At 65.0% G+C, this 115343-nt stretch carries 97 protein-coding genes and 1 riboswitch (2 of these 98 cut by a window edge); of the genes, 46 read left to right on the top strand and 51 right to left on the bottom strand.

Annotated elements, in window-relative coordinates:
* The 3 genes from MOE34_RS15430 to MOE34_RS15420 form a co-directional block, all read right to left on the bottom strand.
* Positions 1 to 695, bottom strand: partial view of a carbohydrate ABC transporter permease gene (locus tag MOE34_RS15430; protein ID WP_242218241.1) — the 5' portion only. Its footprint begins 187 nt before the window's first position; the window shows 695 of its 882 coding nt (coding positions 1-695); its start codon is at positions 693 to 695; its stop codon lies beyond the left edge, outside the window.
* Positions 692 to 1573, bottom strand: a complete 882-nt coding sequence (locus MOE34_RS15425; protein WP_119256563.1) for a carbohydrate ABC transporter permease — start codon at positions 1571 to 1573, stop codon at positions 692 to 694. Before MOE34_RS15425 ends, MOE34_RS15430 begins: the two co-directional genes overlap by 4 nt.
* A 159-nt stretch (positions 1574 to 1732) precedes the next feature.
* Positions 1733 to 2983 carry an ABC transporter substrate-binding protein gene (locus MOE34_RS15420; RefSeq protein WP_242218239.1) on the bottom strand — a complete coding sequence of 417 codons (1251 nt, stop codon included), beginning with the start codon at positions 2981 to 2983 and terminating at the stop codon, positions 1733 to 1735.
* Positions 2984 to 3360: 377 nt separating this feature from the next.
* On the opposite strand from MOE34_RS15420, the gene MOE34_RS15415 reads away from it, so the two are divergent.
* Positions 3361 to 4368, top strand: a complete 1008-nt coding sequence (locus MOE34_RS15415) for a LacI family transcriptional regulator (protein WP_242224087.1) — start codon at positions 3361 to 3363, stop codon at positions 4366 to 4368.
* A 221-nt stretch (positions 4369 to 4589) separates the two neighbouring features.
* Here the strand turns inward: MOE34_RS15415 and MOE34_RS15410 are convergent, their stop codons facing one another.
* The 5 genes from MOE34_RS15410 to MOE34_RS15390 are packed head-to-tail and all read right to left on the bottom strand — an operon-like array spanning position 4590 to position 10525.
* Positions 4590 to 6095, bottom strand: coding sequence for an aldehyde dehydrogenase family protein (locus tag MOE34_RS15410; RefSeq protein WP_242218237.1), 1506 nt, complete (start codon positions 6093 to 6095; stop codon positions 4590 to 4592).
* Positions 6095 to 6874, bottom strand: coding sequence for an enoyl-CoA hydratase/isomerase family protein (locus tag MOE34_RS15405; RefSeq protein ID WP_242218235.1), 780 nt, complete (start codon positions 6872 to 6874; stop codon positions 6095 to 6097). Before MOE34_RS15405 ends, MOE34_RS15410 begins: the two co-directional genes overlap by 1 nt.
* Positions 6867 to 8480 carry an acyl CoA:acetate/3-ketoacid CoA transferase gene (locus tag MOE34_RS15400; RefSeq protein ID WP_242218234.1) on the bottom strand — a complete coding sequence of 538 codons (1614 nt, stop codon included), beginning with the start codon at positions 8478 to 8480 and terminating at the stop codon, positions 6867 to 6869. Before MOE34_RS15400 ends, MOE34_RS15405 begins: the two co-directional genes overlap by 8 nt.
* Before the next feature lie 6 nt (positions 8481 to 8486).
* Entirely contained in the window at positions 8487 to 9488 is a 1002-nt protein-coding gene (locus tag MOE34_RS15395; RefSeq protein WP_242218232.1) for a Gfo/Idh/MocA family protein, read from the bottom strand.
* The gene (locus MOE34_RS15390; protein ID WP_242218231.1) at positions 9485 to 10525 is read right to left on the bottom strand and encodes a LacI family DNA-binding transcriptional regulator; all 1041 of its coding nucleotides are present in this window, start codon (positions 10523 to 10525) and stop codon (positions 9485 to 9487) included. Before MOE34_RS15390 ends, MOE34_RS15395 begins: the two co-directional genes overlap by 4 nt.
* A gap of 266 nt (positions 10526 to 10791) precedes the next feature.
* Between MOE34_RS15390 and MOE34_RS15385 the strand changes: the two genes are divergently transcribed.
* Both MOE34_RS15385 and ung read left to right on the top strand, forming a co-directional pair.
* The gene (locus tag MOE34_RS15385; RefSeq protein ID WP_242218229.1) at positions 10792 to 11958 is read left to right on the top strand and encodes a dihydrodipicolinate synthase family protein; all 1167 of its coding nucleotides are present in this window, start codon (positions 10792 to 10794) and stop codon (positions 11956 to 11958) included.
* Positions 11959 to 12048: 90 nt separating this feature from the next.
* The gene (gene ung, locus MOE34_RS15380) at positions 12049 to 12744 is read left to right on the top strand and encodes a uracil-DNA glycosylase (RefSeq protein ID WP_242218227.1); all 696 of its coding nucleotides are present in this window, start codon (positions 12049 to 12051) and stop codon (positions 12742 to 12744) included.
* Positions 12745 to 12859: 115 nt separating this feature from the next.
* On the opposite strand, the gene MOE34_RS15375 is transcribed toward ung, so the two are convergent.
* The 6 genes from MOE34_RS15375 to MOE34_RS15350 form a co-directional block, all read right to left on the bottom strand.
* Positions 12860 to 13810, bottom strand: a complete 951-nt coding sequence (locus MOE34_RS15375) for a nucleoside hydrolase (RefSeq protein WP_242218225.1) — start codon at positions 13808 to 13810, stop codon at positions 12860 to 12862.
* A 31-nt stretch (positions 13811 to 13841) separates the two neighbouring features.
* Positions 13842 to 15077 (bottom strand): NAD(P)/FAD-dependent oxidoreductase, encoded by a 1236-nt coding sequence (locus MOE34_RS15370; protein ID WP_242218223.1) that lies wholly within the window; start codon positions 15075 to 15077, stop codon positions 13842 to 13844.
* 103 nt (positions 15078 to 15180) lie between these two features.
* Positions 15181 to 16023 (bottom strand): metal ABC transporter permease, encoded by an 843-nt coding sequence (locus MOE34_RS15365; RefSeq protein ID WP_242218222.1) that lies wholly within the window; start codon positions 16021 to 16023, stop codon positions 15181 to 15183.
* Positions 16020 to 16892, bottom strand: a complete 873-nt coding sequence (locus MOE34_RS15360; RefSeq protein ID WP_277955653.1) for a metal ABC transporter permease — start codon at positions 16890 to 16892, stop codon at positions 16020 to 16022. Before MOE34_RS15360 ends, MOE34_RS15365 begins: the two co-directional genes overlap by 4 nt.
* Entirely contained in the window at positions 16889 to 17749 is an 861-nt protein-coding gene (locus MOE34_RS15355; protein WP_431522390.1) for a manganese/iron ABC transporter ATP-binding protein, read from the bottom strand. The genes MOE34_RS15360 and MOE34_RS15355 overlap by 4 nt, the downstream gene beginning before the upstream one ends.
* The gene (locus MOE34_RS15350; protein WP_242218221.1) at positions 17746 to 18636 is read right to left on the bottom strand and encodes a metal ABC transporter substrate-binding protein; all 891 of its coding nucleotides are present in this window, start codon (positions 18634 to 18636) and stop codon (positions 17746 to 17748) included. The genes MOE34_RS15355 and MOE34_RS15350 overlap by 4 nt, the downstream gene beginning before the upstream one ends.
* 211 nt (positions 18637 to 18847) lie before the next feature.
* On the opposite strand from MOE34_RS15350, the gene MOE34_RS15345 reads away from it, so the two are divergent.
* The 3 genes from MOE34_RS15345 to MOE34_RS15335 all read left to right on the top strand — a co-directional run bounded on the left by MOE34_RS15345 (position 18848) and on the right by MOE34_RS15335 (position 22314).
* Positions 18848 to 19552 carry a hypothetical protein gene (locus MOE34_RS15345; protein WP_242218219.1) on the top strand — a complete coding sequence of 235 codons (705 nt, stop codon included), beginning with the start codon at positions 18848 to 18850 and terminating at the stop codon, positions 19550 to 19552.
* 139 nt (positions 19553 to 19691) lie between these two features.
* The gene (gene glyS / locus MOE34_RS15340) at positions 19692 to 21806 is read left to right on the top strand and encodes a glycine--tRNA ligase subunit beta (RefSeq protein ID WP_242218217.1); all 2115 of its coding nucleotides are present in this window, start codon (positions 19692 to 19694) and stop codon (positions 21804 to 21806) included.
* 13 nt (positions 21807 to 21819) lie between these two features.
* A complete protein-coding gene (locus tag MOE34_RS15335; protein WP_242218216.1) occupies positions 21820 to 22314 on the top strand; it encodes a DUF523 domain-containing protein in 495 nt (164 codons plus the stop codon).
* Between the two features lie 100 nt (positions 22315 to 22414).
* Here the strand turns inward: MOE34_RS15335 and MOE34_RS15330 are convergent, their stop codons facing one another.
* The 3 genes from MOE34_RS15330 to MOE34_RS15320 form a co-directional block, all read right to left on the bottom strand.
* Positions 22415 to 22873 (bottom strand): plant virulence effector HPE1-like domain-containing protein, encoded by a 459-nt coding sequence (locus MOE34_RS15330; RefSeq protein WP_242218214.1) that lies wholly within the window; start codon positions 22871 to 22873, stop codon positions 22415 to 22417.
* Between the two features lie 92 nt (positions 22874 to 22965).
* Positions 22966 to 24237: a phosphoribosylamine--glycine ligase gene (gene purD, locus MOE34_RS15325; RefSeq protein ID WP_242218212.1), complete on the bottom strand. Its 1272-nt coding sequence runs from the start codon at positions 24235 to 24237 to the stop codon at positions 22966 to 22968.
* Between the two features lie 87 nt (positions 24238 to 24324).
* Positions 24325 to 24564, bottom strand: a complete 240-nt coding sequence (locus tag MOE34_RS15320; protein WP_242218210.1) for a hypothetical protein — start codon at positions 24562 to 24564, stop codon at positions 24325 to 24327.
* Between the two features lie 209 nt (positions 24565 to 24773).
* Here MOE34_RS15320 and MOE34_RS15315 point away from each other — a divergent pair, with 209 nt between their 5' ends.
* Together MOE34_RS15315 and ubiA are read left to right on the top strand one after the other, a co-directional pair.
* Complete coding sequence (locus MOE34_RS15315; protein WP_242224082.1) at positions 24774 to 25559, top strand: MipA/OmpV family protein; 786 nt, start codon at positions 24774 to 24776, stop codon at positions 25557 to 25559.
* 58 nt (positions 25560 to 25617) lie between these two features.
* On the top strand, positions 25618 to 26571 hold the full coding sequence (ubiA, locus tag MOE34_RS15310) for a 4-hydroxybenzoate octaprenyltransferase (RefSeq protein WP_242218208.1): 954 nt from the start codon (positions 25618 to 25620) through the stop codon (positions 26569 to 26571).
* A gap of 63 nt (positions 26572 to 26634) precedes the next feature.
* Here ubiA and MOE34_RS15305 read toward each other — a convergent pair whose 3' ends face one another.
* Positions 26635 to 27198, bottom strand: a complete 564-nt coding sequence (locus MOE34_RS15305; protein ID WP_242218206.1) for a DUF6101 family protein — start codon at positions 27196 to 27198, stop codon at positions 26635 to 26637.
* A 273-nt stretch (positions 27199 to 27471) separates the two neighbouring features.
* Between MOE34_RS15305 and MOE34_RS15300 the strand changes: the two genes are divergently transcribed.
* Entirely contained in the window at positions 27472 to 29796 is a 2325-nt protein-coding gene (locus tag MOE34_RS15300; protein ID WP_242224080.1) for a DUF1217 domain-containing protein, read from the top strand.
* Here the strand turns inward: MOE34_RS15300 and MOE34_RS15295 are convergent, their stop codons facing one another.
* Positions 29797 to 31227: an FAD-binding oxidoreductase gene (locus MOE34_RS15295; protein ID WP_242218204.1), complete on the bottom strand. Its 1431-nt coding sequence runs from the start codon at positions 31225 to 31227 to the stop codon at positions 29797 to 29799.
* An 8-nt stretch (positions 31228 to 31235) separates the two neighbouring features.
* The gene (locus tag MOE34_RS15290) at positions 31236 to 32210 is read right to left on the bottom strand and encodes an L-threonylcarbamoyladenylate synthase (protein ID WP_242218202.1); all 975 of its coding nucleotides are present in this window, start codon (positions 32208 to 32210) and stop codon (positions 31236 to 31238) included.
* Positions 32211 to 32361: 151 nt separating this feature from the next.
* Between MOE34_RS15290 and MOE34_RS15285 the strand changes: the two genes are divergently transcribed.
* The gene (locus MOE34_RS15285) at positions 32362 to 33411 is read left to right on the top strand and encodes a diguanylate cyclase domain-containing protein (RefSeq protein WP_242218200.1); all 1050 of its coding nucleotides are present in this window, start codon (positions 32362 to 32364) and stop codon (positions 33409 to 33411) included.
* A gap of 15 nt (positions 33412 to 33426) precedes the next feature.
* Here the strand turns inward: MOE34_RS15285 and MOE34_RS15280 are convergent, their stop codons facing one another.
* Positions 33427 to 34035 carry a DUF6656 family protein gene (locus tag MOE34_RS15280; RefSeq protein WP_242218198.1) on the bottom strand — a complete coding sequence of 203 codons (609 nt, stop codon included), beginning with the start codon at positions 34033 to 34035 and terminating at the stop codon, positions 33427 to 33429.
* 296 nt (positions 34036 to 34331) lie between these two features.
* Positions 34332 to 34526: riboswitch (cobalamin riboswitch) on the top strand.
* A gap of 99 nt (positions 34527 to 34625) precedes the next feature.
* Here MOE34_RS15280 and MOE34_RS15275 point away from each other — a divergent pair.
* Both MOE34_RS15275 and MOE34_RS15270 read left to right on the top strand, forming a co-directional pair.
* Complete coding sequence (locus tag MOE34_RS15275; protein ID WP_242218196.1) at positions 34626 to 35870, top strand: aromatic ring-hydroxylating oxygenase subunit alpha; 1245 nt, start codon at positions 34626 to 34628, stop codon at positions 35868 to 35870.
* A gap of 1 nt (position 35871) precedes the next feature.
* Entirely contained in the window at positions 35872 to 36969 is a 1098-nt protein-coding gene (locus tag MOE34_RS15270) for a hybrid-cluster NAD(P)-dependent oxidoreductase (RefSeq protein ID WP_242218195.1), read from the top strand.
* A gap of 65 nt (positions 36970 to 37034) precedes the next feature.
* Here MOE34_RS15270 and lysS read toward each other — a convergent pair whose 3' ends face one another.
* From lysS to MOE34_RS15245, 5 genes are all read right to left on the bottom strand, one after another.
* Positions 37035 to 38528, bottom strand: a complete 1494-nt coding sequence (lysS, locus tag MOE34_RS15265; RefSeq protein ID WP_242218193.1) for a lysine--tRNA ligase — start codon at positions 38526 to 38528, stop codon at positions 37035 to 37037.
* Between the two features lie 13 nt (positions 38529 to 38541).
* Complete coding sequence (gltX, locus tag MOE34_RS15260; RefSeq protein WP_242218191.1) at positions 38542 to 39999, bottom strand: glutamate--tRNA ligase; 1458 nt, start codon at positions 39997 to 39999, stop codon at positions 38542 to 38544.
* A 134-nt stretch (positions 40000 to 40133) separates the two neighbouring features.
* Complete coding sequence (locus MOE34_RS15255; protein ID WP_242218189.1) at positions 40134 to 41906, bottom strand: SLC13 family permease; 1773 nt, start codon at positions 41904 to 41906, stop codon at positions 40134 to 40136.
* A gap of 293 nt (positions 41907 to 42199) precedes the next feature.
* Positions 42200 to 42949, bottom strand: a complete 750-nt coding sequence (locus MOE34_RS15250) for a TerC family protein (protein ID WP_242218187.1) — start codon at positions 42947 to 42949, stop codon at positions 42200 to 42202.
* Between the two features lie 127 nt (positions 42950 to 43076).
* On the bottom strand, positions 43077 to 43736 hold the full coding sequence (locus MOE34_RS15245) for a TetR/AcrR family transcriptional regulator (protein WP_242218185.1): 660 nt from the start codon (positions 43734 to 43736) through the stop codon (positions 43077 to 43079).
* Between the two features lie 146 nt (positions 43737 to 43882).
* Between MOE34_RS15245 and MOE34_RS15240 the strand changes: the two genes are divergently transcribed.
* From MOE34_RS15240 to MOE34_RS15210, 7 genes are all read left to right on the top strand, one after another.
* Positions 43883 to 45052 (top strand): HlyD family secretion protein, encoded by a 1170-nt coding sequence (locus MOE34_RS15240; protein WP_242218183.1) that lies wholly within the window; start codon positions 43883 to 43885, stop codon positions 45050 to 45052.
* Between the two features lie 27 nt (positions 45053 to 45079).
* A complete protein-coding gene (locus tag MOE34_RS15235; protein ID WP_242218180.1) occupies positions 45080 to 46669 on the top strand; it encodes a DHA2 family efflux MFS transporter permease subunit in 1590 nt (529 codons plus the stop codon).
* Positions 46670 to 46744: 75 nt separating this feature from the next.
* A complete protein-coding gene (locus MOE34_RS15230; protein ID WP_242218178.1) occupies positions 46745 to 47857 on the top strand; it encodes a metallophosphoesterase in 1113 nt (370 codons plus the stop codon).
* 83 nt (positions 47858 to 47940) lie between these two features.
* Positions 47941 to 48984: a LacI family DNA-binding transcriptional regulator gene (locus MOE34_RS15225; RefSeq protein WP_242218176.1), complete on the top strand. Its 1044-nt coding sequence runs from the start codon at positions 47941 to 47943 to the stop codon at positions 48982 to 48984.
* Positions 48985 to 48993: 9 nt separating this feature from the next.
* Positions 48994 to 50448: a xylulokinase gene (gene xylB / locus MOE34_RS15220; RefSeq protein ID WP_242218174.1), complete on the top strand. Its 1455-nt coding sequence runs from the start codon at positions 48994 to 48996 to the stop codon at positions 50446 to 50448.
* Between the two features lie 25 nt (positions 50449 to 50473).
* Positions 50474 to 51784 carry a xylose isomerase gene (gene xylA / locus MOE34_RS15215; protein WP_242218172.1) on the top strand — a complete coding sequence of 437 codons (1311 nt, stop codon included), beginning with the start codon at positions 50474 to 50476 and terminating at the stop codon, positions 51782 to 51784.
* A 336-nt stretch (positions 51785 to 52120) separates the two neighbouring features.
* Positions 52121 to 53629: a methyl-accepting chemotaxis protein gene (locus tag MOE34_RS15210; protein WP_242218171.1), complete on the top strand. Its 1509-nt coding sequence runs from the start codon at positions 52121 to 52123 to the stop codon at positions 53627 to 53629.
* Between the two features lie 182 nt (positions 53630 to 53811).
* Here the strand turns inward: MOE34_RS15210 and MOE34_RS15205 are convergent, their stop codons facing one another.
* Positions 53812 to 54843 carry a LacI family DNA-binding transcriptional regulator gene (locus MOE34_RS15205; RefSeq protein ID WP_242218169.1) on the bottom strand — a complete coding sequence of 344 codons (1032 nt, stop codon included), beginning with the start codon at positions 54841 to 54843 and terminating at the stop codon, positions 53812 to 53814.
* Between the two features lie 207 nt (positions 54844 to 55050).
* Between MOE34_RS15205 and MOE34_RS15200 the strand changes: the two genes are divergently transcribed.
* From MOE34_RS15200 to MOE34_RS15175, 6 genes are all read left to right on the top strand, one after another.
* Positions 55051 to 56577, top strand: a complete 1527-nt coding sequence (locus MOE34_RS15200) for a sugar ABC transporter ATP-binding protein (protein WP_242218168.1) — start codon at positions 55051 to 55053, stop codon at positions 56575 to 56577.
* A gap of 36 nt (positions 56578 to 56613) precedes the next feature.
* The gene (locus MOE34_RS15195; protein ID WP_242218167.1) at positions 56614 to 57618 is read left to right on the top strand and encodes an ABC transporter permease; all 1005 of its coding nucleotides are present in this window, start codon (positions 56614 to 56616) and stop codon (positions 57616 to 57618) included.
* Between the two features lie 61 nt (positions 57619 to 57679).
* Positions 57680 to 58630 (top strand): substrate-binding domain-containing protein, encoded by a 951-nt coding sequence (locus tag MOE34_RS15190; protein ID WP_242218165.1) that lies wholly within the window; start codon positions 57680 to 57682, stop codon positions 58628 to 58630.
* Positions 58631 to 58803: 173 nt separating this feature from the next.
* Positions 58804 to 59856, top strand: a complete 1053-nt coding sequence (locus MOE34_RS15185) for a sugar phosphate isomerase/epimerase family protein (protein WP_242218164.1) — start codon at positions 58804 to 58806, stop codon at positions 59854 to 59856.
* A 37-nt stretch (positions 59857 to 59893) separates the two neighbouring features.
* Complete coding sequence (locus MOE34_RS15180) at positions 59894 to 61078, top strand: Gfo/Idh/MocA family protein (protein WP_242218162.1); 1185 nt, start codon at positions 59894 to 59896, stop codon at positions 61076 to 61078.
* Positions 61079 to 61256: 178 nt separating this feature from the next.
* Positions 61257 to 62630, top strand: a complete 1374-nt coding sequence (locus tag MOE34_RS15175; protein ID WP_242218160.1) for a GH1 family beta-glucosidase — start codon at positions 61257 to 61259, stop codon at positions 62628 to 62630.
* A gap of 42 nt (positions 62631 to 62672) precedes the next feature.
* On the opposite strand, the gene MOE34_RS15170 is transcribed toward MOE34_RS15175, so the two are convergent.
* Together MOE34_RS15170 and MOE34_RS15165 are read right to left on the bottom strand one after the other, a co-directional pair.
* Positions 62673 to 63611: a rhodanese-related sulfurtransferase gene (locus MOE34_RS15170; RefSeq protein WP_242218158.1), complete on the bottom strand. Its 939-nt coding sequence runs from the start codon at positions 63609 to 63611 to the stop codon at positions 62673 to 62675.
* 49 nt (positions 63612 to 63660) lie between these two features.
* Positions 63661 to 64146: a CYTH domain-containing protein gene (locus MOE34_RS15165; RefSeq protein ID WP_242218157.1), complete on the bottom strand. Its 486-nt coding sequence runs from the start codon at positions 64144 to 64146 to the stop codon at positions 63661 to 63663.
* Positions 64147 to 64299: 153 nt separating this feature from the next.
* Between MOE34_RS15165 and MOE34_RS15160 the strand changes: the two genes are divergently transcribed.
* From MOE34_RS15160 to MOE34_RS15145, 4 genes are all read left to right on the top strand, one after another.
* Positions 64300 to 64938 (top strand): 2-dehydro-3-deoxy-phosphogluconate aldolase, encoded by a 639-nt coding sequence (locus MOE34_RS15160; protein ID WP_242218155.1) that lies wholly within the window; start codon positions 64300 to 64302, stop codon positions 64936 to 64938.
* Positions 64939 to 65063: 125 nt separating this feature from the next.
* The gene (locus MOE34_RS15155; protein WP_242218153.1) at positions 65064 to 65756 is read left to right on the top strand and encodes a tellurite resistance TerB family protein; all 693 of its coding nucleotides are present in this window, start codon (positions 65064 to 65066) and stop codon (positions 65754 to 65756) included.
* A 98-nt stretch (positions 65757 to 65854) separates the two neighbouring features.
* Entirely contained in the window at positions 65855 to 66541 is a 687-nt protein-coding gene (locus tag MOE34_RS15150) for a GNAT family N-acetyltransferase (RefSeq protein WP_242218151.1), read from the top strand.
* Complete coding sequence (locus MOE34_RS15145) at positions 66538 to 66750, top strand: hypothetical protein (protein ID WP_242218147.1); 213 nt, start codon at positions 66538 to 66540, stop codon at positions 66748 to 66750. The genes MOE34_RS15150 and MOE34_RS15145 overlap by 4 nt, the downstream gene beginning before the upstream one ends.
* A 44-nt stretch (positions 66751 to 66794) precedes the next feature.
* Here the strand turns inward: MOE34_RS15145 and MOE34_RS15140 are convergent, their stop codons facing one another.
* The 3 genes from MOE34_RS15140 to MOE34_RS15130 form a co-directional block, all read right to left on the bottom strand.
* Positions 66795 to 67781: a nickel/cobalt transporter gene (locus MOE34_RS15140; protein ID WP_242218145.1), complete on the bottom strand. Its 987-nt coding sequence runs from the start codon at positions 67779 to 67781 to the stop codon at positions 66795 to 66797.
* Entirely contained in the window at positions 67775 to 68416 is a 642-nt protein-coding gene (locus tag MOE34_RS15135; protein ID WP_242218144.1) for a DUF1007 family protein, read from the bottom strand. The genes MOE34_RS15140 and MOE34_RS15135 overlap by 7 nt, the downstream gene beginning before the upstream one ends.
* Positions 68417 to 68490: 74 nt before the next feature.
* The gene (locus MOE34_RS15130) at positions 68491 to 69396 is read right to left on the bottom strand and encodes a LysR family transcriptional regulator (RefSeq protein ID WP_242218143.1); all 906 of its coding nucleotides are present in this window, start codon (positions 69394 to 69396) and stop codon (positions 68491 to 68493) included.
* 583 nt (positions 69397 to 69979) lie between these two features.
* Here MOE34_RS15130 and odc2 point away from each other — a divergent pair.
* From odc2 to MOE34_RS15115, 3 genes are all read left to right on the top strand, one after another.
* Positions 69980 to 71113: an ornithine/lysine decarboxylase gene (gene odc2, locus MOE34_RS15125; RefSeq protein ID WP_242218142.1), complete on the top strand. Its 1134-nt coding sequence runs from the start codon at positions 69980 to 69982 to the stop codon at positions 71111 to 71113.
* An 89-nt stretch (positions 71114 to 71202) separates the two neighbouring features.
* Complete coding sequence (locus tag MOE34_RS15120) at positions 71203 to 71790, top strand: GNAT family N-acetyltransferase (protein ID WP_242218141.1); 588 nt, start codon at positions 71203 to 71205, stop codon at positions 71788 to 71790.
* 228 nt (positions 71791 to 72018) lie between these two features.
* Positions 72019 to 72465, top strand: a complete 447-nt coding sequence (locus MOE34_RS15115; RefSeq protein WP_242218139.1) for a glyoxalase superfamily protein — start codon at positions 72019 to 72021, stop codon at positions 72463 to 72465.
* A 37-nt stretch (positions 72466 to 72502) separates the two neighbouring features.
* Here the strand turns inward: MOE34_RS15115 and MOE34_RS15110 are convergent, their stop codons facing one another.
* The 3 genes from MOE34_RS15110 to MOE34_RS15100 form a co-directional block, all read right to left on the bottom strand.
* Positions 72503 to 73492: a WD40 repeat domain-containing protein gene (locus MOE34_RS15110; RefSeq protein WP_242218137.1), complete on the bottom strand. Its 990-nt coding sequence runs from the start codon at positions 73490 to 73492 to the stop codon at positions 72503 to 72505.
* A 58-nt stretch (positions 73493 to 73550) separates the two neighbouring features.
* Positions 73551 to 74660 carry a CobW family GTP-binding protein gene (locus MOE34_RS15105; protein ID WP_242218135.1) on the bottom strand — a complete coding sequence of 370 codons (1110 nt, stop codon included), beginning with the start codon at positions 74658 to 74660 and terminating at the stop codon, positions 73551 to 73553.
* An 80-nt stretch (positions 74661 to 74740) separates the two neighbouring features.
* Entirely contained in the window at positions 74741 to 75532 is a 792-nt protein-coding gene (locus MOE34_RS15100) for a creatininase family protein (protein WP_242218134.1), read from the bottom strand.
* A gap of 94 nt (positions 75533 to 75626) precedes the next feature.
* Between MOE34_RS15100 and MOE34_RS15095 the strand changes: the two genes are divergently transcribed.
* The 4 genes from MOE34_RS15095 (at position 75627) to MOE34_RS15080 (ending at position 78720) form a co-directional block, all read left to right on the top strand.
* Positions 75627 to 76163, top strand: coding sequence for a MarR family winged helix-turn-helix transcriptional regulator (locus MOE34_RS15095; protein WP_242218132.1), 537 nt, complete (start codon positions 75627 to 75629; stop codon positions 76161 to 76163).
* Positions 76164 to 76220: 57 nt separating this feature from the next.
* Positions 76221 to 77249, top strand: coding sequence for a LacI family DNA-binding transcriptional regulator (locus MOE34_RS15090; protein WP_242218130.1), 1029 nt, complete (start codon positions 76221 to 76223; stop codon positions 77247 to 77249).
* A gap of 13 nt (positions 77250 to 77262) precedes the next feature.
* Positions 77263 to 78231, top strand: coding sequence for a 2-hydroxyacid dehydrogenase (locus MOE34_RS15085; RefSeq protein WP_242218128.1), 969 nt, complete (start codon positions 77263 to 77265; stop codon positions 78229 to 78231).
* 81 nt (positions 78232 to 78312) lie between these two features.
* On the top strand, positions 78313 to 78720 hold the full coding sequence (locus tag MOE34_RS15080; protein WP_242218125.1) for a hypothetical protein: 408 nt from the start codon (positions 78313 to 78315) through the stop codon (positions 78718 to 78720).
* A 4-nt stretch (positions 78721 to 78724) separates the two neighbouring features.
* Here MOE34_RS15080 and MOE34_RS15075 read toward each other — a convergent pair whose 3' ends face one another.
* Entirely contained in the window at positions 78725 to 79504 is a 780-nt protein-coding gene (locus MOE34_RS15075) for a gamma-glutamyl-gamma-aminobutyrate hydrolase family protein (RefSeq protein ID WP_242218123.1), read from the bottom strand.
* Positions 79505 to 79960: 456 nt separating this feature from the next.
* On the opposite strand from MOE34_RS15075, the gene MOE34_RS15070 reads away from it, so the two are divergent.
* The 3 genes from MOE34_RS15070 (at position 79961) to MOE34_RS15060 (ending at position 83691) form a co-directional block, all read left to right on the top strand.
* Positions 79961 to 82270, top strand: a complete 2310-nt coding sequence (locus MOE34_RS15070) for a putative bifunctional diguanylate cyclase/phosphodiesterase (protein ID WP_242218121.1) — start codon at positions 79961 to 79963, stop codon at positions 82268 to 82270.
* Positions 82271 to 82453: 183 nt separating this feature from the next.
* A complete protein-coding gene (locus MOE34_RS15065; RefSeq protein WP_431522389.1) occupies positions 82454 to 83218 on the top strand; it encodes an N-acyl amino acid synthase FeeM domain-containing protein in 765 nt (254 codons plus the stop codon).
* 248 nt (positions 83219 to 83466) lie between these two features.
* Positions 83467 to 83691 carry an aa3-type cytochrome c oxidase subunit IV gene (locus MOE34_RS15060; RefSeq protein WP_242218119.1) on the top strand — a complete coding sequence of 75 codons (225 nt, stop codon included), beginning with the start codon at positions 83467 to 83469 and terminating at the stop codon, positions 83689 to 83691.
* Positions 83692 to 83805: 114 nt separating this feature from the next.
* On the opposite strand, the gene MOE34_RS15055 is transcribed toward MOE34_RS15060, so the two are convergent.
* Positions 83806 to 84699: a tetratricopeptide repeat protein gene (locus MOE34_RS15055; protein ID WP_431522388.1), complete on the bottom strand. Its 894-nt coding sequence runs from the start codon at positions 84697 to 84699 to the stop codon at positions 83806 to 83808.
* Positions 84700 to 84923: 224 nt separating this feature from the next.
* A complete protein-coding gene (rpsU, locus tag MOE34_RS15050; RefSeq protein ID WP_119256642.1) occupies positions 84924 to 85151 on the bottom strand; it encodes a 30S ribosomal protein S21 in 228 nt (75 codons plus the stop codon).
* 328 nt (positions 85152 to 85479) lie between these two features.
* Between rpsU and MOE34_RS15045 the strand changes: the two genes are divergently transcribed.
* From MOE34_RS15045 to MOE34_RS15025, 5 genes are read left to right on the top strand one after another with little or no spacing between them, the layout of a single operon-like run.
* Positions 85480 to 86733: a sarcosine oxidase subunit beta family protein gene (locus MOE34_RS15045; protein WP_242218117.1), complete on the top strand. Its 1254-nt coding sequence runs from the start codon at positions 85480 to 85482 to the stop codon at positions 86731 to 86733.
* Positions 86733 to 87131, top strand: coding sequence for a hypothetical protein (locus MOE34_RS15040; protein ID WP_242218115.1), 399 nt, complete (start codon positions 86733 to 86735; stop codon positions 87129 to 87131). Before MOE34_RS15045 ends, MOE34_RS15040 begins: the two co-directional genes overlap by 1 nt.
* A 14-nt stretch (positions 87132 to 87145) precedes the next feature.
* Positions 87146 to 87478 (top strand): sarcosine oxidase subunit delta, encoded by a 333-nt coding sequence (locus tag MOE34_RS15035; RefSeq protein ID WP_242218113.1) that lies wholly within the window; start codon positions 87146 to 87148, stop codon positions 87476 to 87478.
* Complete coding sequence (locus MOE34_RS15030) at positions 87475 to 90468, top strand: sarcosine oxidase subunit alpha (protein WP_242218111.1); 2994 nt, start codon at positions 87475 to 87477, stop codon at positions 90466 to 90468. Before MOE34_RS15035 ends, MOE34_RS15030 begins: the two co-directional genes overlap by 4 nt.
* Positions 90461 to 91009 carry a sarcosine oxidase subunit gamma gene (locus MOE34_RS15025; RefSeq protein WP_160785213.1) on the top strand — a complete coding sequence of 183 codons (549 nt, stop codon included), beginning with the start codon at positions 90461 to 90463 and terminating at the stop codon, positions 91007 to 91009. The genes MOE34_RS15030 and MOE34_RS15025 overlap by 8 nt, the downstream gene beginning before the upstream one ends.
* 92 nt (positions 91010 to 91101) lie before the next feature.
* Here the strand turns inward: MOE34_RS15025 and MOE34_RS15020 are convergent, their stop codons facing one another.
* From MOE34_RS15020 to ilvD, 13 genes are all read right to left on the bottom strand, one after another.
* Positions 91102 to 91590: a MaoC family dehydratase gene (locus tag MOE34_RS15020; RefSeq protein ID WP_242218109.1), complete on the bottom strand. Its 489-nt coding sequence runs from the start codon at positions 91588 to 91590 to the stop codon at positions 91102 to 91104.
* Between the two features lie 62 nt (positions 91591 to 91652).
* Entirely contained in the window at positions 91653 to 93626 is a 1974-nt protein-coding gene (gene glgX / locus MOE34_RS15015; protein ID WP_242218107.1) for a glycogen debranching protein GlgX, read from the bottom strand.
* Position 93627: 1 nt separating this feature from the next.
* Positions 93628 to 95259: an alpha-D-glucose phosphate-specific phosphoglucomutase gene (locus tag MOE34_RS15010; protein WP_242218105.1), complete on the bottom strand. Its 1632-nt coding sequence runs from the start codon at positions 95257 to 95259 to the stop codon at positions 93628 to 93630.
* Between the two features lie 3 nt (positions 95260 to 95262).
* Positions 95263 to 96702 carry a glycogen synthase GlgA gene (gene glgA, locus MOE34_RS15005; protein ID WP_242218104.1) on the bottom strand — a complete coding sequence of 480 codons (1440 nt, stop codon included), beginning with the start codon at positions 96700 to 96702 and terminating at the stop codon, positions 95263 to 95265.
* A 7-nt stretch (positions 96703 to 96709) separates the two neighbouring features.
* Positions 96710 to 97972 carry a glucose-1-phosphate adenylyltransferase gene (gene glgC, locus MOE34_RS15000; protein WP_242218103.1) on the bottom strand — a complete coding sequence of 421 codons (1263 nt, stop codon included), beginning with the start codon at positions 97970 to 97972 and terminating at the stop codon, positions 96710 to 96712.
* A 64-nt stretch (positions 97973 to 98036) separates the two neighbouring features.
* Positions 98037 to 100277 (bottom strand): 1,4-alpha-glucan branching protein GlgB, encoded by a 2241-nt coding sequence (gene glgB / locus MOE34_RS14995; RefSeq protein ID WP_242218101.1) that lies wholly within the window; start codon positions 100275 to 100277, stop codon positions 98037 to 98039.
* Positions 100277 to 102736, bottom strand: a complete 2460-nt coding sequence (locus MOE34_RS14990; protein WP_242218100.1) for a glycogen/starch/alpha-glucan phosphorylase — start codon at positions 102734 to 102736, stop codon at positions 100277 to 100279. Before MOE34_RS14990 ends, glgB begins: the two co-directional genes overlap by 1 nt.
* A 201-nt stretch (positions 102737 to 102937) precedes the next feature.
* A complete protein-coding gene (locus MOE34_RS14985; RefSeq protein ID WP_242218097.1) occupies positions 102938 to 104116 on the bottom strand; it encodes a vWA domain-containing protein in 1179 nt (392 codons plus the stop codon).
* A 141-nt stretch (positions 104117 to 104257) separates the two neighbouring features.
* Positions 104258 to 105145 (bottom strand): transglutaminase family protein, encoded by an 888-nt coding sequence (locus MOE34_RS14980; protein ID WP_242218095.1) that lies wholly within the window; start codon positions 105143 to 105145, stop codon positions 104258 to 104260.
* A gap of 21 nt (positions 105146 to 105166) precedes the next feature.
* Positions 105167 to 107575 (bottom strand): circularly permuted type 2 ATP-grasp protein, encoded by a 2409-nt coding sequence (locus MOE34_RS14975; protein ID WP_242218093.1) that lies wholly within the window; start codon positions 107573 to 107575, stop codon positions 105167 to 105169.
* 119 nt (positions 107576 to 107694) lie between these two features.
* Positions 107695 to 111015 carry a DUF2126 domain-containing protein gene (locus MOE34_RS14970; RefSeq protein WP_242218092.1) on the bottom strand — a complete coding sequence of 1107 codons (3321 nt, stop codon included), beginning with the start codon at positions 111013 to 111015 and terminating at the stop codon, positions 107695 to 107697.
* 116 nt (positions 111016 to 111131) lie between these two features.
* The gene (locus MOE34_RS14965) at positions 111132 to 111908 is read right to left on the bottom strand and encodes a VOC family protein (RefSeq protein WP_242218089.1); all 777 of its coding nucleotides are present in this window, start codon (positions 111906 to 111908) and stop codon (positions 111132 to 111134) included.
* A gap of 286 nt (positions 111909 to 112194) precedes the next feature.
* Complete coding sequence (gene ilvD, locus MOE34_RS14960) at positions 112195 to 114030, bottom strand: dihydroxy-acid dehydratase (RefSeq protein WP_242218088.1); 1836 nt, start codon at positions 114028 to 114030, stop codon at positions 112195 to 112197.
* A gap of 204 nt (positions 114031 to 114234) precedes the next feature.
* Between ilvD and MOE34_RS14955 the strand changes: the two genes are divergently transcribed.
* Together MOE34_RS14955 and MOE34_RS14950 are read left to right on the top strand one after the other, a co-directional pair.
* Entirely contained in the window at positions 114235 to 115275 is a 1041-nt protein-coding gene (locus MOE34_RS14955; protein ID WP_242218087.1) for a GntR family transcriptional regulator, read from the top strand.
* Positions 115272 to 115343, top strand: partial view of a VOC family protein gene (locus MOE34_RS14950; RefSeq protein ID WP_242218085.1) — the beginning only. It continues 282 nt past the right edge of the window; 72 of the gene's 354 nt are visible here — the first part of the coding sequence; it begins with the start codon at positions 115272 to 115274; the stop codon falls past the right edge of the window. The genes MOE34_RS14955 and MOE34_RS14950 overlap by 4 nt, the downstream gene beginning before the upstream one ends.

Below are 115343 nucleotides of genomic sequence, written 5' to 3'. Positions count from 1 at the left end.
AAGGAGGCGCCGAACAGGAAGTCGTTCCAGATATTGGTGAACTGCCAGATGACCGAGACGACGATGATCGGACCGGAGGAGGGCAGCAGGATGCGGTAGAAGATCTGGAAGAAGCTCGCTCCGTCGATCTGCGCCGCGCGCACCAGCTCGGTCGGGAAGTTCTCATAGTAGTTGCGGAAATAGAGCGTCGTGAAGCCGAGGCCGTAGATGATGTGCACGAAGGTGAGGCCCCAGATCGAGCCGGCCAGACCGACCATGCCGAGAATGCGCGCCATCGGAATGAGCACGATCTGGAACGGGATGAAGCAGGAGAGCAGCAAGAGGCCGAAGAAGACGTTCGAGCCCCTGAACTGCCACTTGGTCAGCACGTAGCCGTTCAGCGCGCCGATGATCGTGGAGATCGCAACGGCCGGCACGACCATCAGGATCGAGTTGATGAAGAAGGGGCGAAGGCCCGTCGGCTGCACGCCGATCTGCGCCGTCGACCAGGCGGAGATCCAGGGTTCGATCGTCCATTGCTGCGGCAGATTCAGCATGCCGCCCTGGCGGATTTCCTCCAGCGGCTTCAGCGAATTCACCAGCATCACATAGAGCGGCAGCAGGTAGTAGAACGCGAAGAGGATGAGGGCGGTGTAGATGAGGGCGCGCGTCAACTTGCCGTGGGTGATGATGTTGTCGGGGCTGGGAGCGCTCATCGGCCTTTGCCTCCGCGGATTTCGGAATAGAGATAGGGGATGATGATCGAGAAGATCATGACCAGCATGATGATCGCCGAGGAGGCGCCGATGCCCATCTGGTTGCGGGTGAAGGTGTAGGAATACATGAAGGTCGCCGGCAGTTCGGTCGCCTGTCCCGGCCCGCCGCCGGTCAGCGCCACGACGAGGTCGTAGGCCTTGATGGCGAGGTGGGCGAGCACGACGAAGGCGGAGAGGAAGACGGGGCGCATCAATGGAATGATGATGCGGCGGTAGATGGTGCCCGTCGTCGCGCCGTCGATCTGCGCGGCCTTGATGATCTCGTTGTCGACGCCGCGAAGGCCGGCGAGGAACATCGCCATGACGAAGCCGGAGGATTGCCAGACGGCGGCGATCACCACGCAGTAGATGGCGTAGTTGCGGTCCTTGATCCAGTTGAAGGCGAAGCTCTCCCAGCCCCACAGATGCATGGTGTTTTCAAGGCCGATGCCGGGGTCGAGGAACCATTTCCAGGCGGTGCCCGTCACGATGAAGGAGAGCGCCATCGGATAGAGGTAGATCGGCCTGAGGATGCCTTCCGCCCGGATCTTCTGGTCGAGCAGGATGGCGAGCGCCAGGCCCAGCACCGAGCAGATGACGATATAGAGCGAGGCGAAGATCGCAAGGTTGGAGATCGCCCGCCACCAGTGCGGCAGCGCCCAGAGCTTGGAATAGTTGCTCAGCCCCACGAAATTGTAGGAGGGCAGCATCTTGCTGTCCGTCAGCGACAGGAAGCCCGTATAGGCGATGAAGCCGTAGACGAAGACGAGCACGATGAGGAAACTGGGTGCCAGCACGAGCTTCGGCAGAAGCTCCTGCAGCCGGCTTCGGCTATCCATGGTCGATACCACCGTTTGTGTGTGTTTGCGGCGGCGGGGCCGCGCCCCTTATCCGCCTGCCGGCACCTTCTCCCCGCAGGCGGGGAGAAGGATGTTGCCGTGGCCTCTCCGTTTGCCTCTCCCCGTGAACGGGGAGAGGGTCGGGTGAGGGGCAGTTGCTTACTTTGCAGCCTCGACGGCGGCCTTCAGTTCCGTCACGGCTTCCTCGGAAGAAAGCTCGCCGTTGAACTGGCGGGTCACGACGTCGTAGATCGCGTTCTTGACGGAGGCCGGGTTTGCGTGGCCGTGGGCCATGGAGCCGAACAGCGTGCCGTTGGTGTTGGCTTCGGCAAGGTCCTTGATGGCCTTCTTGCCGCAATCATCGAAGGCCTCGTCCGAGACGTCCGTGCGGGCCGGGGCCGAACCCTTAACCACGTTGAAGGCCGACTGGAAGGCCGGGCTCTCGATGGCGGAAGCCATGGTGAGTTGGGCCGGAACCTTTTCGGCGGCAACCTTGAACATCGCGAACTGGTCGGAGTTGAAGGTCACGGAGCCCTGCGTGCCCGGGAAGCGCATGCAGACGAAGTCGCCGCCCGGCTTCTTGCCGGCCTTGATGAATTCGCCCTTTGCCCAGTCACCCATGAACTGCAGGCCGGCCTTGCCTTCGATGACCATGGCGGAAGCAAGGTTCCAGTCACGGCCCGAGAAGTTGTCGTCCACGTAGGAGCGCAGCTTCGTCATGCGGTCGAAGGCTTCCTTCATCTGGGCGCTGCCCAGCGTTTCCGGATCGAGGTCGATGAAGGCCTTCTTGTAGAAGTCGTTGCCGAAGGAGAGCACGACCGCGTCGAAGATCGTCGCGTCCTGCCACGGCTGGCCGCCATGGGCGACCGGCGTGATGCCCTGTTCCTTGAACTTGTCGAGAAGGGCGACGAGTTCATCCCAGTTCTGCGGCTCCTTGCCGCCCGCCTTGTCGAGCGCGGCCTTGTTGATCCACATCCAGTTGGTGGAGTGAACGTTGACCGGGGCGGCGATCCAGTGGCCGTCATACTTGGAGAACTGCTGCAGGGCGGTCGGGATTACCTTGTCCCAGCCTTCCTTGGCGGCGACTTCATCGAGATTGCCGAGTGCGCCTTCCTTGGCCCAGTCGAGAATGTCGAAGCCGAGCATCTGCACCGCGGTCGGCGCGTTGCCGGCCGTGACGCGGGCGCGTAGGACGGTCATCGCTTCCGTGCCGCCGCCGCCGGCAACCGGCATGTCGGTCCAGGTGATGCCCTTGGATTCGAGGTCCTTCTTGAGAACGTCGAGCGCGGCGGCTTCACCGCCCGAAGTCCACCAGTGGAGGACTTCCACATTTTCGGCTGCGCGGGCGGCGGTGCCACCCATGCCCATCAGCACTGCAATGGCTGCAGTGGTCGTCAGAAACTTGCGCATCGTATTCCTCCCGTTTGCAAGTTCATGGGCGAGAGCCTCCTCCCGCCGATTTCCCCGAGGCCCGAAGGCACGTCGGAATTTGGTCCATGGCTCAAAGCGCCGCGCCAATTTAAAACGTTGTAAATTTGCGGAGTCAAGCCGGGATGGAGTGCGGTGAAGGCTCTCTTGATAAATGCGGTAAATTCCGGAAGTGCAGGCATGTAAGCCATTCCGAACGGCTTTGTGCGGCGCACTGAAATCGTTTTAAATTCTGTGCGGCGCAAGATTGCCGAATGCCGGATGCGTCGATATGGTGCCGCCCATTGACTGACGCCATCCGAAGAAGCGTATCCGTGTCCCGCATCGACAAGCCCGCCGACAACGATCCCGCCCGCAGCATGCTTCGAGCCGGCAAGCCGACGCTGAAGACGATTGCGGAAATGACGGGACTTGCCATCACCACGGTTTCCCGTGCGCTCGGCAATGCGCCACAGATTTCCGAGGCGACGCGCCGCCGGGTCCATGAGGTTGCCGCCGAAATCGGCTACCTGCCGGACCGCGCGGCCCAGCGCCTCAAGACCGGCCGTACCAATGTCATTTCCGTGCTTCTCGACCCGCACGAGGAAATCCTCGGCTTCGGCACGTCCATCATGCATGGCCTGGCGCGCGCGCTGCAGGCGACGCCCTACCACCTCATCGTCACGCCGAATTTCCTCGACGGCAGCAATGTCGATGCGGTCAACTACATCATCCGCAACGGCATGGCCGACGGCCTGATCTTCTCGCGCACCGAGCCGTTCGACCCGCGCGTGCGGCTGCTTCTGGAAAACGGCTTTCCCTTCGTCACCCACGGTCGCACGGAATTCTCCACCCCGCATGCCTTCGTCGACTACGACAATTTCGCCTTCGCCTACGAGGCGACGAAGCGCCTCATCGCCAAGGGTCGGCGCAAGGTGACGATCATCCTGCCGCCGAAGCGGTTGACCTTCCATCAGCATATGCTGCACGGCTTCATGACCGCCGTGCGCGAGGCCGGCGTCGCCTATGAGATTCCCGATACGCTCGACCTCGACAGCCCCGCCGATACGATCCGCGACACCATGCGCCGCCGTAGCGGCGAACCCGATCCTCCTGACGGCATCACCTGTCCCGGCGAAGTCTCCGCGCTCGCCACCATCACCGGCATGAGCGACAACGGGCTTTCGCTCGGCGTGGAATATGACATCGTCGGCAAGCAGACCTCGCGCCTGCTTAGCCAGATCCAGCCGAAGGTCGAGACCATCCACGAGGACCTGCCGGCGGCAGGCGAGGCCATGGGCCGGCTGCTGCTGCGGCGCATCGCCGGCGAGCCGGTGGAGGATCTCACCCTGCTGCAAAGCCCGCAATTCAGCTTCCCGACGCCGTGAGGCACAGCGGTTGCCGCCTGCCGATCTTCCCCCTTGTGGGGGAGATGCCCGGCAGGGCAGAGGGGGGTGGAGCTTACCGCCTTCTGAAACGGTTCGGTTTGCCGCGCCGCCGCTACCCCCCTCTGTCGCCTTCGGCGACATCTCCCCCACAAGGGGGGAGATCGAGCGGCGCTTCCGGCGCTGCTCAATGTCCTCGCCTTCAATGGAGAAGATGTTTTGGTTCATCGCGGCATCCACCAGCCGGTGCGCGCGCCCATATGCATGTTGAGCGTCTTGGTTTCCGTATAGTCCTCCACCGCATGGCGGCCGAGTTCGCGGCCGAGGCCGGATTGGCGGTAGCCGCCGAAGGGCAGTTCCGACGCGCCGTCCATGAAGGTGTTCATCCAGATCGTGCCGGCGCGCACCTTGCGGCCGATGGTCAGGCACGTATCGAAATCGCGGCTCCAGACGCCGGCCGAAAGGCCGTAGTCGATGGCGTTGGCGATGCGGATCGCCTCGTCCGTGGTCTCGAAGGTCAGCACGGAGAGGACCGGGCCGAACACTTCTTCACGGGCAACCGCCATGTCCGGCTTCACGCCCGACAGGATCGTTGGCGCCATGAACTGGCCGAGGCCGAGATCGAGTGCAGTCCCGCCGAGCGCGACGGATGCCCCGGCCTTCGCCGCGCCATCGACATAGGTGCCGATCTTTTCGAGATGCTGCGGCGTGATGATCGCGCCGACCTGCGTCGTCGGGTCGAGCGGATCGCCGACCTTCACCTTCTTCGCCAGTTCCGCCACGCGCGCGGTCACGTCCGCTGCAATGGACTTGTGCAGGATCAGCCGCGAGCCGGCATTGCAGCATTCGCCGGCATTGAAATAGGCGCCGAAGACGGCGGCGTCGATGAATTCGTCGAGATTGGCGTCGGGGAAGACGATCTGCGGGTTCTTGCCGCCGAGTTCCAGCGACACCTTCTTCAGGGTCTGGGCGGCGTTCGCCATGGTCAGGCGGCCGACACCGGTGGAGCCGGTGAAGGAGACCATGTCGACATCGGGATGCGTCGTCATCGGCGCGCCGACTTCCGGGCCGGTGCCGGTGACGATGTTGACGACGCCGGCCGGCACACCGGCCTCGATGAGGATTTCACCGAGAAGAAGCGTCGAGCCTGACGTCAGCTCGGAAGGCTTGACGACCGTCGTGCAGCCGGCGGCGAGCGCGAATGGTAATTTCTGGCTTACGATCAGGAAGGGGAAGTTCCAGGGCGTGATGATCGAGACGACGCCGATCGCCTCGCGCAGCACGACGCCGAGCGTGCCTTCGCCCAGCGTGTTGTAGCTCTCGCCGTGGAGATCGCGCGCCAGTGCCGCGGCATAGCGCCAGATATCGGCCGCGCCGCCAAGCTCGCCCTTGGCCTGGCTGATCGGCTTGCCGCTTTCGATGCAGTCGAGGAAGGCAAGTTCGTCGGCCTTCGCTGCGATGAGATCGGCGGCTCTCAGCAGGATGTTGGAGCGCTCCGCACCTGTCATGCGTGGCCACGGACCGTCATCGAAGGCCTTGCGGGCGGCGGCGATGGCGCGCTCGGCATCGGCCTTCGTGCCGGCCGGATAGCGGCTGACGACGACGCCATGACCCGGCGCGACGCGTTCGAGCGCGCTGCCGGCGCCTTCCGTCCATACGCCGTCGATCAGCATGCGGAAATCGCGCGCCTTGAAATCGTCGAGCGCCTTGGGTTTCACATGCGCGGTCATTACCATTCTCCCTTGAAGTCTGCGGGGCGTTTTCCCGTGAAGGCGGCGACGCCTTCCTTGAGGTCCCCGGTCTTAGCGACGAGGATGGAGCCGAGGGCTTCCACCGCCGCGCCGTTGTCCTCGCCATTCGCCACCGAAATCATCAGCTTGGAAATCTCCGTCGCCGCCGGCCCGCGCGCGGCGATGCGCGCCGCGTAGGCCCGGGCGGCTTCGACGGCCGTTCCGGTCTCAACGACCTGATCGACGATGCCGAGCGTTGCCGCTTCCTCCGCCGTCAGCACCTCGCCGCCCAGCAGCATGCGCCGCACCGCCTGCGCGCCGAAACGCTTCACCAGCCGCTGCGTGCCGGACCAGCCGGGCACCATGCCAAGGCCGGCTTCCGGCAGGCCGATCTTCACCTGCGTCTCGGCAATGCGGATATCGGCGGCAGCAGCCAGTTCCAGTCCGCCACCCAGCGCATGGCCGTTGACGGCGGCGACCAGCGGCATGCGCAACGTCGCCAGCCGCTCGAAGACGCGGTGGCCGAAGCGCACCCAGGCGTGGCCGAATTCGTTGGCTTCCATGCCCGCCCAGGCGCGGATGTCGCCGCCGGCGGAAAAGGCCTTGCCCTCGCCGGTGAGAATGGCGACGCGCACGGCCGCATTGGCTTCCACCGTATCGCAGGCGGCGGAAAGCTCCTTCAGCATGTCGATATCGAAGGCGTTCAGCTTTTCCGGCCGCGCGACCGATATCGTCGCGACGGGGCCGTCAATAGCGATGCGGATGCGCGGCTCAGCCATGGTTCGCCCCCGCAAGCCGGCGCGGCGCCTTGTTGGGCAATGTCAGGCCGATCGGCGCATCGGTGAATAGGCGTGCATCCATCACCTTGAGGCCCGGCGAGACGATCAGCGGGAATTCCGACTGGTCGAGGATATGCGTCTTGAGGTCGACGCCCGGCGCGATCTCGGTGAGCACGATGCCCTCGGGCGTCAGCTTCATCACGCAGCGCTCGGTGACATAGGTGATGTTCTGTCCCTGCGCCACGCCGCGCGGGCCGGAGAACGTGACGTGCTCGACCGCGTTGACCAGCTTCTTGAGCTTGCCTTCCTTTTCGATGACGAGCTTGCCGTCCGCTATAGTGAGCTTCGCGCCGGCATTGAACATGCCCGAGAAGACGACCTTCTTCGCCCGCGCCGTGATGTCGACGAAGCCGCCGCAGCCGGCCGTCACATGCGGGCGGAAGGAGAGCTTGGAAACGTTGACCGATCCGTCCCTGCCGATCTCCAGGAAGGAGAGCAGCGAGGCGTCGAAGCCTGCGCCCTGGAAATAGGTGAACTGGTAGGGCGAGGGCATGAAGGCATCGGCATTGGAGGCGCAGCCGAAGGCGAAGTCGAGCAGCGGCACGCCGCCGACGGCACCCTGTTCGATCACCCAGGTGACGGCCCCGTGCAGGCCCTCCTCCATGAGGATGCGCGGCACATTGGCGGAAATGCCGAAGCCGAGATTGACGGCGCTGCCGGCCTCGAGCTCCTCGGCCACCCGGCGGGCGATGACCTTCTGGATGTTGAATTCCGGAACACGGAAACTGTCGAGCGGCCGGAAGATCTCGCCCGAAATGGCGGGATCGTAGAGCGTCTGCGTCGTCTGCTTCTGCTCGGGATCGACCACGATGTAATCGACCAGAACGCCCGGCACGCGCACGTCATGCGGCTTCAGCGAGCCTTCCTTGGCGAGGCGCTTGACCTGCGCAATGACGATGCCGCCATTGTTGCGGGCGGCGAGCGCCTGGTCGAGGCCACCGAGATAGGCCCCTTCATGCTCGTAGGTGAGGTTGCCGCGCTCGTCCGCGGTGGTGGCGCGGATGATGGCGACCTGTGGCGCGATGGCCTTGAAGTACAGCCACTCCTCGCCGCCGAAGGTGATCTTCTCGACGACAGCTTCGGCCGCCGCCTTGTCGTTCATCGCGCAGCCCTCGCGGCTCGGATCGACGAAGGTATCGAGCCCGACCTTGGTGATGACGCCGGGGCGCTTTGCGGCGGCTTCGCGATGCATGTCGAAGAGGATGCCGGAGGGGACGTTGTAGGCGGGGATCTCGTTGCCGGTAATCATCTGCCAGATCAGCGGCGGCTCGGAGGAGGACGGGCCGGACGGATAGGAACCGGCCAGCACCTTGGCGAGCAGGCCCTGCCTGGCGATGTAGTCGATGCCCTTGATGCCGCTCATGTCGCCGGCCGCGATGGGGTGCAGCGTCGTGATGTTCCGCGGGTGGCCGGTCTCATCGAAACGCTCGCCGATGGCCTTCAGCGTCAGGTCCGGGCAGCCGAGGCCGGAGGAGGAGGAGACCGAGACGACGGCCCCGTCGGGAATGAGGTCTGCGGCCTGGCGCGGGGTGATATGCTTGCTCATGATGCTTCAGAATCCGGTTTCGATGCGGACGGCCTTGCCCGTGCGGGCCGCCTCGACGACGGCAAGGCCGGTCGCCAGCGACCAGACGCCGTCCTCGCCCGTGGCGGAGGGCTGCCCCTTGCCGGCGACGGCGGCGTGGAAGGCGGAAAGGGCGGTTTCGTAGAGATTTTTATGGTCGAGCGGCAGGTCGTGTTCGCCTTCCGCATCGCGGAGCGTCACCGTGCCCACGGCGCGCTGCGTCATCACGTTGCGGCCGATCAGCGAGCCGTCCGTGCCGTGCACCTCGAGGCCCGTTTCGGCGAATTTCGTGGTGAAACCGTCGTGGAACTGGGCGATGACGCCGTTCTCGAAACGCAGCACGCCCATGGCGGCATCCTCCAGCCCGGCCTGGCCCATGCCGCCGGCCTGCGAGAAGGCAATGGCCTCCACAGGGTCGCTATCCAGCACGAAGCGCAGCGTATCGGCATCGTGCACGGTGATGTCGAGGATCACGCCGCCGCCGGCTTCCGGCTTGTCGAGCCGCCAGCCCTGCAGGTGCGGCGGCAGGTAGACGGCGTGGAAGACGCGGGCGGCAAGCGGCGTGCCGATACGGCCGGCCTTGATCGCCTCGCGCATCGCCCGGTGCGTGGCGGCGTTGCGCAGGTGATGGTTGGTCGCCATGACGACGCCGGCATCCTTCGCGGCCTTCACCATGGCCCGGGCATCCTCCAGAGCCATGGCGAGCGGCTTTTCGCAGAGGATATGCTTGCCGGCCTTCGCGGCGGCCAGCGCCTGATCGCGGTGCAGCTCGTTGGTGGTGGAGATGTAGACGGCGTCGATCTCGGGATCGTTCACCAGCGCATCGAGTGTCGCCACAGACTTCGCGATGCCCTGTTCGGCCGCATAGGCCTTGCCGCGTTCCGCGCTGGTGCTCATGACGGAGACGACTTCGCCGCCCGTCGCGCGGATCGCACCGATCACCCATTCCTTCGCGATCGTGCTCGCCCCGATCAATCCCCAGCGCGTCATGCCGACATCCTCTTCGTCTTGCGGCCGGCGCCGCAGCTTTCGCGCACGACGAGGCGCACGGAGCTGACGATGGCTTCGGGTTCCGCCCGGCCGGCATTGATCTGTTTCAGGAGAAGCTGCGCCGCCCGCCGGCCCATGCCCTGCGGATCGACGGAGACGGTCGTCAGCGCCGGTACGGCGGTCTCGGCCTCGATTACGTCGTCGAAGCCGACCACGCCGAAATCACGGCCGGGTTCCTTGCCGCCGGCGCGCAGCCCGTCGCAGACGCCGAAGGCGGCCGCGTCGTTGAAGCAGAGGGCGGCCGTCGGCTGGTCGGGCAAGAGCAGCGCGCGCTCGATGGCCGCGACGCCCCCGGCGCGCGAGGCCGTCGTGCCGATGACCAGCGCATCCGGTGCCTCGAGGCCGGCTTCGGCCAGCGCGTCGCGCCAGCCCTCGACGCGCTCGGTGAAGACCGTCGTATTGGCGATGCCGCCGAGGAAAGCGATGCGGCGGTGGCCGAGCGAGATAAGGTGCCGCACGGCATCCTTCGCGCCGGCATAATTATCGGAAAAGAGCGAGGAGACCTTCGCACCCACCACATTGCGCACCACGGCGACGACGGGAATGCCGCTAGCGGTGAGCTGCTTGAGGTCCGCCGCTTCCGTGCCGCGGGCGGGCGAGAGGATGAGGCCGGCGATGCCGTGCTCGCGCATGGAGGCGATGACCTCGCGCTGGCGATCGACGCTTTCGGCGGAGTTCGACAGGAACTGCACATAGCCGGCCGACTGCATGACCATGTCCATGCCGACGGCAAGCTCCGCGAAGAAGGAGTTGGTGAGGTCGTTGACGATGATGCCGATGATCCGTGAGGCGGCGGCCTGGCGCAGGTTCGCCGCGCCGCGATTGTAGACATAGCCGAGCTCGCGGATGACCGCGTTCACCCTGGCGCGCGTCGCCTCGTTGACGAGGGGGCTCGCCTGCAGGACGAGCGACACGGTCGATTTCGACACGCCGGCGGCGCGCGCAATATCGACAACGGTCACCCGGCTCTTGTTCACGATAATCCTCCCTGCGCGGGTGTAATGGCCCGCTTGTTGTTGGGTAATTAATTGGATCGTTCCAAATTTGTCAAGCGTGAATTCGGGCGATGGCGTGCCGGCTTCGACTGCTTTCTATCTTCACCTCCCGCTCATGCAAACCCACTGGTCTCGGCGGCGTCCGTAGCGTATTGATCTTCTCCGTGCGCCGAGCGCTGCCCTCAAAATCACCCTTGAAATTTGGAACGATCTAAATTATTGCCCTTCTAAACTCTCGGGAGGACGCCATGCCGATCAGCCTTTCCCTGCCGCGCGCCGATGGTGGCGTCGAAGCCTATACGCTTGTGGGCGCGCCGACGGAGCGCCCCGCCGCTGTCCCGCGTTTCAACCGCATCGCCTATGCCGCCGCCCATGTGGTTTCCGATCCGCGCCGCGACACGCGGCCTTGGGAGGCGCCGGCGGTGGACTGGGAGCGCACGATGGCCTTCCGGCATCATCTCTGGTCGCTCGGCTTCCGCATTGCCGAGGCGATGGATACGGCCCAGCGCGGCATGGGCCTCGACTGGGCCGGCGCGCAGGAGTTGATCCGCCGGTCGCTTGCCGAGGCGAAGACGGTGCCGGGCGCCGACCTTGCCTGCGGTGCGGGCACGGACCACCTCAACCCTATCGACGCCCGTTCGCTGGACGATGTTGTGAGGGCCTACGAGGAGCAGGTCGGTTTCGTGGAAAAGCACGGCGGCCGGGCGATCATGATGGCGAGCCGCGCGCTGGCCCGCATCGCGCAATCGCCCGACGATTACCGCAAGGTCTACGGCCGCATTCTCGGCCAGGCGAAAGACAAGGTCGTGCTGCACTGGCTCGGCGACATGTTCGATCCGCAGCTCAAGGGCTATTGGGGGTCGGAGGCCTTCGAGCCGGCGCTCGATGCGGTGCTGTCGATCATCGCGGAGAACCGCGACAAGGTGGAAGGCATCAAGATCTCGCTGCTCGACAACGCTTATGAGGTGGCGCTGCGCAACCGCCTGCCGGAGGGCGTACTCTGCTTCACCGGTGACGATTTCAACTATGCCGAATTGATCGAGGGTGACGGGCGCAGGTACAGCCACGCGCTGCTCGGCATCTTCGATGCGGTCGCGCCTCAGGCCTCGAAGGCGCTGGCGTCTCTGGCGGCTGGCGATGTCGCCACCTTCCGCGCCGTCATCGAGCCGACCGTGCCGCTCTCACGCAAGATTTTCGAGGCGCCGACGCAATATTACAAGGCGGGCGTCGTCTTCCTGGCTTGGCTGAACGGCCATCAGGATCATTTCACAATGCCGGCCGGCATGCAGTCGGCGCGCGGTGTCACGCACTATGCCGATGTCTTCCGCCTTGCCGACCGGGCGAATGTGCTCGACAGGCCAGATCTTGCAGCCGCGCGTATGAAAAGCCTCATGACGGTGCTCGGCGTCGCCTGAGATTAGCTGTGGATGACCGGCCGCGCGGCCGGTCCTTGCCGTCATCCGGCGCTAGACTGCGGCTTTCGACATTGAGGACGGGAGCGGACGATGGCGGCGAGCGACGTAAAGATCGGCGAGAGCTGGAAGGCTCCGCTGGCGGCGGAATTCTCCAGCCCCTACATGGCCGAGTTGAAGGCTTTCCTGATGGAGCAGAGGCAGGAGGGACGGCGCATCTTCCCGAAGGGCGCGGAATATTTCCGCGCGCTCGACCTGACGCCGCTCGACGAGGTGCGCGTCGTCATCCTCGGGCAGGATCCCTATCATGGCGAGGGGCAGGCGCATGGACTGTGCTTTTCCGTGCAGCCGGGCGTGCGCACCCCGCCCTCGCTCGTCAACATCTACAAGGAAATGCAGTCGGACCTCGGCATTGCACCGGCTCGTCATGGCTTTCTCGAACATTGGGCGAAACAGGGCGTGCTGCTGCTCAACAGCGTGCTGACGGTGGAGATGGGCCGCGCGGCCTCCCATCAGGGCCGAGGCTGGGAGCGCTTCACGGATGCCGTCATCCGCGCCGTCAACGAGCAGGAAAAGCCCGTCGTCTTCATCCTCTGGGGTTCCTACGCGCAGAAGAAGGCGGCCTTCGTCGACAAGAGCCGTCATCTCGTGCTGCGTTCGCCGCATCCCTCGCCGCTCTCGGCGCATAACGGCTTCTTCGGCACGCGGCCGTTCTCCAAGGCGAACGAATTCCTCGAAAAGCATGGCCGCACGCCGATCGACTGGCAATTGCCGGCGACAGGGGGCTGACGCGGAGGAACGGCCCCTCATCCCCCTGCCGGGGCCTTCTCCCCGCAAACGGGGAGAAGGGATGTTGCACCGGTGTCATAAAGGCAGGTGAGGGTGAGGGGCGGTTACGCCCGCTTCAGCGCACCAGCGTCTCGTCCAGCAGCGCCATCACCTTTGCCGCATCGATGCCGATGCAGGCGTGCTGGCTCGGCAGGCCGTCCCAGTTGCCGGGCGGGAAGCTGCGGGCGTCGGGTTTCTGGATGGTCTGGCCGTCGGCGATGCCGCCGGCGACGACGCGGATCGCGCCGGGGCGCGTTTCGAAGAGTTCCGGCGCGACGAGGTAGATGCAGGCGCAGCTGTCGTGCACCACCATGCCCTCGTCCTTAACGTGCTGGCCGTAGAAATCGATATAGAACTGCGAAATGTCGGAGAGTAGCTTGAGGTGCTTGCCGTTCTTCGCGGTCAGTTCCGCAAGGCGCTTGCGTGTCATCACGGTCTTCATCGTCACGTCGAGGCCGACGACGATCACCTTCCAGGCCGCGCCCATCACCACGTCGGCGGCTTCCGGATCGCCGTGGATATTGGCTTCGGCGGCGGGCGTGATGTTGCCCGGCACGTCGAAGGCGCCGCCCATGATGATGACCTCTCTGACGAGGCCGGCGATCTCCGGGTCTTCCTTCAGCGCATAGGCAAGGTTCGACATGCGCCCGACGGCGATCAGCGTCACCTCGCCGGGATTGGCCCTGACGGTCTCGATGATGAAGCGGTGCGCCGGGCGCGGATCGACGGGCAGGTCGATCGTTTCCGGCACATCGATATTGCCGAGGCCGTCATGGCCGTGGATCATCACCGGCCAGTCGACGGGGTTGCGCATCGGATTGTAGGTCTTGCCCTCGCCGCGGGCGACCGGCGCGCCGATGCCCCATTCGCGCTTGAGGAACAGCGCGTTGCGCGTCGTGGTCTCGATGGCGGCATTGCCGAAGACGGTGGTGATGCCGATGAGGTCGATTTCGGGATGATTGTGCAGGAAGAGAAGCGCCATGGCGTCGTCGACGCCGGGATCCGTATCGAAAATGACCTTGTGCACGGTGGGATTCTTTCTGTGTCGTTTGGGGCGTTTACTGGAAGCGGGCGATGGAGAAGGGAGCGAGCGCGGCGTCGCTCTCGCCGGAAATGAGACGCGCGACATGGCGGCCGGTCGTCGCTGAGAGCGTCAGGCCGACATGGCCGTGGCCGAAGGCAAAGGCGACGCGCGGGTCGCGGGGATGCAGGCTGATGACGGGAAGCGAATCCGGCGTCGAGGGACGCCGTCCCATCCATTCCGTGCCACCTTCTTCCTGGAGATCGGGCACGTAGCGACGCATCTTCTTTCGCATGGCGGCGGCGCGTTTGTAGTTGGCGGGCGCGTCCGGCGAGGCAAGCTCCACCGCGCCGCCGATGCGCAGGGCATTCTCGAAGGGGGTCGCGACGAAGCCGTGCTCGGAGAAGAAGACCGGCATTTCCAGTGTGGTCGACGGGTTCGTGAAGGTCGTGTTGTAACCGCGCTCGGTTTCCAGCAGCACCTTCAGACCGAGATCGGCGACGAAGCGGCGTGACCAGACGCCGGCTGCGATGACCAGCCTGTCGAAGGTGAACTCCCGGCCGCCCTCGGTGCGCACGACGACACCGTCCTGCGCCTGCGCCACCGAGGAGACGGTGGCGTCGAGAAGCGTCGCGCGTTCGCGCAGCGCAGCCTGCAGCCGGCGCAGGAAGGTCAGCGGATAGTCGAAGGTCTTGTGGCCGTCGTTGAAGATTGCGCCGGCGAAAGCGCCCTGTAACGCGGGTACGCGGCGGCGGGCTTCCTCCACGTCCAGTTTTTCGACATTGCAGCCGATCAGCCTGGCATTCTCGGTCTCGTGGGCGAAGATCCTGTCGCGGGCCGCGACGCTGTCGAACACCGTCATTGCACCGGTATCGCGGATGTGGCCGGAAATGCCGGCGAAAGCGCCGAGGCGGATATGGTCGGCCTCGGCCGTCTTCATCAGCGTCAGCAGCGCGGCGCGGCCTGCCGCCGCCGTTGCGGGGCGGGCCGAGAGCAGGAAGCGGATGAGCCAGGGCGTCAGCGCCGGCAGGTCCTGCCAGCGCAGCGTCAGCGGTCCCAGCGGATCGAGCAGCCATTTCGGCACGGAGAGCAGCATGTCCGCCCGCGCGAGCGGATCGATTTCGGGCACCGCGAGGATGCCCGCATTGCCGACCGAGGCCGGCAGGCCGCCCGCATCCCGCTCGAGGACGGTGACGCTGTGGCCCTGTTCCATGAGATTGAGCGCTGTGGCGCAGCCCATGAGGCCGCCGCCGACGATACCGATATGCGCCATGCCGTCCCGTCGTGTTTGTCGTTTTTCCGACCGAAGCAGGCCGGCCGTTCGCGGCGGACGATAGACGGAAACCGGACCTGTGTCGACCGAACGGCGGCCGCGTTCACACCTCTGGCGCGGGGCGGCGGTTTTCCAGCATGCGCCGGAGGAAGGCGAAGACGAAGAGCGCGGACATGAGGAGCACGATGGTCGGCGCAGGTGCGCTGTCGATGATGAAGCTCAGCCAGATGCCGAAGAAGGATGCGCCGACGGCGACGGCGACCGCAACCATCAGCATGCTCGGAAAACGCCGCGTGAGAAGGGCGGCAATCGCGCCGGGCGCGACCAGCATGGCGACGGCTAGGATGATGCCGACCGCCTTCAGCGCGCCGACCACGACGAGCGAGAGCACGGCCAGCAGCCCGTAATGCAGCAGCCGTACCGGCAGGCCGATGGCCGAGGCGTGCTGCCGGTCGAAGGCCTGCACCAGCAGGTCCTTGCGGAAGAGGAGGATGAAGGCGGTCGCGGCGCTGGCGATGGCTGCGGTTTCCACGAGGTCGGGAATTGCGATGCCGAGCATGTCTCCGAAGAGGATATGGTCGAGATGGATATCCGGCTGGATTTTCACATAGAGCACGAGGCCGAGCGCGAACATGCCGGAAAAGACGATGCCGAGGATCGTGTCCTCCTTCACCCGGCTGTTGTCCTTGAGATAGCCGGCGGCAAGCGCGCAGAAGAGGCCGGCGACGAAAGCGCCCGCCGCAAAGGGCAGGCCGGCGACATAGGCGATGACGACGCCGGGAAGGACGGCATGCGAGACCGCATCGCCCATCAGCGACCAGCCTTTCAGCACGAGATAGCAGGAGAGCAGCGCCATGGGCACGGCGATCATCAGCGTCACCAGGAAGGCGTTCTGCATGAAGGCGAGCTGGAAGGGCAGGAGCGCGAGTTCGAGCGTCTCGTTCATGGCTGGATGCTCCCCGTGTTTTCAAGCGCCAGCCGGCTCCTGCGGCGAGCAGCGATGAGGCCGTGCTTCGGGGCGAAGAGGAAGGCGAGAAGGAAGAGCGCCGTCTGGAGCACCACGATGATGCCGCCGGTCGCCCCGTCGAGGAAATAGGAAAGGTAGGCGCCGGTGATACTGGTGCCCGCGCCGAGCGCAGCGGCGATGACGATGAGGCGCTGGAAGCGGTCGGTCAGGAGATAGGCCGTCGCGCCCGGCGTCACCACCATGGCGACGACGAGGAAAGCGCCAACCGTCTGCATGGCCGCGACCGTCGAGGCGCTGAGCAGCGTGAAGAACAGGATTTTCAGGCCTGTCGGGTTAAGGCCGATGGAACGGGCGTGGTTCTCGTCGAAGAAGGCCACCATCAGGTCCTTCCACTTGAACAGGAGGACGACGAGCGTCACCGCGCCGATGATCGCGAGCTGGAGCGTATCCTCCGGCGTGACGGCGAGGATATTGCCGAGCACGATGGTCTGGATGTTCACCGGCGTCGGCGAGAGCGAGACCATGAAGAGGCCGAGGCCGAAGAAGGAGGAGAAGATCATGCCAATGATCGCATCCTCCTTGAGCTGCGTCTGGCGATTGAGGAAGAGCATCGCGGCGGCGGCGAGCCCGCCGGAAAGGAAGGCGCCGGCCGCAAACGGCAGGCCCAGCATATAGGCCCCGGCGACGCCCGGCACGATGGAATGCGAGAGCGCGTCGCCGATCAGCGACCAGCCCTTGAGCATGAGATAGGCCGAAAGGAAGCCGCAGATGCAGCCGACCAGCGCGCTCACCCACATGGCGTTGACCATGTAGCCGTAGCCGAAGGGTTCCAGCAGCGTGTCGATCACCGCTTTTCCTCCTCGCCATAGATGACAAAGGGGCGCTCGTCGTCGGTGATGACCTTGACGGTGCGCCTGTCCTCGTCGTCGTGCAGGTCCTGGCCGCCGAGGATGAAATGGCGCAGCACGCCGCCGAAGGCGCGCTCCAGATTGGCCTCCGTGAACGTCTCGGCCGTCGGACCGGAGGCGATGACGGTGCCCTTGACGAAGACCGTGCGGTCGCAGAAGTCGGGCACGCTGCCGAGATTGTGGGTGGAGACGAGCATGACGCGGCCCTCGTCGCGCAGCTTGCCGAGCAGGTCGACGATCTGCTCCTCGGTGGTCACGTCGACACCGGTGAAGGGCTCGTCGAGCAGGATCACCTGCCCCTCCTGCGCCAGCGCCCGGGCGAGGAAGACGCGCTTGCGCTGCCCGCCCGAAAGCTCGCCGATCTGGCGCTTGCGATAGGCGGTCATGTTGACGCGCGACAGCGCCTCCTCGACCATCTCGTGGTCGCGCTTCGTCGGAATGCGCAGCCAGTTCATATGGCCGTAGCGGCCCATCATCACCACGTCCTCGACGAGCACGGGGAAGGTCCAGTCGACTTCCTCGGCCTGCGGCACATAGGCGACGAGGTTTCTCTTCAGCGCCTCGCGCACGGAAAGGCCGAGGATCGTCACCTCGCCGGCGGCGACGGGCACGAAGCCCATGATCGCCTTGAAGAGCGTCGACTTGCCTGCACCGTTGACGCCGACCAGCGCAGTGATCGTGCCCTTCGGCACGGAGAAGCTGGCATGGGTGAGCGCCGTGTGGCCGTTGCGATAGGTGACGGTCACGTCCTCGGCGACGATGCCGTCCACCGTCTTCGGTTTGCCGCCCATCATCATTGCGAGAGACCCTTCACGATGGTTTCCGAGGTCACGCGCAGGAGGTCCAGATAGGTCGGCACGGGGCCGTCCGCCTCGCTCAGCGAGTCGACATAGAGAATGCCGCCAAAGGCCGCGCCCGTTTCGGCGGCGACCTGCTTGGCGGGATCGGCGGAAACGGTGCTTTCGCTGAAGACGACATGGATATTGTGCTCGCGCACGGCGTCGATCACCGCCTTCACTTGCTTGGGCGTGCCCTGCTGGTCGGCATTGATCGGCCAGAGGAAGAGTTCCTTCAGGCCGAAATCGCGGGTGAGATAGCTGAAGGCGCCCTCGCTAGTGACGAGCCAGCGCTTTTCTTCCGGCAATGCGCCGATCTTTGCCTTCATCTCCTCGCCCAGCGCCTTGATCTTCTCGCTATAGGCCTTGGCATTGGCGTCGTAGGTCGCGGCATTGGCCGGATCGAGCGCGCCGAGCGCCTTGCGGATGTTCTCGACATAAACAAGCGCATTGTCCGGCGACATCCAGGCATGCGGGTTCGGCTTGCCCTGGTAGGGACCTTCCACGATGCTCATCGGCTCGATGCCGTCGCTGACGGTGACGTTCGGCACTTCGCCGAGATTGGCGAGGAATTTCTGGAACCAGAGTTCGAGGTTGAGGCCGTTCCAGAGGACAAGCCTGGCGTCCTGCGCCTTCAGGATATCGCGCGGCGTCGGCTGGTAGTTGTGAATCTCCGCACCCGGCTTGGTGATGGATTCCACTATCGCCGCGTCGCCCGCCACATTCGCCGCGATGTCCGCGATGATGGTGAAGGTCGTCACCACCTTCGGCTTTTCCTGTGCGAAGGCGGGCGCGGCGGTAAGAAGCGGGAGGCTGAGAAGGAGGGCATTGAATGAGCGGCGGAGCATGGGGTGTCCTGAGCTGCTTTTGCGAATGAGTTGCAATAAACTATAGAGCGGTTTCCGATCCTGTCAACGCGATTGCAAATCATTCGCAAGAATGCCTCGAAAATCGCATGCCGCCGTTTAAAACTTCAGAAACGCCCTCGCTGTAGGGTGGGTGCAGTTCGCGCGCTCTCGGCGCGTTCGTGTTCTGCGTTCAAAGAGAAGTTCGCCGCCCGTGAAGTTCCTTCCGACCTCGTTCCGCCTGTCCCGGAAGCTGCTGATCATCCTTGCCGGCGTTACCGTGCTTACGGGCGCGTCGGGCGCGGCCGCGATCTTCGTCGGACGCGACGTGCTGCTCGGCCCGCCGGCCGACGAAGTCTCGGGCGTCGCCTGCACCATCGTCTCTACCGTCCGTGTCGATCGCGACGGCCAGCAATGGCTGCGCAGATATGTGCGTTCCGATGCCAGGGATGGCGACGTGCGTATCAAGACGGCGCTGCGCGTCGCCGGTGCCGTGTCCAACAGCGAGGAGGCCGATCTTTATCAGGTCATCCTGCTCGATGCCGCAGGTCCTACCTACCGTGCGGACATGCGCGGACGCGCCATCGGCGCCGAAGTGCTCTTCACGCGAGATCCCTCGGCCATTCCCGGCATGACTGCGCCCTTCGTCGCCCGCTATACGGACGGCACGCCCGCCGCCAATGGCGAGTTCTATGGCGAGCGCAAGGAACTGTCCCTCGACGAGATCAAGACCATCGTCACCGCGATGCAGGAGCGGGAGGATTGCGTCGATCCGAACGCCGTCGCGGAAGCGGGCGAGGGCGGCGGCCATGGCGAGGCGAAGAAGGAAGCGGCCGGGCACGAGACCCCGGCCGAAGGAGAGCACGCGAGCGCTGAAGCCGCCGAAGGCTCTCACGAAGTCGCCGCCAACGGGCACTGACGGCGTTTCCATCGGCCGCACGGCATATTTGCCGTTGTACAGCACGGCCCAACTTTGCTAGCAGAAGCACACGATTTCCACCCCGTAACGGCACGGCGTGCCGCCCCTTTCCGTATGGAAAGGGTGAGGAAGACCTGACATGCCCGATCTCCTGCTTGAACTCCGCTCCGAGGAAATTCCCGCCCGCATGCAGCGCAAGGCGGCCGGCGACCTGAAGAAGCTCGTCACCGACGCGCTCGTCGATGCCGGCCTCACCTATGAAGGCGCGCGCGAATATTGGACGCCGCGTCGCCTGACGCTCGACATCCGCGGGCTTAATGCCCGCTCGAGCGATGTACGCGAGGAGATCAAGGGGCCGGCGACCTCCGCGCCCGAACAGGCGATCCAGGGCTTCCTGCGCAAGGCCGGCCTTGCCTCTATTTCCGAGGCCCATGTCCATTCGGATCCGAAGAAGGGCGATTTCTACGTCGCCCATATCGTCAAGTCGGGCCGCGCGGCGGACGAGATCATCGCCGAGGCGATGCCCGGCATCATCCGCAATTTCCCCTGGCCGAAGTCTATGCGCTCGGGCGCCGCCTCCGCCAGGCCCGGCGCGATGCGCTGGGTGCGCCCGCTGCAATCCATCGTCTGCACCTTCGGCTCGGAGACGGATGAAACGCGCGTCGTACCCTTCGAGGTCGACGGCCTTGTCGCCGGCAATGTCACCTATGGCCACCGCTTCCATGCGCCCGACGCCATTACCGTGCGCCGCTTCGAGGACTATGTCGCCAATCTGGAAAAGGCGAAGGTCGTGCTCGATGCCGAGCGCCGCAAGCAGATCATCGCCACCGACGCCAACAACCTCGCCTTCGCGAGCGGCCTCGAACTGGTCGAGGACGAGGGACTGCTGGAAGAGGTCTGCGGCCTCGTCGAGTGGCCGCAGGTTCTGATGGGCACGTTCGACGAGGAATTCCTGGCGATCCCCTCGGAGATCATCCGCCTCACCATCAAGACCAACCAGAAATGCTTCGTCACCCGCAAGCCGGGCGCCGAGACGCTCTCCAACCACTTCATCCTCATCTCGAATATCGAGGCGAAGGATGGCGGCAAGGAGATTGTGCATGGCAACGGCAAGGTGGTGCGCGCGCGTCTTTCGGACGCCAAGCATTTCTGGCTGCGCGACCAGCACGACCTGCCCGACCTCGACACGCTGAAGGCCTCGGCCGAGAAGTTCGGTCTCGACCTGAAGAAGCCGCTCGACCAGCGCATGGCGAAGCTCGATGCGCTCAACGTCACGTTCCATGCCAAGCTCGGCACGCAGGGCGAGCGCGTCATGCGCATCCGCAAGCTCGCTGCCGAACTCGTGAAAGTCACCGGCGCCGATGCCGCTCTCGTCGACCGCGCCGTGGTGCTCGCCAAGGCGGACCTGCGCACGGAAGCCGTCGGCGAATTCCCGGAACTGCAGGGCATCATGGGCCGCAAATATGCGCTTCTGCAGGGCGAGGACGCCGCCGTCGCCGAGGCCATCGAAGACCATTACAAGCCGCAGGGTCCGTCCGACCGCGTGCCCTCGGGCAAGGTGGGCCTCACCGTGGCGCTCGCCGACAAGCTCGACACGCTGATCGGCTTCTGGGCCATCGACGAGAAGCCGACCGGCTCGAAGGACCCCTACGCCCTGCGCCGCGCCGCGCTCGGCGTCATCCGCATGCTTTTGGAAAAGAACATCCGCCTGCCGCTGCTTTCCGTCGCGAAGGACCCGGATCTGCTTGCCTTCTTCCATGATCGCCTGAAGGTCTATCTGCGCGACATGGGCGCGCGCCACGACCTCATTGATGCCGTGCTGACGCCGGAGGCCGACGACCTCCTGATGGTGGCCCGCCGCGTCGAGGCGCTGACGGCCTTCATCACCTCGGAGGACGGCCTGAACCTTCTCGCCGGCACCAAGCGCGCGACGCAGCTACTTGCCGCCGAGGAGAAGAAGGGCACCGTTGTCGGGGACGCCGTCTCGGCCGGCCTCCTGAAGCTGGACGCCGAGAAGGCGCTTCATGCGGCTGTCGCGACTGCCTCGAAGAATGCCGCCGCAGCCGTGGCGAAGGAGGACTTCCGTTTCGCGATGGAAGCCCTCTCCACGCTCCGCGCCCCGGTCGACCAGTTCTTCAACGATGTTCTCGTCAATGACGAGGACCCGGCCATCCGCGCCAATCGCCTCGCTTTGCTCTCCGCCATTCGTGCGGCGACCGGCACGGTTGCGGATTTCTCCAAGATCACTGGATAGGATACGGGCGCTGATGACCGGCAAGATCCTCATCAGCGCCTGCCTCGCCGGTCTTCCGGTCCGTTATGACGGGGCGGCGAAGCCGCTTGCCCATGCGGCCGTCGAGCGCTGGAGGGCGCAGGGGCGGCTGGTGACGCTTTGTCCTGAGCTGGCCGGCGGATTCCAGGTGCCGCGACCGCCGGCGGAAATCGAGAATGGAATGAACGGCGACGACGTGCTCGATGGGCGAGCGCGGGTGCTGGAGATTTCCGGCGGGGATGTGTCGACCGCCTATGTCGACGGCGCGCGTATCGCGCTGGATGTGGCGCAACAGAACGGCTGCCGCCATGCGCTGCTCATCGATGGCAGCCCGTCCTGCGGCTCCGGCTTCGTCTATGACGGCACGTTTTCGGGCATCCGGCATGCGGGGCAGGGTGTCACGGCGGCGCTTCTGCGGCGCAGCGGCATCGCCGTCTATTCCGACCGGGAGATCGATCGGCTCGTCGCGGATATCGGCGAGGATGGCTGATACGCTTGCGCCCCTGCTTGAGGTCAGGGGCGCAGACGTCCGCTTTCGCGGATTCCTTCAGTCTGGAGGGACCGAGAGGCAGGGTCCAAAGAGTATGGGCCTAATTGAGCCGAAGTTCAAATTTCGACGGATCAAACTCCTGTGAGGTCGCCATGGAGGCGGTCGCGGCCTGCCCTGCTGCGCCGGAATCGAGTGCGCCCGTCTGCGCATTGGTGTCTACGGTGTTCGCGTCGGCCGGCTTTTGGGCTTCCGCCGCCTCGACCGTTTCGGCTGGAGCCTTGTTGACGAAGAGCACGGGCGAGCCGCCCATCCAGGCTTCCGTGCGGAAGATCTTGCGCTCGCCGTTCACCTCGCGGATCTCCACCTTCTGCGTACCGGGCGCGATGGCGTCGACATGGTAGGTGCTTGCCTTGAATTTGGGCTTGAGCGGTGGACAGGTCGGGCAGCTGATCGTCTTGATACTGCCGGCGGTGGCCGTTCCGGCGGCAGGCTCGATGGACCCGGCGAAGGCGGGGGCGGCAAGAAGCGCGAAGGCAAAGGTCGGCAGCAGGATGCGCATCGAAGATTCTCCCTCATGGTTGCAGGGAGAATAGCGCCCGTCGGTTACGGTCTGGTCAGGGGAAATGGTAAAATTTGAATTACCGGCCGCGCCTATGCGTTTTCGCGGGCGACGGCGCGCCAGCCGATATCGCGTCGGCAGAAGCCGTTTTCCCATTCCACGCGGTCAAGCATCTCATAGGCGGCCTTCTGAGCCTTGCCCACGGTCGGCGCGACGGCGGTGACGTTCAAAACACGCCCGCCGGTCGCCACCAGCTTGCCGTCCTTTAGGGCCGTGCCGGCATGGAACACCTTGCTTGCTGCGCCGTCGGCCGGCAGCGAGAGGATCGGCGTCGCCTTCTCATAGGCGCCCGGATAGCCCTTCGAGGCCATGACGACGGTGAGCGCCGGGGCATCGCGCCATTCGGCGGAAACCTTGTCGAGCCGGCCGATGGCGGCGGCATGCAGGATCGGCAGCAGGTCGCTTTCGAGGCGCATCATCAGTACCTGGCATTCCGGGTCGCCGAAACGCACATTGTATTCGATGAGTTCGGGGCCTTTCGCGGTGATCATCAGCCCGGCGAAGAGCACGCCCTGGAAGGGATGGCCATCGGCGGCCATGCCGCGGATCGTCGGCTCGATAATCTCCTTCATCGTGCGCTCGACCATGGCGGGCGTCATCACCGGGGCGGGCGAGTAAGCGCCCATGCCTCCGGTATTGGGACCGGTATCGCCGTCGCCGACGCGCTTGTGATCCTGCGCGGAGGCGAGCGGTAGCGCGTGCACGCCGTCGCACAGGCAGAAGAAGCTGGCCTCCTCGCCGTCGAGGAAAGCCTCCACGACCACTTCCGCACCGGCTGCGCCGAAGGCGCCATCGAAGCAGTCGTCCACGGCGGCGAGCGCCTCAGGAAGCGTCATGGCGACGGTCACGCCCTTGCCGGCGGCAAGCCCGTCCGCCTTGATGACGATAGGCGCGCCCTCGGCCTCGATATAGGCTTTTGCGGCGGCGGCGTCGGTAAAGCGCTTATAGGCTCCGGTCGGGATGGCGTATTTGGCGCAGAGGTCCTTGGTGAAACCCTTGGAGCCTTCGAGCTGGGCGGCGGCGGAGGAGGGGCCGAAGACGTCGATGCCGTCCGCCCGCAGCGCATCGGCGATACCGGCGACGAGCGGCGCTTCCGGGCCGACGACGACGAAGCTCACACCGTTCTCCTTGCAGAAGGCGCAAACGGCGGCGTGGTCGTCGATATCGAGGGCGACCAGGGTCGCGCATTCGGCGATGCCGGGATTTCCGGGCGCAGCATAGAGCGTGGTGAGAAGAGGGGACTGCGCCAGCTTCCAGGCAAGGGCGTGCTCGCGCCCGCCCGACCCGATCAACAGAACCTTCATGCCCGCATCCTCGATCCGTCCTTCGATGCTGGCGGGTTAAGGGGACAGGGGCGAAAGGTCAAGGCCCGGGGCATCGCCTGCGGGATGTCAGAGCGTCGCCGCGCCCTTTTCCTCGACGGTGCGGCCGAGATTTTCAAGCTCCACGTCGATCAGGTGCACGTCCTCGAACCAGCCGTCGTCCTCCACCATGGCGCTTTCGGTGGCGGCGCGCTGGAGGGCGCGGGCTTCGTTGCGCAACCTTTCGAGCCTTGCGATCTTCTCCTTGCGGGAGAGGCCGGTATCGTCGCGGATCGCCTGAAGCTTCAGTTCCATCGTGCTGACGGTCATCGGGAAACTCCTTCTTCTGTTGATGGGGGGCCTGTTCGCGGAAAACGCCGGCGGGGCCGAATCGTTCCGTGCGCCGCGGGCCGGCGATGGTTAGCGAAACGGTAATGAAACGCGGCTAATGTTCACGCAATCGAGGGTTTCGGCTGCCTGCGGCAGGACGAGGCCAGAATAGCGAGGATTGTGTTTTGAGTATCCGTGTATCGACCGCAATGACTGCGGCCGCGCTTCTTCTTGCGCCCGTTCCGGCCCTGGCCGGCGAGGGCGGTCACTTCTGGTCCGGCGACTGGTATCTGAAGGTGGGGGCCGCGGGCTTCGCCGCGCCGCGCTACGAGGGTGCAAAGAGCTACCTCTTCCAGGTCACGCCCATGATCTCGCTCGGCAAGGCCGGCAGCACCGTGCGCTTCTCCTCGCGCAACGACAACCCCTCCTTCGCGCTCATCGATAACGGCGCCTTCCGCGCGGGTGCGACCGGCAAGCTGGTCATGCCGCGCGACGAGGACGATTCCGACGATCTCAAGGGCCTTACGCCCATCAAGCTCGGCGGCGAGCTTGGCGGCTTCGCGGAAGTCTATCCGACGGACTGGCTGCGCGTGCGCGGCGAAATCCGGCACGGTATCCGCAGCCACCACGGCGTCGTGGCGGATGTGGCGGCGGATGCCTTCGTGGATGTGCGGCCGGATGTGCGCGTCTCGGCCGGCCCGCGCCTCTCGCTTGCCTCTAAGGACTACATGCAGGCCTATTACGGCGTGACGCCGGGTCAGGCGGCGGTGTCGGGCCTCGACGCCTACGATCCGTCCGGCGGCGTTCATTCGGTCGGTGCGGGCGCGGCGATCACATGGCAGGTCAACGAGAAGATCGAGACTAGCGCCTTTGCGGAATACAAGCGCCTCGTCGGCCCGGCGGGGGATTCGAGCCTCGTGCGGCAGCGCGGCGACCGCGACCAGTTCCTGGTCGGCGTCTCGGCCACATACCGCTTCGATTTCACGCTGCCCTGATCCGCCTTGCGGCGACGTGCCGGCTTGACCGGCGGGGAGCGGCTTGCGATCTAGGCGCATGATCAGCTCCTCTTCCGATTCCGGCCGCGTCGCCGATGCGCCCTCCGACAACTGGGTCTACCGCGCCCTGCCGCGCGGGGCCTGGCCCTATGCGCAGCTTGCGCGCTGGGACCGGCCGATCGGCTGGCAGCTTCTCCTTTGGCCCTGCTACTGGTCGGCGGCGCTCGCGGCCAATGTCGCGGCGGCGGCCGGCGCGTTCGACTGGCTGCGGTTCCTGTCCCACCTCGTCCTGTTCTTCGTCGGCGCGGTCGCCATGCGCGGCGCGGGCTGCACCTATAACGACCTGGTCGACCACGAGATCGACCAGGCGGTCGCCCGCACCCGCTCGCGTCCGCTGCCGTCCGGCCGTGTCACGCGCCGACAGGCCAAGGTCTTCATCGTGCTGCAGGCGCTCGTCGGCCTCCTCGTCCTGCTGCAGTTCAACCTCTTCTCTGTCGGCCTCGGCGTCGCCTCGCTGCTGATCGTGGCGATCTATCCCTTCGCCAAGCGCTTCACCGACTGGCCGCAGTTCTTCCTCGGCATGGCCTTTTCCTGGGGCGCGCTGATGGGCTGGGCGGCAGCCTTCGGCACGCTTTCGCTCGCACCTGTCGCGCTCTACATCGCCGCCATCGCCTGGACGATCGGCTATGACACGATCTATGCCCATCAGGACAAGGAGGACGACGCGCTGATCGGTGTGCGCTCCACCGCGCGCCTGTTCGGGGACAGTACGGCGCAATGGCTCGTCGGCCTCTACGGGCTGACGGTCGCTCTCATTGCGCTCGCCTTCTGGCTTGCCGGCGTCGGCCTCGTCGCCTGGCTCGGCCTTGCCGCCGCCGCGCTCATGCTCGGCTGGCAGATCAGGACGCTGGATATCGACGATCCGGTGCAGTGCCTTGCGCTGTTCAAGTTCAACCACATCGTCGGCTTCGCCATCTTCCTCGCCCTTGCGGTTGCCATTCCCTTCGCGTGAGACACGAAAAAGCCGGCCGCAGGGACGGCCGGCTTTCCGGAGGTCATTGTGGGCACGGCATGCTCAACGGCGGGCGATGATCTCCCGGCCGTCGATCTTCATCTGAACGCCGAGCTTGCCGGTCGAGCGGCGCACGAGGAAGCGCGGGCGGCGTTCCGCAAAATAGGAATGGCGGCGGCGGGGCTTGGCCGGGCGGCTGCCGACGCTCAGGCTGTCGTCGAGCGGGCGGGCGATGCCGTCGGCTTCCACCATGAGCATGGGAATGCGATAGGCATCCGCCCAGCTGCGCCAGTCGGCGGCGATGTCGCAGAGGTCGTGCGCCACCAGCAGGGGAATGCAGAGATCGGGATCGTCGTGGTGCAGCTCCAGCGTCACGGTCACGTCGCCGTTGCCATGGTCGATGGCGCGGGCGGCGACGCCCTTGAAGGCGCGGGCCGGTAGCGCGATGGACAGCGGCAGGCCGCTCGACGGCAGTACCTTGCGCACGACCGCGCCGCGCTCGTCGAGGGTGATGGTGGCGTCGGTTCCTTCCGTTCTGAGCGTGAACGTCAGCTGCTGCGGAAAGCGCTTGGGATCGAGCCGGAGCGTGGTGCCGGCCCAGGCCGGCTTGGAAACGGTATTCAGCATGTCTTTCGCCCTTGTTTTCCTTGAGAGCCGGTTCCGGTCATCTCGTCGGGACTTTGCGTCCTCTGAGGGTGAGAATAGGCGGCCCCCCTTCCATGGCGCTTAAAAATCGCGGTTAAGAAAACTTTGCGGTTCCTGATGGTTAGCAAAACCGCACGGGTCAGGGTTTAGGAGAGGTGAATGCCGCCCGACAGGCCGGGACAAGCCTTGCGCGCGACAATGGAGCCGATCGGCCTGTCGACGACCGGGCCGAGGACTGGAAGGAACGGGTTCCCGATGCTGTCGACCTATACGAGCTACAACCTCATCGCGAAGGACATGCTGAAGTCGCTGAACCGCACGGCGGCGGAGACGACCAATGCGCGCGAGGCGGCGTATTACAAGGAGAACATCGGCAAGGTCGCCTCGGTCGATGAGTTCCTCGACGATTACCGGCTGTTCTCCTATGCCATGAAGGCCTATGGCCTGGAGGACATGCTCTACGCCAAGGCCTTCATGCGAAAGGTGCTGGAAAGCGATCTTTCCGATGCCAACAGCTTCGCCAACAAGCTGACCGATGAGCGCTACCGGGGCTTTGCCAGCGCCTTCAGCTTCACCGCCTCGACCGCGACGGCGCAGACCGAGGCCCAGCTCGACGAGGTCATCGGCCTCTATTCCGCCACCGCCGCAAATGCCGGCGCGGCGATCCAGGAGGAAACGCGCTACTACAATATCGTCATCGACGCGGTGACGAGCGTCGACCAGCTCCTCAACAACGACCGCATGCGCAATTACGTGTTCACGGCCTTCGGCATCGATCCGGCCACCTATTCGCGGCAGGTCGTGCGCGGTGCGCTGTCGAGCGACCTCGACGATCCGACAAGCTACTACAATACCGAATTCGGCCCGAAGGTGGCGGCGGCCGAGGCGTCCATAGAGGCGGCGAGCGACGAGCTGGCGACGCTTCCCGTCACCGACGCCAACAAGGCGCGCATCGCCGAATTGAAAGCGCAGATTTCGCGCCAGCAGTCCGTCATCAGCGCGGCGGAGAAATACGCCACGCTCGCCGCTGCCTTCAATTTCGAAAGCGACGGATCGGCCGTCGCCGGAACCGTGCAGACTGCCGAACACAAGGCCAGCACGAACGAACTTTACACGCTCTCCAACCCGCGCGTGACCTCTGCGGCCGCGCTGATCAGCAAGGAGTACTTCGAGGCGAATATCGGCGATGTCTCGACGGTGGGCGAGCTTGTCGCCGATCCCCGCCTCCTGAACTACGTCAAGATAGCCTTCGGTCTCGACAAGCTGTCCGTCGTCAGCTCCACCATCTCCAACATCCTGACGAGCGACCCGGACCCCGACAACCCGGACAGCTACATCAACCGTTTCGGTGGAGAGGACAAGGAAGCCTATGTCGCCTTGCGCGCGGCCTTCAACTTCCAGGAGGACGGCACGCTGGCGGCCGGCGACGACGTGCAGACCGCCGCGCAGACGGCGGCCACCTCCGGCGGCTACATGATCCACTACAACGACAAGGACGACGAGGCCGACGCGCTCGCCATCAAGCGCTTCAAGAACCAGATCGGCGCGGTCAACAGCGTGCAGGACTTCATCGGCGAGGCGAGTGTCTACGACTTCGCGTTGAAGGCTTTTGGCCTCGATCCGGCCAAGGTCTCCACGCTGACCGTCAAGAACGTGCTGAAGAGCGACCTCAACGATCCGAAGAGCTATGTGTACCAGCTCAAGGACGAGCGCTTCGTGGAACTTGCCAAGGCGTTCAATTTCGGATCGGACGGCAATATCACCGCGCCGAAGCTGGCACAGTCGCAATCCGAGATCCTTGTCGTCTCGCGCGCCTATGTGACGGCGAAATCCCGTTTCGGCACGGAGGATGACAAGAAGAAGGCGGAGGAGGAGGCGAAATATTACGCCGGGCAGATGCAGAAGGTGGAATCCGTAAAGGAGCTGCTGGCGGACGAGCGCCTCGTCAACTTCGTGCTGGAGGCGAACGGCATCGACCCGGAAAGCGTCGACGCCGCCTTCATGCAGAAGATCTTCACCTCGGATCTCGACGACCCCAAGAGCTTCGCCAACCAGCAGGCTGACCGTTCCTATCGCAAGATCGTCGCCTCGTTCAATTTCAATGCCGATGGCCTTGTCGATCGTTCGGACGACGCGAAGATTCAGTCGCGGCGCGGCATCTACGAGACGATCGACAGCCACGTCCAGCAGAAGCTGGAGGAGGATGCCGGCAACGAGAATGCCGGCGTGCGCCTCGCGCTCTATTTCCAGCGCAAGGCGGAGACCATCACCGGTCCCTACGACATCCTCGCCGACGACGCGCTCTTCGAGGTCTTCAAGGTACTCTTCCAGCTCCCCGACGAAATCGGCAGCGCGGATGTCGATGCGCAGGCCAGCATGGTCGAGCGCTATCTGGAGATGAAGGACCTTCAGGACCCGGAAAAGGTGCAGAAGATGATCGTCAAGTTCTCGGTCCTCTACGACCTCGACAACCAGACGACCACCGATCCGGCGCTATCCGTCCTGAGCGGCTCCGGTTCGGCCGGCATCAGCGCCGATCTCATGATGTCGCTGGCGCAGTTGCGCACGGGCGGCCGCTGATCAGGTGACGATCACCTTGCCGGGATTCATGATGCCGGCCGGGTCGAAGGCGTGCTTGACCCGCCGCATCAGGTCCATCTCGATCGGTGCGCGCACGGCGGCAAGCTCGTCGCGCTTCAACTGGCCGATGCCGTGCTCGGCGGAAATCGAGCCGTTGTATTTGAGCACGATGCCGTGGACGAGGTGGTTGATCTCGCGCCAGCGGTCGAGGAATGCCTGCTTGTCGGCGCCGATGGGCTGCGAGATGTTGTAGTGGATATTGCCGTCGCCCATGTGGCCGAAGGAGCAGAGGCGCGCGCCGGGAATGGCCGCCAGCACCGCCGCGTCGGCTTCCGCCATGAAGTCCGGGATGGCCGAGACCGGCACGGAGACGTCGTGCTTGATCGAGCCGCCCTCGGGCTTCTGCGCCGGCGACATGCTCTCGCGCATATGCCACAGCGCCCGGCGCTGGTCCTCGCTGGTGGCGACCGCCGCGTCTTCGACCAGCCCTCTCTCGATGCTCTCGGCAAGCAGCGCCTCCATCATGCGCGTCGCCGTCTCGGCCGCGTCGGAGGTGGAAATGTCGATCAGCACGTACCAGTCGTGCCGGGTGGGAAGCGGATCGCGTACGCCCGAAATGTGGCGTGTGGTGAAATCGACGCCAAGGCGCGGCATCAGCTCGAAGCCCGTCAGCGCCGCGCCGCAGCGGCTTGAGGCGCGCTCGAAGAAGGCGAGCGCATCCTTCACCGAGCGGAGGCCGGCGAAGGCGACCTCGTGGCCGAGCGGCCGAGGGAAGAGCTTCAGCACCGCGCCGGTGATGACGCCGAGCGAGCCTTCCGCGCCGATGAAGAGGTCGCGCAGGTCGTAGCCTGTATTGTCCTTCTTCAGCCGCCGCAGGCCGTTCCAGATCTCGCCGGTCGGCAGCACGACCTCGAGGCCGAGGCAGAGCTGGCGCATGTTGCCATAGGCCAGCACCGCCGTGCCGCCGGCATTGGTGGAAAGGTTGCCGCCGATCTGGCAGGAGCCTTCCGAGCCGAGCGACAGCGGAAACAGCCGGTCGACCGCCGCGGCCGCCTTGTGGATTTCCGCCAGCACCGTGCCGCCGTCCGCCACGATCACATTGCCGACCGGGTCGACATCGCGGATGCGGTTGAGGCGGGAGAGGGAGAGCACTATGTCGGCCGCTCCCTCGCGCGGCACGCTGCCGCCGACATGGCCGGTATTGCCGCCCTGCGGCACGATGGCGGTGCCTGTCTCTGTGGCGAGCGCCAGGATTCTGGACACTTCCTCCACCGAGCCGGGCCGCAGCACCAGCGGCGAAGCGCCGTGATAAAGCCCGCGGCTTTCGACGAGATAGGGGGCGATGTCCCCGCTCGCGGTCAGGGTATGGGCGGGGCCGGTGATTGCCGAGAAGCGGGCGATAAGGTCGGGGGAAAGCGTCGCCTGGGCCATCTCGTCTCCTAGCTCCGGGGAGCGGCGGCCCGCTGCAGCCGGTCGTTGATTGCTTCCCCGAGGCCCGTCGCGGGGATCGGGGAGAAGGCAATGGAGCGAGCGCCCGTCGCGTCGGCCCGCTTCATGAAGCCGAAGAGATTGGCGGCGGCTTCCGCAAGGTTTCCGTCGGGGCTGAGGTCCAGCACCAGCGCGGCCTCCGCCTCGCCGGGCAGCACCTTGCCGCCGAAACGGATCAGCGCCTCGCCGGGGCGGACCTCCTCGGCGTCGAGTCGCACAGGCGCATCGGGCGCATAGTGCGAGGCGAGCATGCCGGGGGCCTCGATGGCCGCGCCGGCTTTTTCATTGCGCAGGACCGGGCGGCCGACGACGCGCTCGACCTCGGTGGCATCGAGGCCGCCGGGGCGCAGCAGCCGGATCGTTTCCCCGTCGACCTTGAGGATGGTGGATTCGAGACCGACCGTCGCCGGCCCACCGTCGAGCACCAGTTCCAGCTTTGCGCCGAAATCGTCGGCGACATGCTGCGCGGTGGTCGGGCTGATGCGGCCGGACGTGTTGGCGCTCGGGGCGGCGAGGGGGCGGTCAAAGGCGGCGAGCAGGCGGCTGGCGATGCCTGTCGGCACGCGGATGCCCACCGTGTCCAGCCCGGCGCGCGCCAGGGGATGGATGGCGCTTTCCGGCCGGATGGGCAGGACAAGCGTCAGCGGGCCGGGCCAGAAGGTCTCGGCGATGCGGCGCGACAGGGGATCGAAGACGGCGTGCCGCTCCGCCATGGCGAGATCGGCCATATGGCAGATCAGCGGATTGAAGCGCGGGCGGCCCTTCATCTCGTAGATGCGGGTGATGGCGCGCGGATCGGTGGCGTCGGCGGCAAGGCCGTAGACGGTCTCGGTGGGGATGGCGACGGGCACGCCGCGGCCGAGGGTTTCACAGGCGCGCGCCAGCGCCGTCTGCGCATCCGTGCGTGTATCCACGATATCGGCCATGTCGTCCTTCCGTCGCGTTCGGCTTCCTTTACAGGGCATTGCCGGCAAATGCCAAGGGCTGCGCGATTGTCTAAAATTCGAACGATCGGATTAGACCGGCGGAAAGACCGGCCTGTTACAAAAGGGGACAACACGCAGACAGGTCCCACCGATGGCTCACAAGAAATCCTCCACGACCGACATAACCCTGCGCATCGCGATGGCGATGAAACAGATGGGCATCGACGGCCTGCCGCGCAACTACGAGCTGGTCTACGAGGCCTATGCCGGCGGCAACCCGGATCTGGTGCGTGATTTCATCGCCCTCGGCAAGTTCAAGACGCAGGCCGCCCTCGACGAGCTTGGCCGCAAATACCTGCCGCATCAGCATGAGGCGAGCGTCTTGCAGCGCTCGGTGGGCGCGATCAGCAGCGAGATGAGCAACTTCATGGACCTTCTGAGCCAGGAACGTTCCTCGCTCAACGACTACGGCCGCCTGATCGGCGAGGCCTCGCAGGTCATCCGCGATGCAGGCGGCACGCTCGGCAGCTCGCTAGAGGCCCTGCAGCGGGCGACGGAGGCGCGCGTCACCCATACGGCGGCAATGGCGCAGAAGGTCGCCGCGCAATCCGCCGCCGTGGAAGGCATCCAGAAGGAGATGGCCGATTTCGAGGCGATGAAGTTCACCGACCCGGCCACGAAGCTCGGCAACCGCCGCGCCTTCAACAAGGCGCTTGCCCGCGTCTACGCCAATCCGGAACTGCCGCTGCTCTGCGGCGTCGCCGTCGCCGAGATCGACGCCGAGCGCCGTTTCTCGCCGGGGCAGATGGAAGCTCTTTCTGAGCACCTCGTTTCGTTCTATGGCGGCCTCATCCGCCAGGCCTTCCCGTCGAGCGACCTTGCGGTGCGTTTCGACGGGCTGCGCTTCGGCTTCCTGTTCGACACCTCCGACGAGAGCGAGGTGACGCGGCTGATCGATCTCCTGCGCGCGACCTTCCAGACGATGGCGCTGCGCGATCCGCGCACCGGCCGCAATCTCGGTCATCTCACCCTGTCGGCCGGCGTCTGCATGGCGGACCGCGCGGACAGCGCCCTCGACCTTGCCTCGGCCTGCGAGCGCGCGCTTGCCGAAGCCAAGAGCGCCGGCGGCGATCAGGTGGTCGTCTACGGGCGCGGCGACGAGGTGCCGGCCGGTCGGGAATGGATGCTCTACCGGGCTTGAGCCGGCGATCGCGCGTTACAGCGCACGGATGACCTTGCGCAGCGCCTCGTTGCGGGTGCCGAGCAGAAGCACGTTCTTCATGGCGAGCCTGGGGTCGTCCGTACGGAAGATCACGCCGTTGCCGCGCACCGTGCGGTCGATCTTGAGGCGGCCTTCCTCTTCCGTCGGCGCGATGGCGATGGCGAAATACATGCGGCCCGGCTTGCGGGAAATGCCCGCGAAGAATTGCTCCTCATCGCCGATCTCGGCGAGGAAATTGGCCATGTAGAAGGCCCATTGCACATTCTCGAACTCGGCGAAGCGGGAATTGGCCACCGTGATATGGCAGTAGCCGAGATGCGGCGTCTCGGCGAGCGTGCGGTGGAAGACGAGCTTGGGAAACTGGATGGAGCGGTGGAAGCCGTTGATGCGCTCGTGGGTGACGTTGCCCGCCTGCTCCAGCCTGCGCCCCGTGCGCTCGGCGACCTCCTGGTAGCTGAGATAGCGTTTCTCGCTGGGACTCCACGAGACGGCGCGCTCGATGCGGCCGGTGCGCAGGAATTCGGTATGGGCTGCCGCTTTCGGCGGGTTTGCGCGCTTGAAGGCGACGGCGTCGTAATATCGGAATTTCGTCTGCTGCTGCACGCCTCGGCACTCCATCCTCGCGCCCGGATCGCCCGAAAGCTTATGAAAACGTCGTTAATCATTCCTTTCGGTTCGGCCCCCATTTCTCCGACAGGTCGTATTCGTCGCAATATGACAAGGGGAGGCGTTGCGTGTGCTTTGCGCCGCGGAATGGGAATATGGCTGCAAGGAGGTATATATCAGATTGATATATATGGATAAAATAAAGATCTGCGCCTGAGGGGCGCTTGTATTTGACTGTCGTCAAATCATGAAAGCGTGTCGCTTTCTGGCATGCGATACGTCGAAACCTGCGCTTAGATGGAGACGCTCAAGGTGCCGTTGCCGATGGTGGCGGATAATTGGGAAGCCGGTTGAAGTCCGGCGCTGCCCCCGCAACGGTGTTGGAGTCAAGGTGCAGCAGAAGGCCACTGGACGGTTGTCCGGGAAGGCGCTGCCCGTCCGATGGGACGCTCCTCAGCCCGGAAACCAGCCTGGAGAACGATTGTGACTGGCTGCGGCGGGCGGCCGGGAAACGTGTACTTCCGGGCATTTCATGCCCGGATACCGTCTCCTTTCGCGCGCCTCGGCAAATTTACTGAGGAACCGCCATGGACATTCGCAGCGACGTGCTCCGCAAGCTCAAGAACCGGCGCGAGGGCTACAGCCTCGAGCAGGCCTTCTATATCGATCCCGATCACTACAAGCTGGACCTGGAGACGATCTGGTATCGCGACTGGCTGTTCATCGGCCATGACTGCGAGGTGCCGAAGGCCGGCAATTATTTCACCGTGCAGGTCGGTGATTATCCCGTCGTCATCACCCGCGACCGGACGGGCACGGTGCGCGCCCTGCACAATTCCTGCCGCCACCGCGGCTCGCGCGTCTGCACGCAGCACAAGGGCAGTTCGGCCAAGCTCGTCTGTCCCTATCACCAGTGGACCTACGAACTCGACGGTTCGCTGCTCTTCGCCCGCCATATGGCCGAGGATTTCGACAGGACGCAGCACGGCCTGAAGAAAGTTCATTGCGAGACTGTCGGCGGCTACATCTTCATCTGCCTTGCCGACGAGGCTCCCGATTTCGCGCCGTTCCGCGCGATGGCGGAACCCTATCTCGCCCGTCACCGCCTCGGCGAGACCAAGGTCGCCTTCGAAAGCACCATTGTCGAGAAGGGCAACTGGAAGCTCGTCTGGGAAAACAACCGCGAGTGCTATCACTGTGCGGCCAACCATCCCGAGCTTTGCCGCACCTTCCCCGAAGCGCCGAGCGTCGCCGGCGTGCAGGGCGCCAAGGACGACCCGGTCATCGCCGTGCATTGGGAAAAGTGCGAGGCTGCCGGCCTGCCGAGCGAGTTCCGCCTGTCTCCGTGCGGCCAGTTCCGCGCCGCTCGCATGCCGCTTATCGAGGGGGCGGAGAGCTACACCATGTCCGGCGCGCGCGCTGTCAGCCGCCCGCTGTCCGGCGATGTCCTGGAAAGCGGCATCGGTACGCTGCTGCTCTTCCACTATCCGACGACATGGAACCATGTGCTCGCCGATCATGCCGTCACCTTCCGCGTCCTGCCGCTTGGCCCGGAGTTGACGCAGGTCACGACCAAGTGGCTCGTCAACAAGGATGCGGTGGAAGGCGTGGACTACCGTCTCGACGAGCTTACCCATGTCTGGACCGAGACCAACGACCAGGATCGCCGTATCGTCGAGGAGAATGCCTTCGGCATCCGCTCGCCCGCCTACCAGCCCGGTCCCTATTCGTTGGAGGACGAGGGCGGCGTCATGCAGTTCGTCGAATGGTATGCGAACTTCATGATCGAGCGGCTGGACGGCGTGAAGAAGCCGCTCGTCAAGGTGGCCTGACATGACGGCGGCAGGTTCCTTCCACCATTTCGACGAACTTCATCCCTGGCACGACCGGCACAATCTCCTGGAATGCATCGCCGCCACCGTGGAGACGGCGGACGTGATGACCTTCACGTTCCGCTCCGACCAGAAGAACTGGTTCCGGTATCTGCCGGGACAGTTCGTCACGCTGGAGCTGCCGGTCTCTGTGGATGAGCCGGTCATGCGCACCTATACGCTCTCCTCGACGCCTTCGCGCCCCTTCGCCGTCTCCGTGACGGTGAAGGCGCAGAAAAATTCCATCGGCACCCGCTGGATGTTCGAGAACCTGCGTCCCGGCATGAGGCTGAAGGCGTTCGGTCCGCTCGGCGATTTCTCCTTCGTGCGCTATCCGGCGGAAAAATACCTCTTCATCTCGGCCGGCTCCGGCGTCACGCCGATGATGTCGATGACACGCTGGATGGCGGATTGCGCCCCGCAATCCAGCGTGGCCTTCATCACCTGCGCCCGCCAGCCCGAGGATATTCTGTTCAAGGCCGAACTCGAATGCCTCGCCGCCCATATGCCGAACCTCGCGCTCGGCTTCGTCGTCGAGGGCCGCAACCCGCGCGACGGCTGGCATGGACTCACGGGCCGCATCGACGCCGCCCGCCTCTCGCTGCTCGCGCCCGATTTCCGCGAGCGCACCGTCTTCTGCTGCGGTCCCGAGCCGTTCATGCGCGGCGTGCGCGACATGCTGAAGGTCTGCGGCTTTGACATGGACCGCTACCACGAGGAAAGCTTCCAGCCGGCCGCCGCGCCTGCGCCGGAGGAGATCGCCATCCGTGCCGGTGCGGGCGAGCAGGAGGCCGACGCCGTCGCCACCGTCACCTTCACCATGGCCGGCAAGGAGGCCAAGTGTCCGCCCGGCCAGACGATCCTGCAGACGGCCCGTTCCGCCGGCGTGCGAATCGGCGCGGCCTGCGAGGGCGGTCTCTGCGGCACCTGCCGGGTGATGAAGGTTTCGGGCGAGGTGGACATGCGCCACAATGGCGGCATCCTCGATGACGAGATCGATGAAGGCTACATCCTTGCCTGCTGCTCGCGGCCCATCGGGGATGTGCAGATCGAGGCTTGAACGGAAAAGCCCCCGCTACCGGCCGGTAGCGGGGGCTTCGATTTTTCGACCGAAAGGGGAAACCCTCAGTCCGCCTTCGCCCGGCGTGCCGGGAAGAGGATGACGTCGCGGATCGACGGTGCGTTGGTCAAGAGCATGATCAGGCGATCGACGCCGATGCCGAGGCCGCCGGCAGGCGGCATGCCCTGGTCGATGGCGTCGAGGAATTCGTCATCGAGCTGCTTGGCCTTCTCGCCGCGGGCATGGGCCTGCTCGAGCTGCTCGACCATCCGGGCACGCTGCTCTTCCGGGTCGTTCAGCTCGGAGAAGGCGTTGCCGAGTTCCCAGGTGTTGCAATAGGTCTCGAAACGCTCGACGAGGCGCGGCTCGCCAGGCACTTCCTTGGCGAAGGGCGAGATGTCCTTCGGGAAATGCGTGACGTGGCTCGGCTGGATCAGCGTCGGCTCGACCTTCTCCTCGAAGATGAAGGCTAGGCATTCGCCCCAGGTCCAGTCCTTCTCGATCTCGAAGCCGGCAGCCTTGGCGGCGGCGCGGGCTTCCTCGTCCGTCTTGATGGCGAGGAAGTCGATGCCGGTTACTTCCTTCACCGCATCGGGCATCGGCACGCGCTTGAACGGGCCCTTGAAGGAGATTTCCTTGTCGCCATAGGCGAATTCCGTCGAGCCGTGGATCTTCACCGCAAGCTCGGCGAAGAGGCGTTCCACGAGGTCCATGATGTCCTCGTAGTCGGCATAGGCCCAGTAGCACTCCATCATCGTGAATTCGGGATTGTGCCGGGTCGACACGCCCTCGTTACGGAAGTTGCGGTTGATCTCGAATACCTTGTCGGTGAGGCCGGAGACCAGCGTGCGCTTGAGGAACAGTTCCGGCGCGATGCGCAGGAACATGTCCAGCTTCAGCGTGTTGTGGTGCGTCTTGAAGGGCTCGGCCGTCGCGCCGCCATAGACCGAATGCAGCATGGGAGTCTCGACTTCCATGAAGCCGTCGTTCTCCATGAAGCGGCGGATGCCGGAAACGATCTTCGAGCGCTGCTGGAAGCGAAGCTTGGACTCTTCGTTGCTCATGATATCGAGGTGGCGCTTGCGATAGCGGATCTCGATGTCGGCAATGCCATTCCACTTCTCCGGCATGGGAAGAAGCGACTTCGTCAGCATGACGATCTCATGGGCATTGATCGTCAGTTCGCCGCGCTTGGTGCGGCGCACCGCGCCGGTCACGCCAATGATGTCGCCGAGGTCGATCATCGGCAGCAGGTTGCGGGCCTCCTCCGGCGTCGTGTCCTTGTGGCTGAAGATCTGGATCTTGCCCGAGGCGTCATGGATATCCATGAACATGCCGGAATTGCGCGAGGAATAGACGCGGCCGGCGACGGTCACGATGTCGCCGCTCTCCGTGTCGAGCTCCAGGCCCTCGTACTTTTCCGCAAGCTCCGCATTGGTCATCGTGCGGTGGAAATGCGCCGGATAGACATCGCCGATCGTTTCGCGCAGCTGGGCGAGCTTCTGGCGGCGGACTTCCGTCGGGTCGGAGGAGAGGGCGGTTTCTGTCTTGTCGTTCATTCTTGTTCGTTCCTTACTTTCCGCTGCCGACCATGGAGGCCACGACCTGCGCGGCGACCTTCAGGCGCTGGCGCACGACGGAGCGGCCGAGGATGGCCATCGAGTCGAAGAGCGGCAGCGAGCGCGACGAGCCGGAGACGGCGACGAAGAGCGGGGCCACCACGACCTTGAGCTTCTTGCCGAGCCGGTCGGCGCTGGCGCGCAGTTCCGCCTCGATGCTCTCGACGGTCCATTCCGGCATCTTTTCGAGGTCCGGCTGCACCTGGTTCAGCACTTCCAGAATCTCTTCCGGCGTCGACTTCACCTTGGCGAAGGCTTCCGGCGTCAGGCCGAGGTCCGACTTCAGCAGGAAGCCGGCAAGGTCCGGCAGCTCGCCGAGCTTGGAGATGCGCGACTGCGACAGCTTCAGGCCGTCGCGGATGCGGTTGTTCTCCATCGCCCATTCCAGCACGCGCTGCATGAAGTCTTCTTCCGTGAGCTGCTCGCGCAGCCACCGGCCGTTCAGCCAGTCGAGCTTCTGGATGTCGAAGATCGCACCGGCCTTGGAAAGGTTCTCCGGGTCGAACTTTTCGGCGAGCTGATCCATGGTCAGCAGTTCTTCGCCTTCGGATATCTGGATGAAGAACAGGCCGAGGAAGTTCATCAGCGCTTCCGGCAGGTAGCCGAGCGCCGAATAGTAGGAGATCGAGGTCGGGTTCTTGCGTTTCGAGAGTTTCGACTTGTCGTGATTGCGCATCAGCGACAGGTGCATGAAGACCGGCGGCTCGAGGCCGAGATATTGATAGATGAGGATGTGCTTGGGCACCGAGGCGAGCCATTCCTCGCCGCGCGCCACATGGGTGATCTTCATCATGTGGTCGTCGACCACGTTCGCCATGTGGTAGGTCGGCATGCCGTCGGCCTTCAGCAGGACCTGCATGTCGACCGCATCCCACGGAATCTCCACCGGGCCGTAGACGCCGTCGACGAACTTGCACGAGCCCTCGGCCGGGATCTTCATGCGCACGACATGCGGCTCGCCGGCGTCGACGCGCTTCGTCACTTCCTCGGCGGAAAGGTGGAGGCACAGGCCGTCGTATTTCGGCGGCTTGCCGGCGGCGCGCTGCGCCTCGCGCATCTGCTCCAGCCGCTCGGGCGTGCAGAAACACTTGAAGCCGTGGCCGTTCGCGACGATCTTGTCGACATAGGGACGATAGATGTCCTTGCGGTCGGACTGGCGGTAGGGACCGTAGGGGCCGCCGATATCAGGGCCTTCCGACCATTCCAGGCCACACCATTTCAGCGCGTCCAGCACCTTCTGCTCGAATTCCGGCGTCGAACGCGTGGCGTCCGTATCCTCGATGCGCAGGATGAAGGTGCCGTTGTTCTTCTTGGCGAAGAGGTAGTTGAACAGCGCGATATAGGCGGTGCCGACATGCGGCTCGCCGGTCGGAGAGGGTGCGATGCGGACGCGAACGCCGGAAGTGCTCATGGGTTGGGCCTGTCTTGACATTTCAGGAGGGGAGAGCCCGGTTTCTCGCCGTTTCGAATGGCGGCAAAAGGCTATCCATTGGGCTGGGTGAGACCATATTCAGCCCGGCGCGTCAAGAAAAACTCAGGCTCCGCCTACTGCACCGGCCAGACGGCGAGCAGCGCCGGCACGCTGACGATGACGATGAGGAACGAAAGCGGCAGGCCGACGCGCGGATAGTCGGCGAATTTGTAGCCGCCCGGGCCCATGACCAGCGTGTTGCACTGGTGGCCGACGGGGGTGAGGAAGTCGCAGCCCGCGCCGATCGCCACGGCCATCAGGAAGGCCTCCGGCTTGTAGTGCAGCGCGCTTGCGAAACTCGCGGCGATGGGCGCCATCACAAGCACCGTCGCGGCATTGTTGAGGAAGGGTGTCACCGCCATGGCGGTCAGCAGAATGAGCGCCAGCGCGCCGAAGGGAGGCAGGTGCACCGCGATGGCGCCGAGCCAGCCGGCGATGAGTTCGCTCGCGCCCGTCGTGCGCAGGCTGTCGGAAACGGGGATGAGCGCGGCGAGCATCACGAGGATCGGCCCGTCCAGCGCCGCATAGGCCTCGCGCAGCGGCACGGCGCGGAACAGCACCATGGCGACTGCAGCGGCGAAGAAGCCTGTCGCGACCGGCACGAGGCCGAGCGCAGTGGAGGCCATGGCCGCGATCAGCACCAGAACCGGGATGATCGCCTTGCGCGGCGCGCCGAGCAGGATTTCGCGCTGGGCGAGGGGCAGCAGGCCGAGTTCGGGCAGCAGAGTCGGCAGCGTGCGGTTGTTGCCTTGCACCACGATCACGTCACCGGGGCGAAGGCGCACCTCGGAGAGCTTTTCGCGCAGGCGCTGGCCCTGCCGGCTGACGGCGAGCAGGTTGATGCCGTAGGAATGGAACAGCGCGATGGAGCGGGCGGAAATGTCGATGAGGCGGGATTCGTTGCCGACGACGGCCTCGATGGCGCTGATCTCGCCGGCCTCTCCGCGCCCGGCACGGATCGGCCGGCCGGAGAGCGTGAGGCCGGCGGCGGAGACGACCTTGTCGAGCGCGCCGGCCGTGCCTTCCATCAGGATCGTATCGTCTTCCAGCAGGCGCACGTCCGGCAGCGGGGTCAAGTGGACATGGCCGCGGATGATGGAGGTCGCGATGACGTCGCCGTCGCCGTTGCGCAGGACCTCGTTGAGAGACTTGCCGATGGCGGGCGAGCCGTCCAGCACCGTGGCGTCGGAGGAATAGGCGGCCGCCTCCAGCGATTCCTCGATGCTGGCGTTCTTGTTGGTGCGTTCCGGCACGATGCGGTTGAACAGCAGCAGGAAGAGGATGCCGCACACCGTCAGCGTCGCGCCGACAGGTGTGAAGTCGAACATGGTGAAGCTCTCGCCGGTGATTTCCTGGCGAAGGCGCGAGACGACGATGTTGGGCGAGGTGCCGATCTGGGTCATCAGGCCGCCGAGGAGGGCGGCGAAGGCCATCGGCATCAGGAATTTTGAGGCGGGCGTGCCGGATTTGCGGGCGAACTGGAAGGCGAGCGGCATCATGATGGCGAGCGCGCCGATATTCTTGATGAAGGCCGAGAGAACCGCGACCGAGACCAGCAGCAGCGCGAGCTGGCTGCGCCCGGAGGTGAGGTTCGGGAAGAAGCGCTTGACCGCGAGATTGACGATGCCGGAGCGGGCGACGGCCGCGCTCACCATCAGGGCGCTGCCGACGATGATGACGATATCGTCGGAAAATCCTGAAAACGCCCTGTCGAAAGGCACGATGCCGACGGCGAGCGCCAGAATCAGCGAACAGCAGGCGACGAGATCGTAGCGGAACCTTCCCCAGATGAACGCCGCCATCATCAACCCGATGACGATGAAGGCGGAGGTCTGCTCAAGGGTCATATGTCGGTCCATGCGAGGGGGCTATGCTCGGCATGAATGCCCTTGAGGCCCTGCCGGTTCCGCCGCGCACGACGCAACCCCCAAAACTTTCACGGAACAATCCACCCGCCTTTAGGTTTGCCAAGAGAAGGCGGGCCGTGTCAACCGGACGCGACGGAGATGGAGAATGCGGGGATTTTTCCGGTTTCTTCCCGTGGCCAACGAAACGGCAGTCGAGCTTCTCACCCGTCCGGCTCGTCTTCGGAAGCTTTCAAAACGAAACCGGCGGGGCCTTTGCCCCGCCGGTGCCGGTTTCAGTGGCCCGCGTCCTTGCTCTTCTGCCGCGCGTTGCGCGAGATGATGTTCAGCACTTCCACGAGCGCCGAGAAGGCCATGGCGGCGTAGATATAGCCCTTCGGTACATGGAAGCCCATGCCCTCGGCGATCAGCGTCGTGCCGATCATCAGAAGGAAGGAGAGGGCCAGCATGACGATCGTCGGGTTGCGCTCGATGAAGTTGGCGAGCGGGGTTGCCGCCAGCAGCATGACCGTGACGGCGGCAAGGACCGCGACGACCATGATCGGCAGGTGCGGTGTCATGCCGACGGCGGTGATGATGCTGTCGATGGAGAAGACGAGGTCGAGGATCAGGATCTGGCCGATGGCGGATGCGAAGCTCGTCGCGACTGCGCCGCCCACCATGTCTTCCTTGTGATCGACGGGATCGACATTGTGGTGGATTTCCTTGGTCGCCTTCCAGACGAGGAAGAGGCCGCCGGCGATCAGGATCATGTCCTTCCACGAGTAACCGTGGCCGAAAAGCTCGAAGACCGGATTGGTGAGCTTGACGATCCAGGCGATGGTGCCGAGCAGCGCGAGGCGCATGATGAGCGCCAGGCCGATACCGATGCGGCGGGCCTGGACCCGGTGCTCGGGGGGCAGCTTGTTCGTCAGGATCGAGATGAAGATGAGGTTGTCGATACCGAGAACGACTTCCATCACGACGAGCGTGACGAGCGCGATCCAGGCGGCCGGGTCTTGCATGAGCGCAAGAATGCTGTCCATCCGGTCTTTCCCTTCATGAATACGGCGGAGAATGGACTTCCGTATTTATGCAGAAATCGGCCGCTGGCAAGCCGGCCGGGCGCGCTGGCCGGCCATATCACGATTTCGTCATCTGATCCGCCTGCTCTCAGGGCTTTGCGCCGTAGGCGGCAAGGAAGACTCGGATGGCGGACGCGATGTTCTTCTCGATGACGGCGGGGGAGGGAACTTCCTCCATGGAGCCGAAGATGCGCGGCTTGAAGAGGCCGACGGTCGTCAACTCGATGTACTGCTTGGCGGCCTGGGCGGTGTCGTCGCAGACGAGGATGCCGGCCGCGACCTGCCGGTCGAGATAGTCTTGCAGCACCGAGACGGGGTTGATCGGCGTCGCGGAGAAGAAGCGGCTGCAGAGCGTCGGCAGGCGATGGTTGGCGGCGATGACCATGCGCATGGCGCGGATCGTCTGGTCGGCCGTCATGTGCGTGGCGAAGAGCGTGCCGAAACCGTGCAGCGTCTCGCCGATCGGCTTGTTGCCGTCGAGGGCATGGCGGACCGTTTCGGTGATGCGGCCGCGCTCGCGCTCGATCATGTAGCCGAAAAGGTCTTCCTTGTTCTCGAAATAGACGTAGATCGTGCCCTTGGAAACGCCGGCCGCGCGCGTGATGTCGTTCATGCTGGCGGCCTCGAAGCCCTGTTCCATGAACACACGCTTTGCTCCGTCGAGGATCTGCTCGCGCTTGGCGGGATCCTCTCCGGCGGCGCGGCGGCCCGTCTGCGGGCCGGCCATCGGGTCTTCGGTCGTCGGCATTTCCATTTTCGCGTTCGAAACCTCGCATGAACCATTTCGAACCGGCTGGTTCGATTTACTCTTGATATGCGGGAGAAATGGGTCTATGTCAAATCGAACCGAACGGTTCAGTTCGAAAATCTACCTCAGAGAATGGTGGCATGCGCATGTCGACTTCCCACGGCGCCGGCACGGCGAAGGTTCGTCCGGTCAACGATGATTTCGAAGCCGAGACGGCCGAGGCGCAACCTGCGGAAGCGGCGCCTGTCGCAGCCGTCGCCCCCCCTGAGAAGAAGAAGGGCGGCCGTCGCCTGATGCTGCCGGTGGTGGGCGCCGTGTTGCTCGCCGCCGCCGGCTGGTACGGCTACCAGTGGTGGACGCACGGCCGCTTCATGATCTCGACGGACGACGCCTATATCGAGGGCGACATCGCCTCCATCTCGCCCAAGGTCTCCGGCTATGTCGCGGCCGTGAACGTCGTTGCCAACCAGACGGTCAAGGCCGGCGATCCGCTCGTCACGCTGGACGACGGCGACTACCGTCTCGCCCGCGAGCAGGCCGAGGCCCAGATATCCACGCAGAAGCTCGCGCTGGGCCGCATCGACGCGCAGATCGACGGCGCGAAGGCAAGCCTTGCCCAGGCCGAAGCCCAGAAGGCCGCCTATCAGGCCGCCCTCGGCGGCGCGGAAGTGGCAGAGAAGCGCGCCAAGGAGTTGAACGCGAAGGCCGTCGGCACCGCCGCCTCGCTCGACAGCGCCAGCGTGGCGCTCGACCAGGCCCGGGCCAACCTCGTCGGCGCGGACGCCAATATCGTTTCGGCCAAGGCGAATATCGCGGTTCTTCAGGCCCAGCGCGCCGAATCCGAAAGCGCCGTGCGCACCCTGGAGCTTGCCCGCGACAAGGCCGTGCGCGACCTCGGCTTCACCGTGCTGAAGGCGCCCTATGACGGCATCGTCGGCAATGTCTCCGTGCAGGTCGGCGACCTCGTGTCGGCCGGCCAGCGCCTTGCTGCGCTGGTGCCGGTGACCGAGCTTTATGTCGAGGCGAACTTCAAGGAAACGCAGATCGCCCATCTCGTGCCCGGCTCGAAGGTGCACCTGCATGTCGATGCCTACGAGGATGACGATATCCTCGGCACGGTGCAGTCTATCGCGCCGGCCTCCGGTTCGGTCTTCTCGCTGCTGCCGGCGGAAAACGCCACGGGCAATTTCACCAAGGTCACGCAGCGCGTGCCGGTCCGTATCGCCCTGCCGAAGGAGGCCCTGGACAGCGGCAAGCTGCGCGCCGGCCTCAGCGTCGTCGTCGAGGTCGACAGCCGCACGGCGCCCGCGCAGTAAGGTCTCTCCAGTAAAGGAGCGCGGGCTATGGCCGCGACCGCTCAACCGACAGCCGGCGCCTTCATCGCGCCCGCGCAGTCCGACAAGGTTCCCGTCCGCCGCGTCGTCGCGTTCTTCGCGATGGTCTTCGGCATGTTCATGTCGATCCTCGACATCCAGATCGTCTCTGCCTCACTGTCGGAAATCCAGGCCGGCCTCGGCGCGGGCGCGGACGAGATCGCCTGGGTGCAGACCTCCTACCTGATCGCCGAAGTGATCATGATCCCGCTGTCGGGCACGCTGGCGCGCATCGTGTCCACGCGCATCCTGTTCAGCTTCTCCGCCGCCGGCTTCACCATCGCCAGCGCCCTTGCCGCGACCGCGACGAATATCGACCAGATGATCGTCTATCGCGCCATCCAGGGCTTCATCGGCGGCGGCATGATTCCCTCGGTCTTCGCGGCGGCCTTCACCATCTTCCCGCCCTCGAAGCGCTCCGTCGTCTCGCCGATGATCGGTCTCGTCGCCACGCTCGCCCCCACCATCGGCCCGACGGTCGGCGGCTATCTCAGCCATGCCTTCTCCTGGCACTGGCTGTTCCTCGTCAACGTCATCCCCGGCATCATCGTCACGGTCCTCACCTTCAACCTGATCGACTTCGACAAGCCGGAATTCAGCCTGATGAAGCGTTTCGACTGGTGGGGCCTCGCCTCCATGGCGGTCTTCCTCGGCTCGCTCGAATATGTGCTGGAAGAGGGCAACAACAAGGACTGGTTCAGCGACGAACATATCGTGATGGGCACCATCGCCATCGTGGTCGGCGCGACGGTGTTCTTCTGGCGGGCCTTCAAGGTGCCGTTCCCCGTGGTGGACCTGCGCGCCTTCTCCAACCGCAACTTCGCCTTCGGCTCGATCTTCTCCTTCGTCATGGGCATCGGCCTTTACGGCCTCACCTATCTCTATCCGCTCTACCTCGCGCATATCCGCGGCTACGATTCGCTGATGATCGGCGAGACCATGTTCGTCTCGGGTCTCGCCATGTTCTTCACCGCGCCGATTGCCGGCATGATGTCGTCGCGGCTCGATCCGCGCTTCATGATGATGATCGGTTTTGCCGGCTTTGCGCTCGGCACCTGGCTGATGACGCAGCTCACCGCCGACTGGGACTTCTACGAGCTGCTCGCGCCGCAGATCCTGCGCGGCGTCTCTCTGATGATCTGCATGGTGCCAATCAACAACGTGGCGCTCGGCACGCTGCCGCCGGACCGTATCCGCAACGCGTCGGGCCTCTTCAACCTGATGCGCAATCTCGGCGGGGCCGTGGGCCTTGCGGTCATCAACACCCTCCTTACCCAGCGCTCGCAGGAACATTACCTGCGCCTTTCCGAGCATGTGCAGTGGGGCAATCCGGTGGCCGTTGAGCAGCTCCGCAACATCGCCTCGAATTTCGACGCTCACGGCCTCGACGGTTCGACGATCGCCATCAAGCAGATGGCCGGCATGGTGCAGCAACAGGCCTATGTCCTGTCCTTCATCGATATCTTCTTGCTGTTGACGGCGCTCTTTGCGACGCTCGTCGTCTGCGCCTTTGCGATCAGCAAGCCGCAGTCGGGCGTCGGTGGGGGCGGTGGGCACTGAGCCGTTGCCGGGGCCTCTTGCCGCGGCCCCGGTCCGTCCGCAGAATGGATGCGTGACCGATGCCCGGAGGCCCGCATGCCGTTCAGTCCCACCCGCCGCCGTTTTCTGACCGCCGCCGGAGGGCTGTCGCTGGCCTTTCCGTTCTTCCGGGGTATCGCCCGGGCGCAGCACCCCGCGACGGACGCGACCTTCCTGTTTTCCTGCGATGTGCATGCCTGCCTCGTCTCCGCGGACGGCCTCAGCCCGAATTGCGCCGACGAGGGCAAGACGGATGCGGCGCTGCTGCGCCATGTCGCGGCGCTGAACGGCGTCGGCGGCCGCCTCTGGCCGGCGGAGATCGACGGCAGGCCGACCGGGCTTGCCGGTGCCGGAAAGCCCATCGCGACCCCGCTCGGCCTGGTGCTCGGTGGCGACATGACGGACGATGGCGGCGGGCAGGTGCGCGTGCCGGGCGAGGGGCGGCAGCTCCAGCAGTTCGCCAGCCGCTATCAGCAGGGCGTCGGGCCGGACCGGGTGCACTATCCTGTCTATAACGGCCTCGGCAACCACGATCTCGACCAGGACGGCGTGCCGCCGCATGTCGACTGGTATCGCCGCGAGCTGCGCGACTATGTCGAGTTGAACCACCGCTCCACCGTCTTCTACAAGGCGCCGGTGCCGGTGACGAACTACGATCTCGATTCCGACAACTATTCCTGGGACTGGGGCGGCCTGCACCTCATTCAGCTCCAGCGCTTCGGCGGCGACGACACCAGGGGCGCGATCAGCGGCCTGCCCTGGCTCAGGCAGGACCTTGCCACCTATGCCGCCGACGGCCGGCCCGTCGTGCTCTTCCAGCATTACGGCTGGGACGGCTTCTCCACCGAGCATTGGGACCCGGCGGCAAAAACCTTCGATGCCACGGGCGCCGGCCCGGCGCACTGGTGGAGCGAGGAGGAGCGCGCCGGCCTGCTGGCCGCGCTCAAGGGCTACAATGTCGTCGGCATCTTCCACGGCCACGAGCACCCGACGCCGATGATCTACACTCACGAGGGCTATGACATCTTCAAGCCCGTCGCCGCCTTCATGGGCGGTCTGGCGCTGGTGCGCGTCACCGATGCATTCATGGATGTCGTGCTCGCGCGCGCCGGTGAAAACCCCGCCGACCTCGTCTTCACTCACGCCTTTAGCAAGCGTCTCCAGCCCTGAGGAGACGGTCCCCAGGCCGATCGTGAAAATTTCTGATTTACGTACATCAAAAATTCCTCTAAGGGTCTCGCCACGGAGGAACGATGAGACCCACGGTGCACGATATTGCCGCCAAGGCGGGCGTCAGCCTCGCCACGGTCGATCGCGTCCTGAACGATCGGCCCGGCGTGCGGGGCGTCACCCGCGCGAGGGTGGAGGCGGCCATCGCGGCGCTCGGCTATGTGCGGGACGTCGCGGCGGCGAACCTTGCCAAGAGCCGGGTCTATCCGCTCGTCTTCATCCTGCCGGAAGGCGACAACCCCTTCATGCGCGGGCTTGAGGCGGAGGTGCGTCGGGCGGGCCTGCATTCCGCCGCCGAGCGCACGCAGCTTTCCGTGATGACGGTGCCCGCCTTCGATGGAGCGGCGCTGGCAAGGGCCATCGACACGGCGATTGCCGGCGACGTCGCGGGCATCGCGGCCGTCGCGGTGGATACACCGGAGGTCTCCGTCGCCATCGCCCGGGCGCAGGAAGCCGGCATTCCCTTCGTCACGCTCGTTTCCGACCTCGCCGGCTCCGGCCGCGATCATTTCGTCGGCGTCGACAATATCGCCGCTGGCCGCACCGCCGGCAGCCTGATGGGCCGTTTCCTCGGTGCAAGGCCCGGTCCCGTCGCCGTGCTTGCCGGTTCCATGCGTGTGCGCGACCATGGCGAGCGCCTCGAAGGCTTTCTCGCCGCCATGTCGGCGATGCTGGAAGCGCGCGTCATCCTGCCCGTGCTGGAAGGGCAGGACGATCCGCACCTCTCCCTCAGGCTGATCGCCGATTGCCTTGCCAATGTGCCGGATCTTGCCGGCGTCTACAGCCTCGGCGCCGGCAATCGCGGCCTCGTCGAGGCTCTTTCGGTCGGGAACAGGGGCGATCTCTGCGTGATCGTGCACGAACTCACTGCCGAGACCCGCGCGGCGCTGCGGGACGGCTTCATCGATGTCGTGCTCAATCAGGATGCCGGCCATGAAGTGCGGAGCGCCATCCGCGTGCTGCGCGCCAAGGCGGACGGTCTGCCGGTGAATGCCGCGCAGGAGCGCATCCGTCTCGATATCTTCATCAAGGACAACCTCCCGGCCGGCCCGGACGAGGACAATTAGGAGGCAGACATGTATCTCGGGATCGATCTCGGCACGTCGGGTGTGAAAGCCATGCTGATCGATGCGGACCAGCGGGTCGTCGGCTCGGCCTCCGGCAGGGACGTCGTGACCGCGCGGCCTCATGCCGGCTGGTCGGAGCAGGACCCGGCCGACTGGATCCGTGCGACGGAGGAGGCGGTCGCCGCCCTTCGCGCCGCCCATCCCGCCGAATTCTCGGCCGTGCGCGGCATCGGCCTTTCCGGCCATATGCATGGCGCGACGCTGGTCGATGCTGATGACCGGGTGCTGCGCCCCTGCATCATGTGGAACGATACCCGCAGTCACCGGGAGGCCGCCGCGCTCGACGCCGATCCGCGCTTCAGAAAAATCACCGGCAACATCGTCTTTCCCGGTTTCACCGCGCCCAAGCTGGCCTGGGTGAAGAACAACGAGCCGGATATCTTCGCGAAGGTTCGCCGGGTGCTGCTGCCCAAGGATTATCTCCGCCTCTGGCTTGCCGGCGAGCATCTCTCCGAGATGTCGGATTCCGCCGGCACCTCCTGGCTCGACACCGGCGCGCGAAAGTGGTCCGCTGAATTGCTGGCCGCGACCGATCTCGACGAGCGGCAGATGCCGGGCCTCGTCGAGGGAACCGAACCGGCCGGCATCCTGCGGGCCGAGCTTGCCGCGAAATGGGGTCTCGGCGCGGGTATCGTCATTGCCGGCGGGGCCGGGGACAATGCGGCTTCGGCCTGCGGCATGGGCACGGTGCGCGAGGGCACGGCCTTCGTTTCGCTGGGCACGTCCGGTGTGCTCTTCGCCGCCAATGCCAGCTACCTGCCGAACCCGGAAAGCGCCGTGCACGCCTTCTGCCACGCGCTGCCGGGCACCTGGCACCAGATGGGCGTCATCCTTTCCGCCACCGATGCGCTCAACTGGCACTCCCGCGTCACCGGCGCTTCCGCCGCGGACCTTACGCAGGAAATCGGCGATGCGCTGAAAGCGCCCTCCAGCGTGACCTTCCTGCCCTATCTTTCGGGCGAGCGCACGCCGTACAACGATGCCGCCATCCGTGGCGCCTTCCTCGGTCTCGGTCACGAGAGCGGCCGTCCGGTTCTGACGCAGGCAGTGCTGGAGGGGGTGTCCTTTGCGCTCCGCGACAATCTCGAAGCCCTGAAATCCGCCGGCACGCGGTTGTCCCGCGTCACCGCCATCGGCGGCGGCTCGCGCTCGCGCTACTGGTTGAAGTCCATCGCGACGGCCCTGGACCTGCCTGTCGATCTGCCGGCTGACGGCGATTTCGGTGCGGCCTTCGGCGCCGCCCGCCTCGGCCTCATTGCCGCGACCGGCGCGAACCCGGTAGACGCGTTGACCGCACCCGCCACCGCCGAGACCATCGAACCCGAGGCCGCGCTCACCGCCGCCTATGAGGACGCCTATCAGCGCTACCGCCGCCTCTATCCGGCGATCCGCGCCGCCTACTGATCAACGAACCCAAGAGGAGACATCCATGGCCACCGGCTTCTTCGGCGATATCGCCAAGATCAAATACGAAGGTCCCGAGAGCACCAATCCGCTCGCCTTCCGTCACTACAATCCCGACGAGATCGTCATGGGCAAGCGCATGGAGGATCATCTGCGCTTTGCCGTGGCCTATTGGCACACCTTCGTCTGGCCGGGCGGCGACCCCTTTGGCGGCCAGACCTTCGAGCGCCCGTGGTTCGAGGATACGATGAAGGCCGCGAAACTGAAGGCCGATGTCGCCTTCGAGTTCTTCCAGCTTCTCGGCGTGCCCTTCTACTGCTTCCACGATGCCGACGTGCGCCCGGAAGGCAAGGACTTCGTCGAAAACACGAAGAATCTCAATGAGATCGTCGACTACTTCGCCGAAAAGCAGGCCGCGACGGGCGTCAAGCTGCTCTGGGGCACGGCGAACCTCTTCTCCAACCGCCGCTACATGGGCGGTGCGGCGACCAATCCGGACCCGGACGTCTTCGCCTTCGCTGCTGCGACGGTGAAGACCTGCATCGACGCGACGCACCGCCTCGGCGGCGACAACTACGTGCTCTGGGGCGGCCGCGAAGGCTACGAGACCCTGCTCAACACCAATCTCGGCCAGGAGCTGGACCAGCTCGGCCGTTTCGTCAACATGGTGGTGGAGTACAAGCACAAGATCGGCTTCAAGGGCGCGATCCTCATCGAGCCGAAGCCGCAGGAGCCGACCAAGCACCAGTACGACTACGATGTCGCCACGGTTTACGGCTTCCTGAAGAAGTACGGCCTGGAAAACGAGGTGAAGCTCAATATCGAGCAGGGTCATGCCATCCTCGCCGGCCACTCCTTCGAGCATGAGCTGGCGCTCGCCAATGCGCTCGGCATCTTCGGCTCGATCGACATGAACCGCAACGACTACCAGTCCGGCTGGGATACCGACCAGTTCCCCAACAATGTGCCGGAAATGGCGCTGGCCTATTATCAGGTCCTCGCCGGCGGTGGCTTCACCACGGGCGGCACCAATTTCGACGCCAAGCTGCGCCGCCAGTCCATCGACCCGGCCGATCTGCTCATCGGCCATATCGGTGGCATGGATTGCTGCGCACGCGGCGTGAAGGCGGCGGCGAAGATGATCGAGGACAAGGCGCTCTCCGGCCCGCTCGCCGAGCGCTATGCCGGCTGGCAGAAGTCTGAGGCACAGAAAATCCTCTCCGGCGGCTCCTCGCTGGAAGCGCTGGAGGCCTATGTGCTCGGCGGCAACGTCAATCCCCAGCCGCGCTCCGGCCGGCAGGAGTTCCTGGAAAACGTGGTCAACCGCTACGTTTGATCCGCTGCCGTCTCGGGCAATTCCTGGGGGCGCCTTCGGGCGCCCTTTTTCGTTGCGCAAGAGAAACAGCGTCCTCACGTAACGGAAGATATACTTTTCATGATGCCGAATACATCGGATTCATTTGGTATTGATTGGTATTATCTATATCAATAAGCGCCACTTAGCATATAAAATCGAATAAAATTTGCCCTTCGTCAATTTTTAGCGAAGTATTGCCTGCGTATTTACAGTGTTTGTTTACCGTCCCCTGCAAAAAATCGCCACAGACCGAAGGCTGGGATCCTGATTCGGGACTTGCGTCAGTCGCCAACCCAACTGCAGAGGATTTGCCCGATGTCGGCGCAGGATGCCAAGACCCAGCAACTGAACGAGCGTCTCCAGTTCGTCGATTTCGACGCTGGCCAGCGCGAGGCGCTGAAGCGGGCGCTGCCCACCATTGCGGCCTCGCTCGACGGCGCGCTGGACACTTTTTACGGCAAGGCCCGCACCACGCCGGAAACCGCTCGCTTCTTCGCCAACGAGGCGCACATCCAGAGCGCCAAGGGCCGGCAGGTCAAGCACTGGGAAGTGATCGCCTCGGCGAAATTCGATACGCACTATGTCGATGCCGTGACCACCATCGGCAAGACGCATGCCCGCCTCGGCCTGGAGCCGCGCTGGTATATCGGCGGCTACGCGCTGATCCTCGAAGCCATCGTCGACAGTGTCATCAGGAAGCATCTCGAGGGCTTCCTCTACCGCAAGAAGGCGGAGGCGCTGGGCGAGGAGATCACCGCCATCGTCAAGGCGGCGCTGGTCGACATGGACTATGCGATCTCGGTCTATCTCGACGCCCTCCAGGAGGAGCGTGAGAAATCCGAGGCCGAGCGGCAGGCTTTGAACGCCCAGCAGGAAGAGGCCCTGAACGCGATCGACACCTCGCTCAACCGTCTCGCCGGCGGCGATCTCACCGCTTCCATCGCCAAGCCGCTCGCCCCGCAGTTCGAGCGCCTGCGCTCCAATTTCAATGCCGCCATCGAGAAACTGGACGACACGCTCGGTGCCATCGTGACGGCGGCGGACGACGCGGCGGGCAATTCCGGCGAACTCGTCCACGCCACTGACGATATGGCCAAGCGCACCGAGCAGCAGGCGGCGTCGCTGGAAGAGACGGCCGCCGCCGTCGAGGAGATCACCACGATTTCCCGCGAGGCCGCCAGCCGCGCCGAAGAGGCGCGCCGCGTCGTCGGCAGCGCGACGGAGGAGGCCAAGCGGTCCGGCACGATCGTCGAGCAGGCGGTCACCGCCATGGGCGCCATTCAGGAATCTTCCGGCAAGATCACCCAGATCATCGGCGTCATCGACCAGATTTCCTTCCAGACCAATCTCCTCGCCCTCAATGCCGGCGTGGAGGCCGCCCGGGCCGGTGAGGCCGGCAAGGGCTTTGCGGTCGTTGCCCAGGAAGTGCGGGAACTGGCGCAGAAGTCCGCCGAGGCGGCCAAGGAGATCAAGGCGCTGATCGACAAGTCCTTCGAGGATGTGCAGCTTGGTGTGTCGCTGGTGCACAAGACGGGCGAGGCGCTGCACCATATCGGCGAGCAGGTCGTGCATATCAACGGCCATATCGACGCCATCGCCAGCTCCGCCCGCGAACAGTCGGCCGGTATCGCCGAGATCAACACGGCCGTCGGCAGCATGGACCAGATGACCCAGCAGAATGCCGCGATGGTCGAGCAGACCAACGCCGCCACGCACAACCTCATGAAGATCAGCACGACGCTGAAGGGGCTGGTGGATCGCTTCACGGTTTCGGCGGAACGCAGCCAGCAGGCGGCGAGACCGGCGCAGCGGTGGTACGGGTGACGTTGCCCTTCGAGGCTCGCCCCTCACCCTAACCCTCTCCCCGCAGGCGGGGAGAGGGGGCTTGCCCTAGGTAACGTTGAGGTCTGGAGAAACTGCCGCGGCATCTCTCCTTCTCCCCGCTTGCGGGGAGAAGGTGGCCGGCAGGCCGGATGAGGGGGATGCCCGGTAGGGCGGAGTTCGCCCTACCGCTTCAAGAACCGCCGCGCCGGCATCGATACCGAATTGCGCACGATGAGATCCGGCCGCAGCAATATCTCCGCCTCCGGCGGCTCGCTCCCCGAAAGAAGTTCCAGCAGCAGGGCCATCGAGCGCTTGCCGATGGCGGTGCGTGGCTGGCGGATCGTGGTGAGCGAGGGCGTCATGAAGGTCGCCTGCGGCACGTCGTCGAAGCCGGTCACGGAAAAATCGGTCGGAATGTCGTAGCCGCGCGCGCCGAGGCCGATCATCACCCCGATGGCCGTCTGGTCGTTTACGCACATGAAGGCGCTCGGCAGCGTGTCGCGCATGAAGAGCTGCTCGAGCGCGAGGCGCCCGCTCTCGATGGTGCCGTCCCCCTCCAGCACGATGCGCTCGCCGACGGGCACGCCGGCGGCGTCCAGCCCCTCGTCATACCCCTGCCGGCGGCGGCTGTAGGCGAGGCGCGTGCGCGAATCGCCGACGAAGGCGATCTTGCGGTGCCCTTCCGCGATCAGCAGGTCGACCGCCTTGCGCGCGCCCTCGATGTCGTCGACGCCGACATAGGGGATGCCGCCGTTATAGACCGGCTCGAAGACGCCGACGCTGGGCGGCAGGCGCGCCGTCATGCTCTGGTGGCCGAAGGGCAGGATGCCGGTGAAGAGGATCAGTCCCGCCGCCTGGCTCGAATTCAGGAACTTCAGATATTCCAGCCCGCGCTGCGGGTCGTTCTGCGTATGGCCGATCAGAATGCCGTAGCCATGCGCGCGCGCCTCGTTTTCCAGACCGACGAGGATGTTGGAGAAGTTCGGGTCGCCGATATCGGGCGCCACGACCAGGATCATGTTCGACCGGCCGAGGCGCAGGCTGCGCGCCATCGCATTGGTCGTGTAGCCGGTGATGGCGATGGCCTGGTTGACCTTCAGCCGCGTCGAGTTCGCCACCTTCTCCGGCGTGTGGATCGCCCGCGAGACGGTCGCGATCGAGACCTGCGCGATCCGCGCGACATCCTCGATCGTGGCAGGGCTGGACGTCGACAAACTGGCTCTCACTTAGCGGTGGCAGGTCCGGAAAGCGGCCCGGAACCGCGTCAAACAAACGAAGTGCGGGGACACTACACAGACTGCTCCAAGGGTCAAACGGCGCTTGGTGAAAATTCCTGATATCCCACGATGTAAACCTTTACATGATTGGTGTAAAGGTTTACATCATGCTCAAGCGGTCGAGGAGCCGCAGGGAGGAAATCGATGAATCCGGACGCTGCCGACGGGGCTCCCGTCGTTCTTGCCGCACGCCGCATAGCCAAGTCATTCAATGGCGTGCAGGTGCTGTTCAGCGTCAATTTCGAGCTTCGCGCCGGCGAGATCCATGCCCTCATGGGCGAGAACGGCGCCGGCAAGTCGACGCTGGTGAAGATCCTCTCCGGCTTCGAGCAGCCGACATCCGGCGAGATATTGCTGGACGGCCAGCCGGTGAAGCTGCCGCCGAACGGACAGGCCGAGGCGCTCGGCATCGTCATCATCCACCAGGAATTCAACCTCGCCGAACATCTCACCGTCACCGAGAGCCTGTTCCTCGGTCGCGAGGTGACGCGCTTCGGCGTGCTCGACCGCAAGTTCATGCGCGCCGAGACGCGCCGCGTGCTCGACCAGCTCGGCTCCCATGTCGACGAGAACGCCCAGATCAGTTCGCTCTCCATCGCCGACAAGCAGATGGTGGAGATCGCCAAGGCCATCAGCCGCGATGCACGCATCATCTTCATGGACGAGCCGACCGCCGTCCTCTCCCGCGAGGAGACCAACTACCTCTTCCGTCAGGTGCGCAAGCTGCGCGAGAAGGGCACCTCCTTCGTCTTCGTCTCGCATAAGCTGGACGAGGTGATGGAACTGACCGACCGCGTCACGGTCCTGCGCGACGGGCAATGGGTGAAGACCGCACCGACCAGCATGCTCGATGGCGAATCCATCGCCCAGCTCATGGTCGGCCGCGAGCTTTCCAGCCTCTATCCGGCCAAGCAGGAGCCGAGCATCGACGAGGAGGTGGCACTCGCCGTCGAGGGCCTGTCGACGCACTATGTCAAGGATGCGAGCTTCGAGGTCCGCAAGGGCGAGATCCTCGGCTTCTCCGGTCTCATCGGCTCCGGCCGCACGGAGCTGATGGAAGCCGTCGCGGGCCTGCGGGCGCGCTCGGCGGGCGAGGTTACCGTGCGCGGCGAAAGCGTGCCGGGCGGTGACGTTCATGCCGCCAACCGCGTCGGCATCGCCTATATGACCAAGGACCGCAAGCATAAGGGCCTGCTCCTCAATTCGCGCATGACGGCGAACCTCACGCTGCAATCGCTGGAGAAGCATGGTAGCTACGGCTATCTCAGCCCGAAGAGCGAGGCCGCCGCGCTGGAACGCGCACGCCGTCGCTTCGATATCCGCGTGCGCGACGGGCGCGTCGTCGCCGGCCGCATGTCGGGCGGCAACCAGCAGAAACTGCTGCTCGCCAAGGTCATGGAGACCGAGCCGGACGTCATCATCATCGACGAGCCGACGCGCGGCATCGATGTCGGCACCAAGCAGCAGATCTACCATTTCATCTCGGCGCTCGCCCGCGACGGCAAGTCGATCATCGTCGTCTCCTCGGAGATGCCGGAGATCATCGGCCTGTGCACGCGCGTCGCCGTCATGCGGGAAGGGCGGATCGTCGGCATTCTCGAAGGCGAGGAGATCTCCGAGCAGGAGATCATGCGCTATTCGGCCGGCCTCAAGAAGAAGACCGCGGCCTGATCGCCGCCAGCACAACGAATTACGTCGGGGACGAACATGACGGAAGACGCAGTCGAAACGAAGCCGCGGGGCCGAAGCTGGCGGGATGTGGACCTGAGGGCCGTCGCGCCCTTCGCCGCGCTCGCGCTGCTCCTCATCGTCGGCGCGCTGGTGAATCCCAATTTCATCGGGATCAACAATCTCGCCAATGTCGCGACGCGCAGCGCCTTCATCGCGATCATCGCGGTCGGCGCGACCTTCGTCATCTCCTCCGGCGACCTTGATCTCTCGGTCGGCTCGATGGTGGCTTTCGTCGCCTCGCTCATGATCCTCTTCATGAATTCCGGCGTGATCGCCGATCCCGCCCTGATGCTCGCCACCGCTGTCGTGCTGACGGTCGTCATCGGCGGGGCCTGCGGCCTTGCCAACGGTCTCATCACCACGGTCGGCAAGATCGAGCCGTTCATCGCCACGCTCGGCACGATGGGCATCTATCGCGGCCTCACCACCTGGCTTTCGCAGGGCGGCGCGATCACGCTGCGCGAGCCGGAATTGCAGGCGATGTATCGCCCGGCCTATTTCGGCTACATCCTCGGCGTGCCGGTGCCGATCGTCGTCATTCTCGTCGTCACGGCCATCGCCGCCTTTATCCTCTACCGTACGCGCTACGGCCGCCATGTCGTGGCGGTCGGCTCGAACAGCGATGTCGCGCGCTATTCCGGCATTCCGGTCAATCGCGTGCGCACCATCGCCTTCGTCATCCAGGGCCTGTGCGTCGCCATCGCCGTTCTGCTCTACGTGCCGCGCCTCGGTTCCACCTCGGCCACCACCGGCATCCTGTGGGAATTGCAGGCCATCACCGCGGTCGTCGTCGGCGGCACGGCGCTGAAGGGCGGGGCGGGGCGTGTCTGGGGTACGATCTGCGGCGCCTTCATTCTCGAACTGGTCGGCAACATCATGCTGCTCTCCAACTTCATCAGCGAATATCTGATCGGGGCCATCCAGGGCGCGATCATCATCATTGCGATGCTCGTCCAGCGTTCGCTGGTGCGGAAGTCGTAGGACTAACCGGGTCAACGGGTCGCCCGGTCACGGAAATAGACCTGCTTTTGGGAGGAAACTCATGCGCAAGAAACTTTTGGGCCTGACGGTCGCCGCCATGGCGCTCATCGCCGGCGCCGTTCATGCAGAAGACAAGAAGGTGACGATCGGCGTGTCGATCCCGGCCGCCGACCACGGCTGGACCTCCGGCGTCGTCTACCATGCCGAGCGCGTCGCCAAGCTCCTGATGGAGCGCAACCCGGGCCTCAACGTCATCGTCAAGACGTCGCCCGATCCGGCAAGCCAGGCGAACGCCGTGCAGGACCTCGAGACGCAGGGCATTGATGCGCTCGTCATCCTGCCGACCGACCCGGATCCGCTCGTCAACGCCATCAAGGAAGTCAAGGGCAAGGGCACCTTCGTCGCGCTCGTCGACCGTGCGCCGAGCACCAACGACAATTCCGTGCGTGACCTCTATGTCGCCGGCAACAACTTCGCCCTCGGCCAGACGGCCGGCGAATACATCAAGACCACGACGCCGAACGCCGAGGTCGTCGTCATCCGCGGCATGGCGATCCCGATCGACCAGGAACGCCAGGACGGCTTCGACAAGGGTATCGAAGGCTCGGGCATCAAGATTCTGGACCGCCAGTACGGCAACTGGAATCGCGACGACGCCTTCAAGGTCATGCAGGATTATCTGACCAAGTATCCGAAGATCGATGTCGTCTGGACCCAGGACGACGACATGGCCGTCGGCGTCCTCCAGGCCATCGAGCAGGCCGGCCGCACGGACATCCAGTATGTCGTGGCCGGCGCCGGCTCGAAGGACATGATCAAGAAGGTCATGGACGGCGACAAGATGATCCCGGTCGACGTGCTCTATCCGCCGGCGATGATCGGCACCGCGCTCGAGATGACCGCCGCCAACTTCTACAGCCAGGTTCCGGTCCGCGGCGTCTATACCATCGACGCCACGCTGGTGACGAAGGACAACGCGAAGGACTTCTACTTCCCGGATTCCCCGTTCTGATCTGACAAAGAACGCCGCCCGGGCTTGATCGCCCGGGCGGCTTCCGTTCGAAGCCGGCTTTTCACATTGCCGGGGCCTGCAAAGGCCTATAGCTTTCCACGCGCTGCGGTACGTACCGCAAAACATCATCGACTGGCCGCGTGATCGGTCAGCCCCATGGGAGGACGCCGAAAATGAAGACGATCAAAGGCCCCGGCCTGTTTCTCGCGCAGTTCGCGGGCGATGCCGCGCCGTTCAATTCCTGGGACGCGATCACCAAATGGGCGGCCGATATCGGCTACAAGGGCGTACAGGTCCCGAGCTGGGATGCGCGCCTCATCGACCTGAAGAAGGCGGCGGAATCCAAGGCCTATTGCGATGAATTCGCCGGCAAGGCGCGCGAGAACGGCGTCGAGATCACCGAGCTTTCCACGCATCTGCAGGGACAGCTCGTCGCCGTGCATCCCGCCTATGACGAGGCCTTCGACGGCTTTGCGGCGCCCGAAGTGCGCGGCAATCCGAAGGCCCGGCAGGCTTGGGCCGTCGAGCAGGTGAAGATGGCGCTGACGGCGTCGCGCAATCTCGGCCTCGATGCCATGGCCAGCTTCTCCGGCGCGCTCGCCTGGCCCTTCGTCTACCCCTGGCCGCAGCGTCCGGCCGGTCTCGTCGAGACGGCCTTCGACGAACTCGCGAAACGCTGGAAGCCGATCCTCGACCATGCCGAGGATAACGGCGTCGACATCTGCTACGAGATCCATCCGGGTGAGGACCTGCACGACGGCATCACCTATGAGATGTTCCTGGAGCGCACCGGCAACCATGCCCGCGCCTGCATGCTCTACGATCCCTCGCACTATGTCCTTCAGTGCCTCGACTATCTCGACAATATCGACATCTACAAGGACCGCATCCGCATGTTCCATGTGAAGGATGCCGAGTTCAACCCAACCGGCCGGCAGGGCGTCTATGGCGGCTACCAGGGCTGGGTCAACCGCGCCGGCCGCTTCCGCTCGCTCGGCGACGGCCAGGTCGATTTCGGCGCCGTCTTCTCCAAGATGGCCGCCAACGACTTTGCCGGCTGGGCCGTGGTCGAATGGGAATGCGCGCTGAAGCATCCGGAAGACGGCGCCCGCGAAGGGGCCGAATTCGTCAAGGCGCACATCATCCGCGTGACGGAAAAGGCCTTCGACGACTTTGCCGATGCCGGCACGGATGAGGCTGCCAACCGGCGCATGCTTGGGCTTTGAGGGTTGCCCCTCAAGAAACGTCAAGGAGGAACACCCAATGGCAATCGAAGGAAGCGCAAGCGAGGCGCGGGAGCGCCGCATCCGGCTCGGCATGGTGGGCGGCGGCTCGGGCGCGTTCATCGGCGCGGTGCACCGCATCGCCGCCCGGCTCGACGATCATTACGAACTTGTCGCCGGCGCGCTCTCGTCCTCGCCGGAAAAGGCGGAGCAGTCGGCCCGCGAACTCGGTCTCGACCCCTCGCGCAGCTACGGCAGCTTCAAGGAGATGGCGATCCGCGAGGCGAAGCTGAAGAACGGCATCGAGGCCGTGGCGATCGTCACGCCCAACCATGTGCATTACGAGGCCGCGAAGGAATTCCTGAAGCGCGGTATCCACGTCATTTGCGACAAGCCGCTGACCTCGACGCTGGCAGACGCCCGCAAGCTGAAGAAGCTGGCGGAAGAGAGCGATGCGCTCTTCGTGCTGACGCACAACTATACCGGCTATCCCATGGTTCGGCAGGCCCGCGAGATGGTCGCCAATGGTGAGCTTGGCGCGATCCGCCTCGTCCAGATGGAATATCCGCAGGACTGGCTGACCGAGGATATCGAGAGTAGCGGCCAGAAGCAGGCTTCCTGGCGCACCGACCCCACCAAATCCGGCGCGGGCGGCTCCACCGGCGATATCGGCACCCATGCCTACAATCTCGGCTGCTTCGTCTCCGGCCTCGAGCTGGAGGAGCTTGCCGCCGATCTCGACAGTTTCGTGCCAGGCCGCCGGCTCGACGACAACGCCCATGTCATGATGCGCTTCAAGGCGAAGGACGGCGTGCGTGCCAAGGGAACGCTTTGGTGCAGCCAGGTCGCGCCCGGCCATGAGAACGGCCTGAAGGTCCGCGTCTACGGTACCAAGGGCGGCCTCGAATGGGTACAGGCCGATCCGAACTATCTCTGGTACACGCCTTTCGGCGAGCCGAAGCGCCTGATCACCCGGGGCGGCGCAGGCTCCAGCCCCGCCGCCGCCCGCGTCAGCCGCGTGCCGTCCGGCCATCCGGAAGGCTATCTCGAAGGCTTCGCAAACATCTATTCCGAAGCCGCACGCGCGATCCATGCCAAGCGCAGCGGCGCGAAGCTCGATCCCGCCGTGACCTATCCGACCGTCGACGACGGTCTCAAGGGCATGCTGTTCGTCGATGCCTGCGTGCAGTCGTCGAAGAAGAATGGGGCCTGGGTGAAGGTGTAGGGTCATTGGCATCGCGATGAGAGAGGCCAGCCTCGCGGCTGGCCTCTTTGCGTTGGGGAATGGCGGTGCCGCAGGCATGGGAATCCGTTGCCGGCTGATTGACTTTTTCTGTAGTGGCGTTACTGCAACGTTGCAGATGCCCGTTATCCGGCAAACTCCCTCAAGGCAGAGAAGACCGATGATCGATCCCAAGACCCTCGCCGAACGCTTCCCCGGCGACTTCCTCTTCGGCGTGGCGACCGCCGCGTTCCAGATCGAGGGCGCGGCGAAGATGGATGGCCGCAAGCCGTCGATCTGGGATGCCTTCTCCAACATGCCGGGCCGCGTCTACGGCCGGCATAACGGCGATGTCGCCTGCGATCACTACAACCGGCTGGAGGAAGACCTCGACCTCATCAAGTCGCTCGGCGTCGAGGCCTATCGCTTCTCCATCGCCTGGCCGCGCATCGTGCCCGAGGGTACCGGGCCGGTGAACGAGAAGGGGCTGGATTTCTACGATCGTCTCGTCGACGGCTTGAAGGCCCGCGGGATCAAGGCCTATGCCACGCTTTACCATTGGGACCTGCCGCTGATGCTGGCGGGGGAGGGGGGCTGGACGGCTCGGCAGACGGCCTACGCCTTCCAGCGCTACGCCAAGACCGTCATCGCCCGGCTCGGCGACCGGCTGGATGCGGTGGCGACCTTCAACGAACCGTGGTGCTCCGTCTGGCTGAGCCATCTCTACGGCATCCATGCGCCGGGCGAGCGCAGCATGGATGCGGCGCTGCACGCCCTGCATTTCACCAACCTCGCCCATGGCCTCGGCGTTTCGGCCATCCGCGCCGAGCGGCCGGACTTGCCCGTCGGCCTCGTGCTGAACGCCCATTCGATCTATCCGGGCAGCGACAGCCCGGCGGACAAAGCTGCCGCCGACCGGGCCTTCGATTTCCACAACGGTGTCTTCTTCGGCCCGGTCTTCAAGGGCGCGTATCCGGAAAGCTTCCTCTCCGCCCTCGGCCACCGCATGCCCGCCATCGAACCCGGCGACATGGAGACGATTGCCCAGCCGCTCGACTGGTGGGGCCTCAACTATTACACGCCCATGCGCGTTGCCGACGATCCGGCCGAGGCCGCGGAGTTTCCGGCGACGGTACCGGCCCCGCCGGTGGCGGATATCAAGACGGATATCGGCTGGGAGGTCTACGCTCCCGCGCTCGGCGACCTCATCCGCAAGCTCAATGCCGACTATGCGCTGCCGGATTGCTACATCACGGAAAACGGCGCCTGCTACAATATGGGCGTGGAGAACGGCACGGTGGATGACCAGCCGCGCCTCGACTACATCGCCGAGCATCTCGGCGTGACGGCGGACCTCATCAGCGAGGGCTATCCGATGCGCGGCTATTTCGCCTGGAGCCTCATGGACAATTTCGAATGGGCGGAAGGCTATCGCATGCGCTTCGGCATCGTGCATGTCGATTACGAGACGCAGGTGCGCACGGTGAAGAAGAGTGGCCATTGGTACGGCGCGCTGGCGGGGCAGTTCCCGAAGGGCAATCATCGCGCGGGCTGAGCATGCGTGGGTGCTGGTAGGCGGATGAGGGGCTTTTCGCCCCTACTTCCCCAGATGCCGCTCGCCGCGCTCCCGGGCAAGGTCCATCTGCTTTTGCCTCTGGCGGAAGCGCATCCGGTCTTCCTCGCTGCGCTCGCCGTGGCAATGCGGGCAGGAGACGCCGGCTTCGTAGAGCGGGGAGGTGATTTCCTCGGCGGTCAGTGGATGGCGGCAGGCGCGGCACAGCTTGTGCTCGCCTTCCTCCAGGCCATGCAGCACGGAGACACGCTCGTCGAAGACGAAGCAGGCGCCTTCCCACAGGCTTTCCTCCGGCGGTACTTCCTCCAGATATTTCAGGATGCCGCCCTTGAGGTGGTAGACCTCCTCGAAACCCTCAGCCTTCATGAAGGCGGTCGCCTTCTCGCAGCGGATGCCGCCGGTGCAGTACATGGCGATCTTCGGCTTGTTGTGCAGGCCGGTGTTCTGGCGAACCCATTCCGGAAACTCGCGGAAGGTCTTGGTGTTCGGATCGACCGCGCCCTTGAACATGCCGATGGCCGTCTCGTAGTCGTTGCGCGTGTCGATGAGGATGGTGCCCGGATCGCTGATCAGCGCGTTCCAGTCCTCGGGCGCTACATAGGTGCCGACGGAGCGGTTGGGGTCGATGTCCTCGACGCCCATGGTGACGATCTCCTTCTTCAGCCGCACCTTCATGCGCAGGAAGGGCATTTCGCTCGCCCAGCTTTCCTTGTGCTCCAGCGCGGAGAATTCCGGCTGGCGGCGCAGGAAAGAAAGCACGGTGCGGATGCCGTCCGCCGGTCCCGCAATGGTGCCGTTGATGCCCTCATGGGCCAGCAGCAGCGTGCCGCGCACATCATATTCCTCGCAGAGCGACTGCAGGGGCGCGCGCAGTTCCGCGAAATGCGGAACCGAAACGAAATGATAGAGCGCGGCGACCAGGAAGCCGTCGGTCTCGTTGGGCGAGGAGAACGTGTTTGTCATGGCCGCCACATACAGCTTCGGCGCATTTCAGGCAATGCGGCGTAGCGGCTCAGGCGAGCTGGCGCAGGCTTGCGCCGTTGCTGAAGCCGAGCGCCATGGACTGGTTGGAATACTGGCTTTCGCCTGTCACTTCCCGGCCCACCCAGTTGGGCATATCCGGCTCGTCATGGATGGAGGACAGTTCGACCTCGGCGATCACGAGGCCGCGATGGACGCCGTCATAGACGTCGATCTCCCAGACATGACCCTCGTGCGCCACCTTGTAGCGCACCTTCTCGATCACGTTGCCGATGGCATGGCGCAGCATGTCCTCGGCCTCGTCGCGGTCGATATCGAATTCGTATTCGTCACGCACGAGCGCGGTATGGCCGACCTTGAGGGTGATGCGCGCGCGCCCGTCGCCATAGATGCGAACCCGGAGAGACCGGTCGTCCTGTGCCACGACATAGGCCTGCCGTATGGCGATCCCCTCGTCCGCGAAGGTGCGCCACCGCTGGCCCGACACCAGGAACTTCCGCTCGATCTCTTTTGCCATAGGCATGCTTTCGCTGTTGGAGATGGGCTTGGGCGAGGGGCACACTACACGATAAGTGTGTCATGACAAGGCCATGAATCGCGTATCAGTCTCGACAGAACGTCGCGGACGCGGTATTCCCCTCTCAATTCAATCGTTTTAAAAGGTCGTGCCATGAGCGAGAAAAACGCCAAGCTCCTTTCGGTCCTGAAGCTGCAGCCGGTCGTTCCGGTGCTCGTCATCGACGACGTCAAGACGGCGGTTCCGCTGGCGCGCGCGCTGGTGGCTGGTGGCCTGAAGGCGATCGAGATCACCCTGCGCACCACGGCGGCGCTGGAGGCGATCCGCGCCGTCGCCAACGAGGTGGAAGGCGCCGTCGCCGGGGCCGGCACCATTCTCAATGCCGCGCAGTTCGAGGCGGCGGTCGAGGCCGGCTCACAGTTCATCGTCAGCCCGGGCACCACGCAGGAACTGATCGATGCCGCAGCAGAAAGTGGCATTCCGCTGCTACCCGGTGCGGCCACCGCGAGCGAAGTCATGGGCCTTCGCGAAGAGGGCTATCAGGTCATGAAGTTCTTCCCGGCCGAACAGGCCGGCGGTGCCGCCTATCTCAAGTCGCTGTCCTCGCCGCTCGCCGGCACGCTGTTCTGCCCGACGGGCGGCATCTCGCTGTCGAACGCCCGCGACTACCTCTCGCTGCCGAACGTCGTGTGCGTCGGCGGTTCGTGGGTCGCACCGAAGGAACTGGTCGCCAAGGGCGACTGGGCGGGCATCGAGAAGCTCGCCGCGGAAGCCGCCGCCCTCAAGGGCTGAGACGGTTCAACGGATTTGCAAGCGGGCGGCCTTCGGTCGCCCGTTATGCGTTTGTAATTTGGAAAGGGCGTTCCTATCTTGCCTTGCAGCCGGCCCCTGCCGCGCGGGACAAAACGGAGACGCCCATGTTTGACGCCAAGAAATTGCTCGACCAGTTCCTCGGTTCGCAGGTGCCCGGCGCGGGCGGGACCGTGCGCGATCGCGCCGGTCAGGTCACCCAGCTCGCCAAGGACAATCCGCTCGCCAGCATCGCAATTGCCGGCGTGCTGCTCGGCACGGACGGCGGGCGCAAGGTCGCCGGCTCGGCGCTGAAGATCGGCAGCCTTGCCGCCATCGCCGGCCTCGGCTACCAGGCCTACAAGAATTACCGTGACGGCCAGAACCCGGCCGAGACCGCTCAGGCCGGCACGCCCGAACTCCTGCCGCCACCGGCCGATTCCGGCTTCCATCCCGAAGCCGTCAGCACCGATTTCGCCCTCATCCTCGTCCGCGCCATGATCGCCGCCTCCCGCGCTGACGGTCATATCGACGACGCCGAACGCGCCCGCATCATGGACAAGCTCAAGGTTTCCGGCCTCGGCGCGGATGCCGCGCAGTTCCTCGAACAGGAGCTTGCGAACCCCGTCGATCTCGATGCGATCGTCGCGGCCGCGACGACCGAGGAACAGCGCGTCGAACTCTATACCGCCTCGCGCCTCGCCATCGAGCCGGAAACGCGCGCCGAGCGTGGCTATCTCGATCTGCTCGCCGGCCGCCTCGGCCTTGCAGATGCACTGGTCGACCATATCGAGGCGACGGTTTCCGCCGCCAAGGTTTGACAGTCGTCAGGGAGCGGCCGAACGCCGCTCCCCGCTTTGCCGATTGCTTCGGCTCGCCGGCTGCTCTATCCCTTCGGCAGGACCGAAGGAGGATTTTCATGCGCGATCTCAAGGACTGGAAGGGTTGCCCGTCGCCGGCGCCCGTGGCGCTCGAAGGCCGTACCGTGCGCATCGAACCCTATGATCGCGAAAGGCATCTCCAGCCTCTCTGGGACGCCTTCGGCGGCATGGGCATCAATCCGCTGCTGCGCTATTTCGCACAGGCCGATTTCACCGGCATCGAAGGCTTCGACACTTGGTCGGAAGGCGCGATCAAATCGGGCTGGGTGCGTGAGGTGATCGTCGACAAGGCGAGCGGCAAGCCGGTCGGCATGGCGCATTACATGCGGCCGGATCCTGCCAACGGCGTCGTCGAGATCGGCGGCATCGCCCATGGCGGCGGCATGTCGCGCTCGCCGCTCTCCACCGAGGCGCAGTACCTGCTCGCCAAGCACGTCTTCGAGGACCTCGGTTATCGCCGCTACGAGTGGAAGTGCCACAATGACAATGCGGCCAGCAAGCGCACGGCCACCCGCCTCGGCTTCACCTTCGAGGGCGTCTTCCGCCAGCACATGCTCTCCAAGGGCGAGAACCGCGACACCGCCTGGTTCTCGATCATCGACAGCGAATGGCCGGCGCTCGACAAGGCGTTCGCCGCCTGGCTGTCGCCCGATAATTTCGATGCCGAGGGCAACCAGAAGCGCAGGCTCGAGGATATCCGCGCGGAACTGGCGGGCGCCCAATGAGCGAGGACGGCAAGGGCAAGTCGGCGGCGATTGCCGCGCTTTTCATTCTGTTCGGCACGGGCATCGTGTTCTATTTCCTGCCGCGCGTCATGATCGCGCTCGGCGACGTCTCGCCCTGGCTGGCCGGCGTGTTCGGTACGCTGCTGGTGCTAGGCTTCTTCCTGTTGTTCTGGCTGCGGGCGCGCTACCAGCGGAACCGGGAAGGCTAGAGCATTTCCAGCCGAAGCGGGATCGCTTCGGCGTCGGAAATGCTCTAGGCCTGTAGCGCCGCGCCCAGCAGCAGCAATCCGAGAACCATCACCAGTGCAGCGCCGCCGATCTCTATGGCGGTGCCGACCCGTTGCGCCGCCGAGCCATTGCCGGCGAAGCGCACGGCCGCGCCCTTGGCGGTGACGGCGAGCGTGGCGAGAATGGAGACGGTGATGGCCGTGCCGATGGACATGGCGAGGACCGCGAGCATGCCGCCGAGATAAAGCCCGTTCAGCAGGGCGAAGCTCAGGACGATCAGTGCACCCGAGCAGGGGCGAAGCCCCACGGCGACGATGGCGGACCAGGCCTCGCGGAGTGCGAAACGGTCGCCTTTCAAGAGCGCCGGGTCCGGCGCATGGGCGTGGCCGCAGGTCGCGCAGACCTCGCCGGCATGGTGGTGATGTCCGTGCACCTCGACGGCCGAGATGCCGAGCGTGGAGGCGGGCCGCGCCGCCACTGGCCGCAGCTTCTTGTACAGCAGCCATGCGCCGAAGAGGGCGATGAGCGCGTAGCTGCCGATTTCGAGCGCCCTTGTGGCGTCGGTCATCGAAACCGTGGTGCCACGCAGGAAGAGATAGGCCGCGCCGACGAGCAAGATGGCGACGATGCCCTGCAGGATCGAGGACAGGAAGGAGAGCAGCACGCCGCGCTTCAGCTCCAGCTCGTTCGCCAGCATGTAGGAGGAGATGACGGCCTTGCCGTGGCCGGGGCCGGCCGCGTGGAAGACGCCATAGGCGAAGGAAAGGCCGACGAGCGTCGAGGCCGCCCACGGGGTCTCGCGCATGTCCTTCAGCGCGCCGGTCATCAGGCGATAGAAGCCCTGTTGCTGCGCATTGATCCAGGCAAAAAGGCCGCCGAAGGTGCCGGTCGTGTTGAAGCCCGGCTCGGCCGAGCCGATGCCGAGCGGGGACTGGGCATGGGCGAAGGTCGCAATGGAGGCGGCGGCAAGCGTGAGGGCGACCAGGGCGACGGCGCGGTCGCGGGTCAGCATGTCAGCTCCAGCCGGGTCGCGAAGAGTTTCGACATGTCGGTGCCGGACGGATCGTCGAAGAAGGCGTCCGTCAGGCTGTCCTGGTTCTGGGCGAGCACCTCGTCCGGGTCGGGCCGCACGACCGCGCGCTTGCAGGCGGCGAACTTGTCGCCGATGGCGACGAGGTCGTCGTCGGAGGCGAAATCCATCGCCGCATACATGGTGGGATCGTAGACGCCGAAGGTGAGCTTGCCCTTGAGCGGCATGACCTCGCCGGGCTTCACCGTGAAGAACATCAGGAGCTGGCCGTCCTTGAAGTCGACGTTGATCGCGTCGGGCTTGCCGACTTTCACGGTTTTCCCGTCCTCGGTGATCGTCGTGTAGTAGCTGAATTCCTCCAGCGATTCGAGCACGGTCTTGCCGACCTCGGCAAGCTCGTCCGGGTCGAGCTGGGCGTTGCTGTTCTTGTCGAAATCCATGACGACGCTGGCCGAGAACATCTCGTCGAAACGCCAGACATTGCGCAATTCGCTGATCGTGCCGTCCTCGCCGGCCACCACTTCCAGCCGCGCCTGCGCGAAGATATGCGGATGGGCGAAGGCCACGGCCGGGGCGAAGAGGGCCGCTCCGGCAATCAGGCAAGGCAGGAAGCGCATGGATTTCGGTCCTCTCGGGCGGGCGTGAATCAGCGGTCTGAATGTACGGCAAATAGGCCGGAATTGGGACCGTGTCAGGCTTCGATGCCGGGATGGCGGCGGAACCAGGCGTGCAGGAAATCGACGAAGGTGCGCACTTTCGCGGGCAGGTAGCGGCGATGCGGATAGATCGCGTAGATGCCGCGGTCGGTCGGCAGGTAATCCTCGAGGATAGAGACGATCCTGCCCGATTCGAGGCAGGAGCGCGCGATGAAGGCCGGAACCTGCGCAACGCCGAGGCCGCTTGCGGCGGCGCGCACGGCGGCCGTCGGGCTGTTGACCTCGATATGGCCGCCCACCGGTACGGAGAAGCCTGCGCCCTTCTCGTCCACGAAGCGCCAGTTGCTGTGCGACTTGCCGTTGGTGTCGATGATGCAGGGCAGGCGGGCGAGGTCGCTCGGATGCCGGATCGGGCCGACACGCTCGAGGAAGTCCTGCGTCACGCAGATCTTGAGATAGAAATCGCCGAGCTTGCGTGCGATGAGGGCTGAATCCTCCAGCCGCGTGATGCGGATGGCGACGTCGAAGCCTTCCTCGACCAGATCGACGAAGCGGTCGTCCGAGACGATCTCCAGCGAAAGTTCGGGATGCTCCTTGCCGAAATCGATGAGCGACTGGCCGATATCGGCATCGACGAAGGTGCGCGGGGCGGAAACCTTCAGCTTGCCGCGCAGGTCCGTGTTCTTCTCGCGCACTAGATCGGCAAGGTTGTCGATCTCCTTCAGGATGTCAGAGGCGGTGCGGTAATAGGTGTGGCCCGGTTCGGTCATGGAGAACTGGCGGGTGGTACGGTTGAGCAGCAGCGTGCCCAGCTCGTCCTCCAGCTCGCGCACATATTTGGACAGGAGCGCCTTGGACCGGCCGGTCTTGCGCGAAGCGGCGGAGAAGCCTTCGGCATCGACCACGTCGATGAAGGCCCGGATTCGGGTCAGTGTATCCATATGTCCCCACTTGAATGGCACGCCGCCGTTCTGGCCTGCGTGCGTCCGGCGTCTGGGGCGCCGGTGCAAAGAGATGTGTCGAAAACCAGTTCCGCGAATGTCGTGGCTCACGGAATATTTTCAATAGTCAAATTCAAAAAACCTCTTGATTACGACAGCGATTCTTCTTATCTCCGCGCTTGCCCAAAGTCGCACGTGCCTGTGGGTGTCCGCCGACCCTCGATTTGGTGAGGATCATCGGTAAGGTACCTGGAACTAACCGCTCCAGTCGCTATTCCGGCCAACCGGGAAATGCGAGGACATCTTGAAGCAACGACGGTGCGGGCCTTTCTGGTGTCTGCCGGCTTTCCATCAGCCGGGGTTACTGAAGAGGCACACCTTCATTGCCGGAAGTGCGGTCGGGTTTCCCACCAATCCATGGCAGACAAAGCGAATTGAAGCCTAGGCGGGCTTTGGTTCACCGTTCGCGCATTTGCGCATGCTTGGTTCCGGGGTCTCCACCGGCTGGTTCCATAGCGTTGCCGCATCTGCCCTTTGTCCTCTGGGTTTTGCCCGGAGCAACCTGGATATGGGGAATACCGAGATGGCTTCTGCACGTATTATCGACTTTCTGAACACCCGACGTCCCGACGGCCCGTGCCTCGTGGTCGACCTCGATGTCGTGCGTGACAACTTCAAGGCCTTCCGCCATGCGCTGCCCGACAGCGCGATCTACTATGCCGTGAAGGCCAATCCTGCGCCGGAAATCCTGCGCCTGCTCGCCAGCATGGGCTCCAATTTCGATTGCGCGTCCGTCGCCGAAATCGAAATGGCGCTCGACGCCGGCGCGACCGCTTCGCGCATCTCCTTCGGCAACACGATCAAGAAGGAACGCGACGTCGCCAAGGCGCATGCGCTCGGCGTCTCGCTCTTCGCCGTCGACAGCCATGAGGAAGTCGAGAAGATCTCGCGCGCCGCTCCCGGCGCCCGCGTGTTCTGCCGCGTCCTGACGGATGGCGAAGGCGCCGAATGGCCGCTGTCGCGCAAGTTCGGCTGCGTGCCGCAGATGGCCGTCGACGTGCTCGTCTACGCGCATCAGCTCGGCCTGACGTCCTACGGCGTCTCGTTCCATGTCGGCTCGCAGATGACGAAGCTCGACGCCTGGGATTCGGCCCTCGCCGATGCCAAGCGCGTCTTCGTGCAGCTTGCCAAGCAGGGCATCGAGCTGAAGATGGTCAACATGGGCGGCGGCTTCCCGACGAAGTACCTGCGCGACGTGCCCTCGGCCGAAGCCTATGGCAAGGCGATCTTCGGGGCGCTGAAGAAGCACTTCGGCAACCAGATCCCGGAAACCATCATCGAGCCGGGCCGCGGCATGGTCGGCAATGCCGGTGTGATCAAGGCGGAAGTCGTCCTCGTCTCGAAGAAGTCGGACAACGACAACCACCGCTGGGTCTTCCTCGACATCGGCAAGTTCGGCGGCCTTGCCGAAACCATGGACGAGGCGATCCGCTACCCGATCCGCACCGAGCGCGACCAGGACGAAATGGAGTCCTGCGTGCTCGCCGGCCCGACCTGCGATTCGGCCGACGTGATGTACGAGAAGAACATGTACCCGCTGCCGGTCACCCTTTCGATCGGCGACGAGGTTCTGATCGAAGGCACCGGTGCCTATACGACGACCTACTCGGCCGTCGCCTTCAACGGCTTCGAGCCGCTCAAGGCCTACGTCATCTGACGACCGGGCGCTCCCGTCCCTGCGGGAGCGCCAGCTTCACAATCAGTTTTCGATACCGTTTGAATCGGTTTTGAGTTCGGGAGGCCAAGATGGCCACTGTTCTTGATTCTGTCCGCGCGTTCTTCGCGCATGCCGCCTTCACCATCGACCAGGAAAACGCCGGCGATATCGTCGCGCGCGAGCGTTTGCTCGACCGCGTCATGGGCGAGGCCCGCTTCCGCAAGTCCTCGGAAAAGCTGCGCCGCAACCGCCTGCCGGCGGAAGGCCTCGCGCTCGTGGCCCATGATGCCGACGGCCATGTCATCGGCACCGTGCGCCTCTGGAATGTCGAGGCGGGCGTGGATGCCGACGGCAATGCCGTGCCGGCCTTGCTGCTCGGCCCGCTCGCTGTCGATTGCGAGCATGAGGGCAAGGGCATCGGCGGCGCGCTGATGCGTGCGGCGATCACCGAGGCACGCGACCGTGGACACGGCGCGGTGCTGCTCGTGGGCGATCCGGAATATTACGAGCGCTTCGGCTTCTTTGCCGACAAGGCGCGCCATTTCGTCATGCCCGGTCCCTTCGAGCGCCGCCGCTTCCTGGCGCTGGAACTGAAGGAAGGCTGGCTGGACGGTGCGGCCGGCATGCTTGTCGCCAGCGGCCGCCGCTTTTCTGCGGAGCGGCGCAAGGCGGCGTGAAGTCGACAAGGAGGGGCCGGCGTTGAGTGGCCCCTTCCGTGCGTGCCCGATTTGACATCGCCGCCGCGAATGACTATGTGCGGGGCAAGGGTGAGGACCCCTGCCGTCCGCGAGCGCAAGCTTTGGTGAAGTTCCTCCCAGATGATCGGTCTTCCAGCATCACGCATGCGAACCGGTGGCAATGCGGACTCCCTCCGAAACGACGCATGCCATGACTGGAGTTCCGACATGCGTCCATCCTCGACGCCCCTACCATCCCTCGATGCCCTGAAGGACCAGGCGAAGCGGCTGCGCGCGCGCTTTTCCTCCGAGGGACAGGATATCTCTCATTCCCGCGCGCTTGAACTCATCGCCGCGCAATACGGCTTCCGCGACTGGAATACGCTGCATGCCGCGGTGGGCAACCGGCCACCGTTCGATCCGTGGATGCTCGGCTCGCGGGTGCGTGGCCACTATCTCGGCCAGCCGTTCGATGCCGAAGTCCTCGGCATCCAGGCGGTGACCAGCCAGCCCGGCCGCTACCGCATGACGCTGCATTTCGACGAGCCGGTGGATGTCGTCACCTTCGACAGCTTCTCGGCCTTCCGCCAGCGCGTGAGCTGCACCATCGACGAGACGGGGCGGACGGTCGAGAAGACCTCGAACGGCCGGCCGCATCTGGAGCTGGAATGGTGAAAAAGGGGCCGCCGATCCTTGTCCGGCGGCCTTTTTGTCAACCTGCGAGATCGATGACGCCGCAGTCGCCGGCTTCGCTGGCGAAAGCGAGAAGCTTGCCGTTGCGGCTCCAGGCCATGGAGGTGACGGCGCCCTTGCCGGGGCGGCGCAGCAGCACCTCGCGGTTGTCGGCGAAGCGGGCCGCGAGCACCATGCCGTCCGAATAGCCGATGGCGACGACCTCCTCGGCGGGGTGGCAGGCGACGGCGGTCACCATGACGTCGGCGCGCGTGCCGAGTTCCAGCGGCGGCTTGCCCATCGGGCCGTCCTTGGCCGAGAAGGGCCAGACGATGGCGGCCGGCGCGCCGGAGGAGGCGAGCCACTTGCCCTTGACGGACCAGGAGAGCGACTTCACCTTGGCCGGATAGCCGGTCATGCGCATATGGCGGGTTTCCGCGCCGGGCTTGGTGTCGAGCTTCCAGCCGTGCAGGGCGTTTTCCTGCATGCTGGTGACGACGAAGCGGCCGTCCGGCGAGAAGGTGACGCCATTATGCGCGCCCTTCCATTCGAGATCGACCGGCTGGGCCGCCATGGCGACCCAGTGTAGCGACACGCCGTTATAGCGCGCGACGCCGAGGCGCAGGCCCTTCGGCGCAAACGCGATGCCCTCGACCGAACGGGTCTCGGTGAATTCCCTGATCGTGCCATCCGCCAGTCGTACGCGCGCCGTGCGGCCCTCCGCGAAGCCGACCGCGCCCTGCGGGCCGGCGGCGACAACGGAGATCCACTTGCGCGGCACTTCGGCGAGCAGCGTCGCGGTGCCGTCGGCGGCGATGCGCAGCACCTTGCCATCCTCGCCGCCGGTGACCAGCGTGTCGTTCGCCTCGTCGCGCACGCAGGCGAGCAGGCCGTCATGCGCCTCGGTGACCTTCTGGCCGTGATCGAGCCGGTGGATCGCGCCGGAGGCGGTGGCGAAGAACGGCACATCGCCGAGGAATGCGGCCGAAACGACGTGGCCGTCGAGATCGAGGGGGGCAATCGTGGGCATTATCGGGGCTTTTCCATGTGCATGACGTTATCCGAAAACCGCTTCGCACTTTTCGGCGTCATGCCTGCGCCTCGCAGGCCTTGAAGGTGCGCTCGATCTTCTCGTGGTCGAGGTCGCGGCCGATGAAGACGAGGCGGCTTTCACGCTTCTCGCCATCCTTCCAGGCGCGCTGGTGGTCGCCCTCGACGATCATGTGCACACCCTGCACGACATAGCGCTCCTCGTCGCCGGCAAAGGCGATGATGCCCTTGAGGCGCAGGATGTTCGGGCCGTCCGTCTGGGTGATCTTCTGGATCCACGGGAAGAAGCGGTCCGGGTTCATCTCGCCGCCGCGCAGCGAGATCGACTGCACCGTCACGTCATGGATCGGCGAAGCGCCGTGGTCGTGATGATGGTGGTGGCCATGGCCGTGGTCATGGTGATGATCATGGTCGTGATGGTGATCGTGGTCATGATCGTGATGATGGTCGTGGCCGCAATCGGGACCGCAGACATGGTCCGGGTGGTCGTGGTCGAGGAAATGCGGATCGTTTTCCAGCGCCCGTTCCAGGTTGAACGCACCCTGGTCGAGGACCTTGGCAAGGTCGATTTCCGAGCGGGTCGTGCGGTGGATGCGGGCGGAAGGGTTGATCACGCGCACCGTGGCTTCGATCCGGGCGAGTTCTTCCGGGCTGACGAGGTCGGTCTTGTTGATGAGCACGACGTCGGCAAAGGCGATCTGGTCCTCGGCCTCGCGGCTGTCCTTCAGGCGCAGCGGCAGATGCTTGGCGTCGACCAGCGCGACCACGGCGTCCAGCTCGGTCTTCTGGCGTACGTCATCGTCCATGAAGAAGGTCTGGGCGACGGGCACCGGATCGGCAAGGCCGGTGGTCTCGACGATGATGGCGTCGAAGCGGCCGGGGCGGCGCATCAGGCCCTCCACCACGCGGATCAGGTCGCCGCGTACGGTGCAGCAGATGCAGCCGTTGTTCATCTCATAGATTTCCTCGTCCGACTCGACGATCAGGTCGTTGTCGATGCCGATCTCGCCGAATTCGTTGACGATGACGGCATACTTCCTGCCGTGGTTTTCGGTGAGGATGCGGTTGAGCAGCGTCGTCTTGCCGGCGCCGAGATAGCCGGTGAGCACGGTGACGGGAATGGGCTTGGGAAGGGCTGTTTCGGTCATGGGAACCTCGGGCGGGTGCGGGGACGGCGAGACGTCCGGTTGGCGACTGATATAGGAGATCGAAAGAGCCAGCGCAAATGCTAGCGGAGCGTATCCGCGTCGAAGGCGGCGACGTCTTCCAGGAGCGCGACGAGGCCGCGGAGGGCATGGGCGATCAGCGTCTCGCCTTTTTCCGCCGTGGCGGCGCTCGCATCGCCCGCGACGCCCTTCGGGTTGAGATCGGACATCTTCCAGCCGAAGGCATGCGGGCCGTAGGCGCGCAGATGCGCGAAGCGGGCGGCGAACTCCGCCTGCCGCGAGCCGAAGCGCTCCGCCTTGTCCATGCGGACAAGTTCCGGGTGAAGGGCGAGCATGACGGAGGTCTCGATATCGCCGCCGTGAATGTCGATGGCCTTGTCCTCCGGCGAAATCCAGCCGTCCGGCTGGCCGAAGCGCGTCCAGGCGGTGGCGACGACGAGCATGTTCAGCCGGACCCGCGCCTCGGTCGCAACAATGGTCATCAGCGGCGCGTTGCCGCCATGGGCGTTGAGGAGCAAGAGCTTGCGGATGCCGAAGCGGTGAAGGTCCTCCGCGATGTGCAGCCAGCGCTCGATCGCCTCGCCATAGCCGAGCGATCGGGTGCCGGGCACGTCGAGATGTTCCGGCGAATAGCCGACCGGCTCGGCCGGCAGGACGGTGATCGGCAGGTGCGGCGGCAGCACGGCCATCAGCCGGGTGGCGATGCCCTCGGCGATCAGCGTGTCGGTCTCCAGCGGCAGATGGGGGCCATGGCCTTCATGCGCGCCGAGCGGCAGGACGGCGATCCAGTCCGCGCGGTCTTCCGGCTCAAGCATGGGGTCGTTTTCGGTCCATCGCGTCCTGGGATGCGCCATGGCGTCTCTCCGATCCTTACTTGCCGCCAGCCTCGGTCCTCTGTCATACAAGGCCGCGCCCGCGATGCAAGGGCGGCGGTGCAGGAGGCGATGCATGGGCAAGAAGCACAAGGACGGCAAGGACGGCAAGAAGGCCAAGAAGAAGAAGTCGCACGAGGCGGTCTCGGGCGCGGGCCTAGCCGCCGCGGTCGTCAACGCGGCGCGCTCCATGCGCACGGTGCTGTCCCGCAATCTCCTGGCGACCGGTCTTTATGCCGGGCAGGACGGGGTGATCCTCGCGCTGTCGGAGGCAGGCGGGCTGACGGCCGGGGCGCTTGCCGCCCGGCTCGGCGTCAAGGCCCCGACGATGACGCGCACCATCGGCCGGCTGGAGGCGCAGGGTTTCGTCGCGCGCCGGACGGATGAGGCGGACGGGCGGCTGACCGTCGTGCATCTCACCGATGCCGGCCGCGCCTCCGTCAATCATATCACCGAGGCCGCCCGGCTCAGCGAGCAGCAGGCGGCGGAGGGGTTCAGCGAGAAGGACATGCGCAATCTGCTGAAGCTTCTGCGCGCCATGGACGAGAACCTGCATGCCGGCCTGCCCGATGCGTCCCGCCAGCACGAAAAGCCTGTTGCCGACGACATTTAAACTGTTTAAATAAACGGTTTTAAAGCCGCGTTGCTGCGTGTTCTTCGGGGAGGGGTCGTGGCTCAGAAAATCAAGCTTTCCACCATCGCGGAAACGCTCGGCGTTTCCACGGCGACGGTCTCGCTTGCGCTCAGGGACAGCCCGCTCGTGGCGGCTTCCACGCGCGAGCGGATCAAGGAACAGGCCCGGGCGCTCGGTTATATCTACAACCGGCGCGCGGCGAGCCTTCGCACCTCCCGCTCGGGCATCATCGGCGTTGTCGTGCACGACATCATGAACCCGTTCTATGCGGAAATCCTCAAAGCCATCGAGAGCGAGCTGGACCGCGACCGGCAGACCTTCATCCTGTCGAACCATTACGATTCGGTGGAGAAGCAGCGCAACTTCGTCGAGACGCTGCTGCAACTCGGCGGTGACGGGGTGATCATGTCGCCGGCCATCGGCACGCCGCCGGAGGATATCCAGCTTGCCGAGGACAACGGCATGCCGGCGATCCTGATTGCGCGTTCCATCGACGGCCTCGACGTGCCGATCTTCCGCGGCGACGACAGCTACGGCATCTCGCTCGCAACCAACCACCTGATCGGCCTCGGCCACCGCACCATCGCCATGGTGGGCGGCACCGACCAGACCTCGACCGGCCGCGACCGCTACCAGGGCTATGTCAACGCGCTGCGCAAGGCCAATATCGAGGTCGATCCCGGCCTGCGCATTCCCGGCCCGCGCACCAAGCAGGGCGGTTTCGAGGCGGCGGTGCATTTCCTCTCGCTGCCGCAGAAGCCGACGGCCGCCGTCTGCTGGAACGATCTCGTCGCCATCGGCCTGATGAACGGCATCGCCCGCGCCGGCCTCGTGCCGGGCCGCGATGTCTCCGTCACCGGCTATGACGACCTCGAGGAGGCGGCCATCGCCACGCCGGCGCTCACCACCGTCTGGAACGGCCAGTCGGAAGTGGGCCGCAACGCCGCCCGTGCGCTGCTGGACAAGCTTTCCGGCAGCCACGAGCCGGACGGCATCCACCTCATCAAGCCGGAAATGCGCATCCGGCAATCGACCGGGCCGCTGAAGGCGCAACCGGAAGGCTGAGCAGGAGTTTGGCATGGCGGCCAGGACACGCATTCTCGTACCCGGAACGATCCGCGAGCGGGTGCTCGACCGTCTGAAGGAAACCTTCGACATCGTGCGCATCGAGAAGGCGGATCCCGCGCTTCTCGCCCGCTCCGAGGCGGCGACGATTTCCGGAGTCGCCGTTTCAGGGGCTTTCGGCGCGGCGATGATCGAGCATCTGCCGGCGCTGGAGATCGTCGCGAGCTTCGGTGTGGGCTATGATGGCGTCGATGCGCTCGCCGCCGCCGCGCGGGGCGTCGCCGTGACCAATACGCCGGACGTGCTCAACGACGAGGTGGCCGATACGACCATCGGCCTGCTGCTCAACACCATCCGCCGCTTTCCGCAGGCGGAGGCGTGGCTGCGCGAGGGGCGATGGACGCGCGAGGGCGCGTTCCCGCTGACGCCACTCAGCCTGCGCGGCCGCCGGGCCGGCATCTACGGCCTCGGCCGCATCGGCCTTGCCATCGCCGAGCGGCTGAAAGGGTTCGGCATCGAGATCGCCTATCACACGCGCCGGCCGCGCGAGGGCGTGCCCTATGCCTATTATCCTTCGCTGGCGGAATTGGCCGAGGCGGTCGATGTCCTCATCGCCATCGTGCCGAAGACGCCGGAAACGCACCGGACCATCGATGCCGCCATCTTGCGGGCGCTCGGGGCGAACGGCGTGCTGATCAATGTCGGGCGCGGTTGGACGGTGGACGAGGACGCGCTGGCCTCGGCGCTGCGCGATGGCACGATCGCGGCGGCCGGCCTCGACGTGTTCTACGACGAGCCGAACGTGCCCCAGGCGCTGCTCGACCTGCCGAACGCCACGCTGCTGCCCCATGTCGCCTCCGCCTCGGTGGCGACGCGTGATGCGATGGCCGATCTGGTGGCGGACAATCTCCTTGCCTGGTTCGGGCGCGGCGTCGCCCTGACTCCGGTGCCGGAGACGCCCTTTACGCGAAAAACGGGGTAGGGGCCGGAAAGCCTTCGTTAACCATTCCGCAAGCTTGCGGGCGCATGATTTCCCCATCGAGTCGCGATGAAGGAGAGCGCCATGAAGACACTGACATTCGCCGTCATGATCGGTGCCGTGTCCTTCGGCCTCTGGAGCTACTGGGGGCAGGAGCGGCCGGGTGTCGATCCCATCGTCTCGGGGTCCATCCCGTCGCAGACGGTCGGCCGCAGCTATACGATTTCCAACGGCGCGGCGAGCACCGCCTGCCTTGCCGAGCGGGGCAACCCGATATCGAGCCGCAGCGCGCGCTTCACGGCGGGCACGGATTGCGAAGCCGTCTGGCCGGGGCTTTCGAAGGCGCGGACCTGGACCAATAACGGCGACGGCACGGCCGTCGTTGCGGACGCGCAGGGCGAGGCGATCCTGACGGTCGTCGACGGCGATGGTTTCGACTACGAGGCGGTGGAGCCGGCCGAGGCCATGATCACGATGGTTTCCACCGACTGACGGCCTATTCGGCCGCCGTGCGATGCGCGACGGCCTGCCTGGCGGCCGCGTATTCGCGCACGGCCTCGCCGAAGGCGGCGAAGAGCCTGTTCGAGGGCTGATCCGAGCCGACCCAATATTCCGGATGCCACTGGACGCCGACCGCGAAGGCCTTGGCGCCGATGACGGAGACGGCCTCGATGGTGCCGTCCTCCGCGACCGCTTCCACGGCAAGGCGCGGGGCCTTGTCGGAGATGGCCTGGCGATGCAGCGAGTTCACCTGCACCTCACCGGCGCCGATCACCGAGGCGAGGCAGCTTCCTTCCTTGACCAGCACCTTCTGGCGGATGCCGTAGGCGACGTCGAGCACCGGCGTGTCGGGCTTGCGGTGGTCCCACATGCCGGGCTGGTCCTGGATCTCGTTGGCCAGCGTGCCGCCGAGGACGACGTTGAGCTCCTGAATGCCGCGGCAGATGGCGAGAAGCGGAATGCCGCGCTCCAGCGCCCGCGCGATGAGCGGCAGGCTGGTCGCGTCGCGCGCCCGGTCGTAGGGGCCTTCGGCGTCCGTCGCCTCCCTGCCGTAGAGCGAGGGGTGGACATTGGTGCGCGAGCCGCTGACAAGAAGCCCGTCGACGCGGTCGAGGATGCCGTCGAAATCGTTGTCCGCATCCAGCGCCGGCACCAGGAAGACCGTGACGTCCGCGCCCTTGACGGCGGCGCGTACATACTGGTTCGGCGTGGCCTGCCAGACGTTGCCTTCGATTTCCCGGATATCGGCGGGAATGGCGACGACGGGTTTCGACATGATCGGCTCCGGAAAAAGAAATACCAAAAGAGGATTTGCTATCAAATCTCTCTCCAGTCAATTCCCCCTTTCTGGCGAAATGACGACGCTCCCGGCGCTTCCGGCGGCGGGGGAGGAGAGTGGGTTGCCTGACGCCTGTCAATTTTGAGGGGATGGCAGGATGTATGCTGTTAACCAATGGGCTGGAAACGGCCGGTGCGGGGCAAGTTTTCCATCGGCTTGAGTGGCGCAATACTCTGTCGCGAACGAGTCAGGAAGTTGCGCGGTGGGCCTATGAAGGGTTGTGTAGTCTTTACTGAAATAGCTTTTTGTGCAATATTCGGTTGAGTATGGCTTCCTTTGGTTGTGCAGGCGTACAAGTATGCTCGACGGAACCCTCGTTATTCGGTAATTTCCCGAAATCATTCATTAAATTTTGGTCGGTAACCCTCGAACGTCATAGGGAGTGCCGAGTCCATGAAGGATAAGGGTCAAAACACACTGCCGGCTGATGTATACTTGTCATTCGTCAGCTCGCTGTACGGTAATCGCCAGACCCTTTTCGTGGGCGTGATTTCGCACGTCATCACGTTCTCCTTCGTTTACGCGAAGACCGACGACCCCTTCTTCCTCGTCTGGAGCGCGCTTGTCGTGCTTATCTGGGCGCTGCGCGCCCAGGGCATGCGCCGCTTCGACCGGGCGGACAAGACCGTTCTCGACATGGACGGCATCCGCTATTGGGAGAACTGGTACAATCTCGGCGCCGTCGGCACGACGCTGGCGCTCGGCACGGCCTGCGGTTACAGCCTGCTGGTCAGCCGCGACTCCTTTGCGGAAATCGCCACCATATCGGTGACGCTCGCCACCATGGTCTCGGTGGTCGGGCGCAACTACGGCTCGCCGCGCGCCGTCAACTACATGGTATTCTCCGCCTGCTTCCCCATCGTGGTCGGTTTTCTCGGGCTTGGGGACTTCTACCATGCGGTGCTCGCCTCCCTCGTCCTGCCCTTCGCGATGACGACGCGCTCGATGGCGAACGGCGTGCGCACCTTCCTCTATGAGAACGTTCTGGCCGCGCGCGAACTCGCAACCATCGCCGACCGCTTCGACACGGCGCTCAACAACATGCCGCACGGCCTGTTCATGCTGGATTCGGAACACCGTATCCTCGTTGCCAACCGGCGGGCCTGCGAGCTTCTGCATCTCGGCAACCAGGAGCGGCTGAAGGATTGTCATCTCGACGTGGTGCTGCGCTTCGGCGTGCGCAATTCCTTCTTCAATGCCGGGCAGAGCCGGACGATCCTGCGCCAGCTCGACGAGCTGCTGAAGGGGGAGCGCTCGCGTGCGCTCGTGCAGGTGACGGCCGGGCTTTATCTCGAATTCACCGCCGCGCCGCGCGAAAACGGCGGGGCGGTGCTGATATTCGAAGACGTGACGGCGCGCGTGCGGGCGGAAAAGAAGATCCTGCACATGGTCCGCTACGACAGCCTTACGGGGTTGCCGAACCGCACCTACTTCGCCGAGCTGGTGCAGGACGCGCTGGCTGAGCGCAAGAAGCCCGGCACGGTCGGCTTCATGGTGCTCGACGTCGACGACTTCAAGCATGTCAACGACATGAAGGGCCATGTCACCGGCGACCGGCTGCTCTGCGCCATCGCCGAGCGGCTACGCCGCCTTGCCGGCGACCGGGCGATTGCCGGACACCTGATGGGTGACGAATTCATCCTGTTCTTCCCCAACGAGACCAACCGTCGGGACCTGGAGGCGCGTATGCGGCGCTTCCACGAGCAATTGCGCGGCAATTACGAATTCGACGGCATGACGCTCTTCGTGTCGTTCAGCGCGGGCAGCGTGACGGTGGCGAGTGACGACTTCCGGCTGGAGGAAATGCAGATCCGCGCCGATCTGGCGCTGTTCGAGACCAAGTCGCGCGCCAAGGGCAGCTTCACCCTCTTCGAGCAGGAGATGGACGCGCGGTACATGGACCGCCAGAAACTCAAGGACGACCTGCGCGAGGCGCTTGCGAACAACGCGCTCTCCGTCGCCTATCAGCCGATGTTCGTGCCGGACGGCTCGCGCATCGAATGCTGCGAGGCGCTGTCGCGCTGGACGCATCCCGAGCGCGGCCCGGTCGCCCCGACGGTCTTCATCCAGATCGCCGAGGAGATGGGCATCGTCTCCGAGATCACGCGGTTCATGATCAACCGGGCCTGCGCCGACTGCGCCGACTGGCCCGCGCATATGGGCGTCTCGGTCAACCTGTCCGTCCAGGACCTGCGCGGCACCGGCATCATCGAGGTCGTGTCCGCGGCGCTGGACGCGGCGGGTCTTGAGCCGCACCGGCTGCATCTCGAGGTTACCGAAAGCTGCCTCATGGAGGAGCCCGTCAAGGTGCAGGCGATCCTGCAGGAGCTTCGCGCCCGCGGCATCACCGTCGCCATCGACGATTTCGGCACGGGCTATTCCAGCCTCAGCTATCTCGATCAGCTTCCGCTCGACGTCATCAAGATCGACCGGTCCTTCGTCCGCAATATCGGCGAGGACCCACGCCGCCTCAAGCTGCTGCGCGGCACGGTGAACCTTTCCCGCGAGCTGGGACTGCGTATCGTCGTGGAAGGCGTCGAGACGGAGGAGCAGCTCGCGCTCATCAACAAATACCAGTGCGCCGATCTCGTGCAGGGCTATGTCTTCGCCGCGCCCATGTCGCCCGAGGCGCTGCGCGACCGTTACGAAGGCTTCGGCCACAAGCCGGACGAGCCGCGCCGCCGCGGTCGCCGCGTCGCCTGATCCACACCCCTTCATTTTCATAGGTCTTTGATTCGACAGGATGTATAAGCTTATTCAAATTTAGCGTTAACCATCCGTTAAGGTTAATGAATTGTATTTTACACAAATTGTCCTATATCGGCGATCATGATGCCGGCTGTGGGGATACAGCCGGTTTTCGATCTGGATACGGGGGACATCAGCGTGGAACTAGCGAGCGGCCGCTTTTCCGAGAAGCTTCTCGGGCTGCTCGACAAGGTGGAATACCGCCGGGTCGAGACGAGCGAGGACATGGAGGATGTCGCGCGGATCCGCTACAAGGCCTACAAGGCCGGTAGCGTGATGCATCTTGCGGAAGACTCCCACCTTCTCATCGACGAGGCGGACTTCGACAGCCAAGCCTATGTCTTCGGCGTCTATCACGAAGAGCGGCTGATCTCGACCGTGCGCCTGCATCATGTGACGCCGGATCATCGTGTCACCTCCTCGGGCAAGGTGTTCCCCGACGAGATCAAGGCGTTCCTCGATGCGGGCATGTCGCTGATCGATCCGGTCCGTCTTGCGGCCGACCCGGAAATCTGGAGCGAGATGCCGGCGATCCCCTATCTGACGCTGCGCCTTGCGACGATGGCGGCGGACTATTTCGACGCCGACCGCGTGCTGCAGATGGTCAAGCCGGCGCATGCGGCCTTCTACCGCCGGGTTTTCGATGGCGACTTCGTCGCCTCGCCCAAGAGCAACCAGGGCAAGTTCATCATCGACCTGATGCTGATGGCGACGCGCTGCAAGGACGTGCGCTCCTCGCTCTATGCGCGTTTCCCCTTCTTCCAGTCCGAGCCTTTCGAGCGGCGCATGCTGTTCGCCCGTGGCGAGGATATGCCGTTCAGCCCGTTGACCGTGCGTCCCACCGCGCGTCTTGCGGAATCCCACCGGCGCATCCAGCTCTCAGGCAATGTCCACGCCCGATAGGTCTTGCGTTCCGTTGTCGCAGGGAAGGCCGGTTTCGGGGGAAACCGGCCTTTCGCGTTAGAGAAAGCGTATGGGGCGAAGCGCGCGCCGCGCCTTGCCGTTGCGCTTTGCCGATCCATTGTGTATGGCCAGAAAGACGCGCGTTTTCGCGCTTGAGGGAATCGCCGGTCCGTTTTGGATCGGCCCGTGTTTCAGGTGCCCGTCCGGGGGATTGACTGGCGGGTGCGGCTGCTTAGGAGAAGGTGACTATGGCTGAACATCATAACGGACCGGTCGAACTCGGCGCGCCGATGGACTATCCCGAGCACGAGAAGACCTACAATTTCTTCATCGCCGCCGCCAAGTACGGCACGCTGTTCTGCGTCGCCCTGTTGGTCGCGATGGCCGCCGGCTTCTTCACCAGCGCCGGTTTCTTCTCCAGCCTTCTGCTGCTGATCCTCATCAACGTCCTCGGCGTCGTCGTCCTGCGTTGATCAAGCAAGCCCGATGCACGGCGTCGGGCTGCCTGATGCGAAAGCCATCAAAGAGAAAAGCCCGCGAACCGGTTCGCGGGCTTTTTCATGTTCTTTGGCAGGTCCTGGCGTCGGTCAGGCCGGCTTGGCCGCAGCCGCGCCACGGGTGCGGGCGAGGCCGGACTTGGCCGGGGCGTAGTTCGGATCGAGGCGGAGCGCCTGCGAATAGGAACGCGAGGCCTTCGCCATCTCGCCGCGACGCTCGTAGATCAGCGCCTGGTTGGCCCAGGATTCGGCCAGCTTTCCGTTGAGGTTGATCGCGGTGTTGAAGTCCTGGAAGGCGTTGTCGTCGTCGCCCTTCGCGGCATAGGAGATGCCGCGGCCGTTATAGGGTTCGGCCGAGTTCGGCGACAGCGAGATGGCCTTCGAGAAGTCCTCGATCGCCTTGTCGTGTTGGCGGCGCGCCTGATAGATCAGGCCGCGATTGTGATAGGCGCGCGGATCGGTCGTATCGAGCTGGATGGCGCGGTTGAAGTCGCTGAACGCCTCGTCGAGACGGCCGGCCTGGCGATAGAGATTGCCGCGGCCGATATAGGCGACGTCATAGTTCGAGTTGAGCTGGAGGGCCGTGTTGTAGTCGGCCGCCGCCTTCGCCTGGTCGCCGAGGCTGCGCTGGATGAGCGCACGGTTGGCATAGGCCTGGTAGAAGCGCGGGTTCAACTCGATGGCGCGGTTGAAGTCATCGAGCGCGCGGCGATACTCGCCCGCGCGGCCATAGGCCGAGCCGCGCACATTGTAGCCTTCCGGATCCTGCGGATTGGCGGCGATCACGGCGGAGAGCGAGGCGATGTTCTCCTGCGAGCCCTGCGCGCGCTCGACCTTCAGCACGTCCGTCGAGGTGCCGGTCGACGCGCAGCCTGCGAGCAGGACGGCGAGCGACGTGGCGGCGACGGCGGCCATGAACGGGCGGCGCATGCGGGCGGACGAGGAAGAAAGACGATCGGTCGGGAACCCGGTAGATGCAGCCATGTCCAAGTGCGAATCCTCAAAATGGGCTTCTTCCCGCCTCATGCGCGAAGAAAACGCTACGGCCTTTCACAGCAATTCCGGCAAAGGTGCGTAGCGGTCGAACCCGGAATTGCACGGAAACCTTTCACAAGGGTGAAAAATCGTCCGGTCACATCAAAAAAGGCGGCGGCGAATTCATCGCCCCCGCCCGGTCTTGCATCCGAAAACGTCGAAATGACGGCCGATTAGCGGGCGCCAGGACGGCCGCCGATGAGGCCTTCGCGCTGGGCGCGCTTACGAGCCAGCTTGCGAACGCGACGGACGGCTTCAGCCTTTTCACGCGCACGCTTCTGCGACGGCTTTTCGTAATAGTCGCGCATCTTCATTTCACGGAAAATACCTTCGCGCTGCATCTTCTTCTTGAGAGCGCGGAGAGCCTGATCAACGTTGTTGTCGCGGACAAGTACCTGCACGAGAATCCCGTTCCTTTGTTCGTTGTTACCCGGCGATTCTTTGAGTTCGTCAGGCAAATAAGTGACGTTCGCGCAGCCCGGAAGGCTGACGATTGAGGCGTCGGATACCAGAACGCTTGAGGGAAGTCCAGTCTTCCGCGCCGCGATGTGCGGGATTTTCCGTGAAAGGCCGGGAAAACCGTCATGCGGTCCCCATTCGGTCATGTCGCATGTGGTACAAGGTGCGCCTGAATGCGTCGCAAAGGATACGGCGTCCCGCGCCAGGATTTGCTTTCTATTGCAACAGGAAACAGCCGGCGCTGCCGGCGAGACATCGAGGACCTGGGTTATGCGCAAATATTCGGTTTTCGCCGTCGCCCGCGAGGCGATGCGCGGCCACAAGGGATGGGAGGCACAGTGGACCTCGCCCGAGCCGCGCAAGGAATACGACGTGATCATCGTCGGCGGCGGCGGCCATGGCCTCGGCGCTGCTTACTATCTCGCCAAGGAGCACGGCATCACCAATGTCGCCGTGATCGAGAAGGGCTGGCTCGGCGGCGGCAATACCGGCCGCAACACGACCATCATCCGCTCGAACTATCTCTATGACGAGAGCATGGACATCTACGAGCACTCGCTGAAGCTCTGGGAAGGTCTTAGCCAGGACCTCAACTACAATGTCATGTACTCGCCGCGCGGCGTGATGATGCTGTCGCACAATGTGCACGACAAGCAGTCCTTCCAGCGCCACGTGCATGCCAACCGGCTTTACGGCATCGACAACGAATGGCTGACGCCGCAGCAGGCGAAGGACTTCGTGCCGGTTCTCGACATCTCGGCGAGCGCCCGCTACCCGATCAACGGCGCGGCCCTCCAGCGCCGCGGCGGCACGGCCCGCCACGACGCCGTCGCCTGGGGATATGCCCGCGCGGCCTCCGACCGCGGCGTGCACATCATCCAGAACTGCGAGGTCAAGGGCATCCGTCGCGGCCCCGATGGCGCGGTGACGGGCGTGGAAACCTCCAAGGGCTTCATCGGCGCCAAGAAGGTCGCGGTCTCGGCCTCCGGCCACAATTCGGTCATCCTGTCCATGGCCGATGTGAAGCTGCCGCTGCATTCCGTGCCGCTGCAGGCGCTGGTTTCCGAGCCGATGAAGCCAATCTTCCCCTGCGTGGTCATGTCCAACTCGGTGCATGCCTATATCTCGCAGTCGGACAAGGGCGAGCTGGTCATCGGCGCGGGTACGGACCAGTACAATTCCTATTCCCAGACGGGCGGCCTGCAGATCATCACGCATACGCTGGATGCCATCTGCGAGCTCTTCCCGATGTTCCGCCGCGTCAAGATGATGCGCCAGTGGGGCGGCATCACCGACAACACGCCGGATCGTTCGGCGATCCAGGGCGTGACGCCGGTTCCGAACCTCTTCGTCAACTGCGGCTGGGGCACCGGCGGCTTCAAGGCGACGCCGGGTTCGGCGCATCTCTTCGCGCATCTCATCGCGCGGGGCGAGCCGCACAAGCTGGCGGCCGGCCTGACGCTCGACCGCTTCCGCACCGGCCGCCTCATCGACGAGGCGGCGGCGGCGGCCGTGGCGCATTGATGAACGGCGCGCTGCTTGCCGGATTTCTGATGACGGCGGGGGTGGTTCCCGCCGGCGAGATCTTTCCCCAGCCCGGGGATGTGCGTCTCCAGAAGATCCACAAGTCGGCGCAGGAAAAGGAGTGGCCTTTCGTCGCCGAGAGCGGGATGTTGAGCTGCGTGCGGTTGCTCGGTGATCGGGTCGTCTATTTCATTCCCGACGAACCGGCCGCCAGCCGCCCCTTCAACATCGATATCGATCTCATGTCGATGAGCATGGTCAATCTGGGCATGACGAATGTTCTGGCCCCCTACGACGACTTTGGGCAACTGGTCCGCCGGCTTGCCTCCTTCGTCACCATGGGCCGGCGACTTTGCGACCAGGACCCCGGCACCGTCGTGACGGGTCCAGAGCTTTAAACAGGTAGGATAAAATGCTGCTGATCTACTGCCCCTACTGCGAGGAAGAGCGCTCCGAGCTCGAATTCCGCCACGGCGGCGATGCGCACATCGCCCGGCCGACCAACATCGCCGACATCACCGACGAGGAATTCCAGGACTATTTCTTCCTGCGCGATAATCCGAAGGGCCTGATCTTCGAGCGCTGGCGCCATATCCATGGTTGCGGCCGCTTCTTCAACGCGGCGCGCGATACCGTCAGCGACAAGTTCTACATGAGCTACAAGGCCGGCGAACCGAGGCCCGATATTCCGGGCGTCACTACTGCCGCGGCAACCAACGAGACCACGGAAGGAACCGCGAAATGAGCGGCGCCAATCGCATTGCCGGCCAGGGCCGCCTGACCCCCGCCAAGACCGCGCGTTTCACCTTCGACGGAAAGACCTTCGATGCGCTGGAAGGCGATACCGTCGCCTCCGCGCTGCTCGCCAACGGCGTGCATCTCGTCGGTCGTTCGTTCAAGTATCATCGCCCGCGCGGCATCCTCTCGGCAGGTCCCGAAGAGCCGAACGCGCTGATCGACGTGTCGCGCGACGCGGCCCGCCGCCAGCCGAACGTGCGCGCGCCGGTGCAGGAGGTCTTCGACGGCATGAAGGTGTCGTCGCAAAACCGCTGGCCCTCGCTCGCCTTCGATATCGGCGGTGTCAACAACCTGATGTCGCCGTTCTTCGCGGCCGGCTTCTACTACAAGACCTTCATGTGGCCGAAGGCGGCCTGGGAAAAGCTCTACGAGCCCTTCATCCGCAAGGCCGCCGGCCTCGGCGTCGCGCCGACGGAAGAGGACCCGGATCACTACGCCAACCGCTACGCCTATTGCGATGTGCTGGTCGCGGGCGCGGGTGTCGCCGGCCTTTCGGCCGCGCTTGCCGCTGCTGAAGCGGGCGCGCGGGTCATCATCGTCGATGAGCAGCCGGAAGTCGGCGGCGCGCTGCACTACGACATGTCGGTGAAGATCGACGGCCAGAACGGCTATGAGTGGGCGCAGGCTGCGGCCGCGAAGCTGAGGGCGATGGAGAATGTCACCGTTCTCACCCGCACGACGGCTTTCGGCTACTACAACCACAATTTCGTCGGCCTCGTAGAGCGCGTGACGGATCACCTTGCGCGTCCTGACAAGAAGCTGCCGCGCGAGCGGCTGTGGCAGGTCCGCGCCAAGCGCGTCATCCTCGCCACCGGCTCCATCGAGCGTCATATGGTGTTCGCCAACAACGACCGGCCGGGCATCATGCTCGCCTCGGCGGCACGCACCTATCTCAACCATTTCGGCGTTGCCGTCGGCCGCAAGGTCGGCGTCTACACGGCGAACGATTCTGCCTATGAGGCCGCCTTCGACCTGAAGCGCGCCGGCGTGACCGTGGCCGCCATCGTGGACAACCGCGAGAAGCCCGGCGAAGCGGTTCTGGCCGAGGCCGGCAAGCTTGGCATCGAGGTGCTGGCCGGCCATTCGGTGGTCGACACCAAGGGGAAGCTGCGCGTTTCCTCCATGTCGGTCGCCCGCAACGGCGGCGGCTCGGCACGGTCGATCCCGGTCGATGCGCTGCTGGTGTCGGCCGGCTGGACGCCTTCCGTCCACCTCTTCTCGCAGTCGCGCGGCAAGGTCGCCTATGATGCGGCCACCAGCCGCTTCCTGCCGGGCACCTATGCGCAGGATTGCCTTTCGGTCGGTTCGTGCAACGGCACGGACGGCCTGCAGGCGACGATCGAAGAATCGCTGGCAGCCGGCGAGCTTATGGCCCGCGCCACCGGCAACGACGGCGGCGGCAAGGTCGAGCTTTCCGGCGAGAACGCCTTCGAATGGACCGGCGGCATGGTGGGTGCCGGCGAAGGGGCCGGCGTCGACACGACGGTCAAGGCCTTCGTCGACTTCCAGAACGACGTCTGCGCCAAGGATATCCGCCTTGCCGTGCGCGAGGGCATGCACTCCATCGAGCATATCAAGCGCTTTACCACCAACGGCATGGCGACGGACCAGGGCAAGCTGTCCAACATCCACGGCCTTGCCATCGCCTCAGAGGTACTGAACCGCGAGATCCCGAAGATCGGTCTCACGACCTTCCGCGCGCCCTATACGCCCGTCACCTTCGGCGCGCTGATCAGCCATTCGCGCGGTGACCTGTTCGACCCCGCGCGCAAGACGCCGATGCACGAATGGGAAGAAGCGCATGGCGCGGTCTTCGAGGATGTCGGCAACTGGAAGCGCGCCTGGTATTATCCGCGCTCCGGCGAAACCATGCATGATGCGGTCAACCGCGAGTGCCGCACGGTTCGTAATGCCGCCGGCCTGTTCGATGCCTCGACGCTCGGCAAGATCGAGGTCGTCGGCCCCGATGCGGGCGAGTTCATGAACCTCATGTACACCAACGCCTGGGATACGCTGAAGCCGGGCCGTTGCCGCTACGGCATCATGCTGCGCGAGGACGGCTTCGTCTATGACGACGGCGTCGTCGGGCGTCTGGCGGAGGATCGCTTCCATGTCACCACCACGACGGGCGGCGCGCCGCGCGTCATGCATCACATGGAAGACTATCTCCAGACGGAATTCCCGCATCTGAAGGTCTGGCTGACCTCGACCACCGAGCAGTGGGCGGTCATTGCCGTGCAGGGTCCGAAGGCGCGTGAAATCCTCGAGCCGCTGGTCGAGGGCATCGACATCTCCAACGAGGCTTTCCCGCATATGAGCGTGCGCGAGGGCAAGATCTGCGGCGTACCGACCCGGCTCTTCCGCATGTCCTTCACCGGTGAAGCGGGCTACGAAGTCAACGTTCCTGCCGATTACGGGCAGGCCGTCTGGGAAGCCATCTGGGCACGGGCCGAACCGCTCGGCGCCTGCGCCTACGGCACGGAGACCATGCACGTGCTGCGCGCCGAAAAGGGCTACATCATCGTCGGCCAGGATACGGACGGTACGGTTACGCCGCACGATGCGAGCCTCAGCTGGGCCGTCTCCAAGAAGAAAGCGGACTTCGTGGGCATCCGCGGCCTCAAGCGGCCGGACCTCGTCAAGGAGGGCCGCAAGCAGCTCGTCGGTCTGCTGACGAAGGATCCGAAGGTGGTTCTGGAGGAGGGTGCGCAGATCGTTGCCGATCCGAACGAGCCGAAGCCGATGACCATGCTCGGCCATGTCACGTCGTCCTACTGGTCGGAAAACTGCGGCCGGTCCATCGCCATGGCGCTCGTTGCCGGCGGTCAGGCCCGCATGGGCCAGACGCTCTATGTGCCGATGCCGGACCGCACCATCTCGGTCGAGGTCAGCGACATGGTGTTTATCGACAAGGAAGGAGGACGCCTCAATGGCTGATCAAGCTCTTCGCAAGGCGCCCCTCGGTCGCCATCACGGCGGCTCCGCCGGCGCGCGCGTCACGCCCGCCGCGCCCGCGACCCGTCTTTCGCTGCGCGCCGGCGAGGATGCCATCGGCACGCTCTCGCTGGCCTTCGGCCTCGAGCTGCCACGCCGGCCGAAAACCTCGGCTTCCGTCAGCGGCCGTCACGCGCTCTGGCTCGGCCCGGACGAATGGCTGCTGATCGACGAGAACGGTGCGGACCTGATGGGCATCGCTTCGGGTGTTTCCGCGCTGCATTCTGCGACGGACGTTTCCCACCGCAACACGGCGATCATCGTTTCCGGCCCGGACGCGGCCGGGGCGATTGCCAGCGGCTGCCCGCTCGATCTCGGCAATGCGGTCTTCCCGGTGGGCGCTGCGGCGCGTACGGTGCTCGGCAAGATCGAGATCGTGCTGTTCCGCTCGGGCGAGGAGGATTACCGGGTCGAATGCTGGCGCTCGTTCTCGCCCTATGCCTTCGGCCTCCTGGTGGAAGGCGCGGAAGACGCCGGCCTTTAACAAGAATCCCGCCTTCGAGGCGGGATTTTCTTTTGAGCTGTTCCATCCGCATTCTCCGATGCCGTAGCGATTCCGCTTCGGCTGGAAATGCCCTAGACGTCCTCCGGCCGATCCTTCGGGTCGAACTGGATGATGGTGGTCCATTCGGCCGTCAGCGCCGGTTTGCGCTCGTCTTCGATCTCGACCGTCACATTGTAGCGGACCGCCAACATGCCCGCGCCGCGGAAGCGGGCCTCGTCGAGCACGAAGCGGCCGCGCACGCGCGCGCCGCTCTTGACCGGCGTGATGAAGCGGATCTTGTCGAAGCCGTAATTGATGCCCATCGTCTGCTCGACGATGCGCGGAATGCAATCATAGTTCATTGCCGACAGGAGGGAGAGCGTCAGGAAGCCGTGGGCGATGGTGCCGCCGAAGGGCGTTTCGGCTGCCGCGCGCACGGGGTCGGTGTGGATGAACTGATGGTCCTGCGTGGCATCGGCGAAGCGGTCGATCATTGTCTGGTCGACGATGAACCAGCGCGAGACGCCGAGTTCCGATCCGACGCTCGCGGCAATATCCTTCAAATGAACAGTGGCTGGCATGCGGTTTTCCATGGAACGATTCAGGCCGCTTCTAGAGGGGCCGTTTGCCCGGGCAATGAATTTCAGCGGCTTTCGACAAAAACCTCGACCGAGCGTGCCCGTAGCAAGCCGGTCGCCGGATGGTTGACGGTCAGGAGGCTGACCCATTCCCGCGTTTCAGTCGGGGGCAGGGCAAGCGCCTGTTCGCCATGCGTGCGGTTCAGGGCAATTGCAAGGCGGACGCTGCGCTTTTGCAGAAGATCGGGCGTGGTGAACAGCACCAGCAGCGTGCCGGCGAAGGGTGCTTCCCAGTCCGCGACGGTCATCGGCGCGCCGGCAAGCGTTCGCCATTCGACATCGCCCGCGCCGCTGAGGAAGGTTGTCTCGCCGAGCGCCGGGAAGCGCCTGCGGATGGTCGAGAGCATGGCGGCATGCTCGATCAGGCCGTCGTCCAGTTGGTCCCAATGCATCCAGGTGATGGCGTTGTCCTGGCAATAGGCGTTGTTGTTGCCCTCCTGGCTGCGCCCGCCTTCGTCGCCGGCCGTCAGCATGATCGTGCCGCGGGAAAGGAAGAGGCTTGCGAGCAGCGCCTTGATATCCGCCCTGCGGGCGGAGAGCACGGCGCCGTCGGTCGTCGCGCCTTCCGCGCCGTTGTTCCAGGAATGGTTCTCGTCGTGGCCGTCGCGGTTGTCTTCGCCGTTCGCTCCGTTGTGCTTCACCGTATGGGAAACGAGATCGGCCAGCGTGAAGCCGTCATGGGCGGCGAGGAAGTTGACGGTGCGGGTCTCGGCGCCGCCATGGCGGGAGAAGATGTCCGAGGAGCCGGCGAAGGCGGTGACGAAGGCGCCCAGCGTGTGGCTGTCGCCGCGCCAGAACATGCGCGCGTCATCGCGAAAGCGGTCGTTCCATTCGAGGAAGGGTTTCGGGAAATTGCCAAGCTGGTAGCCGCCGGGGCCGATGTCCCACGGCTCGGCGATCAGCACGCGGTCCTTCAGGAGCGGGTCGGCGCAGATTTCGGAAAGCAGCGCCGCGCGGGCGGAAAAGCCGTCCGCCTCGCGGCCGAGAATGGTGGCAAGGTCGAAGCGGAAGCCGTCGATACCGGCATGGCGCACGAAATGGCGCAGGCTGTCGAGCACGAGCTGGCGCACGATGGGGTGTTCTCCGGCGATCGTGTTGCCGCAGCCGGTGTCGTTGATCAGCTCGCCCGGCCGGTCCGGCACGTGGCGGTAATAGGTGAGGTTGTCGAGGCCGCGCATGGAAAGCGTCGCGCCGTGCCGGTCGCTCTCGCCGGAATGATTGAAGACGAGGTCGAGGATGGTGCCGATGCCCTCGGCGCGCAGCGTCGCGACCGTATCGGCCAGCTCCTTCATGCCGCCGGGCACGAGGCGCGGGTCGAGCGCCATCAGGGCGATGGGATTGTAGCCCCAGCTATTGGAAAGGCCGAGCGGCGGAAGGTGGCGCTCGTCGATCCAGGCGGTGATGGGCATCAGTTCCACCGCGTCGACGCCGAGGTGCTTCAGGTGGGCGAGCACGGCGGGATGGGCGAGCGCGCCGACGGTGCCGCGCATCTTCTCCGGCACGTCGGGATGCAGCATGGTGAAGGCGCGTACGGCCACTTCGTAGATGAAGCCGCCGGCGCGGAAGAGCGGAGGCGCTACCTTGACCGGATTGTCGCGGGTGACGATGGCCTTCGGCACGATGTCCGCCGTTTCCGCGCCGAAGAGGGCGAGCCGCCCGTTGTGCACGAAGCGGCGGTCGAGTTCCTTCGCATAGGGATCGACCAGCAGCTTTGCCGGATCGAACCAGAGGCCGTGGTCCGGCGAATAGACGCCATCGGCGCGGAAGCCGTAGCGCGTGCCGGCGGCCGCACCCTCGACGAAGACGCGGTGGAAGCCGGTCTCGTCCCGCCCCATGGCGAGGCGGGCAAGTTCCTTGTCGCCCGCACTGTCGAACAGGCAGAGCTGGACGCGGGCGGCATCGCGCGAATAGACCGCGAATTCCACCCCGTCCCCGGAGAGCGTGGCGCCCGGCGCGAAGGAGGGGGCGGTGACGGTCATGTCAGGTGATCACCGTCGGCTCGTTGCGGCCGGTGCGGGCCTTGATGCCGGCGATCTCATCGGCGACGGCGATGAGATCGGCCAGCGCCTCCTGCGTGTCGATGCCGTGGCGGGCGGCGTCGGGTTCGAAGCGTTCGATATAGACGCGCAGCGTCGCGCCGGAGGTGCCGGTGCCGGAAAGACGGAAGACGACACGCGAGCCGCCGACGAAGAGGATGCGGATGCCCTGGTTCTTGCTGACGGAGTGGTCCACCGGGTCGTTATAGGCGAAGTCGTCGGCGGTCTCGACGGTCAGCGCGCCGAAGGTCTTGCCGGGCAGCGTCGCGAGCTGATCGCGCAGGTTCGCCATCAGGCCGTTCGCGGCGTCGGTGTCCACCTCCTCGTAGTCGTGGCGGGAATAGTAGTTGCGGCCGTAGGTCGCCCAGTGCTGTTCGACGATGGCGAGCACGCTTTCCTTGCGCACGGCGAGGATGTTGAGCCAGAGGAGCACCGCCCAGAGGCCGTCCTTCTCGCGTACATGGTTGGAGCCGGTGCCGGCGCTTTCCTCGCCGCAGATCGTAGCGAGACCCGCGTCGAGCAGGTTGCCGAAGAACTTCCAGCCGGTCGGCGTCTCGTAGATGCCGATGCCGAGCTTTGCCGCCACGCGGTCGGCCGCGCCGGAGGTGGGCATGGAGCGGGCGATGCCGGCGAGGCCCTTGGCGTAGCCGGGGGCGAGATGGGCGTTGGCGGCGAGTATGGCGAGGCTGTCGGAGGGCGTGACGAAGATGCCCTTGCCGATGATGAGGTTTCGGTCGCCGTCGCCGTCCGAGGCCGCGCCGAAGTCCGGCGCATCCGCGGCCATCATGGTCTCGTAGAGCGCGCGGGCATGGACGAGGTTCGGGTCGGGGTGGTGGCCGCCGAAATCGGGCAGCGGCATGAAGTTGAGGACCGAGCCCTTGGCCGCGCCGAGGCGGTTTTCGAGGATTTCCTTGGCATAGGGGCCGGTGACGGCGCTCATGGCGTCGAAGACGATGCGGAAGCCGCCGGCGATCAGCTTGCGGATGGCGTCGAAATCGAAGAGCTGTTCCATCAGCTCGGCATAGTCAGTGACGGGGTCGATGACCGTCACCGTCATGCCCTCGATCTCGTGCGTACCTTCGAGGTCGAGATTGATGTCGGCGGCATCGGCGATCTTGTAGCTGTCGATGGTCTTGGTGCGGGCGAAGATGGCGTCGGTGATTTTTTCCGGGGCCGGGCCGCCGTTGCCGATATTGTACTTGATGCCGAAGTCCTCGGTCGGCCCGCCCGGATTGTGGCTGGCCGAGAGCACGATGCCGCCGAAGGCCTTGTTCTTGCGGATGACGTTGGAGGCGGCGGGGGTGGACAGGATACCGCCGCGCCCGACCAGCACGCGGCCGAAGCCATTGGCGGCGGCCATCTTGATGGCGAGCTGGATGACCTCGCGGTTGTAGAAGCGGCCGTCGCCGCCGATCACCAATGTCTGGCCGGCAAAGCCTTCCAGTGAATCGAAGATCGACTGGATGAAGTTCTCCGCATAGTTCTTTTGCTGGAAGACGGGGACCTTCTTGCGTAGGCCGGACGTTCCGGGCTTCTGGTCGCTGTAGGGCGTGGTCGGGACGGTCTTGATGGTCATGGCTTAGACTTTCGCAAGAAGGCTGGAATAGAGTTCGGCATAGCGCGCGGCGCTGTTTTCCCAGGAAACGTCCGATTTCATGCCTTGGTTCTGGATGCGCGCCCAGACTTTCGGCTCGGCATAGGCCTTGAAGACGCGGCGCAGCGCCTGGCGCAGGCCATCGGCATTGATCGGCGTGAACTGGAAGCCCGTGGCGACGCGGGCGGAAAGGGCGGCCTCGTTGGCGTCGATGACGGTATCGGCAAGGCCGCCGGTGCGCGCGACGATGGGGATGCAGCCGTAGCGCAGGCCGTAAAGCTGGGTGAGGCCGCAGGGTTCGAAGCGGGATGGTATGAGGATGGCGTCGCTGCCGGCCTGCATGAGGTGGGACAGTGGCTCGTTGTAGCCGATGACGATGCCGATGCGGCCGCGATGGCGCGAGGCGGCGGCGAGCAGCGCGCCTTCCAGCCCCTGGTCGCCGGAGCCGAGCACGGCGAGCTTGCCGCCCTGCTGAACGATCCAGTCGGCGACCTCGGCGATGATGTCTATGCCCTTCTGCCAGGTGAGGCGGCTGACGATGCAGAAGATCGGGCCGTCGTCGTCATCGAGGTTGAAGCGCTCGACGAGGGCCTGGCGGTTGACGGCGCGCTTCTTCAGCGAGCCGGCGGCGAAGGGGCGGGCGATATGCGGGTCGGTTTCGGGGTTCCAGACGGCAGTGTCGATGCCGTTGACGATGCCGTCGAGGTCGGCGGCGCGGGCATTGATGAGACCTTCGAGACCCATGCCATATTCGGGGGTCGTGATCTCCTGGGCATAGGTGGGACTGACCGTGGTGATCGACCAGGCCGTGCGCAGGCCGCCCTTGAGAAAGCCGACATCGCCGTAATATTCCAATCCGTCGACGGAGAAGGCATCCGGCGGCAGTCCCAGTTCGGGGAATATCTCCGGGCCGAACTGGCCCTGGAAGGCGAGGTTATGCACGGTGATCACGGTCGGAATGTGCTGGAGGCCGGTATAGCGCATGTAGACGGCGGTCATCGCCGCCTGCCAGTCATGCGCATGCACGATATCCGGTCGCCAGCCGAAAAGCAGGCCGCGGGCGATTTCCGCGCCGGCCAGCGAGAGGGCGGCGAAGCGCCGCCAGTTGTCGGGGAAATCCTTGGCTGTCGCGTCCGTGTAGGGGCCGCCCGGGCGGTCGAAGAAACCCGGCGCGTCGAGCACGAGAATATCGAGGCCCTCGTGCTTCGCCGCGAGAATGCGGGCCGGCTCGCCGAGGAGGTCGTCGAAGGTCGCGACCACCTCGCTCTTCGCCAGCCGCTGCATGACCACCGGATAGCCGGGCATGAGCGTGCGCATGTGCATGCCATGTCCGGCGAGCGCGAGCGGCAGTGCGCCGGCGACGTCGGCGAGGCCTCCCGTCTTGATGAGCGGGAATACTTCGGATGCCACCGAAAGGATTTTCATGTCGCGGCTATAGCTCCAGCTTGTCGATCATCGGCTGCGTGATGAGGCAGACGCCGTTCTCCGAGCGGCGGAAGCGCTTGGCGTCGAGTTCCGGATCCTCGCCGACGACGAGGCCTTCCGGGATGACGACCCGGCTGTCGATGACGACGTTCCTGAGCTGCGCGTGCCGGCCGATCATGACGTTCGGCAGGATGATGGCCCCTTCGAGGCGCGAGTAGGAATTGGCGCGCACCCCGGTAAAGAGCAGGCTCCGGTTCAGCGAGGCGCCGGAAATGATGCAGTCGCCGGAAATCAGCGAGGAGGTCGCCGAGCCGCGGCGGTTCTCGTCGTCGTGTACGAACTTGGCCGGCGGCTTGATCTCGGCGAAGGTCCAGATCGGCCAGGAACCGTCGTAGATGTCGAGTTCCGGCGTGACGTCTGTCAGGTCGATATTGGCCTGCCAGTAGGCGTCGATGGTGCCGACGTCGCGCCAGTAGGCTTCGCGCTCGAAGTCCGAGCGCACGCAGGAGGCGGTGAAGCGGTGGGCTACGGCTTTGCCGTGCTGCACGATATAGGGGATGATATCCTTGCCGAAGTCGCGGCTCGACGTCGGGTCGGCGGCGTCGCGGCGCAGCAGGTCCATCAGGAACTTGGTGTGGAAGACGTAGATGCCCATGGAGGCGAGCGCCATTTCCGGGTTGCCGGGAATGCCCGGCGGGTCGGCCGGCTTCTCCACGAAGGCGATGATCTGGTCCTTCTCGTCGACATGCATGACACCGAAGCCCGTCGCCTCCATGCGCGGCACCTCAAGGCAGCCGATGGTGACCTGCGCGCCGGAATCCACGTGCTGCTGGAGCATCAGCTCGTAGTCCATCTTGTAGATATGATCGCCGGCGAGGATGACCATGTATTCGACGCCGTAATCCTCGATGATGTCGATGTTCTGGTAGACGGCGTCGGCCGTGCCTTCGTACCACTGCGTCTCGGAGACGCGCTGGGAGGCGGGGAGGATATCGAAGCTCTCGTTACGCTCGGGGCGGAAGAAGTTCCAGCCGCGCTGCATGTGGCGGATCAGCGAATGGGCCTTGTATTGCGTGGCGACGCCGATGCGGCGGATACCGGAGTTGAGCGCATTCGAGAGCGCGAAATCGATGATGCGCGCCTTGCCGCCGAAATGCACGGCGGGCTTGGCGCGCCGGTCGGTCAGCTCCTTGAGGCGGCTGCCGCGTCCCCCTGCCAGTACATAGGCCATCGCATCGCGGGCGAGGGGTTGATTGCGCTTCTGCTCCATGGTGTCCTCCCGATTATCCCTGTTCCTTTTGCAATTCCGCTGCACGCCTTGTCGGAATTGCTTTTTATGCGTCCAGTTCGAGCATCACCGTCGCCAGCGGCGGCAGCGTGATGTCGGCTGCGATCCTTCCATTGTCATGCCTGCGGGCCTCGACGGCCCCGCCGTTCCCCTTGCCGCTGCCGCCGTAGATCTCGGCGTCGGTGTTGAGGATTTCGCGCCACCGGCCCTCCACCGGCAGTGGCACTCCATAGCCCTCGCGCAAGACGGGGGTGAAGTTGGTGACGACGGCAATCGGCTTTTCGCCAGGCGCCTTGCGCAGCCAGGCGAAGACCGAGTTGTCGCGGTCGTCGGCGATCAGCCATTCGAAGCCCTCGCCTTCGCAGTCGCGGGCATGCAGCGCGGCCTTGTAGCGATAGGTGCCGTTGAGGTCGCGCACCAGGCGGCGCATGCCCTCGTGCAGCGGATATTCGAGCAGGTTCCAGTCGAGCGCGCGCGCCTCGCTCCACTCCTGCCATTGGGCGAATTCTTGGCCCATGAACAGCAGCTTCTTGCCGGGATAGCCCCACATGAAGCCGTAATAGGCCCTGAGATTGGCGAACTTCTGCCAGTCGTCGCCGGTCATCTTGGCGATCAGCGAGCCCTTGCCATGCACCACCTCGTCGTGGCTCAGCGGCAGCACGAAGTTCTCCGTGAAGGCATAGAGCAGGCCGAAGGTCATGTCGTTGTGGTGGAATTTGCGGTGCACCGGCTCGCGCGACAGGTATTGCAGCGTGTCGTGCATGAAGCCCATGTTCCACTTGAAGCCGAAGCCAAGCCCGCCCTCGTGGACGGGATGGGAGACCTTCGGCCAGGAGGTGGATTCTTCCGCGATCGTCAGGATGCCGGGATGGCCGGCATAGACGTGGCTGTTCATGGATTGCAGGAAGCGCACCGCCTCAAGGTTCTCGTTGCCGCCATATTCGTTCGGCACCCATTCGTCGTGCTTGCGCGAATAGTCGAGGTAGAGCATCGAGGCGACGGCATCGACGCGCAGGCCGTCGAGATGGAATTTTTCCGCCCAGTAGAGGGCGTTGTTGATGAGGTAGGAGAGGACTTCCGCGCGGCCGAAATTGTAGATCGCGGTATTCCAGTCCGGATGGAAGCCCTGGCGCGGGTCCTCGTGCTCGTAGAGCGCCGTGCCGTCGAACTTGCCGAGGCCGTGGGCGTCCGTCGGGAAATGCGCCGGCACCCAGTCGAGGATGACGCCGAGGCCGACCTTGTGGCAGCCGTTGACGAAGCGGGCGAAACCCTCCGGCTCGCCGAAGCGGGCGGTGGGCGAGTAGAGACCGGTCGTTTGGTAACCCCAGGAGGGATCGAAGGGATATTCTGAGATCGGCAGGAATTCGATATGGGTGAAGCCCATGTCGGTGCAGTAGGGGATGAGGCGGTCGGCCAGCTCGTCCCAGGTCAGCATGCCGCCGTCGGAATGGCGCTGCCAGGAGGCGGCGTGCACCTCGTAGATGGAGATCGGCTGGCGGCGGGCATCAGCGCTCGCCCAATGGGCCAGATGCGCCTCGTCCTCCCATTTTTGGGTGATCGGACCCGTCGTCATCGAGGCGTTGTTCGGCCGCAGTTCCGAGCGGCGGGCGAAGGGGTCGGCCTTCAGTGGCAGGACCTCGCCGTTGATGCCGACGATCTCGTATTTATAGGCATGGCCCTCCGTGATACCGGGCAGGAAGATTTCCCATATGCCGGTGTCGCGGCGAAGGCGCATGGCGTTGCGCCGCCCGTCCCATTCGTTGAAGTTGCCGACGACGGAGACACGCTTGGCGTTCGGAGCCCAGACGGCGAAGTGGAAGCCGTCGATGCCGTCGAGCGTCATCGGGTGCGCGCCCAGTTTGTCGAAGAGGCGCAGGTGCGAGCCTTCGCGGATGTAATAGTCGTCCATCGGCCCGAGGACGGGGCCGAAGCTGTAGGGATCGACCACCACCCATTCGCCGCCCTCGTTGCGGGCACGATAGCGGATCGGCTGCAGCTTCTTCAGGGCCACCTCACCGGCGAAGATGCCGTCCGGGTGCACCTGCGTAAGCGCGCCGATTTCCTTGCCGGCAAGCGTTTCGGCCGTCACCTCGGCCGCGCCGGGCAGGAAGCAGCGGGCGAAGTACTTTTCACCGGCCGCCCCCTCGCGAACCAGATGCGGGCCGAGCACCGCAAACGGGTCCCAGTGCCGGCTTTCCAGGATCGCGTCGATATCCGCCTTCGCCAGAAGCTCTGCCAAGAGATTTGACTGGGTTTCCGTCGTGCTCTTGTTTGGCGGTGCGGTCATCAGGCTCTCCAGATGTCCTTGGCGTATTGGCGGATGGTTCGGTCGGAGGAGAACCAGCCCATGCGGGCGGTGTTCCGGATGGTCTTGGAATACCAGGACGTCTTATCGGTCCAGATGGCATCGACTTCGCGCTGGGCTTTCGCATAGGCGTCGAAATCGGCGGCGACCATGAACCAGTCGTGATTGTAGATGCCGTCGATAAGGCCGGTGAAACGGTTGCGGTCATCGGGCGAGAAGACGCCGGAGGAGATTGCCTGAAGGGCTTGCGACAGCTCGCGGGACTGCTCGATGATGGCACGGGGATTGTGCCCCTCGGAGCGGACCTTCGCTACTTCTTCGGCCGTCATGCCGAAGATCACGATGTTCTCCTCGCCGACATGATCGCGCATCTCGACATTGGCGCCGTCGAGCGTGCCGATGGTCAGCGCGCCGTTCAGCGCGAATTTCATGTTGCCGGTGCCGGAGGCTTCCATGCCGGCGGTCGAGATCTGCTCGGAAAGGTCGGCGGCGGGCACCATGATCTCGGCGAGCGAGACGTTGTAGTTCGGCACGAAGACGACCTTGAGCAAGCCGCGCACGGCCGGATCGTTGTTGATCACCTTCGCCACGTCGTTGGCGAGCTTGATGATCAGCTTGGCGTTGTGATAGCTCGGCGCCGCCTTGCCCGCGAAGAGTTTGACACGCGGCACCCAGTCCTGTTCGGGATGAGAGCGGATCTGGTCGTAGAGCGCGACGGCCTCGATGATGTTGAGGAGCTGGCGCTTGTATTCATGGATGCGCTTGATCTGGATATCGAACATCGCCGAGGGGTCGATGCGCACGCCCATGCGGCTGCCGACCAGATTGGAGAGCCGGTTCTTGTTCTCGCGCTTGATGGCGGCGAAGCGTTCCTGGAAATCCCGGTTGTCGGCGAAGGCATCCAGCGCCGGCAGCGCCTCGGCATCGTCCACGAAGGCATCGCCGATGGACTCGCGGATCAGCTCGAACAGGCCCGGATTGCACTGCATCAGCCAGCGGCGCGGGGTGATGCCGTTCGTCTTGTTGTTGATGCGGTCGGGATAGAGCTTGTGGAGGTCCGCGAAGACCGTTTCCTTCATCAGCTCCGTGTGGAGCGCCGACACGCCGTTGATCGAATGCGAGCCGACGAAGGCGAGGTTGCCCATGCGCACGCGCCGCTCGCCGCTCTCCTCGATCAGCGAAATGTTGCGCACGCGCTGGTCGTCGAGACCGCGATCCTTGCGCGCTTCCAGCAGGATTTTCGCGTTGACCGCATAGACGATCTGCATGTGGCGCGGCAGCAGGCGCTCGAACAGCGGAACCGGCCAGCTTTCCAGCGCTTCGGGCAGCAGCGTGTGGTTGGTGTAGGAGAAGGTGCGGCGGGCGAGGTCCCACGCGACATCGAAGTCGAGGCCGTGCACGTCCGTCAGGAGGCGCACCAGTTCGGCGACGGAAACGGCCGGGTGCGTATCGTTGAGCTGGATGGCGACGGCGTCCGGCAGGGACGTGAAATCCGGATACTGCTGCAGGTGGCGGCGCAGGATGTCCTGCAGCGAAGCCGAACAGAAGAAGAATTCCTGGCGCAGGCGCAATTCCTGACCGGCGGGCGTGGCGTCGGCCGGGTAGAGCACGCGCGTCAGGCTTTCCGCCTTGTTGCTCTCGCGCAGCGCGCCGATATGGTCGCCGGCATTGAAGGCGTCGAGCAGGATGGGGTCGATGGGGTTGGCGGCCCACAGGCGCAGCGTGTTGACGCGCTTGGCGCGCCAGCCGACAGCCGGCGTGTCGTAGGCCGTGGCGATGACGCGCTCGGCGGGCTTCCAGACGAAGCGCTGCTTGTCCTCGCCGATATTGATCGTCTCGACGGCGCCGCCGAAGCCGATCTCGTAGGAGCTTTCGCGGCGCTCGAATTCCCAGGGATTGCCGTGGGCGAGCCAAGTCTCGGGCAGCTCGACCTGCCAGCCGTCCGCCATCTGCTGGCGGAAGAGGCCGTGCACGTAGCGGATGCCGTAGCCATAGGCCGGCACGTCCACCGTCGCCATGCTTTCCATGAAGCAGGCGGCGAGACGGCCGAGGCCGCCGTTGCCGAGGGCGGCATCCGGCTCGAGTTCGGCGATGACGTCGAGATCGACGCCGAGCGAGGCGAGCGCGTGGCGCATCTCGTCCAGGATGCCGATATTCGTCATCGCGTCGCGCATCAGGCGGCCGATGAGGAATTCGAGCGAGAGATAATAAACGCGTTTGGCGCCGGTGGCGTAGGTGCGGCGCGTGGAGTCCATCCACTTGTCGGTGACGCGGTCGCGCGCGACGAGGATCGCCGCCGTCAGCCAGTCATGCGGCTTGGCGACTTTCGGGTCCTTGCCGATGCGATATTTGAGACGTTCCAGAAGCTCTGTCGCAAGCTGTTCTCTGTCCGATGAACGGGGGGCTGGAGCGAGGTCGTTGTTGGTTGCCCGGTTCGTCATCGGTGAGTTTTTTCCCTTCGCATTGCCTGTCTTCGCCTTGGCGAAAAGTGCGTTTAAATCAATTTATGCATCTATCCGAAGCGCTTGCAATATGCCTTTTCAAGAAAGGGCGCATGCATTTTCGACATATCTGAAAGAGGCGAAAAAGCCCGCCGCGCGGGCGCGCGGCGGGCTGGCTTTCGTGAAGGGGAACCGCTCCGGTTACTTCGTGACGCGGGCGACGGTCTTCGACGTCTGCTGGCCGATGCTCTGGAAGGCGGCGAGGAGGTCCGCCGTGCTTTCCGCGAGGAAGTAATGGCCCGGCGTGGTGGCGCAGGCGCTGAGCAGGGCCTGGCCGCGGCTCGGCGCCATGAAGGCGATCGTGTAGACCTCGATCTTCTTTGCACGGGCAAGATCGCAATATTCCAGCGTCGTCTTGTCGGCGTTGGTCTGGTTGTTGTCGCCGTCGGTCATGAAGACGATGTATTTCGCGGGAACCTGCCCGTTGCCCTGCTTGTCCTTGTGAGCCTTCGCCTCCGTATCGAGCATCAGGCTATCATAGGCGATTTTAAAGGCCGGGGCCGAGTTCGTGTTGCCGTCCGCCGTCAGGGCGTTGACGTAGCCGAGAACCCCGGTCGTGCCCCAGTCGAGAGGGTTCGCCTTCTGCGCCACGCTGTTGTAGGAAACCCCGCCGGTGCGCACATAGGTGGCCGTGGGGTCGGCGGCGTCGATCTGGGCGAGGAGGCTGGCGGTCGCAAGCTTCAGCGAGTCGATGCGCGTCAGGTTCTTCGAGCAGACCTTGTCCGGCTTCTTCTTGGTGGGGCAGGGATAGGACGTGGTGCTTTTCGTTTCCTCGCCCATGGAGCCTGACTTGTCGAGCACGAAATACATGGAGAACGCGCTCTTCGAATCGGCCGTGCCGCTTTCCGCGATGCTGGATGTCTCCAGCGTGCCGCTGTTGTGGCCGAGAAGCTGGCGCGTAAGGATATTGTATTTCACGGAATAGCTGGCGTCGATCTCCACCGTGTACGACCTGCCGGTGTTCCCGGTCACCGTCTCGGTGATGTTGATGACGGGGGCGGCATCGACGAGCGTCTCGTCGCCTTCCTTGACGAGCGAGGACGCGCCGCTCATCTGCAGCGTGAAAAGTTCCTGGGCGATGGTTCTAGCCTCTTCGATGCTCTTGCCGTCGTTCGCCAGCGCCGCGGCGGCGGCGAGAACGGCGGCGTCGGAGGCGTCCTGCAGCTCGGCTTTCGCAAGGACGGTCTTGGTGAGGTCGATCGCGACGCCGGCGGCCATGAGGATGACCGGGATGACGACGGCGGTCACCATCGCGAAATTGCCTCCACGGTCGCGCAGCAAGCGCGATGCGAGCGTCGATTTTCCTGCCGTCTTCGTCATGAGGCTTCACCCACCATCGTCATAATGTGGATGAAGGCTACCAGCGAAGTGTTATTCAACGGTTCGGCGGCGTGGTATAGTTTTCGTAAAATTGCATGCATCCCGAAAACAGGGGCTTTGCCGCTGTTTCCAAACGGGAATCTACGGTGCGGATCGTACCGGGATGACGTCGACGGCCTGGCTTGTCTGGTGCTGGCCGTAGCCCTTGAGCACGCCGATGACCGGGGCGACATCGGCATAGTCGCGGCCATAGGCGACGACGATATGGTCGGTGCCGGCGGGGATGTCGTTGGTCGGGTCGAGTTCCATCCAGCCGTTCACCCGGCCGCCCCAGTAGCGCACCCAGGCATGCATGGCGTCCGCGCCTTCCAGCCGTTCCTTGCCCGGCGGAGGGATGGTGCGTAGGAACCCGCTGACATAGCCGGCTGGAATGCCGAGGCTGCGCAGCGCCACGATCATCACATGGGAAAAGTCCTGGCAGACGCCTTTCTTCAGCTTGAAGGCCTCGCGGGGTGTCGTGTCCACGCTGGTCGCCTTCGGGTCGTAGGTGAAGTCCTTGTGAATGCGGGCGCAGAGCGCCGTGGCGATGGCGCGGACCGTCATGCCGGGCTTTGCGATGGCGCGGGCATATTCGGCGATCTCCGGGCAATCCTTCAGCCGTGGGCTCGGCCCGGTATAGTGGTGCGGCGAGCCGGCGTCGAGCGACCAGTAGCCGGCGATATCCTCCGGCAATTCGGCAACGCAGGGCGAGAGATCGGCGGTCGTTTCCGGCGCATCGACCTGCACGCGGGCCTGCATGCGGATATCCAGCCGCTCGTGCTGGCTGCGAAAGAGGATCGCGCTCATCGGGTTTTCGAAGAAGTCGTGATGGTCGACCCGCTCGCCGGGATCGGGCGCGACGCCGACCGTGCCGGCGACGAGGCGCTGGCGGCCCTCGATGGAGAGCGGCAGCACGCGCACGATATGCCGGCCGCCGGAAACCGGCGTGTCATAGAGATAGCTGATATGGAGGTTGACGTCGTAGAGCATGGTTCGGCGCCTCCCCCTCGCTCAGCTCAGATAGGTTTGCGCGAGAATGTCGGAGAGCTTTTCCATCTCCGTCTCGAGGCGCTTGTAGACCACGTCGGTCATCGTCTCCGGCGTCATCACCGCCAGACCGGCGTGAAGGCGCATGGCCTCGCGGTAGAAGGGCGACATCTGGCCGTTCGAATAGGCGTTCGGCAATTGCTCGATCTCGTTCTTGATCTCGTTCAATTGGTAGAGGATCGAGCGCGGATTGAGCGCGTCGAGCGCCAGGAGGTCGGTGACCGTCAGGCGCGCGGTCGCCACGTTGTAGCGGCGGCGATGGGTCATCACGCTGTCGCCGATCTCCAGCAGCATGTCGAGCGCGCCGTCGGGCGCGTCCTCGCCGGACATATGGCCGAGCAGGCGCGTCATGTGCAGGCCGCGTTCGAGATAGCGGCCGATGGACAGGAACCGCCAGCCGGTGAAGCGGTACATGTTCTCGTGCACGAGGCCGGCGAAGCCCGCGAGCTTGCGCAGCAGCACGGTCATGGCGCGGGTCGCGTCGTCACCCGGTTCTATGCTGACATGGAAGCGGCGGGCGGTCTTCGACAGGTCGTTGAGCGCCAGCCATCCATCGGGCGAGAAGCGGTCGCGGATGTTGCTGGCGGAGAAGACGGCGCTGTCGATGTTGCGGATGAGGCTCGTCGGCACGGCTTCGGACGTGTCGATGTCGAGCGCGTCGAGATAGGTGCTCACGTCCTTCAGCAGCGGTTGCTCGGGATCGGCATATTCGGCGTAGCGGCTGTGCCAGGCGCGCAGGATGCGTAGCGCCCCTTCCGCCCGCTCGATATAGCGGCCCAGCCAGAAGAGGTTGTCGGCCGCACGGCTCGGCAGGCTGCCGGGCATGTTGCGGGTGAAGTCCTCTTCCGGTGGCAGCAGCGAGGTGCGCTCGACCGGCTTGCGGCTGACGATCCAGACGTCGGCCGCCGAGCCGCCTTCCTGCATGGCGATGGCCGCCACATTGTCGCCGGCGCCGATGCGGGCGAAGCCGCCGGGCATGATCTGCCAGCCGTCGCGGGTGCGGGCGGCGAAGACGCGCAGCGACATCGGCCGAGGCACCAGCTTGCCGTCGACGAAGGCGGGCGTGGTGGAGAGGGTGACGGCTTCCTGGCCGACGAGCTTCGCGCCGTCGCTCGCCAGCCATTCGGCGATGGACCGCTTGGCCGTGTCGCGCAGGCTGGAGCCGAGCACGGACTGCCCGTTGTCGTCGAAGAAGGGGCGCGTGGAATAGGCGGGGCCGATGACCATGCGCTCGATATTGGCCGCGACATGCTCGCGCTCGCCCTTCTGGCCGCACCACCAGGTCGCGATGGAGGGGAGGCGCTGCTCCTCGCCGAGCAGGTGCCGGCAGATGTTCGGCAGGAAGGCGAGGAAGGCGCGCGTCTCGACGATGCCCGCGCCGAGCGCGTTGACGAAGGTGACGGAGCCGGAGCGCAGCGCCTCGACCATGCCGGGCGTGCCGATATGGGAGTTCTGGTTCAGCTCCAGTGGGTCGGCGAAGGCGGCGTCGAGGCGGCGCCACAGCACGCCGATGGGTTTGAGGCCCGCCACCGTGCGCACCATGACCTTGCCGTCCACGACGGTCAGGTCCTCGCCTTCCAGCAGCATGAAGCCGAGATAGCGGGCGATATAGGCGTGTTCGAAATAGGTCTCGTTGGCAAGGCCGGGCGTCAGGACGGCGATACGCTCTTCCGCTACCTTGCCGGCCTGCAGCGTGTTGCGGAAAGCGCCGAAGAAGCCGGCGAGGCGGTGCACATGGGTTTCCGCGAAGACGTCGGAAAAGGCGCGGGTCGTCGCCACGCGGTTCTCCAGCGCGAAGCCGGCGCCGGAAGGGGCCTGGGTGCGGTCGGAAAGGACCCACCAGTTGCCGTCCGGCCCGCGGCCGATCTCGAAGGAGACGAAATGCAGGAAATGCTTGCCATCGGGCTGCACGCCGACGAGCGGGCGCAGGAATTCGTCGTTTGAGGCGACGAGGGCAGGGGGAAGCAGGCCGTTCGCGACCAGTTCGTTCCTGCCGTAGATATCGGCGATGACGGCTTCCAGCAACTCGGCGCGCTGGACGAGGCCGCGCGACAGGTGCTCCCATTCCGCCTCGTCGATGAGGACGGGAATGTGCGAGAGCGGCCAGGCGCGGTCCGTCCCCGCCTCCTTGCCGTAGGCGCGGTAGAAGACACCGGCATCGCGCAGATACCGGTCGGCGCGGGCGAAGCGTCCGGCGATATCCGTTTCGTCCATGCGCTCGAGCGCCGAGAGGAGGGGACGCCAGACGGGGCGTACCGCGCCTTCCGTGTCGACCATCTCGTCGGCGATGCCCGGAAGGGGCGCATAGGCGCGCGCGGAGGTCTCCGACGCCTCGGCCTCGATGCGTTCCGCTTCCGCAGTCGTGGTCTTCAATCAATGTCTCCTACGAAGCTGGAGCATTTCCGCGCCTCTTCGAATCGCGAAAATGCTCCAGCTCTTTGTTTCGTGCAATTCCGGACGCAAAACCGCTGCGCACTTTTGCTGGAATTGCTTCAGATGCCGGGCGGCCGGCGTAGATCCAGCGTCAGCGGGAAATCCGCCGGCGGCGTTTCCGGCCACAGCGTATAGCCGCCCGCCCTGTGCCCCCAGGGCTCGAACCGCGCCAGCCGGCGCGCCTCGGCCTCGTTGCCGTTTACCGGGAAGGTGTCATAGTTGCGTCCGCCCGGATGGGCAACGTGGTAAATGCAGCCCCCGATCGCTCTTCGCGACCATGTATCATAAATGTCGAAAGTAAGCGGTGTGTTGACAGGCAGCACCGGATGGAGGCCCGAGGCGGGCTGCCATGCCTTGAAGCGGACCCCCGCGACCGAGACGCCCTTGGTGCCCGTCGCTTTCAGCGGCATCGGCCGGCCGTTGCAGGCGATGGCGTAGCGCTCGGGATTGGTCGTCTCCAGCTTCACCTGCAGGCGTTCGACGGATGAGTCGACATAGCGTACCGTGCCGCCGATGGCGCCCTGCTCGCCCATGACGTGCCACGGCTCGAGCGCCTGCCGCAGTTCCAGGTTCGCGCCCTCGTATTCCACCTCGCCGCAAAAGGGGAAGCGGAATTCGAGCTGGGCGGAGAACCATTCCGGACGCAGCTCGAAGCCGTTCGCCTTGAGGTCGGCGAGGACGTCGAGGAAATCCTGCCAGACGTAATGCGGCAGCATGAAGCGGTCATGCAGCGTGGTGCCCCAGCGCACAAAGCTACCTTGCGCCGGGTTCTGCCAGAAGCGGGCGATGAGGGCGCGGATGAGGAGCTGCTGGGCGAGGCTCATGCGGGCATTCGGCGGCATTTCGAAACCGCGGAACTCGACGAGGCCGAGCCGTCCCGTCGGTCCATCCGGCGAGAAGAGCTTGTCGATGCAGATTTCCGAGCGGTGCGTGTTGCCGGTGACATCCGTCAGGAGGTTGCGGAACAGGCGGTCGACAAGCCAGGGCAGCGGCGGCTGGCCCTCGCCGGGCGGCGGCACCTGCGAGAGCGCGATTTCCAGTTCGTAGAGCGAATCGTGCCGGGCCTCGTCGATGCGCGGGGCCTGGCTGGTGGGGCCGATGAAGAGGCCGGAGAAGAGGTAGGAGAGCGAGGGATGGCGCTGCCAGTGCAGAATGAGGCTCTTCAGGAGGTCCGGGCGGCGCAGGAACGGGCTGTCGTTCGGGTTCGCGCCGCCGACGACCACATGGTTGCCGCCGCCGGTGCCGGTGTGGCGACCGTCTATCATGAACTTGTCCGCGCCGAGACGGGACAGGTGGGCCTCCTCGTAGATCGCCGTGGTGATGTCGACGCAGTCGCCCCAGGTGGAGGCGGGATGGATGTTGACCTCGATGACACCCGGATCGGGCGCGACGCGGATGACGTTGATACGCTCGTCATGCGGCGGGGCGTAGCCCTCGATATGGACCGGCAGACCGAGGGCGGCGGCGGCGCGCTCGGCCGAGGCGATGAGGTCGAGATAGTCCTCGACGCTGACGGTCGGCGGCATGAAGACGCAGAGCCGGCCGTCGCGCGGCTCGACGGAGATGGCGGTGCGCACATGGCCGCCGATCTCGTCGGCGGATTGCGGTATCTGCGGCTGCTGGCCCTCGAAAGGCTGGAAATGTGCGGTTTGCAGCCGGCGTCCGGCATCGTCCGCGAAATCCGGCAGGTCGGGGCGGTCGATGGTGGGGTCCATCGGGTTTATGTAGGGGTAGACGGCGGGTGAGAGCCAGGGCAGCGAATTCAGCGGCAGGCGATAGCCGACGGGGCTGTCGCCGGGCGCGAGGAAGAGGCGGCCACGGCGGGTCTGCCACTTCTCGCTCGACCAGCGCCGGCCGCCGGCGCGGGCATTCCATGCCTGGACGGGCAACACGTAGCCGGTCGGGCGGGTGAGGCCGCGGTCGAAGACGCGGGCGATGCGGCTGCGCTCCTCGGCGTCTTCGAGCTTCGAATTGGAGGGGTCCACGTTGTTGGGAAGGTTCGCCTCCTTGACCAGCCATTCGGCAGGGTCCTCGAAGGCGGGCATCACGTTTTCGGCCGGAATGTCGAGTTCGCCGGCAATTGCGGTGAGCAGCCGGCCGGCGTCGTCTTCCGTCACCGGGCGGCGTGCGCCCTCCTCGGCGATGAGGTCCGGGTTCTGCCAGATCGGCTTGCCGTCGCGCCGCCAGTAGAGCGAGAAGGTCCAGCGCGGCAGGCTTTCGCCCGGATACCACTTGCCCTGCCCGTAATGCAGGAAGCCGCCGGGCGCGAATTTTTCCCGCAGGCGGCGGATCAGCTGGTCTGCCTTCTCGCGCTTGGTCGGGCCGACGGCGGCGGTGTTCCATTCGGCGGATTCGAAATCGTCGATGGAGACGAAGGTCGGCTCGCCGCCCATGGTGAGGCGCACGTCGCTCTCGGCGAGGACGTTGTCCACCTCACGGCCGAGCGCGTTCAGCGCCTCCCAGCTTTCGTCGGAGAAGGGCTTGGTGATGCGCGGGTGCTCGGCGACGCGGGTGACCGTCATCGCGAAGTCGAATTCGGTATTCGCCTCGCCGAAATAGCCGCCGCTGATCGGAGCGGCGTTGCGGTAATGTGGGGTGGCGGCCAGCGGGATATGGCTCTCGCCGGTCAGGAGGCCCGAGGTCGGGTCAAGGCCGATCCAGCCGGCGCCGGGAATATAGACTTCGCACCAGGCGTGGAGATCGGTGAAGTCCACCTCGGTGCCGGAGGGGCCGTCGAGCGCCTTGAGGTCGGGCGTCAGCTGGATGAGGTAGCCGGAGACGAAGCGGGCGGCGAGGCCGAGATTGCGCAGGATCTGCACGAGGAGCCAGCTTGAATCGCGGCAGGAGCCGCGGGCGATGCTCAGCGTTTCCTCGGGCGATTGCACGCCCGGTTCCATGCGGATGACGTAGCCGATTTCCTGCTGCAGCCGCGCATTGAGGCCGACGACCATGTCGACCGTGCGCTGGCGCGAGCGGTCGACGGTCTTCATGAAGGCTTCGAGCGCGGGCGTCAGCGGCTCGGGCGTGCGGTAGATCTTCAGGTCCTCGACGAGATCCGCTGGATAGTTGAACGGCCAGTGCTCGGCCTCCTCCTCCACGAAGAAGTCGAAGGGGTTGTAGACCGTCATGTCGGCGACGAGGTCGACCTCGATCTTCAGTTCCGTCACCGGATCGGGGAAGACGTAGCGGGCGAGATAGTTGCCGTAGGGATCCTGCTGGAGGTTCACGAAATGATTTTCGGGCGTGACCTTCAGCGAATGGCTGATCACCTTGGTCTTGGAATGCGCCGCCGGTTTCAGCCGGATGATCTGGGGTCCGAGACGGACCGGGTTGTCGTAGATGTAGTGGGTAAGGTGGTAGATACCGGCCTTGATCGACATACGCTCTCTGTTCCCCTCGGTGACGGTCTGCTGCCGTCATCGAGGGGAGTGTGTGCAAGGCGAGGGGAGATTGCAAGCGGGAATGATGTGCCCCGCCTGCTTGTTTCCTCCGGCGATCAGCGGGTCATGGCGACCAGCGAGAAAAAGGCGCCCTGCGGATCGGTGCAGTTGACGATCCAGGCGCCGCCGGGAACCTCCATCGGCCCCATCACGACCTGCCCGCCGCCGTCCGTCACGCGTCTTGCGGCCGCGTCGAGGCCCTCGACCACGAAGTAGTAGCCCCAGAAAGGCGGGGCTGGAGAGACGGGCGGGTTCGTCATCATGCCGCCGATCATGTCGCCGCCGCGCACGCCGAAGGTCTGGTAAACGCCCATGTCATTCTCCGACATGTCGACGGCCATGTCCTTCGTCCAGCCGAAGGTCTTCTCATAGAAGGCCCAGGCCTCGTCGAGCTTTCCCGCCATCAGTTCGTGCCAGCCGACGTGGCCGGGCGTCATCATGTCCGGCTGCTCGGGGCCTTCGTCCTCGGTGGTGAAGAGCGAGAAGACAGCGCCGTGCGGATCGGCGGCGATGGCGAAGCGCCCGACGCCGGGAATGTCCTGCGGCTGGCGGTGAATCTTACCGCCGTTCGCGGTGATGTCCTTCAGCGTTTCCTCGATCCTGTCGGTGAAGATATAGCCCATCCAGAGTGGCGGCATGCCCTTCGCCTCGGCGGGTGTTTCCATCAGGCCGGCGATCTGGCTTTCACCGGCATAGGCGAGGGTGTAGTTCATGCCCGGCATGCCGGAATCGCGCGTCGACCAGCCGATCACCGATCCATAGAAACGCGCCGCAGCCGGCACGTCCGGGGTGATCAGTTCGTACCAGCAGAACTTGCCGTAGTCCTTGTGCATCGGTCTTCTCTCTTCTTCGATCTGGGGGTGGGGGCATGCCCGGACCGATCTCCTCCCGGGCGTTCGATAAATAAGTTGGTATCAACATTTCTGGCGTATGTCAAAGCGGGAGGCCGTCCGCACGAGGCGGCGTGGGTGACCTCTTGAGGCCCGTAACGCCGCAATGACAGTTTGGTTGCCCCCGGCGTGCGCTTTTCCGCAGGCGAGGCAGATAACGGTGCGCCCGTGAGGCGGATCGCCCTTGGAGAGGCCGGGCGCGCGGTTTTCCCGTGCGCCCGGTGAACGGTTATTCCGGCAGGATGCGAACCGCGCCCTTGTCGGCGCTGGCGGCGAAGGCGGCGTAGGCCTTCAGCGCCGTCGTGACGTTGCGCTTGCGCGGCGCGGCCGGTTTCCAGCCGAGCTTGTCCTGTTCGGCGCGGCGGGCGGCGAGTTCGGCATCGGAAACAGCAAGGTTGATCGTGCGGTTCGGGATGTCGATCTCGATCCGGTCGCCCTGGCGCACGAGGCCGATGGCGCCGCCCTGCGCCGCTTCCGGCGAGGCGTGGCCGATGGAAAGGCCGGAGGTGCCGCCGGAGAAGCGGCCGTCGGTGATGAGCGCGCAGGCCTTGCCGAGGCCCTTCGACTTCAGGTAGCTCGTCGGATAGAGCATTTCCTGCATGCCGGGGCCGCCCTTCGGGCCTTCGTAGCGGATGACGACGACGTCGCCGGCCTTCACCTCGCCGCCGAGGATGCCCTTGACGGCCGCGTCCTGGCTTTCGAAGACGACGGCGGGGCCGGCGAATTTCAGGATCGATTCATCGACGCCCGCCGTCTTCACGATGCAGCCGTCGAGCGCGATGTTGCCGGAGAGGACGGCAAGGCCGCCGTCCTTGGAGAAGGGGTGCTCGACCGAGCGGATGACGCCGTTCTCGCCGTCGGCGTCGAGTTCGTCCCAGCGCGCTTCCTGGCTGAAGGCGACCTGGGTCGGGATGCCGCCCGGCGCGGCGCGGAAGAAGGTGCGCACGCTTTCGCTGCTGGTGCGGGTGATGTCCCAGCGGTCGATGGCGTGGCCGAGCGTTTCGGCATGCACGGTCGGCGTGTCGCGGTGGAGGAGGCCGCCGCGGTCGAGTTCGCCGAGGATGCGCATGATGCCGCCGGCGCGGTGCACGTCCTCCATGTGCACGTCCGCTTTCGCGGGCGCGACCTTGGAGAGGCACGGCACCTTGCGTGAGAGCTGGTCGATGTCGTCCATGGTGAAATCGATGCCGCCCTCGTAGGCGGCGGCGAGGATGTGCAGCACCGTGTTGGTCGAGCCGCCCATGGCGATGTCGAGCGACATGGCGTTCTCGAAGGCGCGCTTGTTGGCGACCGAGCGCGGCAGGATGCTTTCGTCGTTCTGTTCGTAGTAGCGGCGGGCGAGGTCGACGATCAGGTGGCCGGCCTCGACGAAGAGGCGCTTGCGGTCGGCGTGGGTGGCGAGCGTCGAGCCGTTGCCCGGCAGCGACAGGCCGAGGGCCTCGGTCAGACAGTTCATCGAATTGGCCGTGAACATGCCGGAGCAGGAGCCGCAGGTCGGGCAGGCGGAGCGCTCGATGACCTTGACGTCCTCGTCGGAGATCGAGTCGTCGGCGGCGGCGACCATGGCGTCGACGAGGTCGAGCGCGTGGGTCTTGCCGTGCAGCACGGCCTTGCCGGCCTCCATCGGGCCGCCGGAGACGAAGACGGCGGGGATGTTGAGGCGCATGGCGGCGTTCAGCATGCCGGGCGTGATCTTGTCGCAGTTCGAGATGCAGACCATGGCGTCGGCGCAATGCGCGTTGACCATGTATTCGACGCTGTCGGCGATGATCTCGCGGCTCGGCAGCGAGTAGAGCATGCCGTCATGGCCCATGGCGATGCCGTCGTCGACCGCGATGGTGTTGAATTCCTTGGCGACGCCGCCGGCTGCCTCGATCTCGCGCGCGACGAGCTGACCGAGGTCTTTCAGGTGGACGTGGCCGGGAACGAACTGGGTGAAGGAGTTCACCACCGCGATAATCGGCTTGCCGAAGTCCGAGTCCTTCATGCCGGTCGCGCGCCAGAGGCCGCGGGCACCGGCCATGTTGCGGCCGTGGGTGGTGGTTCGGGAGCGATATGCGGGCATGGTCAATTCCTCGAGATGGACGTGGCGTGCACATGGGCCGTCGGAGGCCGGATTGCGAGCCTGAGCAAGGTTCCCTAACGCAAAACGCCCCGCGCGTCACGAAAGGAATGGAGATTTTTTGGCGGTGCGACGCAATTTCCTTGCCTCCGTGCGGCGTGATCCTGACCGTTGTCGGCAGGGTGCATTCATGCGATTGTCCGCGCCATGATCGACCGGGGACAGATTTTGGCGGAAGAGGGCGCGCAGGCCGCGCCCGACAACGGACCGCTCTACCTGCGCATCCGCGACGTGCTGGCGGAGGCGATCACCGCGGGCCGGCTGCCGAGGGGCGCCTTGCTGCTCGAAGGGCCGGTGGCGGGTCTCTTCGCTTCGACCCGCACGCCCGTCCGCCAGGCCTTCGCCTTGCTGGAGACGGCGGGGACGATCCGCCGGTTCGACGGGCGCGGTTTCCTCGTGGGGCAGGGGCGTAGCGGGCCGAAGCGCGTGGTGCTGACGGCGGAGATGCTGGGCCTCGACGAGGAAGCGCCGGGCCTGCGCAAGGCTCCGGCCTGGGAAGCGATCTATGAAAGCCTGGAGCGGGAGATGGTGCATCTCTCCGTCTTCGGCCGCCATCGCATCAACGAGGTGGAGCTGGCGCGCGCCCGAGGCGTCGGCCGGCAGGTGGCGCGCGACGCGCTGACCCGGCTCGAAGCGCTCGGGATCGTCGAGAAGGACGAGCGCATGCGCTGGACGCTGGTGCCTCTGGATGCCCAGCGCATGCGCGACCTGCACGACATCCGCGTCGTGCTGGAGCCGGTCGCGCTGACGCAGGCCGCGCCCTTCATCCCGCCCGCCGAGCGCCGGGCGATGACCGAGCGGCTGGAGGAGGCGCTGGCCGTCTATCCCGTGCTTTCCGTCGAGGCGATGGACGGTCTCGAAACGGACCTGCACATCACCTGCCTCGGCTACTGCCCGAACCGCGAGCTGCTGATCGCGCTGCGGCGCGCCCGCTTCATGCTGAATGTCAGCAAGCACATCATCGGCGTCTCGCACCGGATGCCCGCCGACGAGCCGTTCATCGCCGAGCATCTGGCGGTTTTCCGGGCGCTCGACGTGGACGACAGCGCGCGGGCGGCCGAGACCCTGCGCCATCATATCGTCGTATCCCTGCCGAAGGTCATCGGGCGTGTCGCGGAACTGCGGGACGCGCACCGGCCGGAAATGCCGGCCTATGCGACGCCGCTCGTGCGTCAGGAGGTGCCATGAAGGTCAAGCGCATCGTCGCCAATATCGAGACGGCCGAACCGGCTGCCGTCGCCCGTTTCTACAAGGAC

Origin of the sequence: Shinella zoogloeoides, assembly GCF_022682305.1 — a bacterium.
In the GTDB taxonomy this organism is placed as follows: domain Bacteria; phylum Pseudomonadota; class Alphaproteobacteria; order Rhizobiales; family Rhizobiaceae; genus Shinella; species Shinella zoogloeoides_B.
Note: the sequence above shows the minus strand (reverse complement) of the source record. Positions and strands in the feature narration are given on the sequence as shown.

Coding starts and splice junctions, on each gene's coding strand:
- MOE34_RS15425 (WP_119256563.1), bottom strand. CDS start 1,573: ATGGATAGCCGAAGCCGGCTGCAGGAGCTTCTGCCGAAGCTCGTGCTG.
- MOE34_RS15420 (WP_242218239.1), bottom strand. CDS start 2,983: ATGCGCAAGTTTCTGACGACCACTGCAGCCATTGCAGTGCTGATGGGC.
- MOE34_RS15415 (WP_242224087.1), top strand. CDS start 3,361: ATGCTTCGAGCCGGCAAGCCGACGCTGAAGACGATTGCGGAAATGACG.
- MOE34_RS15410 (WP_242218237.1), bottom strand. CDS start 6,095: ATGACCGCGCATGTGAAACCCAAGGCGCTCGACGATTTCAAGGCGCGC.
- MOE34_RS15405 (WP_242218235.1), bottom strand. CDS start 6,874: ATGGCTGAGCCGCGCATCCGCATCGCTATTGACGGCCCCGTCGCGACG.
- MOE34_RS15400 (WP_242218234.1), bottom strand. CDS start 8,480: ATGAGCAAGCATATCACCCCGCGCCAGGCCGCAGACCTCATTCCCGAC.
- MOE34_RS15395 (WP_242218232.1), bottom strand. CDS start 9,488: ATGACGCGCTGGGGATTGATCGGGGCGAGCACGATCGCGAAGGAATGG.
- MOE34_RS15385 (WP_242218229.1), top strand. CDS start 10,792: ATGCCGATCAGCCTTTCCCTGCCGCGCGCCGATGGTGGCGTCGAAGCC.
- ung (WP_242218227.1), top strand. CDS start 12,049: ATGGCGGCGAGCGACGTAAAGATCGGCGAGAGCTGGAAGGCTCCGCTG.
- MOE34_RS15370 (WP_242218223.1), bottom strand. CDS start 15,077: ATGGCGCATATCGGTATCGTCGGCGGCGGCCTCATGGGCTGCGCCACA.
- MOE34_RS15365 (WP_242218222.1), bottom strand. CDS start 16,023: ATGAACGAGACGCTCGAACTCGCGCTCCTGCCCTTCCAGCTCGCCTTC.
- MOE34_RS15355 (WP_431522390.1), bottom strand. CDS start 17,749: ATGATGATGGGCGGCAAACCGAAGACGGTGGACGGCATCGTCGCCGAG.
- MOE34_RS15350 (WP_242218221.1), bottom strand. CDS start 18,636: ATGCTCCGCCGCTCATTCAATGCCCTCCTTCTCAGCCTCCCGCTTCTT.
- glyS (WP_242218217.1), top strand. CDS start 19,692: ATGCCCGATCTCCTGCTTGAACTCCGCTCCGAGGAAATTCCCGCCCGC.
- MOE34_RS15335 (WP_242218216.1), top strand. CDS start 21,820: ATGACCGGCAAGATCCTCATCAGCGCCTGCCTCGCCGGTCTTCCGGTC.
- MOE34_RS15330 (WP_242218214.1), bottom strand. CDS start 22,873: ATGCGCATCCTGCTGCCGACCTTTGCCTTCGCGCTTCTTGCCGCCCCC.
- purD (WP_242218212.1), bottom strand. CDS start 24,237: ATGAAGGTTCTGTTGATCGGGTCGGGCGGGCGCGAGCACGCCCTTGCC.
- MOE34_RS15320 (WP_242218210.1), bottom strand. CDS start 24,564: ATGACCGTCAGCACGATGGAACTGAAGCTTCAGGCGATCCGCGACGAT.
- MOE34_RS15315 (WP_242224082.1), top strand. CDS start 24,774: ATGACTGCGGCCGCGCTTCTTCTTGCGCCCGTTCCGGCCCTGGCCGGC.
- ubiA (WP_242218208.1), top strand. CDS start 25,618: ATGATCAGCTCCTCTTCCGATTCCGGCCGCGTCGCCGATGCGCCCTCC.
- MOE34_RS15305 (WP_242218206.1), bottom strand. CDS start 27,198: ATGCTGAATACCGTTTCCAAGCCGGCCTGGGCCGGCACCACGCTCCGG.
- MOE34_RS15300 (WP_242224080.1), top strand. CDS start 27,472: ATGCTGTCGACCTATACGAGCTACAACCTCATCGCGAAGGACATGCTG.
- MOE34_RS15295 (WP_242218204.1), bottom strand. CDS start 31,227: ATGGCCCAGGCGACGCTTTCCCCCGACCTTATCGCCCGCTTCTCGGCA.
- MOE34_RS15290 (WP_242218202.1), bottom strand. CDS start 32,210: ATGGCCGATATCGTGGATACACGCACGGATGCGCAGACGGCGCTGGCG.
- MOE34_RS15285 (WP_242218200.1), top strand. CDS start 32,362: ATGGCTCACAAGAAATCCTCCACGACCGACATAACCCTGCGCATCGCG.
- MOE34_RS15275 (WP_242218196.1), top strand. CDS start 34,626: ATGGACATTCGCAGCGACGTGCTCCGCAAGCTCAAGAACCGGCGCGAG.
- MOE34_RS15270 (WP_242218195.1), top strand. CDS start 35,872: ATGACGGCGGCAGGTTCCTTCCACCATTTCGACGAACTTCATCCCTGG.
- lysS (WP_242218193.1), bottom strand. CDS start 38,528: ATGAACGACAAGACAGAAACCGCCCTCTCCTCCGACCCGACGGAAGTC.
- gltX (WP_242218191.1), bottom strand. CDS start 39,999: ATGAGCACTTCCGGCGTTCGCGTCCGCATCGCACCCTCTCCGACCGGC.
- MOE34_RS15255 (WP_242218189.1), bottom strand. CDS start 41,906: ATGACCCTTGAGCAGACCTCCGCCTTCATCGTCATCGGGTTGATGATG.
- MOE34_RS15250 (WP_242218187.1), bottom strand. CDS start 42,949: ATGGACAGCATTCTTGCGCTCATGCAAGACCCGGCCGCCTGGATCGCG.
- MOE34_RS15245 (WP_242218185.1), bottom strand. CDS start 43,736: ATGCCGACGACCGAAGACCCGATGGCCGGCCCGCAGACGGGCCGCCGC.
- MOE34_RS15240 (WP_242218183.1), top strand. CDS start 43,883: ATGTCGACTTCCCACGGCGCCGGCACGGCGAAGGTTCGTCCGGTCAAC.
- MOE34_RS15235 (WP_242218180.1), top strand. CDS start 45,080: ATGGCCGCGACCGCTCAACCGACAGCCGGCGCCTTCATCGCGCCCGCG.
- MOE34_RS15230 (WP_242218178.1), top strand. CDS start 46,745: ATGCCGTTCAGTCCCACCCGCCGCCGTTTTCTGACCGCCGCCGGAGGG.
- MOE34_RS15225 (WP_242218176.1), top strand. CDS start 47,941: ATGAGACCCACGGTGCACGATATTGCCGCCAAGGCGGGCGTCAGCCTC.
- xylB (WP_242218174.1), top strand. CDS start 48,994: ATGTATCTCGGGATCGATCTCGGCACGTCGGGTGTGAAAGCCATGCTG.
- xylA (WP_242218172.1), top strand. CDS start 50,474: ATGGCCACCGGCTTCTTCGGCGATATCGCCAAGATCAAATACGAAGGT.
- MOE34_RS15210 (WP_242218171.1), top strand. CDS start 52,121: ATGTCGGCGCAGGATGCCAAGACCCAGCAACTGAACGAGCGTCTCCAG.
- MOE34_RS15200 (WP_242218168.1), top strand. CDS start 55,051: ATGAATCCGGACGCTGCCGACGGGGCTCCCGTCGTTCTTGCCGCACGC.
- MOE34_RS15195 (WP_242218167.1), top strand. CDS start 56,614: ATGACGGAAGACGCAGTCGAAACGAAGCCGCGGGGCCGAAGCTGGCGG.
- MOE34_RS15190 (WP_242218165.1), top strand. CDS start 57,680: ATGCGCAAGAAACTTTTGGGCCTGACGGTCGCCGCCATGGCGCTCATC.
- MOE34_RS15185 (WP_242218164.1), top strand. CDS start 58,804: ATGAAGACGATCAAAGGCCCCGGCCTGTTTCTCGCGCAGTTCGCGGGC.
- MOE34_RS15180 (WP_242218162.1), top strand. CDS start 59,894: ATGGCAATCGAAGGAAGCGCAAGCGAGGCGCGGGAGCGCCGCATCCGG.
- MOE34_RS15175 (WP_242218160.1), top strand. CDS start 61,257: ATGATCGATCCCAAGACCCTCGCCGAACGCTTCCCCGGCGACTTCCTC.
- MOE34_RS15170 (WP_242218158.1), bottom strand. CDS start 63,611: ATGACAAACACGTTCTCCTCGCCCAACGAGACCGACGGCTTCCTGGTC.
- MOE34_RS15165 (WP_242218157.1), bottom strand. CDS start 64,146: ATGGCAAAAGAGATCGAGCGGAAGTTCCTGGTGTCGGGCCAGCGGTGG.
- MOE34_RS15160 (WP_242218155.1), top strand. CDS start 64,300: ATGAGCGAGAAAAACGCCAAGCTCCTTTCGGTCCTGAAGCTGCAGCCG.
- MOE34_RS15155 (WP_242218153.1), top strand. CDS start 65,064: ATGTTTGACGCCAAGAAATTGCTCGACCAGTTCCTCGGTTCGCAGGTG.
- MOE34_RS15150 (WP_242218151.1), top strand. CDS start 65,855: ATGCGCGATCTCAAGGACTGGAAGGGTTGCCCGTCGCCGGCGCCCGTG.
- MOE34_RS15145 (WP_242218147.1), top strand. CDS start 66,538: ATGAGCGAGGACGGCAAGGGCAAGTCGGCGGCGATTGCCGCGCTTTTC.
- MOE34_RS15140 (WP_242218145.1), bottom strand. CDS start 67,781: ATGCTGACCCGCGACCGCGCCGTCGCCCTGGTCGCCCTCACGCTTGCC.
- MOE34_RS15135 (WP_242218144.1), bottom strand. CDS start 68,416: ATGCGCTTCCTGCCTTGCCTGATTGCCGGAGCGGCCCTCTTCGCCCCG.
- MOE34_RS15130 (WP_242218143.1), bottom strand. CDS start 69,396: ATGGATACACTGACCCGAATCCGGGCCTTCATCGACGTGGTCGATGCC.
- odc2 (WP_242218142.1), top strand. CDS start 69,980: ATGGCTTCTGCACGTATTATCGACTTTCTGAACACCCGACGTCCCGAC.
- MOE34_RS15120 (WP_242218141.1), top strand. CDS start 71,203: ATGGCCACTGTTCTTGATTCTGTCCGCGCGTTCTTCGCGCATGCCGCC.
- MOE34_RS15115 (WP_242218139.1), top strand. CDS start 72,019: ATGCGTCCATCCTCGACGCCCCTACCATCCCTCGATGCCCTGAAGGAC.
- MOE34_RS15110 (WP_242218137.1), bottom strand. CDS start 73,492: ATGCCCACGATTGCCCCCCTCGATCTCGACGGCCACGTCGTTTCGGCC.
- MOE34_RS15105 (WP_242218135.1), bottom strand. CDS start 74,660: ATGACCGAAACAGCCCTTCCCAAGCCCATTCCCGTCACCGTGCTCACC.
- MOE34_RS15100 (WP_242218134.1), bottom strand. CDS start 75,532: ATGGCGCATCCCAGGACGCGATGGACCGAAAACGACCCCATGCTTGAG.
- MOE34_RS15095 (WP_242218132.1), top strand. CDS start 75,627: ATGGGCAAGAAGCACAAGGACGGCAAGGACGGCAAGAAGGCCAAGAAG.
- MOE34_RS15085 (WP_242218128.1), top strand. CDS start 77,263: ATGGCGGCCAGGACACGCATTCTCGTACCCGGAACGATCCGCGAGCGG.
- MOE34_RS15080 (WP_242218125.1), top strand. CDS start 78,313: ATGAAGACACTGACATTCGCCGTCATGATCGGTGCCGTGTCCTTCGGC.
- MOE34_RS15075 (WP_242218123.1), bottom strand. CDS start 79,504: ATGTCGAAACCCGTCGTCGCCATTCCCGCCGATATCCGGGAAATCGAA.
- MOE34_RS15070 (WP_242218121.1), top strand. CDS start 79,961: ATGAAGGATAAGGGTCAAAACACACTGCCGGCTGATGTATACTTGTCA.
- MOE34_RS15060 (WP_242218119.1), top strand. CDS start 83,467: ATGGCTGAACATCATAACGGACCGGTCGAACTCGGCGCGCCGATGGAC.
- MOE34_RS15055 (WP_431522388.1), bottom strand. CDS start 84,699: ATGGCTGCATCTACCGGGTTCCCGACCGATCGTCTTTCTTCCTCGTCC.
- MOE34_RS15045 (WP_242218117.1), top strand. CDS start 85,480: ATGCGCAAATATTCGGTTTTCGCCGTCGCCCGCGAGGCGATGCGCGGC.
- MOE34_RS15040 (WP_242218115.1), top strand. CDS start 86,733: ATGAACGGCGCGCTGCTTGCCGGATTTCTGATGACGGCGGGGGTGGTT.
- MOE34_RS15035 (WP_242218113.1), top strand. CDS start 87,146: ATGCTGCTGATCTACTGCCCCTACTGCGAGGAAGAGCGCTCCGAGCTC.
- MOE34_RS15030 (WP_242218111.1), top strand. CDS start 87,475: ATGAGCGGCGCCAATCGCATTGCCGGCCAGGGCCGCCTGACCCCCGCC.
- MOE34_RS15025 (WP_160785213.1), top strand. CDS start 90,461: ATGGCTGATCAAGCTCTTCGCAAGGCGCCCCTCGGTCGCCATCACGGC.
- MOE34_RS15020 (WP_242218109.1), bottom strand. CDS start 91,590: ATGCCAGCCACTGTTCATTTGAAGGATATTGCCGCGAGCGTCGGATCG.
- glgX (WP_242218107.1), bottom strand. CDS start 93,626: ATGACCGTCACCGCCCCCTCCTTCGCGCCGGGCGCCACGCTCTCCGGG.
- MOE34_RS15010 (WP_242218105.1), bottom strand. CDS start 95,259: ATGACCATCAAGACCGTCCCGACCACGCCCTACAGCGACCAGAAGCCC.
- glgA (WP_242218104.1), bottom strand. CDS start 96,702: ATGAAAATCCTTTCGGTGGCATCCGAAGTATTCCCGCTCATCAAGACG.
- glgC (WP_242218103.1), bottom strand. CDS start 97,972: ATGGAGCAGAAGCGCAATCAACCCCTCGCCCGCGATGCGATGGCCTAT.
- glgB (WP_242218101.1), bottom strand. CDS start 100,277: ATGACCGCACCGCCAAACAAGAGCACGACGGAAACCCAGTCAAATCTC.
- MOE34_RS14990 (WP_242218100.1), bottom strand. CDS start 102,736: ATGACGAACCGGGCAACCAACAACGACCTCGCTCCAGCCCCCCGTTCA.
- MOE34_RS14985 (WP_242218097.1), bottom strand. CDS start 104,116: ATGACGAAGACGGCAGGAAAATCGACGCTCGCATCGCGCTTGCTGCGC.
- MOE34_RS14980 (WP_242218095.1), bottom strand. CDS start 105,145: ATGCTCTACGACGTCAACCTCCATATCAGCTATCTCTATGACACGCCG.
- MOE34_RS14970 (WP_242218092.1), bottom strand. CDS start 111,015: ATGTCGATCAAGGCCGGTATCTACCACCTTACCCACTACATCTACGAC.
- MOE34_RS14965 (WP_242218089.1), bottom strand. CDS start 111,908: ATGCACAAGGACTACGGCAAGTTCTGCTGGTACGAACTGATCACCCCG.
- ilvD (WP_242218088.1), bottom strand. CDS start 114,030: ATGCCCGCATATCGCTCCCGAACCACCACCCACGGCCGCAACATGGCC.
- MOE34_RS14955 (WP_242218087.1), top strand. CDS start 114,235: ATGATCGACCGGGGACAGATTTTGGCGGAAGAGGGCGCGCAGGCCGCG.